General features: G+C 75.4%; 110 protein-coding genes and 1 riboswitch (2 of these 111 cut by a window edge). Of the genes, 42 read left to right on the forward strand and 68 right to left on the reverse strand.

Features of this window, described 5'->3' with window-relative positions; translation table 11 throughout:
* Window positions 1–241: the 3' end of an SCO1664 family protein gene (locus tag FIC82_RS11640; protein WP_154800164.1), read on the forward strand. Its footprint begins 590 nt before the window's first position; 241 of the gene's 831 nt are visible here — the last part of the coding sequence; its start codon lies off the left edge, out of view; the stop codon is at window positions 239–241.
* A 62-nt stretch (window positions 242–303) separates the two neighbouring features.
* Here the strand turns inward: FIC82_RS11640 and FIC82_RS11645 are convergent, their stop codons facing one another.
* Window positions 304–1,068, reverse strand: a complete 765-nt coding sequence (locus FIC82_RS11645; RefSeq protein ID WP_154798654.1) for an SDR family oxidoreductase — start codon at window positions 1,066–1,068, stop codon at window positions 304–306.
* 100 nt (window positions 1,069–1,168) lie between these two features.
* Between FIC82_RS11645 and FIC82_RS11650 the strand changes: the two genes are divergently transcribed.
* The 3 genes from FIC82_RS11650 (at window position 1,169) to FIC82_RS11660 (ending at window position 4,084) form a co-directional block, all read left to right on the forward strand.
* Window positions 1,169–2,029, forward strand: coding sequence for a helix-turn-helix transcriptional regulator (locus tag FIC82_RS11650; protein ID WP_154798655.1), 861 nt, complete (start codon window positions 1,169–1,171; stop codon window positions 2,027–2,029).
* A gap of 40 nt (window positions 2,030–2,069) precedes the next feature.
* A complete protein-coding gene (locus FIC82_RS11655) occupies window positions 2,070–2,735 on the forward strand; it encodes a hypothetical protein (protein ID WP_154798656.1) in 666 nt (221 codons plus the stop codon).
* 65 nt (window positions 2,736–2,800) lie between these two features.
* Complete coding sequence (locus tag FIC82_RS11660) at window positions 2,801–4,084, forward strand: AI-2E family transporter (protein ID WP_253691076.1); 1,284 nt, start codon at window positions 2,801–2,803, stop codon at window positions 4,082–4,084.
* A 33-nt stretch (window positions 4,085–4,117) separates the two neighbouring features.
* Here FIC82_RS11660 and FIC82_RS11665 read toward each other — a convergent pair whose 3' ends face one another.
* Window positions 4,118–4,813, reverse strand: coding sequence for a haloacid dehalogenase type II (locus tag FIC82_RS11665; protein ID WP_154798657.1), 696 nt, complete (start codon window positions 4,811–4,813; stop codon window positions 4,118–4,120).
* A gap of 253 nt (window positions 4,814–5,066) precedes the next feature.
* Here FIC82_RS11665 and FIC82_RS11670 point away from each other — a divergent pair, with 253 nt between their 5' ends.
* Complete coding sequence (locus FIC82_RS11670) at window positions 5,067–6,644, forward strand: hypothetical protein (RefSeq protein WP_154798658.1); 1,578 nt, start codon at window positions 5,067–5,069, stop codon at window positions 6,642–6,644.
* 39 nt (window positions 6,645–6,683) lie between these two features.
* Here FIC82_RS11670 and FIC82_RS11675 read toward each other — a convergent pair whose 3' ends face one another.
* Window positions 6,684–7,703: a helix-turn-helix transcriptional regulator gene (locus FIC82_RS11675; RefSeq protein ID WP_154798659.1), complete on the reverse strand. Its 1,020-nt coding sequence runs from the start codon at window positions 7,701–7,703 to the stop codon at window positions 6,684–6,686.
* A 130-nt stretch (window positions 7,704–7,833) separates the two neighbouring features.
* On the opposite strand from FIC82_RS11675, the gene FIC82_RS11680 reads away from it, so the two are divergent.
* Complete coding sequence (locus tag FIC82_RS11680; protein ID WP_154798660.1) at window positions 7,834–8,244, forward strand: VOC family protein; 411 nt, start codon at window positions 7,834–7,836, stop codon at window positions 8,242–8,244.
* 5 nt (window positions 8,245–8,249) lie between these two features.
* On the opposite strand, the gene FIC82_RS11685 is transcribed toward FIC82_RS11680, so the two are convergent.
* The 3 genes from FIC82_RS11685 to FIC82_RS11695 all read right to left on the reverse strand — a co-directional run bounded on the left by FIC82_RS11685 (window position 8,250) and on the right by FIC82_RS11695 (window position 10,192).
* The gene (locus FIC82_RS11685) at window positions 8,250–8,729 is read right to left on the reverse strand and encodes a GbsR/MarR family transcriptional regulator (protein ID WP_168731782.1); all 480 of its coding nucleotides are present in this window, start codon (window positions 8,727–8,729) and stop codon (window positions 8,250–8,252) included.
* Complete coding sequence (locus tag FIC82_RS11690; protein WP_154798661.1) at window positions 8,722–9,531, reverse strand: alpha/beta fold hydrolase; 810 nt, start codon at window positions 9,529–9,531, stop codon at window positions 8,722–8,724. Before FIC82_RS11690 ends, FIC82_RS11685 begins: the two co-directional genes overlap by 8 nt.
* Before the next feature lie 70 nt (window positions 9,532–9,601).
* Window positions 9,602–10,192, reverse strand: a complete 591-nt coding sequence (locus tag FIC82_RS11695) for a TetR/AcrR family transcriptional regulator (RefSeq protein ID WP_154798662.1) — start codon at window positions 10,190–10,192, stop codon at window positions 9,602–9,604.
* A 64-nt stretch (window positions 10,193–10,256) separates the two neighbouring features.
* Between FIC82_RS11695 and FIC82_RS11700 the strand changes: the two genes are divergently transcribed.
* Window positions 10,257–11,111: an SDR family oxidoreductase gene (locus FIC82_RS11700; protein WP_168731783.1), complete on the forward strand. Its 855-nt coding sequence runs from the start codon at window positions 10,257–10,259 to the stop codon at window positions 11,109–11,111.
* A 13-nt stretch (window positions 11,112–11,124) separates the two neighbouring features.
* Here FIC82_RS11700 and FIC82_RS11705 read toward each other — a convergent pair whose 3' ends face one another.
* From FIC82_RS11705 to FIC82_RS11715, 3 genes are read right to left on the reverse strand one after another with little or no spacing between them, the layout of a single operon-like run.
* Window positions 11,125–11,940 (reverse strand): MerR family transcriptional regulator, encoded by an 816-nt coding sequence (locus FIC82_RS11705; protein WP_253691077.1) that lies wholly within the window; start codon window positions 11,938–11,940, stop codon window positions 11,125–11,127.
* A 32-nt stretch (window positions 11,941–11,972) separates the two neighbouring features.
* On the reverse strand, window positions 11,973–12,479 hold the full coding sequence (locus tag FIC82_RS11710; protein ID WP_154798665.1) for a VOC family protein: 507 nt from the start codon (window positions 12,477–12,479) through the stop codon (window positions 11,973–11,975).
* Between the two features lie 33 nt (window positions 12,480–12,512).
* Entirely contained in the window at window positions 12,513–13,109 is a 597-nt protein-coding gene (locus tag FIC82_RS11715) for a GNAT family N-acetyltransferase (RefSeq protein ID WP_154798666.1), read from the reverse strand.
* 139 nt (window positions 13,110–13,248) lie between these two features.
* Between FIC82_RS11715 and FIC82_RS11720 the strand changes: the two genes are divergently transcribed.
* Together FIC82_RS11720 and FIC82_RS11725 are read left to right on the forward strand one after the other, a co-directional pair.
* Window positions 13,249–14,007 (forward strand): SDR family oxidoreductase, encoded by a 759-nt coding sequence (locus tag FIC82_RS11720; RefSeq protein ID WP_154798667.1) that lies wholly within the window; start codon window positions 13,249–13,251, stop codon window positions 14,005–14,007.
* A 147-nt stretch (window positions 14,008–14,154) separates the two neighbouring features.
* Window positions 14,155–16,470, forward strand: coding sequence for an ATP-binding protein (locus FIC82_RS11725; protein ID WP_154798668.1), 2,316 nt, complete (start codon window positions 14,155–14,157; stop codon window positions 16,468–16,470).
* Here FIC82_RS11725 and FIC82_RS11730 read toward each other — a convergent pair.
* Together FIC82_RS11730 and FIC82_RS11735 are read right to left on the reverse strand one after the other, a co-directional pair.
* Window positions 16,442–17,161: an alpha/beta fold hydrolase gene (locus tag FIC82_RS11730; protein WP_154798669.1), complete on the reverse strand. Its 720-nt coding sequence runs from the start codon at window positions 17,159–17,161 to the stop codon at window positions 16,442–16,444. The two genes, FIC82_RS11725 and FIC82_RS11730, sit on opposite strands and share 29 nt — an antisense overlap.
* Before the next feature lie 81 nt (window positions 17,162–17,242).
* A complete protein-coding gene (locus FIC82_RS11735) occupies window positions 17,243–18,193 on the reverse strand; it encodes an alpha/beta hydrolase (protein ID WP_154798670.1) in 951 nt (316 codons plus the stop codon).
* A gap of 392 nt (window positions 18,194–18,585) precedes the next feature.
* On the opposite strand from FIC82_RS11735, the gene FIC82_RS11740 reads away from it, so the two are divergent.
* On the forward strand, window positions 18,586–19,464 hold the full coding sequence (locus tag FIC82_RS11740; RefSeq protein ID WP_253691079.1) for an RNA polymerase sigma-70 factor: 879 nt from the start codon (window positions 18,586–18,588) through the stop codon (window positions 19,462–19,464).
* Window positions 19,465–19,471: 7 nt separating this feature from the next.
* Window positions 19,472–19,879: a sigma-70 family RNA polymerase sigma factor family protein gene (locus tag FIC82_RS11745; protein ID WP_154798672.1), complete on the forward strand. Its 408-nt coding sequence runs from the start codon at window positions 19,472–19,474 to the stop codon at window positions 19,877–19,879.
* Between the two features lie 107 nt (window positions 19,880–19,986).
* Here FIC82_RS11745 and FIC82_RS11750 read toward each other — a convergent pair whose 3' ends face one another.
* The 3 genes from FIC82_RS11750 to FIC82_RS11760 all read right to left on the reverse strand — a co-directional run bounded on the left by FIC82_RS11750 (window position 19,987) and on the right by FIC82_RS11760 (window position 23,644).
* Window positions 19,987–20,769 (reverse strand): hypothetical protein, encoded by a 783-nt coding sequence (locus tag FIC82_RS11750; protein ID WP_168731784.1) that lies wholly within the window; start codon window positions 20,767–20,769, stop codon window positions 19,987–19,989.
* Between the two features lie 126 nt (window positions 20,770–20,895).
* Entirely contained in the window at window positions 20,896–22,509 is a 1,614-nt protein-coding gene (locus FIC82_RS11755; RefSeq protein ID WP_154798673.1) for an ABC-F family ATP-binding cassette domain-containing protein, read from the reverse strand.
* 241 nt (window positions 22,510–22,750) lie between these two features.
* The gene (locus FIC82_RS11760; RefSeq protein WP_154798674.1) at window positions 22,751–23,644 is read right to left on the reverse strand and encodes a LysR family transcriptional regulator; all 894 of its coding nucleotides are present in this window, start codon (window positions 23,642–23,644) and stop codon (window positions 22,751–22,753) included.
* A gap of 94 nt (window positions 23,645–23,738) precedes the next feature.
* On the opposite strand from FIC82_RS11760, the gene FIC82_RS11765 reads away from it, so the two are divergent.
* The 3 genes from FIC82_RS11765 to FIC82_RS11775 all read left to right on the forward strand — a co-directional run bounded on the left by FIC82_RS11765 (window position 23,739) and on the right by FIC82_RS11775 (window position 27,480).
* On the forward strand, window positions 23,739–24,983 hold the full coding sequence (locus tag FIC82_RS11765; protein ID WP_154798675.1) for an MFS transporter: 1,245 nt from the start codon (window positions 23,739–23,741) through the stop codon (window positions 24,981–24,983).
* 173 nt (window positions 24,984–25,156) lie between these two features.
* Window positions 25,157–26,812 (forward strand): pectate lyase family protein, encoded by a 1,656-nt coding sequence (locus tag FIC82_RS11770; protein ID WP_154798676.1) that lies wholly within the window; start codon window positions 25,157–25,159, stop codon window positions 26,810–26,812.
* A 182-nt stretch (window positions 26,813–26,994) separates the two neighbouring features.
* On the forward strand, window positions 26,995–27,480 hold the full coding sequence (locus tag FIC82_RS11775) for a hypothetical protein (RefSeq protein ID WP_154798677.1): 486 nt from the start codon (window positions 26,995–26,997) through the stop codon (window positions 27,478–27,480).
* Window positions 27,481–27,493: 13 nt separating this feature from the next.
* Here FIC82_RS11775 and FIC82_RS11780 read toward each other — a convergent pair whose 3' ends face one another.
* The 3 genes from FIC82_RS11780 to FIC82_RS11790 form a co-directional block, all read right to left on the reverse strand.
* On the reverse strand, window positions 27,494–27,859 hold the full coding sequence (locus FIC82_RS11780; RefSeq protein WP_154798678.1) for a nuclear transport factor 2 family protein: 366 nt from the start codon (window positions 27,857–27,859) through the stop codon (window positions 27,494–27,496).
* An 88-nt stretch (window positions 27,860–27,947) separates the two neighbouring features.
* The gene (locus tag FIC82_RS11785; protein WP_154798679.1) at window positions 27,948–29,720 is read right to left on the reverse strand and encodes a siderophore-interacting protein; all 1,773 of its coding nucleotides are present in this window, start codon (window positions 29,718–29,720) and stop codon (window positions 27,948–27,950) included.
* Window positions 29,720–30,760, reverse strand: coding sequence for an ABC transporter substrate-binding protein (locus FIC82_RS11790; RefSeq protein WP_154798680.1), 1,041 nt, complete (start codon window positions 30,758–30,760; stop codon window positions 29,720–29,722). The genes FIC82_RS11785 and FIC82_RS11790 overlap by 1 nt, the downstream gene beginning before the upstream one ends.
* Before the next feature lie 156 nt (window positions 30,761–30,916).
* On the opposite strand from FIC82_RS11790, the gene FIC82_RS11795 reads away from it, so the two are divergent.
* Window positions 30,917–31,702, forward strand: coding sequence for a helix-turn-helix domain-containing protein (locus FIC82_RS11795; protein ID WP_168731785.1), 786 nt, complete (start codon window positions 30,917–30,919; stop codon window positions 31,700–31,702).
* Between the two features lie 22 nt (window positions 31,703–31,724).
* On the opposite strand, the gene FIC82_RS11800 is transcribed toward FIC82_RS11795, so the two are convergent.
* Window positions 31,725–32,306, reverse strand: a complete 582-nt coding sequence (locus tag FIC82_RS11800) for a dihydrofolate reductase family protein (RefSeq protein ID WP_154798681.1) — start codon at window positions 32,304–32,306, stop codon at window positions 31,725–31,727.
* A gap of 147 nt (window positions 32,307–32,453) precedes the next feature.
* Between FIC82_RS11800 and FIC82_RS11805 the strand changes: the two genes are divergently transcribed.
* Window positions 32,454–33,179 (forward strand): nucleoside/nucleotide kinase family protein, encoded by a 726-nt coding sequence (locus FIC82_RS11805; RefSeq protein WP_154798682.1) that lies wholly within the window; start codon window positions 32,454–32,456, stop codon window positions 33,177–33,179.
* On the opposite strand, the gene FIC82_RS11810 is transcribed toward FIC82_RS11805, so the two are convergent.
* The 9 genes from FIC82_RS11810 to FIC82_RS11850 form a co-directional block, all read right to left on the reverse strand.
* Window positions 33,155–34,294 (reverse strand): endonuclease/exonuclease/phosphatase family protein, encoded by a 1,140-nt coding sequence (locus FIC82_RS11810; protein WP_154798683.1) that lies wholly within the window; start codon window positions 34,292–34,294, stop codon window positions 33,155–33,157. The two genes, FIC82_RS11805 and FIC82_RS11810, sit on opposite strands and share 25 nt — an antisense overlap.
* A gap of 188 nt (window positions 34,295–34,482) precedes the next feature.
* On the reverse strand, window positions 34,483–34,956 hold the full coding sequence (locus FIC82_RS11815; protein WP_154798684.1) for an HNH endonuclease: 474 nt from the start codon (window positions 34,954–34,956) through the stop codon (window positions 34,483–34,485).
* Window positions 34,957–35,245: 289 nt separating this feature from the next.
* On the reverse strand, window positions 35,246–36,583 hold the full coding sequence (locus FIC82_RS11820; protein ID WP_154798685.1) for a low temperature requirement protein A: 1,338 nt from the start codon (window positions 36,581–36,583) through the stop codon (window positions 35,246–35,248).
* The gene (locus tag FIC82_RS11825) at window positions 36,580–38,106 is read right to left on the reverse strand and encodes an ATP-binding protein (RefSeq protein WP_253691082.1); all 1,527 of its coding nucleotides are present in this window, start codon (window positions 38,104–38,106) and stop codon (window positions 36,580–36,582) included. Before FIC82_RS11825 ends, FIC82_RS11820 begins: the two co-directional genes overlap by 4 nt.
* 53 nt (window positions 38,107–38,159) lie before the next feature.
* Window positions 38,160–39,836, reverse strand: coding sequence for an NAD(P)/FAD-dependent oxidoreductase (locus FIC82_RS11830; protein ID WP_168731786.1), 1,677 nt, complete (start codon window positions 39,834–39,836; stop codon window positions 38,160–38,162).
* Between the two features lie 168 nt (window positions 39,837–40,004).
* Entirely contained in the window at window positions 40,005–40,367 is a 363-nt protein-coding gene (locus FIC82_RS11835) for an ACT domain-containing protein (RefSeq protein ID WP_154798686.1), read from the reverse strand.
* 76 nt (window positions 40,368–40,443) lie between these two features.
* A complete protein-coding gene (locus tag FIC82_RS11840; protein ID WP_336240032.1) occupies window positions 40,444–41,682 on the reverse strand; it encodes an NAD(P)/FAD-dependent oxidoreductase in 1,239 nt (412 codons plus the stop codon).
* A complete protein-coding gene (locus tag FIC82_RS11845) occupies window positions 41,577–42,101 on the reverse strand; it encodes an isoprenylcysteine carboxyl methyltransferase family protein (RefSeq protein WP_154798687.1) in 525 nt (174 codons plus the stop codon). The genes FIC82_RS11840 and FIC82_RS11845 overlap by 106 nt, the downstream gene beginning before the upstream one ends.
* Complete coding sequence (locus tag FIC82_RS11850) at window positions 42,098–43,252, reverse strand: type III polyketide synthase (protein WP_154798688.1); 1,155 nt, start codon at window positions 43,250–43,252, stop codon at window positions 42,098–42,100. The genes FIC82_RS11845 and FIC82_RS11850 overlap by 4 nt, the downstream gene beginning before the upstream one ends.
* Window positions 43,253–43,359: 107 nt before the next feature.
* Between FIC82_RS11850 and FIC82_RS11855 the strand changes: the two genes are divergently transcribed.
* Window positions 43,360–44,214, forward strand: coding sequence for a UbiA family prenyltransferase (locus FIC82_RS11855; RefSeq protein WP_154798689.1), 855 nt, complete (start codon window positions 43,360–43,362; stop codon window positions 44,212–44,214).
* A 43-nt stretch (window positions 44,215–44,257) separates the two neighbouring features.
* On the opposite strand, the gene FIC82_RS11860 is transcribed toward FIC82_RS11855, so the two are convergent.
* The 3 genes from FIC82_RS11860 to FIC82_RS11870 all read right to left on the reverse strand — a co-directional run bounded on the left by FIC82_RS11860 (window position 44,258) and on the right by FIC82_RS11870 (window position 47,271).
* A complete protein-coding gene (locus FIC82_RS11860; RefSeq protein WP_253691084.1) occupies window positions 44,258–45,118 on the reverse strand; it encodes a family 1 encapsulin nanocompartment shell protein in 861 nt (286 codons plus the stop codon).
* Window positions 45,115–46,257: a Dyp-type peroxidase gene (locus tag FIC82_RS11865; protein ID WP_253691086.1), complete on the reverse strand. Its 1,143-nt coding sequence runs from the start codon at window positions 46,255–46,257 to the stop codon at window positions 45,115–45,117. The genes FIC82_RS11860 and FIC82_RS11865 overlap by 4 nt, the downstream gene beginning before the upstream one ends.
* Window positions 46,258–46,326: 69 nt before the next feature.
* Window positions 46,327–47,271 (reverse strand): LysR family transcriptional regulator, encoded by a 945-nt coding sequence (locus FIC82_RS11870; protein WP_154798690.1) that lies wholly within the window; start codon window positions 47,269–47,271, stop codon window positions 46,327–46,329.
* A gap of 94 nt (window positions 47,272–47,365) precedes the next feature.
* Between FIC82_RS11870 and FIC82_RS11875 the strand changes: the two genes are divergently transcribed.
* From FIC82_RS11875 to FIC82_RS11885, 3 genes are all read left to right on the forward strand, one after another.
* Window positions 47,366–48,346, forward strand: a complete 981-nt coding sequence (locus FIC82_RS11875) for a threonine ammonia-lyase (protein ID WP_154798691.1) — start codon at window positions 47,366–47,368, stop codon at window positions 48,344–48,346.
* Window positions 48,347–48,415: 69 nt separating this feature from the next.
* The gene (locus FIC82_RS11880; protein WP_154798692.1) at window positions 48,416–49,036 is read left to right on the forward strand and encodes an L-threonylcarbamoyladenylate synthase; all 621 of its coding nucleotides are present in this window, start codon (window positions 48,416–48,418) and stop codon (window positions 49,034–49,036) included.
* 90 nt (window positions 49,037–49,126) lie between these two features.
* Window positions 49,127–50,548: a UTP--glucose-1-phosphate uridylyltransferase gene (locus FIC82_RS11885; RefSeq protein ID WP_154798693.1), complete on the forward strand. Its 1,422-nt coding sequence runs from the start codon at window positions 49,127–49,129 to the stop codon at window positions 50,546–50,548.
* 141 nt (window positions 50,549–50,689) lie between these two features.
* Here FIC82_RS11885 and FIC82_RS11890 read toward each other — a convergent pair whose 3' ends face one another.
* The 10 genes from FIC82_RS11890 to FIC82_RS11940 all read right to left on the reverse strand — a co-directional run bounded on the left by FIC82_RS11890 (window position 50,690) and on the right by FIC82_RS11940 (window position 60,461).
* Complete coding sequence (locus FIC82_RS11890; protein WP_253691088.1) at window positions 50,690–51,346, reverse strand: YigZ family protein; 657 nt, start codon at window positions 51,344–51,346, stop codon at window positions 50,690–50,692.
* A gap of 143 nt (window positions 51,347–51,489) precedes the next feature.
* Window positions 51,490–52,938: an argininosuccinate synthase gene (argG, locus tag FIC82_RS11895; protein ID WP_154798694.1), complete on the reverse strand. Its 1,449-nt coding sequence runs from the start codon at window positions 52,936–52,938 to the stop codon at window positions 51,490–51,492.
* Between the two features lie 768 nt (window positions 52,939–53,706).
* Complete coding sequence (locus FIC82_RS11905) at window positions 53,707–54,195, reverse strand: VOC family protein (protein WP_154798695.1); 489 nt, start codon at window positions 54,193–54,195, stop codon at window positions 53,707–53,709.
* Between the two features lie 168 nt (window positions 54,196–54,363).
* Complete coding sequence (locus FIC82_RS11910; protein ID WP_154798696.1) at window positions 54,364–54,942, reverse strand: Dps family protein; 579 nt, start codon at window positions 54,940–54,942, stop codon at window positions 54,364–54,366.
* Window positions 54,943–55,045: 103 nt separating this feature from the next.
* Window positions 55,046–55,573: a hypothetical protein gene (locus FIC82_RS11915; RefSeq protein ID WP_154798697.1), complete on the reverse strand. Its 528-nt coding sequence runs from the start codon at window positions 55,571–55,573 to the stop codon at window positions 55,046–55,048.
* A gap of 23 nt (window positions 55,574–55,596) precedes the next feature.
* Complete coding sequence (locus tag FIC82_RS11920) at window positions 55,597–56,955, reverse strand: DUF58 domain-containing protein (RefSeq protein WP_154798698.1); 1,359 nt, start codon at window positions 56,953–56,955, stop codon at window positions 55,597–55,599.
* Window positions 56,952–57,959, reverse strand: a complete 1,008-nt coding sequence (locus FIC82_RS11925; RefSeq protein ID WP_154798699.1) for an AAA family ATPase — start codon at window positions 57,957–57,959, stop codon at window positions 56,952–56,954. The genes FIC82_RS11920 and FIC82_RS11925 overlap by 4 nt, the downstream gene beginning before the upstream one ends.
* Window positions 57,956–58,501 carry a hypothetical protein gene (locus tag FIC82_RS11930; RefSeq protein WP_154798700.1) on the reverse strand — a complete coding sequence of 182 codons (546 nt, stop codon included), beginning with the start codon at window positions 58,499–58,501 and terminating at the stop codon, window positions 57,956–57,958. Before FIC82_RS11930 ends, FIC82_RS11925 begins: the two co-directional genes overlap by 4 nt.
* On the reverse strand, window positions 58,498–59,295 hold the full coding sequence (locus tag FIC82_RS11935) for a DUF4129 domain-containing protein (RefSeq protein ID WP_154798701.1): 798 nt from the start codon (window positions 59,293–59,295) through the stop codon (window positions 58,498–58,500). Before FIC82_RS11935 ends, FIC82_RS11930 begins: the two co-directional genes overlap by 4 nt.
* Window positions 59,292–60,461, reverse strand: coding sequence for a DUF3866 family protein (locus FIC82_RS11940; protein WP_168731788.1), 1,170 nt, complete (start codon window positions 60,459–60,461; stop codon window positions 59,292–59,294). The genes FIC82_RS11935 and FIC82_RS11940 overlap by 4 nt, the downstream gene beginning before the upstream one ends.
* A gap of 35 nt (window positions 60,462–60,496) precedes the next feature.
* Between FIC82_RS11940 and FIC82_RS11945 the strand changes: the two genes are divergently transcribed.
* From FIC82_RS11945 to FIC82_RS11990, 10 genes are all read left to right on the forward strand, one after another.
* Window positions 60,497–61,576, forward strand: coding sequence for a helix-turn-helix transcriptional regulator (locus tag FIC82_RS11945; protein WP_154798702.1), 1,080 nt, complete (start codon window positions 60,497–60,499; stop codon window positions 61,574–61,576).
* On the forward strand, window positions 61,569–62,582 hold the full coding sequence (locus FIC82_RS11950; protein WP_168731789.1) for a helix-turn-helix transcriptional regulator: 1,014 nt from the start codon (window positions 61,569–61,571) through the stop codon (window positions 62,580–62,582). The genes FIC82_RS11945 and FIC82_RS11950 overlap by 8 nt, the downstream gene beginning before the upstream one ends.
* A 10-nt stretch (window positions 62,583–62,592) precedes the next feature.
* Window positions 62,593–62,919: a hypothetical protein gene (locus FIC82_RS11955; protein ID WP_154798703.1), complete on the forward strand. Its 327-nt coding sequence runs from the start codon at window positions 62,593–62,595 to the stop codon at window positions 62,917–62,919.
* Window positions 62,920–62,976: 57 nt separating this feature from the next.
* Window positions 62,977–63,243, forward strand: a complete 267-nt coding sequence (gene tatA, locus FIC82_RS11960) for a Sec-independent protein translocase subunit TatA (RefSeq protein WP_154798704.1) — start codon at window positions 62,977–62,979, stop codon at window positions 63,241–63,243.
* Between the two features lie 36 nt (window positions 63,244–63,279).
* The gene (gene tatC, locus FIC82_RS11965) at window positions 63,280–64,023 is read left to right on the forward strand and encodes a twin-arginine translocase subunit TatC (protein ID WP_154800177.1); all 744 of its coding nucleotides are present in this window, start codon (window positions 63,280–63,282) and stop codon (window positions 64,021–64,023) included.
* A 43-nt stretch (window positions 64,024–64,066) separates the two neighbouring features.
* Window positions 64,067–65,149, forward strand: a complete 1,083-nt coding sequence (locus FIC82_RS11970) for a diacylglycerol/lipid kinase family protein (protein WP_168731790.1) — start codon at window positions 64,067–64,069, stop codon at window positions 65,147–65,149.
* 9 nt (window positions 65,150–65,158) lie between these two features.
* Window positions 65,159–68,143: a DEAD/DEAH box helicase gene (locus tag FIC82_RS11975; RefSeq protein ID WP_154798705.1), complete on the forward strand. Its 2,985-nt coding sequence runs from the start codon at window positions 65,159–65,161 to the stop codon at window positions 68,141–68,143.
* Window positions 68,144–68,316: 173 nt separating this feature from the next.
* Window positions 68,317–69,957, forward strand: a complete 1,641-nt coding sequence (locus FIC82_RS11980; RefSeq protein ID WP_168731791.1) for an amidohydrolase — start codon at window positions 68,317–68,319, stop codon at window positions 69,955–69,957.
* Window positions 69,958–70,232: 275 nt separating this feature from the next.
* Window positions 70,233–71,981, forward strand: coding sequence for an apolipoprotein N-acyltransferase (gene lnt / locus FIC82_RS11985; RefSeq protein ID WP_336240033.1), 1,749 nt, complete (start codon window positions 70,233–70,235; stop codon window positions 71,979–71,981).
* Window positions 71,978–72,790: a polyprenol monophosphomannose synthase gene (locus FIC82_RS11990; RefSeq protein ID WP_168731792.1), complete on the forward strand. Its 813-nt coding sequence runs from the start codon at window positions 71,978–71,980 to the stop codon at window positions 72,788–72,790. The genes lnt and FIC82_RS11990 overlap by 4 nt, the downstream gene beginning before the upstream one ends.
* A gap of 122 nt (window positions 72,791–72,912) precedes the next feature.
* Here FIC82_RS11990 and FIC82_RS11995 read toward each other — a convergent pair whose 3' ends face one another.
* Window positions 72,913–73,257 (reverse strand): RNA polymerase-binding protein RbpA, encoded by a 345-nt coding sequence (locus FIC82_RS11995; protein WP_021483180.1) that lies wholly within the window; start codon window positions 73,255–73,257, stop codon window positions 72,913–72,915.
* A 367-nt stretch (window positions 73,258–73,624) separates the two neighbouring features.
* Between FIC82_RS11995 and FIC82_RS12000 the strand changes: the two genes are divergently transcribed.
* The 3 genes from FIC82_RS12000 to FIC82_RS12010 all read left to right on the forward strand — a co-directional run bounded on the left by FIC82_RS12000 (window position 73,625) and on the right by FIC82_RS12010 (window position 76,544).
* Window positions 73,625–74,812, forward strand: coding sequence for an LLM class flavin-dependent oxidoreductase (locus tag FIC82_RS12000; protein ID WP_154798706.1), 1,188 nt, complete (start codon window positions 73,625–73,627; stop codon window positions 74,810–74,812).
* Between the two features lie 171 nt (window positions 74,813–74,983).
* Window positions 74,984–75,622 carry a CE1759 family FMN reductase gene (locus FIC82_RS12005; RefSeq protein ID WP_154798707.1) on the forward strand — a complete coding sequence of 213 codons (639 nt, stop codon included), beginning with the start codon at window positions 74,984–74,986 and terminating at the stop codon, window positions 75,620–75,622.
* 148 nt (window positions 75,623–75,770) lie between these two features.
* Entirely contained in the window at window positions 75,771–76,544 is a 774-nt protein-coding gene (locus tag FIC82_RS12010; RefSeq protein WP_154798708.1) for an SHOCT domain-containing protein, read from the forward strand.
* Window positions 76,545–76,570: 26 nt separating this feature from the next.
* On the opposite strand, the gene FIC82_RS12015 is transcribed toward FIC82_RS12010, so the two are convergent.
* Together FIC82_RS12015 and FIC82_RS12020 are read right to left on the reverse strand one after the other, a co-directional pair.
* Window positions 76,571–77,011 carry a pyridoxamine 5'-phosphate oxidase family protein gene (locus FIC82_RS12015; protein ID WP_168731793.1) on the reverse strand — a complete coding sequence of 147 codons (441 nt, stop codon included), beginning with the start codon at window positions 77,009–77,011 and terminating at the stop codon, window positions 76,571–76,573.
* Between the two features lie 257 nt (window positions 77,012–77,268).
* A complete protein-coding gene (locus FIC82_RS12020; RefSeq protein WP_154798710.1) occupies window positions 77,269–78,027 on the reverse strand; it encodes a DinB family protein in 759 nt (252 codons plus the stop codon).
* A 291-nt stretch (window positions 78,028–78,318) separates the two neighbouring features.
* Here FIC82_RS12020 and FIC82_RS12025 point away from each other — a divergent pair, with 291 nt between their 5' ends.
* The gene (locus FIC82_RS12025; RefSeq protein WP_154798711.1) at window positions 78,319–78,843 is read left to right on the forward strand and encodes a putative immunity protein; all 525 of its coding nucleotides are present in this window, start codon (window positions 78,319–78,321) and stop codon (window positions 78,841–78,843) included.
* A gap of 37 nt (window positions 78,844–78,880) precedes the next feature.
* Here FIC82_RS12025 and FIC82_RS12030 read toward each other — a convergent pair whose 3' ends face one another.
* Complete coding sequence (locus FIC82_RS12030; RefSeq protein WP_154798712.1) at window positions 78,881–79,303, reverse strand: hypothetical protein; 423 nt, start codon at window positions 79,301–79,303, stop codon at window positions 78,881–78,883.
* Window positions 79,304–79,478: 175 nt separating this feature from the next.
* Between FIC82_RS12030 and FIC82_RS12035 the strand changes: the two genes are divergently transcribed.
* The 6 genes from FIC82_RS12035 to FIC82_RS12060 all read left to right on the forward strand — a co-directional run bounded on the left by FIC82_RS12035 (window position 79,479) and on the right by FIC82_RS12060 (window position 85,262).
* A complete protein-coding gene (locus tag FIC82_RS12035; RefSeq protein WP_154798713.1) occupies window positions 79,479–79,943 on the forward strand; it encodes a hypothetical protein in 465 nt (154 codons plus the stop codon).
* A gap of 224 nt (window positions 79,944–80,167) precedes the next feature.
* A complete protein-coding gene (locus tag FIC82_RS12040) occupies window positions 80,168–80,872 on the forward strand; it encodes a histidine phosphatase family protein (protein ID WP_253691090.1) in 705 nt (234 codons plus the stop codon).
* A 108-nt stretch (window positions 80,873–80,980) separates the two neighbouring features.
* Window positions 80,981–82,042 (forward strand): tyrosine-type recombinase/integrase, encoded by a 1,062-nt coding sequence (locus tag FIC82_RS12045; protein WP_154798714.1) that lies wholly within the window; start codon window positions 80,981–80,983, stop codon window positions 82,040–82,042.
* 33 nt (window positions 82,043–82,075) lie between these two features.
* Window positions 82,076–83,545, forward strand: coding sequence for an outer membrane protein assembly factor BamB family protein (locus tag FIC82_RS12050; protein WP_154798715.1), 1,470 nt, complete (start codon window positions 82,076–82,078; stop codon window positions 83,543–83,545).
* Window positions 83,546–83,636: 91 nt separating this feature from the next.
* A complete protein-coding gene (locus tag FIC82_RS12055; protein ID WP_168731794.1) occupies window positions 83,637–83,906 on the forward strand; it encodes a DUF7218 family protein in 270 nt (89 codons plus the stop codon).
* A gap of 108 nt (window positions 83,907–84,014) precedes the next feature.
* Window positions 84,015–85,262: a phospholipase D-like domain-containing protein gene (locus FIC82_RS12060; RefSeq protein WP_418884358.1), complete on the forward strand. Its 1,248-nt coding sequence runs from the start codon at window positions 84,015–84,017 to the stop codon at window positions 85,260–85,262.
* Window positions 85,263–85,374: 112 nt separating this feature from the next.
* On the opposite strand, the gene FIC82_RS12065 is transcribed toward FIC82_RS12060, so the two are convergent.
* The 10 genes from FIC82_RS12065 to FIC82_RS12110 all read right to left on the reverse strand — a co-directional run bounded on the left by FIC82_RS12065 (window position 85,375) and on the right by FIC82_RS12110 (window position 95,890).
* Entirely contained in the window at window positions 85,375–86,217 is an 843-nt protein-coding gene (locus FIC82_RS12065; protein WP_154798718.1) for an MBL fold metallo-hydrolase, read from the reverse strand.
* Between the two features lie 64 nt (window positions 86,218–86,281).
* Window positions 86,282–89,680, reverse strand: a complete 3,399-nt coding sequence (locus tag FIC82_RS12070) for a pyruvate carboxylase (protein WP_168731795.1) — start codon at window positions 89,678–89,680, stop codon at window positions 86,282–86,284.
* A gap of 192 nt (window positions 89,681–89,872) precedes the next feature.
* Window positions 89,873–90,463, reverse strand: a complete 591-nt coding sequence (locus FIC82_RS12075) for a MerR family transcriptional regulator (RefSeq protein WP_168731796.1) — start codon at window positions 90,461–90,463, stop codon at window positions 89,873–89,875.
* Between the two features lie 202 nt (window positions 90,464–90,665).
* Window positions 90,666–91,139 carry a bifunctional nuclease family protein gene (locus FIC82_RS12080; RefSeq protein WP_024839673.1) on the reverse strand — a complete coding sequence of 158 codons (474 nt, stop codon included), beginning with the start codon at window positions 91,137–91,139 and terminating at the stop codon, window positions 90,666–90,668.
* A gap of 96 nt (window positions 91,140–91,235) precedes the next feature.
* Entirely contained in the window at window positions 91,236–91,997 is a 762-nt protein-coding gene (gene ftsR, locus FIC82_RS12085; protein WP_253691092.1) for a transcriptional regulator FtsR, read from the reverse strand.
* On the reverse strand, window positions 91,994–92,476 hold the full coding sequence (locus FIC82_RS12090) for an FHA domain-containing protein (protein ID WP_154798719.1): 483 nt from the start codon (window positions 92,474–92,476) through the stop codon (window positions 91,994–91,996). The genes ftsR and FIC82_RS12090 overlap by 4 nt, the downstream gene beginning before the upstream one ends.
* 177 nt (window positions 92,477–92,653) lie before the next feature.
* Entirely contained in the window at window positions 92,654–93,964 is a 1,311-nt protein-coding gene (locus tag FIC82_RS12095; protein WP_154798720.1) for a DUF881 domain-containing protein, read from the reverse strand.
* 2 nt (window positions 93,965–93,966) lie between these two features.
* Window positions 93,967–94,299: a small basic family protein gene (locus tag FIC82_RS12100; RefSeq protein WP_021483549.1), complete on the reverse strand. Its 333-nt coding sequence runs from the start codon at window positions 94,297–94,299 to the stop codon at window positions 93,967–93,969.
* Window positions 94,296–95,267, reverse strand: a complete 972-nt coding sequence (locus FIC82_RS12105; protein ID WP_253691094.1) for a DUF881 domain-containing protein — start codon at window positions 95,265–95,267, stop codon at window positions 94,296–94,298. Before FIC82_RS12105 ends, FIC82_RS12100 begins: the two co-directional genes overlap by 4 nt.
* Complete coding sequence (locus tag FIC82_RS12110; RefSeq protein ID WP_168732273.1) at window positions 95,264–95,890, reverse strand: CDP-alcohol phosphatidyltransferase family protein; 627 nt, start codon at window positions 95,888–95,890, stop codon at window positions 95,264–95,266. Before FIC82_RS12110 ends, FIC82_RS12105 begins: the two co-directional genes overlap by 4 nt.
* 397 nt (window positions 95,891–96,287) lie before the next feature.
* Here FIC82_RS12110 and FIC82_RS12115 point away from each other — a divergent pair, with 397 nt between their 5' ends.
* A complete protein-coding gene (locus tag FIC82_RS12115) occupies window positions 96,288–98,174 on the forward strand; it encodes a DEAD/DEAH box helicase (RefSeq protein ID WP_154798721.1) in 1,887 nt (628 codons plus the stop codon).
* 118 nt (window positions 98,175–98,292) lie between these two features.
* Here the strand turns inward: FIC82_RS12115 and FIC82_RS12120 are convergent, their stop codons facing one another.
* From FIC82_RS12120 to rpe, 8 genes are all read right to left on the reverse strand, one after another.
* Window positions 98,293–98,787: a PH domain-containing protein gene (locus FIC82_RS12120; protein WP_154798722.1), complete on the reverse strand. Its 495-nt coding sequence runs from the start codon at window positions 98,785–98,787 to the stop codon at window positions 98,293–98,295.
* Between the two features lie 58 nt (window positions 98,788–98,845).
* Entirely contained in the window at window positions 98,846–99,700 is an 855-nt protein-coding gene (hisG, locus tag FIC82_RS12125; protein ID WP_154798723.1) for an ATP phosphoribosyltransferase, read from the reverse strand.
* A gap of 102 nt (window positions 99,701–99,802) precedes the next feature.
* Entirely contained in the window at window positions 99,803–100,066 is a 264-nt protein-coding gene (locus FIC82_RS12130) for a phosphoribosyl-ATP diphosphatase (RefSeq protein ID WP_024839663.1), read from the reverse strand.
* A gap of 73 nt (window positions 100,067–100,139) precedes the next feature.
* Window positions 100,140–100,607, reverse strand: coding sequence for a 6,7-dimethyl-8-ribityllumazine synthase (ribH, locus tag FIC82_RS12135; protein ID WP_154798725.1), 468 nt, complete (start codon window positions 100,605–100,607; stop codon window positions 100,140–100,142).
* Entirely contained in the window at window positions 100,604–102,031 is a 1,428-nt protein-coding gene (gene ribB, locus FIC82_RS12140) for a 3,4-dihydroxy-2-butanone-4-phosphate synthase (protein WP_216609903.1), read from the reverse strand. Before ribB ends, ribH begins: the two co-directional genes overlap by 4 nt.
* Entirely contained in the window at window positions 102,028–102,663 is a 636-nt protein-coding gene (locus FIC82_RS12145) for a riboflavin synthase (protein ID WP_154798726.1), read from the reverse strand. The genes ribB and FIC82_RS12145 overlap by 4 nt, the downstream gene beginning before the upstream one ends.
* Window positions 102,663–103,787 carry a bifunctional diaminohydroxyphosphoribosylaminopyrimidine deaminase/5-amino-6-(5-phosphoribosylamino)uracil reductase RibD gene (ribD, locus tag FIC82_RS12150; RefSeq protein WP_253691096.1) on the reverse strand — a complete coding sequence of 375 codons (1,125 nt, stop codon included), beginning with the start codon at window positions 103,785–103,787 and terminating at the stop codon, window positions 102,663–102,665. The genes FIC82_RS12145 and ribD overlap by 1 nt, the downstream gene beginning before the upstream one ends.
* Before the next feature lie 160 nt (window positions 103,788–103,947).
* A riboswitch (FMN riboswitch) is annotated at window positions 103,948–104,071 on the reverse strand.
* Between the two features lie 217 nt (window positions 104,072–104,288).
* Window positions 104,289–104,957, reverse strand: a complete 669-nt coding sequence (rpe, locus tag FIC82_RS12155) for a ribulose-phosphate 3-epimerase (protein ID WP_154798727.1) — start codon at window positions 104,955–104,957, stop codon at window positions 104,289–104,291.
* Between the two features lie 54 nt (window positions 104,958–105,011).
* Here rpe and FIC82_RS12160 point away from each other — a divergent pair, with 54 nt between their 5' ends.
* Entirely contained in the window at window positions 105,012–105,602 is a 591-nt protein-coding gene (locus tag FIC82_RS12160) for a GNAT family N-acetyltransferase (protein ID WP_253691099.1), read from the forward strand.
* A 691-nt stretch (window positions 105,603–106,293) separates the two neighbouring features.
* Here the strand turns inward: FIC82_RS12160 and FIC82_RS12165 are convergent.
* The 6 genes from FIC82_RS12165 to FIC82_RS12190 form a co-directional block, all read right to left on the reverse strand.
* Window positions 106,294–107,580, reverse strand: a complete 1,287-nt coding sequence (locus tag FIC82_RS12165) for a type II toxin-antitoxin system HipA family toxin (protein WP_154798728.1) — start codon at window positions 107,578–107,580, stop codon at window positions 106,294–106,296.
* Window positions 107,577–107,804, reverse strand: coding sequence for a helix-turn-helix domain-containing protein (locus FIC82_RS12170; protein WP_154798729.1), 228 nt, complete (start codon window positions 107,802–107,804; stop codon window positions 107,577–107,579). The genes FIC82_RS12165 and FIC82_RS12170 overlap by 4 nt, the downstream gene beginning before the upstream one ends.
* A 122-nt stretch (window positions 107,805–107,926) precedes the next feature.
* Window positions 107,927–109,516, reverse strand: coding sequence for an RsmB/NOP family class I SAM-dependent RNA methyltransferase (locus FIC82_RS12175; protein WP_154798730.1), 1,590 nt, complete (start codon window positions 109,514–109,516; stop codon window positions 107,927–107,929).
* A 134-nt stretch (window positions 109,517–109,650) separates the two neighbouring features.
* Window positions 109,651–110,604, reverse strand: a complete 954-nt coding sequence (fmt, locus tag FIC82_RS12180; RefSeq protein ID WP_154798731.1) for a methionyl-tRNA formyltransferase — start codon at window positions 110,602–110,604, stop codon at window positions 109,651–109,653.
* A 61-nt stretch (window positions 110,605–110,665) separates the two neighbouring features.
* Window positions 110,666–111,037, reverse strand: a complete 372-nt coding sequence (locus FIC82_RS12185) for a hypothetical protein (RefSeq protein WP_154798732.1) — start codon at window positions 111,035–111,037, stop codon at window positions 110,666–110,668.
* Between the two features lie 111 nt (window positions 111,038–111,148).
* A protein-coding gene (locus tag FIC82_RS12190) for an HAD family hydrolase (protein WP_168731797.1) crosses the window boundary here: on the reverse strand, window positions 111,149–111,450 show its end. Its footprint extends 364 nt past the window's final position; 302 of the gene's 666 nt are visible here — the last part of the coding sequence; its start codon lies beyond the right edge, outside the window — the gene reads right to left on this strand; the stop codon is at window positions 111,149–111,151.

The following is a 111,450-nucleotide window of genomic DNA, read 5'->3' on the forward strand; positions in this document are numbered from 1 at the left end:
GAGCCTCGACGACGACGAGCTTGCGGGCGTCGAGCGCGTGCGCGCGGGCCTCGGGGTCGGCGTCACCACGGGTACAGGCACGACGTCCGGCACCGACGGCGAGCTCGGCCACCGGCTCCGAGGCTTCCTCGCGCCCGACGAGGTGGGCGCCCTCGCCGAGCGCTGCGACCGGCTGCTGAGCACGGCACGGTTCCCCGCGCCCGAGGGCGACATGCCCGCCGTCCCCTGGCCGTTGTTCTAGCCCGCCGCGTCCGAAGCCGCCGCGGCAAGACACCCAGCCCCGCGCGGCCGCCGTCCCGCGTCTCAGCGGCCGTGCGGGTCCGCCGCGTTGAGCACGCGCACGACCTCGTCGTAGTCGCCGCGCGCCTCGCCGAACCGGAGGAACTTCACGCGCTCGACGAGGATCTCGTGCGCGTCCGGCTGCGTGCGGAGCAGGTCGACGACCTCGGTGACGAACTCGTCGAGCGGCATCGCGAAGGCGCTCTCGCGCTGGCCCGGCATGAGGTCGGTCGCCACCGAAGGCGGGACGAGCTCGACGACGTCGACGTCCGTGTCCGCGAGCTGGAGCCGCAGCGCCTCGCTGAGCATGTGGATCGCGGCCTTGGACGCGTCGTACGTCGGCGTGACCGCGAGCGGCGCGAACGCGAGCCCGGACGACACCGTGACGATGGTCGCGTGCGGCCGGGTCTGCAGGTGCTCCACGAACGCGCCGATGAGGCGGATCGGGCCGAGCACGTTGGTCGTGACGATCTCCTCGGCGGTGTCGAGGAAGCCCTCGGGGTGGTGCCAGTCCTCGACGCGCATGATGCCGGCCATCGTGACGAGGGTGTCGAGGTCGGGGTGGCGGTCGAGCACCTCCTTGGCGGCCGACGCGATGCTCTCCGGGTCGGTCGTGTCGATGCGCACGGTGTCGAGGCCGGGGTGCTCGGTCGCGATCTGCTCCAGCAGTTCGGTGCGGCGCCCGCCGACGACGACGGTGCTGCCCTGCTCGTGGAGCGCGACCGCGAGCGCCAGCCCGATACCGCTCGTCGCGCCGGGGATGAAGACGGTGCTGTTCGTGATGTCCATGCCTCGATCCTCGGCGCGGTGCGAGCGGCGCGGCAGAGTCCGTCGAACGGGGGACCGGCGATCCCTGGCACGCGGCGCGCGCACCCCGGACGATGGACCCATGGACCGCCCCGCCCTCGCCGACTTCCTCCGCCGTCGCCGTGAGTCGCTGCAGCCGGGCGACGTCGGGCTCCCGCCCGGGCTGCGCCGTCGGGCACCGGGCCTGCGCCGCGAGGAGGTGGCGCAGCTCGCGCTCATGTCCACGGACTACTACACGCGCCTCGAGCAGCAGCGCGGCCCCCAGCCGAGCACGCAGATGCTCGCGTCGATCGCGCGGGCGCTGCGCCTGTCCGACGACGAGCGCGACTACCTCTACCGGGTCGCCGGGCACGGGGTGCCCGACCGGGCGAACGACCCCGGCCACGTGGCCCCCGCGCTGCAGCGCGTGCTCGACCGCCTCGGTGACACACCCGCGCTGATCCTCAACCCGCTCGCGGAGACGCTCGCGCAGAACGACCTCGCCCGCGCGCTGTACGGTGACGCGACGGCGCGCACGGGGTGGGACCGCAGCGAGATCTACCGGTGGTTCGCCCACCCGGGCACCGCGCGCGGCATCTACCCGCCGGACGACCGGGACCGGCAGGGGCGCGCGCTCGTCGCGAGCCTGCGCTCCGCCGTCGCCGTGCTCGGGCCGTCCTCGCGTGCGGGTGAGCTGGTGCGGGTCCTGTCCCGGACGAGCCCGGAGTTCGCGGCCCTGTGGGACCGGCAGGAGGTCGCGCGACGGTTCGTGGACCACAAGACGCTCGTGCACCCGGTGGTGGGGGAGATCGAGGTGGACTGCCAGGCCCTCGCCACCGAGGACCAGCTCCAGGTGCTCCTCGTGCTCACGGCGGCGCCGGGCACCGAGGCGGCGGACCGGATCCGGCTGCTCGGCGTCGTGGGCACGCAGGACCTCGCCGCGCACCGTTCCGCCCCCCGGTAGCCCTCGGCGGGTGCGCCCGAGGGTTGTTACCGTGCCGGGGATGGCTTCCCGATGGAGACGACGACGCGCGGCCCGGCGGCTCAGGCCCGGTGACGGGCACCCGCTGCAACGCTTCCGGTGGTGGCAGCCGTTCTCCCGCGCCCTGCTCGCCGTCACCCTGGCGGGCGAGGACGGGCGTCCGCAGGAGTGGTCCGTGGACGTCCGCCTCTGGGGCGACTCGGACGGCGAGGTGTTCGCCCGCCTCTACCAGGACGGCCGGCACCAGGCGAGCTCGAAGCTGCCCGCCGCGTTCCCCGTCCCGGGCGGCACGATCGAGGTGGAGGCCAGCGGCTACGGGCTCAAGCGTTGCCACTACGTGCCGGACGACGGCGGGCCCGAGCGTCAGCTCGCGCCGGACCCGGCGTCGGCGGAGGGGCGTCGCGCACGCCTCGAGCGCGACCACCCCGGGGCGAGCCGCGGGCTCGGCGCCGTCTCGTGGACCGTCCTGGTCGTCGCGCTCGTCCTCGGTGTCCCGCAGATCGTCGAGCAGGTGTCGCAGATCCCGCCCGTCGCGGAGCACGTGGGGACGTTCACGTCCCCGTTCCACCTGCCCGCGACGCTCAACGTGGCCCTCGTCGTCGCGACGCTGCTGGCCAGCACCGAGCGTGCGCTGCGCCTGCGCTACCACTGGCTGCTCGACGGCGGACTCTTCGACGGCGACGAGTAGCGCGGCGGGTGCGGCGCGACCGTGGCAGGGTGGCGGTCACACGCGTGCGGAGAGAGGGAGCAGGGATGGGTCTGGGCAGGCGGCGGTCGGAGAAGCGGACGGGCGATCACGCCGACGGGAGCGCCGACGCCCGGCCGGCGGACGCGGTGCGCGAGGAGCCGACCCCGCCGGGCGACGCGCCGAGCGGCGACTCGCCCGCCGCCCCCGAAGCACGCACGGCCACCGACGCACCCCGGCCACGCCCGGCCACGGTGTCCGCGCTGTGGGCGGACGGCGTCGGCCGCGCGGGGACGCGCTCGGTGCAGGTCCTGGCGATCCTCGCGCTCGTCGCCGTCGCGGTGTTCGCGGTCACGCGGCTCACCCTCGTCGTCATCCCGGTGCTCATCGCGCTCGTGCTCGCGGCGGCGATCTCCCCGCTCGTGAGCCTGCTGCGGCGCAAGGGCGTGCCGTCGTTCCTCGCGACGGTGGTCGCGCTGCTCGCGCTCGTGGTCGTGCTCGGGGTCGTGGTGTGGCTCGTCGTGGCGGCGGTCGTCAACCAGTGGCCCGAGCTGCGCGACCAGGCCATCGAGGGGTTCGACGAGCTCCAGGCGTACGTGGAGGGCCTGCCGTTCCAGATCACCGAGGAGCAGATCGCGTCGGTGCGGGACTCGCTCGTCGGGCTGCTCCAGTCCGACGCCGTGGGCGCGGGTGCGCTCGCGGGCGCCTCGCAGACGGTCGACTTCGTCGCCGGGTTCTTCATCATGGTCGTCGTGCTGTTCTTCTTCCTCAAGGACGGCCCGGCGATCTGGGAGTTCCTGCTGCGCCCGTTCGAGGGGGCGCGGTACGCGCGGGGGCAGCGGATCGGCGAGTCGACGGTCCGCACGCTCGGCGGCTACGTGCGCGGCACAGCGATCGTCGCGGCGGTCGACGCCGTCGCGATCGGTATCGGGCTCGCGATCGTCGGGGTGCCGCTCGTCGTCCCGCTGTCCGTGCTCGTGTTCCTGCTGGCGTTCATCCCGCTCGTCGGCGCGACGCTCGCCGGGGTCCTGTGCGCGCTCGTCGCGCTCGTCGCCGTCGGGCCGGTCGAGGCGCTCATCGTGGTCGCCATCGTCATCGCCGTGAACCAGCTCGAGGGCGACCTGCTGCAGCCGGTCGTCATGGGGCGCACGCTCCGCCTGCACCCGCTCGTGATCCTGGTCGCGCTCACCGCCGGCACCGTCCTCGCCGGCCTCACCGGGGCCGTGCTCGCCGTGCCCGTCGCCGCGTCGATCTGGCGCGCGATCCAGGTCTGGGACGGGCCCGACCTCCCGGCACGGTTCGCGCGCCAGAAGCGGCACGAGTCGGTCGAGGCCGAGCACGCCTCGCCGTAACGCCCGCCTCGGCGTAGCGCGCGACGGGTGCGCTCAGCGAGGGGCGCCCAGCGCGACCGCCAGCTCGACGAGACCGCCGACCGCCAGGTCGAAGTCGTCGTCGGTGGTCGGCGGGTCGCCCACCGGTCGGTCGACGTACGCCGTGCTCATCCCGACGTCGCGGGCGCCGCGCAGGTCCCACGCGTGGGCGGCGACCATTAGCGCACGGTCGGGCTCGCAGCGCGCGACGGCGAGGGCGTGGCGGTAGATCGCGGGATCGGGCTTGTACGCGCCCACCGATTCGCTCGACGCGGTGTGGTGCCAGCGCAGCCCGGCGTGCGCGTCGAGCCGCAGGAGCGACGCCGACGACGCGTTGGACAGCGCGACGACCGGGAACCGGCCTGCGAGGAGGTCGAGGCCGTGGACCGTGTCCTCCCAGGCAGGGAGGCGCTGCGCGTACGTGGCCAGGTGCGCCACGGCGTCGGCGTCCGTGATGCCGGCGCTCGTCGCGACCTGTCGGGCGGCCTCGGCGTCGAGGACGTCGGAGTCGACGTAGTCTCGCCGCCGCGCTGCGACGAGGAGCTGCTGCGTCTCGACGTGCTCCTCCCACCCGCGGGCGAGAGCGCGGACCGACTCCTCGCTCGCGTCCGGGAGGACGTCGTGGAGCGCGGTCCGCAGGCCGCGCGGCTGGTCCACGAGCGTCCCGAGGACGTCGATCACGACGACCTCCACGTCGAGGGTCGGGCGCATCCAGGGCTCCTGTGCGGACGGTGGGTGGAGGATCGAGCGTCTCACGGTGATCGGCGGGGGCGCACCGACCGGCGCCCGTGCGCCGTATCACGACGCTCGACGGTCTCCTCCCTCTCGGAGAAGGACCGTGACGACGGGGTCGCGGCCCGCTGCGCGGACCGAGGTGAGGGCAGTGGGGGAGAACAGCAGGACCAACGGGGAAGCGGTCAAGGGCCGGACGTACCTGCGGCAGGCTGTCGTCATCGTCCACGGCATGGGTGAGCAGAGGCCCGGCGGGACGCTGGAACAGTTCAGCGACTTCCTCGGACCGGAACGGTCGTCGCGGCCCGATGTGGCGAGCGGGACGTACGACGGCCGGTACACGATCTTCCCGGCACCTGACCGTGACCCCGGCGCGAACGGGTCCGCGGATGCTCGGGTCCAGACCGACGTCTACGAGTACCACTGGTCGCACCTGATGCAGGGCAACCGCCTGGACGACCTCTGGCCCACGGTGCGTCGCGTCCTGTTCCCCGTCTCGGGGACGTGGTGGCGCGCGCTCGCGCTGCTGTTGCTGGCCGCGGTGGCCGGCGCGGTCGTCTGGCAGGAGTACCCGGTGGGTGGGCCAGAGCCGCGGTGGGTCGGCTATGCGGCTCTCGGGGCCGCGCTTGTCCTGCTCCTCGCGGTGCTGTGGCGCTGGGTCCCGCCGAACCTGCGCGGGCTCTGGGTCCTGCTCTGGGGCGTGATCGTGGGCGGGGCGTGGCTCGTCGCGTGGCTCGTCGTGGATCGTGCCGACGAGCTCGGTGCCGGACTGGAGACCGGGGGCGCTCTCGCCGCAGTCGTCGCCGTCGTCGGAGGCGGTGCCGCGGTCACCTTCATCGTCGCGTTCGTGGTGACGCGGGTGCTTCCGTCGTGGCTGACGGCGAGCTTCGTCGACGTCGTCCGGTACGTCGACACGTCGCCCCGCTCGTACGCGGTCCGGACCGAGATCCGCAAGGGGATGGTCGATCTCCTGGAGAGGCTGCACACGGAGACGTCGGGCGATGAGCCCCGCTACCACCGCATCGTCGTCCTCGGGCACAGCCTGGGCAGCTTCATCGCGTACGACGGGATCAGGGCGCTGTGGGTGCTCCGCCGCGCCCATCTCACCGTCCCGGTCGCGCACCAGGACGTCCTCGCGCGCGTCACCCACGCCGCGCGCCGCCTCGACGACGGTGGCGAGGACGCCGCCGAGTTCCGCTCGGGCCAGCGCGACCTCTGGGAGGTCCTCGACTCGCGGTGGCGCATCACCGACTTCGTCTCCTTCGGCAGCCCGCTGACGTTCGCGCACATGCTGGTCACGCGTGACGAACGAACGTTCGAGCGGTGGTGCCGGGACCGCGTGCTCGTCACGAGCCCGCCGGTGCCGGACGACGCGACCCCGGGGGTGCCGTTCCGCCTCACCCGCAAGCAGCGTGACACGTCGACGGTCGGTGTCCTGCACGAGTCCGCGCCCTTCGCCGTCGTGCGTTGGACGAACCTGTACTACCGCGCGCGGATGAGCTTCTTCGGAGACTGGTTCGGAGGTCCGCTCGCGCGCCGCTTCGGCCGCGGGGTCCTCGACCTCGACGTCCCGGGCGACGGCTGGCGGGCGTGGATGCCGGCGTGGGCGCACGCCCTCTACCTCACGTCACGGGCACGCGCCAGGACCGCGACGAAACCGACGTTCCGGGACCTCGTCCTCCAGCACGTCGACCTCGACCTGCTCGGTCGCACCACGATCCCGGGTGCATCCGCTCGACACCCGCAGAGCGTGCCGGGCATGGCCGTGCCCCACATGCCAGCGTCGAACGCGCCTGTGCCCAGCAGGTGACCCGGCGGCGGGTACCGGGCTCGGTCGAGGACGAGCCCGTCATCGAGCCGCGTGACCCAGGGCAAGCCTTCCCGCGACGGCGTCGCACGCCGCGACCAGGTCCGCGGGTCCCGCGGCGAGCACGTCCGTGTCGAACGCGGCGACGCGCGCGGCGAGCGCGACCCAGGACCACGAGCCCAGCCCGACCCGGCACCGGTCGGGGCCGAGCGCCTCGACGGCGCCGTCCTCGACGAACGGTGAGACGGCAGAGGCCGGCGCCGCGAGCTCGACCCACCCCGTGCAGGGCCACCCCGGTGCGGCCGGTGCCGAACCCGCGAAGCGCGCCGCGACGAACGCGCCGACGTCACCGCCCGGAATCTCGCGGGGCGTGAAGCGCGGTCCGGTCGGCACGCGCGGCGTCGCGCGGTCGAGCCGGAACGTGCGCCAGTCGTCGCGGTCGAGGTCCCACGCCACGAGGTACCAGCGCCCGTCCCGGACGACGACGTGGTGGGGCTCCACGCGGCGTGGTGCGCGGGGCTCGCCGGGTACGCCACCCGCACCCCCTGCCGGCGCGGAGGCCGAGCCGGCGGCCGCGTAGTCGAGGCGCAGCACCTCTCGCCGTCGGACCGCCGTGCTCACGGCGAGCAGGATGTCGAGGTCCACCGACGGCGTCGGGTGACCCGGACCGGCCGGGACCGGGGCGACGTCGACGGCGTCGGCCCGCTGCCTCAGCCGCGCGGGCAGCACCTGGCGCACGGTCGCGAGCGCGCGGACGGCCGCCTCCTCGATCGCGTCGCCCGGTGCGGCCGCCGCGACGGTGCGCAGGGCGACCGTGAGCGCGACCACCTGCTCGTCGTCGAACAGCAGGGGCGGGAGCTCCGCACCCGCGTCGAGGCGGTAGCCGCCGTCGCGCCCGCGCGTCGCGACGACCTGGTAGCCGAGGTCGCGCAGCCGTTCGACGTCGCGGCGCACGGTCCGGGGGTCGACGCCGAGGCGTCGTGCGAGCTCGGGGCCCGTCCGGTCCGGGCGGGCCTGGAGGAGCGAGAGCAGGAGCAGGGTGCGGCGTGCCGTCTCGGTCATGCCTCCATGCTCGCGCGGAAAGAGGACACCACCCGTCCGCATGGACCGGAAGAGTCGTGACGTACCCCGGGTCGAGGACCCGGGCGCCGGCTCCGCGACCGCGGGCCGACGACCGAACGAAGGAGACGACATGTCCGTCCAGACCACCCCTCACCTCAACTTCCGCGGTGACGCCCGCACCGCGCTCGAGCACTACCGCACGGTGTTCGGGGGTGAGCTCGTCGTGACCACCTACGGAGACCTGGGTCAGGCGCCCGACCCCGCCGAGGCGGACCTCGTCGTGTGGGGCCAGGTCAGCGCGCCCAGCGGCTTCCGCGTCATGGCCTACGACGTCCCCGCGTCCCGCCCCTGGAGCCCGGGCGAGGCACCGTTCTTCGTCTCGGTGCGCGGCGACGACGTCGAGGAGGTCCGCCGCTACTGGGACGCGTTGGTCGACGGCGCGACCGTCGTGGCGCCGCTCGCGTCCTCGGAGTGGGCACCCGCGTACGGGATGCTCACGGACCGGTTCGGCGTGACGTGGGTCCTCGACGTCGCGCACTGACCGGATCAGCCGCTGGCTGCCGCCTCCCCGGAGCGTGAGCGGGCGTCGACGTCCCGGCGGCGGGCGAGGATCTGCTCGCCCGCCGAGACGTAGCCGTCGAAGAGCGCCACGACGTCCTCGAGCCGGCCGCGCGCCGGGGAGTCGGCCGGCACGAGCTCCTCGCCGTCCCGCAGGGCGGCGATGAAGAGTCGTGCCCGGCGGTGCGACGCGTCCAGCAGGGTGTCGAGGCCGGCCTCAGCCTCGATGTACAGCCGGCGCCCGCCGTGGCGCGTCGTGGCCCGGGCCAGGCCCCAGCTCGTGAGCTCGCGGACGGACGTGCTCGTCTGACCCTTGCTGAGCCCCGTGTCGTCCTGCAGCGCGTCGAGCGTCACGGGGACGTCGCTGAGCAGGAGGGCCGCGTAGACGCGGCCGGTCGCGCGCGGCAGGTTCCACGAGGCGAGGAGGTCCGCGAGCCCGTCGGCGAAGCGTTCGCGGCGGTCATCCACGGTGACCCACCGCCGTCGCGAGGAAGGTGAGCAGTGCGGCGTCGACCGCGTCGGGGGCGTCGAGCATGACGACGTGGCCGGCACCCGGCACCACGACCTCCTGGACACCCTCCGTTGCGGCCCAGCAGGGCATCGCCGTCGCGATGTTCCCGGTGCGGTCCGCCGCGCCGCGCAGCAGCAGGAGCGGGACGGGCGTGCGGTAGTCCGGCTCGGGCGCGACGAGCTGCGTCGTCGCCCGCCACGCCCCGAGGAACTCGGGCTTGGACTGGACCGTGAAGATCGCACGCAGCACCGCACGGGCGGCGGGGGTGACGGCCGAGGCGTCCGCCATGAGGCGGGGGAGCGAGCGGGACGGGACCAGCCGCAGGAGCGGCGCCGCCGCGCGCAGCGCGAGGTGCTCGCCCCGCGTGAGCGGCCCGGTGCTCCACGTGGCGTCCAGGACGGCGAGCGCCGCGTAGCGGTCGGGCGAGCGGCGCACGAGGTGCTGGGCGAGGTTGCCGCCGAGCGAGTGACCCACGAGCACGGGCCGGTCGAGGTCGAGGTGGTCGACGAGCGCCTCGACGTCCGCGAGGAGACGGTCCGCGGAGAGCGGCGCACCGCCCGGCCGCGAGGCGCCATGGCCACGGAGGTCGGGGAGCACGGGGCGGTAGCCGGCCGATGCGAGCGCGGCGCCCTGGGCGGCGAACGTGCTGCGGTCGGTCCCGGCTCCGTGCAGCAGGACGACGGGGGTGCCGTCGCCCCCGCTGTCCTCGAAGTGCAGCGTGCACCCGTCGACCCGTAGTTGCGAAGGTAGATTCAGCATCTACTGAATATAGCCGCCTCGGCCGCCGACGTTCCGCACGAGGACGCGGGCCTGCGGCGCCTCGCGGCGATCAGGCCCGGAAGCCGACCAGTGCGGCGTCCAGCGCCGCGAGCATGCCCCGGCGCAGCACGACGGGGTCGTCGGTCTCGCGCGCGAGGGCCAGCCCGGCGGCCTCGACCGCGCCCACCCCGGCGCCGACCATGGGCGCGACGTCGCGCAGCGGGATCCGCGTCCCGCGGGCGACGCGGTCGGCGAGCCCGGCGACGAGCGTCGCGAGCCGGACCGCGAGCGAGGCGGGTGCCCGGCCGCTCTCGCCCAGCGCCGAGCGGGCCCGTGCTTGGGCGACCAGGGCGGCGTCCGCGGTGGCGGCGTCGACGAGGGCGCGCAGCGCGGCGTCGACCCGGGCCGCGGCGGAGGGGGTGCGTGACTCCTCCGCGACGCGCCAGGCGAGCTCGGTGAACCCGTGCACGTGGTCGAAGAGGAGGTCCTCCTTGGTGGGGAAGTGCAGGTAGAACGTGCGCTCGGAGACGTCCGCGGCGCGCGCGACCTCGGCCACCGTCGTGCCGGCGAACCCCTGCGCCTCGAAGAGGCGGGCCGCGCTCGCCAGGATCGCCTCGTGGGTGCGCCGCCGCCGCGCGTCGTGGCCGTTCTCGCTCGTCACGCGACGAGCCTAGCGGTGCCCGGGGCTATTTATGCAGATCTGTAGTTTGTGGCAGGGTGGGTCCATGGAGCCCACGCACCACCCCCGCCGGTACGTCGTCACCGGGGCGGACTCTGGCCTCGGGGACGAGGTCGCCCGCCTGCTCGCCCGCACGGGCGACGTCGTCACGTGCGGGGTGGGCCCCGGCGTCGACGTCCGCGCCGACCTCGCGCGCCCGGCCGGTCGTGCCGCGCTCGTCGAGCAGGTGCGGGACCTGACGGGGGGCCGCCTCGACGCCGTCGTCGCGGTCGCCGGGACCGGGGCCCCGCGACCGGAGACCGTCGCCCTGAACTACTTCGGCACGGTCGAGGTCCTCGACGGGCTCCGACCCGCGCTCGCGGCCGCTCCCGCGCCGGCGGCCGTCGTCGTGTCCTCCTCCTCGACGCTCCACCGCGGCAGCGCCGCGCTCGTCCGCGCGTGCGAGGGCGGCGACGAGGCACGGGCGCTCGCGACCGCCCGTCACCTGACGCGGACCCGGCGCGGGAGCCAGCTCTACCGGTCGAGCAAGATCGCCCTGAACCACTGGGTCCGCACGGCCGCCCCGCGCGGTCCGTGGGCCGGGCAGGGCATCGTGCTGAACGCCGTCGCCCCGGGCATCCTCGCGACCGAGGCGGTCACCCGGACCTGGGACCGCGACCGGGCCCTGCTGGAGACGGCGCTCCCGCAGCCGCTCGGAGCACCCGGGCCGGTCGCGCCCGTCGCGCACCTGCTCGCCCACCTGGTGTCTGCGGAGAACCGCTCGACCACCGGGCAGGTCGTGTACTGCGACGGCGGCACGGACGCGCTCGTGCGCGGCACCCGGCCGCAGCGGACCTACCTGCGCTACGGGGCCCGCGACGTCGTCGCGATGTGGCGCGCCGCACGGTCGAGCACGGCGTAGCCGGCACCCGGCCTCAGTCCCACGTGGCCGTCGCCGGGTCCACCCCGTGCGAGCGCGCGTTCGCCTCGACGGAGGCGCGCAGCCACTCCGCCAGGCCGGGCGCAGCGCCGTCGTAGTGGGCGCGGAACCCGTCGTCCTCCATGAACCGCCGGGCCAGGCACACGTGCCGGGCCGGGGTGCAGTCGAAGTGCGCGCCGATCGAGGCGCGGTGGCGCTCGGCCAGCGCGAGCCCGCGTGCGGACGCCGGGTCGACACCCGCACGGCACGCGGCGGCGAGGTCGGACTCGAGCGCGGCGACGTCGTCGGCGAGTTCCTGCCAGTCGTCGAGCGTCCGCTCGGCGGACCGCTCCGCGTACTGGGCCCACTGCGGGGTGTCGCCCCAGCGCTCGCGCGCCTCGGCGGGCCACGCGGGGTCCCACGTCTCGCCGAACAGCACGGCCTGCTCCGCGGGGGTGAGCAGCAGGCCGCGCTCCCGGGCGTCGAGGAGCCGGTCGAGCGCGTGCGCGGTCCGTTCCATGCGTGCGATCCGCTCGCGGAGCAGCGCCCGGTGGTGGCGCAGCGCCTCGACCGCGTCGTCCCCGGGCGCGTCGAGCAGCCCGGGGACGTCCTCGAGCGAGACGTCGAGCTCGCGGTACGCGACGACCCGGCGCAGGCGCGCGACGTCGGACGGCGCGTACAGCCGGTAGCCCGCCGCGGTGCGCGCCGACGGCCGGACGAGCCCGACGGCGTCCCAGTGGTGCAGGGTCCGGACCGTGACCCCGACCGCGGCGGCCGCGTCCCCGACGGTGAGCGCGTCGGCGACGCGGTGGGGTGCGCGATCCGTGGTCACGCGCCCCAGTGTCACCCGGGCGACGCCCCCCGTCATGCGGTGGGAGCCTCGATCCCGATGCCGTCGAGGAAGCGTGCTGCGTCGCTCTCGGGGTCGTACGGCCGCGCCGCCGTCATGACGACGCGCGTGCTCTCGGGCGTGCGGACCTCGACCTCGACCGAGCCCCACGGCATCTCCCGGGGGCCGGTCGTGCACCCGGGCGAGACGTCCTCGCACGCGGCGACGATCCCGTCGAGCTGCGACAGCACGCACGAGAAGCTCACGGTCAGCGCGCCCGGCTCCCGCGCCGGCGTGCCCGGGACGAGCAGGACGTCCTGGAACGCCCAGCGCCGCAGGTGCACGAGGCCGCCCGGGACGGAGAAGAGGTCGAAGAACCCGAGGCCCCGGGTCCAGAGGTCGACGGACGCGGCGAGGTCCGCCGTCGGGACCGTGACGAACTGCGGCATGCCGTAGAGGCCGCGGAACGGCTCGGGGGCGACGGCGTCAGGCCCGGGGACGGGGACGGGGGAGAGGTCGAAGGCGGGGTACGTGTCGGTCATGCGGCCAGCGTGAGCCCTGACGTCGCGTGAGGGTCAAGCCCCGCCCCGCGGCTCGTCGGCGAGCAGCGCGTACGTCACGCCGTCGACCCAGCCGAGGTCGCGGTGCAGCGAGTCGCGCACGCCCACGCCCTCGCGGCGCATGCCGACGCGCTCCATGAGCCGCCACGACGGCTCGTTGTCCGCGAACGCGTTCGCGACGACGCGCCGCAGGCCGAGGTCCTCGAAGCAGACGCGCAGCAGGGCGCGGACGGCCTCGGTCGCGTACCCGTGCCCCTGGTGCGACGGTGCGAACGCCCAGCCGATCTCCGCCTCGTCCGGGCGGGGGCGGTCGACGACGTCCTGCTGCGCCCAGCCGTCGCGCACGGCGAGGTAGAGGTCGCCGACGACGTCGCCGTCGCGCTCCACGACGAGCGTCGTCGCGAGCCGGTCGGGCTCGCCGTGGTGGGCGCGCCACTCCTCGACGCGCGTGAAGCGTTGCGTGAGCCAGCGGTCCACCACGGGCAGGCTGCGGTAGGCGAAGAGCGCGTCGGCGTCCTCGGGCAGCGCGCGGCGCAGCACGAGGCGCGGGGTCGCGACGGGCCAGTCGACCCGGTCGAGGGTGTCCTGACGGACGTCGGTGGTGTCGGCCATGGCACCACCCTGGCACGCGGTCGACCCGGGGACCGAGGAGATTTCCGTGGGGGTGCCGGGACGTGTCACACAGCGAGGGTGTCTCCGGTCGAGAGGGTGACAGGGCGGCGCGCGCCGCACGCAGCGACAGGAGGACACCATGAAGATCGTCGTGATCGGCGGTACGGGGCTCATCGGCTCGAAGCTCGTCACCGTGCTGCGGGACCGCGGCCACGAGGCCGTCCCTGCCTCGCCCAACTCGGGCGTCAACACCCTCACCGGGGAGGGCGTCGCGGAGGTGGTCGAGGGCGCGGACGTCGTGGTCGACGTCTCGAACTCGCCCTCGTTCGAGGACCAGGCGGTCCTCGACTTCTTCCGCACCTCGACGGGCAACCTCCTGGCGGCCGAGGAGAAGGCCGGTGTCGGCCACCACGTGGCGCTGTCCGTCGTGGGGACGCGGGGCCTGACCGAGAGCGGGTACTTCCGCGCGAAGATCGCGCAGGAGGAGCTCATCGCGAGCTCGCCGGTGCCGTACTCGATCGTCCACGCGACGCAGTTCTTCGAGTTCCTCAAGTCCATCACGGACGGTGCGACGCAGGACGGCGTCGTGCACCTCGCGCCGGTCCGGTTCCAGCCGATCGCGGCGGCCGACGTGGCCGTCGCGGTGGCGGACGTCGCCACGGGAGCGCCCGTGCGCGGCGTCGTCGAGGTCGCCGGGCCGCAGGAGTTCCGGCTCGACGAGCTCGTGCGGACCACGCTCGCGTCGCTCGACGACCCGCGCGAGGTCGTCGCCGACCCGGACGCGCGGTACTTCGGCGCACCGCTCTCCGAGTCCTCGCTGGTCCCGGGCGACGGCGCGGTGGTCGGGGCGACCCGGCTCGCGGACTGGCGGCAGCAGCAGGCCGCCGCGGCGCGGTAGCCACCGCGCCGTCCCGCCGCGGCCCGACCAGTTGATCACCCCGCGCTGAGCAGGCGGTCCTGGTGCGTCCCCCGATGAGGTCGCGCCAGGACCGCCTGCTCGGCATCGAGACGGTTCCCAGCCCTGCCAGGGCATGAAGAGGTGAGCATGGACACGGAAGCGCTCGGCCCGACGGTGCGTCGGCTCCGGCTCGCCGCGGACCTGACGCTGGAGCGGCTCTCCGAGCTCTCGGGCGTCAGCGACCGGGCCCTCAGCGACATCGAGCGGGGCGCGGCCCGGGGACCCCAGCACCGCACGATGCTGGCCGTCGTCGACGCGCTCGGCCTCGACGAGCGCGACCGGGCGGCGGTCCTGCGCGCCGCGCGCGAGGGACGCCGCCGGGCACGGCCGGAGCCCGGGTGGCGCCTCCCGCTGCCGCGCGGGACGGCCGACTTCACCGGCCGCGCGGCGGAGCTCGACCGCGTGACGCGCGCGCTGCGGGCCGTCCCGGACGCACCGCCGCCCGTCGTGGTCGTCACCGGTCCACCCGGGTACGGCAAGACGAGCCTCGCCGTGCGCGCCGCGCAGCGGCTCCAGGCCGAGTTCGACGACCAGCTCTTCCTCGAGCTCGCGGGCACGAGCCCCGACACCGTCAGCCCGGGGACCGTGGTCGCGCGGCTGGTCCAGGCGCTCGTCGGGACGGGGCCCCGGGGCAGCGACGACCCGTCCCGGCTGCGGGCGCTCCTCGCGGGCCGGCGCGTCCTCGTCGTGCTCGACGACGCGCACGACGAGGCGCAGGTGCGGGCCGCGCTCCCGACGGCGGGCCCCGCGGCGGTCCTCGTCACCAGCCGACGGCACCTCGAAGGTCTCGAGGACGTCGTGCGCGTCGACCTCGAGCGCCTGCCCTCCGGTGACTCGCGTGCCCTGCTCGCGCGGATCGTCCCCGAGCAGCAGGCGTCCGAGGCAGACCTCGCACGCCTCGCCGCGCTGTGCGACGACGTCCCGCTCGCGCTCCGTATCGCCGCCAACCGGCTCGCGAGCCGGGCGACCTGGACCGTGGACGCGCTCGCCTCGCGCCTCGCGGTCGCGGACCGCCGCCTCGACGCCCTGGCCGCCGGCGACCTCTCGGTGCGCGCCGCGATCGACCTCTCGTTCGACCAGCTCGGGCCGGCCGCGCAGCGGCTGTTCCGCCGCCTCGCGCTCGCCGACGGCCGGGACGTCGGCGCCGGGTTGGCCGCGACCCTCGCGCAGGGGCCGGTCTGGACGACCGAGGAGCTGCTCGACGAGCTGGTGTCCCTCAGCCTCGTCCGCCCGGCCGAGCACGACCGTTACGCGATGCACGACCTCCTGCGCCTCTACGCGCAGCGCGCGCTCGCGGAGGCCGAGCCGGCCGAGGTCCGCGCGGACGTCCGCGGCCGGGCCGACGCCTGGCTGCTGCGCACCACCGTGCGTGCCGGGCGCTGGTTCGAGCCCGACGTGCTGGGGGAGGGGTCCGCGGACCTCGCGGACGTCGTCGGGCTGCGCTCGGTCGAGGAGGCTCGGACGTGGCTCACCGACGAGGCGGCGAGCTGGCTCGCCGCGTTCACCCGGGCCGCGCGGGACGGGGACCACGGGTCCGTCGTCGAGGTCGCGGAGGCGCTGCACTGGTTCTCTGACCTGTGGCCCTACTGGGGCCACTGGCACGAGGTCTACGGGGCCTCGGCCGCCGCCGCCGCTGCGCTGGGGGACGACGGCCTCCTGTCGACCCACCTCGGCTACCTCGCGTGGGCCCTGGTCCACTGCCAGGGGGACGTGGTGGCCGGTGCCGCGGCGGCCGACAGAGGGCTCGCCGCGGCCGAGCGGGTGGGCGACCCGGGGTTGCGCGCGTGGGCCGCCTACTACGTCGGCTGGTGCGAGAGCGCAGCCGGTGACCACGCACGGAGCGTCGAGACGTCGGAGCAGGCGATCGCGCTCTTCCGCCGGGCCGACGACCGCGAGGGGCTCCCGCAGGCGCTGTTCCAGCGCTCCCAGGGCCTGGCCGCGCTGGGACGGGGGGAGGAGGCGATCGCGCACCTGCGTGACGTCGTCGCGCTCGTGCGCGACCCCCGCACGGCGCCGCGCGGGCAGGTCGCCGAGTTCACGGCGCTGCACGCGCTCGGCACGATCGCGCGCATCAGCCTGGACCGGCAGGACTGGGCGACCACGCGGAGCGTCGCGGACGAGGCGATCACCGGGTTCCTCGCGCAGGACGCCCGGCCGTCGGCAGCGCACATGCACGTGTTCCGCGCGCACGCCCGGCGCGCGGAGGACGACCACGCGGGCGCGCGCGCCGACCTGGCGCGCGCCGTCGAGCTCTTCGAGGGGTCGGGCGACGTCGAGGGCCTCGCGGCCGCCCAGGCCGCGGGCGCCCTGGTGACCGTCGGGGACGACGCCGGCCCCCGTCGCCGGGACGACGGGGGCCGGACGGGTCGACGCGTCAGGAGACGGCGGCGACCGCGTCGATGATCGTGGCCGCGACCTCCGCGGGGTGCGAGACCGACAGCGCGTGGGACGCGCCCGCGACCGCGGTGGTCCCGCGCGCACCCGCGCGCTCGGCCATGAAGCGCTCGAGCTCGGCGGGGATGTTCTTGTCCTCCTCGCCGAACACGAACCACGACGGGACCTGCCGCCAGGCGGCCTCCGCCCCGGGCAGGCCCTCGGTGAGCGCCAGCTCGGTGACGGGACGCTGCTCGGCCGCCATGACGACGGCGCGCTCGACGGGCACGTCGTGCGCGAACTGCGTCGGGAACGCGTCGCCGCGGATGCGCAGCTCGTTCCCGCCGCTCGTCAGCGGGTACCCGATCAGTGTCTCGCCGAGCGTGCTGCCGGGGAACTTGCCCGACAGCTGCAGCGCGGACTCGCCGGCGTCGGGCGCGAACGCCGCGACGTAGACGAGGGCCTTGACGGCGTCGTTGCCCGCGGCGGCACCGGTGACGACGATGCCGCCGTACGAGTGTCCGACGAGGACGACGGGTCGACCGATCGCCGCGATCACGTCGCGGACGTACTCGGCGTCGCCCGTGACGGAGCGCAGCGGGTTGGCGAGGGCGACGACGTCGACCGACTGCGCGAGGAGGCGCTCGACGACGCCGTCCCAGCTGTCGGAGCCGGCGAACGCGCCGTGGACCAGGAGGACGATGGGCTTCGTGGTGGACATGGTTCTTCCTTCTCTCGGTACTGCTCGGATGTTCGGGTGCTCGGCGCGGGCGTGCCCGCCGCGGGCTCGGCTCGGGGCCGGTCAGGAGGTGCCGAGCGCGGTGCGCAGCACGTGGACCGCCTGCTCGACCGCGGCCGTGGTGGCACGGGACGGACGCAGCGGGTTGAGCATCATGAAGTCGTGGATCGTGCCGTTGTAGCGCAGGCTCGTCGTGGGCACACCGGCCTGGAGCAGCCGCCGCGCGTACGCCTCGCCCTCGTCGCGCAGGACGTCGTTCTCGTCGACGACGACGAACGCGGGCGGGAGCCCGGCGAGGTCGTCGAGAGACGCGCGCAGCGGCGACGCGGTGATCTCGGACCGGCGGTCGACGTCGGGCAGGTAGCTGTCCCAGAACCACGCCATGGCCCGCGCCGTGAGGTGCGGTCCGTCCTTGAACTCGCGATAGCTCGCCGTGTCCTGCGCGGCGTCCGTCACGGGGTAGTACAGCGACTGGTGGACGAACGTCACGTCGCCCCGCTGCTTGGCGAGCAGCGTGAGGGCGGCCGTGAGGTTGCCGCCCACCGAGTCGCCCGCGACGGCGAGGCGTGAGGCGTCGAGCCCGAGGGTGGCGCCGTCGGTCGTGATCCAGCGCGCCGCCGCGTACCCCTGCTCGAGCGCGACGGGGTAGCGCGCCTCGGGGGAGCGGTCGTACTCGACGAACGCGACCGCCGCGCGGGCGCCGACCGCGAGCTCGCGCACGAGGCGGTCGTGCGTGCCGGCGTCGCCCAGCACCCAGCCGCCGCCGTGCATGTAGAGCACGACGGGCAGCGACCCGGTCGTGCCGCGTGGCGTCACCACGCGGACGCGGACCGAGCCGTCGCCCGCGGGGACGGTCACCCAGGTCTCCTCGACCTGGGCCATCTCGATGAGCTGCGCCTGCAGGTCGTCGAGGACCTTGCGGGCGCGCTCCGGGCCGAGCTCGTCGACGAACGGCGGTGCCGCGACGGCGTCGGCGAACGCCTGCGCCTCCGGTTCCAGGACGGGTTCGCTCATGGTCTTCTCTCCTTCGGTGCGATGGATCCCCTGCCCCTCCAGCCTGCGAACCCGCGGACCCGGGCACCACGAAGAACGCACGCAGGACTCGCGTTCCGCGCACGTGTGTCACAGGCCGGGCGTGCGCCCGGTCGGACGGGTGCAGCAGGACGACGCGCGTCGGACGGGTCCGGTCGAGTCGTGAGGTAAGAGCGGGAGCACCGGGTTTCAGGCGGCCCTTCGCGGGTACGCGCCAAGCAGATCGCGGCTGGTCCCACCCGCCGCCGGACCCGTGCGCGACGGTGCGCCCTGCCCTGTCACAGATCACGGCCCTGTCCGGTCGGGTGGGGGAAGGGCGTCCGGCCGAGCGGCCGGGGGCGACGGCGACACGAGAGCGGGCGAGGATGGCGGACGTGGACGGGCAGGCGGCGGACCTGACGGTGGCGGAGCAGCAGTTCAGCGCGGCGCGTCGCAGGCTGTTCGGGATCGCGTACCGGATCCTCGGCAGCGCGGCCGAGGCCGACGACGTGCTCCAGGACGCGTGGGTGCGCTGGCAGACGTACGACCGCTCGACCGTGCGCAACCCGGACGCGTTCCTCACGACGACGGTGACGCGGCTCGCGATCAACGTCGCCCAGTCCGCGCGCGTGCGCCGCGAGACGTACATCGGGCCGTGGCTGCCCGAGCCCGTGGACACGAGCGCCGACCCGACGCTCGGCGCCGAGCGGGGCGAGGCGCTCGAGGTCGCGCTGCTCATGCTCCTCGAGAAGCTCACGCCGACCGAGCGCGCGGCGTACGTGCTGCGCGAGGCGTTCGACTACCCGTACGAGCAGATCGCGGAGATCATCGGCCACTCGCAGGCCAGCGTGCGCCAGCTCGTGAGCCGGGCGCGCCGTCATCTCGGCGAGGAGCGCCGCGCGCCGGTCGCCCCGGAGGCGCAGCGCCGCCTGCTCACCGCGTTCGTGGCCGCCGCGAAGGCGGGCGACGTCGCGCTCCTGGAACAGCTGTTCGCCGAGGACGTGATCTCCTACTCCGACGGTGGCGGGGCGGTCCGCGCGTCGAAGTTCCCGGTCGTCGGGCGTCCGCGCGTCGCGAAGTACCACCACGCGTTCGCGTCGCGCTTCTGGGTGGGGGTCGACGTCGAGCCCGCGGACATCAACGGCCACCCGGCCGTGCGGCTCTCGCACGACGGGCAGCTCTTCGCCGTGCTCACGGTCCGGGCCACGGTCGACGGCATCGATCGCGTGCTGTGGATGATGAATCCGCAGAAGCTCGCGGCGCTCCCCGCGTAGGCGCGGCATGCGTCAGAGGAACGGCCGGGCACGGGCCCGGCGCGACCGGGACCGGGCGGCGCACGCGCGCGTCGTCGCGGCGCTCCGCCGCGCGGCGGGGGCGGGCGACCGGGACGCCGTGCGCGCCCTGGTCGAGCCTGCCGCGACCCTGTGGGTCGACGCCGCGGGGAGCGCCGCCGCGACCCCCGGGGTCGTCGAGGGCGCCGACGAGACGGCACGGGCGCTGAGCCGGATCCTGCACCCCGGCCCGGGCGTCGAGGTGGTGGTGTGCTCGGTGAACGGCCTGGACGGCCTCGTGGTGCGCCACGACGGCGTCGTGACGGGTGTCGTGAGCGTGGCGGTGCGCTCGGAGCGGGTCTCGGAGGCCTGGGTCGTGCTCAGCCCGCCCAAGCTCGAACGGTGGAACCGCGACTGACGTGCCCGGGATGGGCGGCGGACGGGCCGACCGGCGCGGCGACGCGGTCGGCACGGCCGTGATGGCCGCGGTCGTGCGGGACGCGCCCGACCTGGCCTGAGCGGGCGCTACGCCGTCGGGGGCCGGTCGTCGGCCCGACCGCCCACGAGGGTGCGCACCCGTTCCCACCGGGCCTGGTACCGCGCCCCGAACCGTTCCTGCGCCCGGGCCAGCCGGTGCGGTCGGCGCGCGTACCGACGTCGGGCCCAGGGCGACGAGGGCTTGGCGAGGCGCACCGCGCCGACGAACGCGACGACCGGGACGACGATCCCGACGAGGCCGGTCGCGAGCTTGCCCTTGAGCACGCAGAGGAACGCCAGCGCGAGATGGACGACGACCGTCACGGTGTACGCGAGCCAGCCGCCCTGCGCGTCCTCGGACGTGATTCCGATCGGCGACGCGGACAGGAGCAGCGCGCCCCCGAGCGCGCCGCCCACGAGGATCGCGTCGATCGAGCGCTGCCCCTCCTCGGACCAGTAGACGTCGTCGACGTACAGCCACAGCGCGAACTCGTCGAGCGCGAGCGCGGCCCCCGCGCCGAACAGGAGCGCGAGCACCTCCGACCACGGGTGCCCGGGGGAGTACCGGAACTGGAGCATGCCGGTGAGCAGCACGAGCAGGATGCCCCAGACCTGGTGGTGCACGTGCACGCCGCCGAGGGACACGTCGCCGAGGAGGGCGCGGCGGGGCCGACGGTCGGGGTCGGGGGTGGACGTCCGTGCGGCCTCACGGCGCGCGCGGATGCGGCGCGTGATCGACCGCACGACGACGAAGGTGACGACGAACCCGACGAGCGCGAACAGGGCCGGCGCGCGCCCGGTGTCGACGACGTGCGTGGTGTACCAGTCCACGGGTGCACCTCCCGGCGCGTCACGGCCACGGTGCGGTCCGTGCCCACCCCGGGCGCGGGAACCATGCCCTCGGCCCATCGTCGCCGGTCCGGGGGCGCCCCCGCGAGCGGACGCCCCCGGACCGGGTCAACGACCGGGGACCGCCACGCGGTGGAGGGCGCCGTCCGCGTCGAGCCGGAGCGCGACGTCGACCCCGAGCCGGGCGAGGAAGCCGTCGTCGTGACTGACGACGAGCAGGGCGCCCGCGTACCCCGACAGGGCCTCCACGAGCCGGTCGACGCTGCGCACGTCGAGGTTGTTCGTCGGCTCGTCGAGCACGAGGAGCTGGGCGGGCGGCTCGGCGAGCAGGAGCCGCGCGAGCGAGACGCGGAACCGCTCGCCGCCCGACAGGGTGGACACCGGGCGATCCACGCTCGACCCGCGCAGCAGGAGGCGCGCGAGCTGGTTGCGGATCGTGCCCGGGGCGGCGTCCGGCGCCCCGTCGCGCACGTTCTCGAGCGCGCTCCGGGCGTCGTCGAGCCCGTCGAGGCGCTGGGGCAGGTACCCGACGCGGTCGGTGAGCAGCACGCCGCCAGCCCGCCCGGGCTCCGGAGCGCGTCCGGCGAGCAGGTTCTCCAGGAGCGTCGTCTTGCCGGACCCGTTCGCGCCGACGAGCGCGACGCGCTCCGGCCCCTGCACGACGACGGTTCCGTTCGTCCCGTGCAGCTCGGCGAGGCGACGACCGCGCGGCACGTCCGGGTCGGGGAGCACGAGGTGCACGTGCTCGTCGTCCCGCACGCGGGCCGCCGCGGCGTCGAGCGCGTCCTGCGCGGCCTGGACCTTCGCGTCCAGGCCCTGGCGCATCGAGCCGGCGGACACCTGCGCGGCGGACGCGCGCAGCCCCATGGAGATGCGCGACCCGGTGCGGTTCGCCTGGGCGGTGCGCGCCGTCCGCTCGCGGCGCGCGAGCTTGGTCTCGGCCTCGACGCGCTGGCGCTTCTCGGCGCGGAGCGTCTGCTCGGCGGTCCGCGCGGCCTGCGCCGCGGCGGCCTGGTCCGCGTCGAGCTGGTCGCGCCACGCGCTGTACGGGCCGCCGAACGTCGTGAGGCGCCCGGCGTGCAGCTCCGCGGTCTCGTCCATGTGCTCGAGCAGGTCGAGGTCGTGGCTCACGACGACGAGCGTCCCGGGCCAGCCGTCGACGAGCGCCGCGAGCCGCGCCCGGGTACCGCGGTCGAGGTTGTTGGTCGGCTCGTCGAGCAGCGTGATGGCGCTGCGCCGCACGCGCAGCCCGCTGATCGCGACGAGCATCGCCTCCCCGCCGGACAGCTCGCCCACGCGCCGGTCGAGGCCGACGCCGTCGAGCCCGATCTCGGCGAGCGCCTGCGCGGCGCGCGCCTCGACGTCCCAGTCGTCGCCGACGGCGTCGAAGTGGCGCTCGTCCACGTCCCCGGACTCGATGGCGCGCAGCGCTTCGAGCGTGCCGTCGATGCCGAGGAGGCGCGCGACGCTCGCGTCCCGGCCGAGGGTCAGGGTCTGGGGCAGGTAGGCGACGTCGCCGGTGGTCGTGACGCGCCCGGACGTCGGGGTGAGCAGGCCGGCGACGAGGCGCAGCAGGGTGGACTTGCCGGCGCCGTTGTCGCCGACGAGGCCCGTGCGTCCGGCGCCGAACGTGCCGGTGAGGTGCGAGAGCGCGACGGTGCCGTCGGGCCACTCGAAGGTGAGGTCGGTCAGGGTCACCGCGGAGCGGTGCGGGGTGGACATGAGGTGCTCCTCGAGCCCGCGGTGGGGCGGGCGGGTCGTGCCGGGGACGGACAGGGCGGCGCGGGAGCGGTGCGGCGGATCCAGGCACGACGAGGCCACGGCAGGTGCCGGGAGGGCTCGCCCACGGGGACTCCGTCAAGGAGCCGGGGCGGGAGGGTGCGCTGGGACGGGCCGCCGACGGCTCGGCGGCTAGAGTCTGTCGACCTCGATGAGCACCTACCGATGCTATCAGCGCCTCCCGTCAGCGAGGCGCCGACGAGCTCCCGAGCGCGTGCACGAGCCCGGCCACCAGGGCCGCGGCCGCCGCGCTCGGGTGCGGCCGGGTCACGAGCCCGAGGGACCACGCCTCGGGCGCGTCGAGCGGGACCGCGACCGCGCCGTCGGCGGGCTCGTACATGTCGGCCGGCACGACGGCGACCCCGAACCCTGCGGCCACGAACGCGGGCAGGTCCCCGACGTCCGCGACCTCCGTGTCGGCGCGCGGCGCGACGCCCGCGTGCGCGAACGCGCGCTCGGCGACCACGCGGTTGCCGAACCCGCGCGGCGTCGTCACGACGCGCTCGTCGGCCAGGTCGCCGGGCGCGACCGACGCCGCCCCCGCGCGCGCGTGCCCGGCGGGCAGGACCGCGACGAACGTCGCGGACGTCAGGCGCGTGTACCGCAGGCCCGGATGGTCCTGCGGGTCCAGCCCCGTGAAGGCGACGTCGACGACCCCCCGACGCACGTCTTCCCCGAGACCGGTCGAGCCGGCAGGGCTGGGCGTCAAGCGCAGCTCGACGCCCGGGTGGCGCTCGCGGAACGCCGCGAGCACGCGTGGCAGGCCGAGGTAGCCGAGGTTGGTGAAGACCCCGAGGCGGACGGTGCCGCGCACGAGGTGCGGGCCGGGCGCGACGGCGGCGCGCGCCTCGTCGACGGCGTCGAGGACCGCGCGGGCCCGGGGGAGCAGCGCCTCGCCCTGCGAGGTGAGCGCGACGGCGCGCTTGGTGCGTTCGAACAGCCGGGCGCCCAGCTCGGTCTCGAGCGCCCGCACCCCCGCGGACACGCTCGACTGCACGGCGAACACGCGGGCCGCCGCGCGCGTGAAGCTCAGCTCCTCGGCCACGGCGACGAAGTACTCGAGCTGGCGCGTCTCCATGGGGCGAGGCTACCCAAGAAATCGGTGAAGGCGATCAGAGGTATCGACACAAGTCGTTGGACACGATCAGCCGACCGGGCGCACGGTGGTGCGCATGACCACCACCTCGACGCGCACCCCGGGCCTCGCCGGAACCGCCCCGCGGGCAGCCCGACGGCGTCCGCTCGTCTCCCACGGCTCCGGGTTCCTCGTCGTGGCGCTCGCGTTCGCCACGGCGATGGCGTTCTCGACCGTCCCGACCCCGCTCTACCCCCTCTACCAGGTGCGCGACGGGCTCCCCACGGTCGCCGTGACCGTCGTCTTCGCCGCCTACGCGGTCGGCGTGGCGGCGAGCCTCTACCTCGTCGGCCACCTCAGCGACCGGTTCGGGCGTCGGCGCGTGCTGCTCCTCGGCCTCGCGGCCGAGCTCGTCGCAGCGCTGCTCTTCCTCGCGCTCGACGGGCTGGGCGGGCTCGTGGTCGCGCGGCTCGTCTCCGGAGCGGGGATCGGCGCCGTCACCGCGACGGCGACGGCGCACCTCGCCGAGCTGCGCGCGGTCGCGCGCCCGGACGGGCCGCGCGACGCGAGCGCGGTCGCCGGCCTGGCGAACATCGGCGGCCTCGCGCTCGGCCCGCTCGTCGGCGGACTCCTGGCCCAGGCCGCACCCGCTCCGCTCACGACGCCGTACGTCGCGTTCGCCGTCCTGCTCGCCGCCGCGGTCCTCGCCGCCGCGCTCGTACCCGAGACGGTCGCGCCGTCGGTCGGCCCGTACGCGTACCGCCCGCAGCGCGTCGCGGTGCCGCGGTCGGGGCGCGGCACGTTCGTCGCCGCGGCGGCGGCCGCGTTCGCCGGCTTCGCCGTGTTCGGGCTCTTCACGTCGCTCACGCCGAGCGTGCTCGCGACGGTCATGCACGAGGACTCGCGACTCGTCGCGGGTCTCGTGTCCGCCGCGGTGTTCGCGTCCGCCGCCCCCGCCCAGCTCGCCTCCGGGCGGCTCGCCCCGGCGCGGCAGGTGGCGCTCGCGGTCGGGCTCACCCTGACCGGGCTCGTCGTCCTCGCCGCGTCGGTCGGGTTCGCGTCGCTGCCCGGCTTCGTCGCCAGCGCGGTCGTCGCGGGGGCGGGCGTCGGCATCCTCTTCCGCGGCGCGCTCGCGACGGCGGGGTCGCTCGCCGGACCGCACCGGCGCGGCGAGGTGCTCGCGGGGATCTTCCTCGTCGCCTACCTCGGGCTCGCCGTCCCGGTGCTCCTCCTGGGCCTCTCGTTGACCGTCGAACCCTTGCGTCTCATGGTCGTCGTCTTCGCGGCGGCGACCGCCGTCCTCGTCGCCCTCGCGGCCCCGGGCCTGGCTCGCCGGTCGTGACACGGTGAGCCGACGAACCCGGGTCTGCCCTTCAGGCGAGGCGCCCGCTGACGAGGAACCCGGGCCCGGCTGCTGGCTAGCGCTTTCCGTCCTCGGTGTGCCAGACTCGGCGACGCCGGTGGGGAACCGGTTTCTCGCACCGACGAAGGAGTTGGGTGATGGCAGGACGGTGGGTGAGGGTCCCGCTGGCCGCGGTGACCGCGGTCGTGATGGCGGTGACGGGGACCGCGCTGACGAGCAGCGCAGCGCCGAACACCGCGGGAGGGGACGGCACGGTCCCGGGCGGCCCCGGCGCGGCGGACCTCGGGCGGCAGGTGCTCGGCGCGAGCGACGGCTGGGGCGCCGCCAACGGCGGCACCACGGGCGGCAGTGCGGCGAGCGCCGAGCACGTGTACGTCGTCGACACCTGGGACGAGCTGCGTGCCGCGCTGGGCGGGGCCGGGGCGCGGACCGACACGACGCCGCGCATCGTGTACGTCGACGGACGCATCGACGCGTTCGCCGGGACGACCTGCGAGGCCATCGCGGCGACCGTCCCGGTCGCGGGGAGCGACGACCCGTTCTCGATGGACGACTACGTCGCGGCCTACGACCCGGCGACGTACGGGTGGGTGGACCCGGCCGGTCCGCTCGAGGACGCGCGGGTGGCCGCCGCCGCGGAGCAGGCGACGCTCACGCTCCAGCACGTCGGGTCGAACGTGACGATCGTCGGCCTGGGCGCGGACGCGCAGCTCGTGGGCGCGAGCCTGCGGATCCGCGACGCGCGCAACGTCATCGTCCGCAACGTCACGTTCTCCGACGCGCGCGACTGCTTCCCCGCGTGGGACCCGGGCGACGGCGACGCCGGCAACTGGAACTCGGCGTACGACAACGTGTCGGTGTGGACCTCGGAGAACGTCTGGGTGGACCACAGCACGTTCGACGACGGCGAGCACCCGCCCTCGTCGCTCCCGACGGTGTTCGGCCGCCCGTACGAGATCCACGACGGGCTGCTCGACATCACGCACGGCTCGGACCACGTGACCGTCTCCTACAACCACTTCTCCGACCACGACAAGACGGCGATCCTCGGCTCGTCGGACAGCCGGACCCAGGACGCGGGCAAGCACAAGGTGACGTACCACCACAACCGGTGGACCGACGTCGGGCAGCGCGCCCCGCGCGTGCGCTTCGGCGACGTGCACGTCTACAACGAGCTCTACGAGCAGACGCGCGAGGGCATCTTCCAGTACTACTGGGGCGCGGGCGTCGACTCGAGCATCTACGCCGAGAACAACGCGTTCGAGCTCGCCCCGGGCGTCGACCCGGCGCGGATCATCGGCCGGTACAAGGGCGAGCGGCTGTTCGAGACGGGCTCGACGGTGAACGGCGTGCCCGTCGACCTCCTCGCGGCCTACAACGCCTCGGTGGCGGAGGCCGACCGGCTCGCCGACGAGGCGCGCTGGACGCCGACCCTGCACGGGAGCGTCGACCCGACGTGGGCCGTGCCCGCGATCGTGCGGTCGTCGGCGGGCGCGGGTCGTCTCGGCCCGGTCGACGCCCCGGCCTACGACCCGCACGCGACGTACGGCGCGGGCGACGTCGTCGTGCACGACGGCGCGGTGTTCCGCGCCCAGTGGTACGCGCGGGGAACGACCCCGGGCGCGGCGTGGGGGCCGTGGGAGGAGCTCGCCACCGACGGTCGCGGTGTGCCGGTCTGGACCCCGACGCGCGTGTTCCGCGCCGGTGACGCGGTCGTGCACGACGGCGCGGTGTGGGTCGCGCAGTGGTGGTCGCGCGGGCAGGAGCCGGGCACCGGCTCGTGGGGGCCGTTCCGCGCGGTCGGCTGAGGCGCGCGGTCGTGACCCGACCACGCGCGGATGACGAGGGGACCGGTCGGCACGGCGCGCTGGGGGCGTCGTGCCGACCGGGTGCCGGGTGCGCTCGGCGTGTCCCTCGACGCCCGGGCGTTGTCCCGGCAGACTCTCGCCGTCAGTCGTCCCTCAAGAATCGACGTCGGGAGTATGCGCGGGTGCGAGCGAAGCGGTGGGCAGTGGTGACGACGGCGGTGCTGGGCGCCGTGGTCCTGGGCGGCTGTGACGGCGACGGCGACGGTGAGGCCGGCGCCGCGCCGCAGGCTCCGGCCGCCGCGGAGGTGGGCGACGCCGCGGGAGACAGCGCTGCGGAGGACGCCGCGGCCTGCGCCGCCTACGGCGACGTGCTGACGATCCTGGAGAACGCCGACATCGGTCTCGCCGACGGCCGCATGGAGGCGCAGGAGCACGACGGCTGGTACCGGCTGGCGACCCGCGTGCTCGATCGTCTGCCGTCCGGCGGGGACAGCGCCGTGCAGACGGCGATCGGCGAGCTCCAGGAAGCCGCGCCGGTCGCGTCCGGGGCGTCGGCGGAGCCGACCGGCGTGCACTCCCCGGAGTGGGACGACGCCGAAGCCGACCTCGGTGACGCGTGCGACGCCGTCGGCGCACCGCTGACCATCGCCGTGTTCACCGGCGGATGACGCTGGGACCGGGTCAGGCGGGCTCGGCAGCGGGTGCGAGCGTGGCGGCCAGGACGCGCCAGCCCTCGTCCGCGCGCACCCAGAGGCGCGTGTAGACCAACCGCGCCGACACCGCGGTGCCGTCCTGGATCGCCTCCACGGCGGCGACCAGCCGGGTCACCCCGCTCGCGGCGTCCTCCTGGACGTCGAGCGACTCCTCCTCGAGGCGGGTGACCCGCAGCCGACCGGAGCGGTAGCCCTCCAGGTCGTCCTCCTTGGAGAAGACCGACCCGTCCGGGCCGGCGCCGACGCACCGTGGGTGCAGCAACGCGTCCAGCGCGTCGACGTCACCGGCACGCTGGGCGGCGTGGAGCGCATGCTCAGCAGCGAGAAGACTCATCGCCCGAGTCTACGGACCGGGGCCCCGGGGCCGGTCTCGGGACCGGCCCCGGGGGAGTGCGGAAGCGCGGCGCGTGCCACGGACGACGTCAGGCGTCCCGGGCTGCGAGCTCGACGCGTTCGACGCCCCAGCCGAGCGCCTCGTGGTGCACGACGCCCCAGCCGGCGCGCTCGGCGAGGCGTGCGACGTCGTCGGGCGTGCGCGGCGCGGCGCCGGTGGTGGCGAGCGAGAGCAGGGCGTGCTCGTGCGCGTGCGGGCTGAGCCCGTCGGGCGTGAAGTCCTCGACGAGGACGGCGCGCGGGGCGGCGGCGCGCATCGCGACGAGGAGGTCGACGACCTCGTCGTCGGTGCGGTGACCCGCCCCGAGCGCGCACACCGCGACGTCGGCCGCGGGCCACGCCTCGGACGCGGCGTGCGCGGTGCCGGGGCCCGCCTGCTCGCGGAGGAGTCCGAGCGGCACCGCGTCCTCGACGAGCGTGGTCGTGCGCTCGCCCGGGACCTCGGCGAGCAGGTCGGCCAGGACGAGCGCGCCGGGACCGCCGAGCGCGACGGACCGCGCTTCCGCCCAGACCGGCCAGGTGCCGAGGCCCGTGAGCACGTACGGGAGCACCCCGGCACCCTCGACGACGTCTGCGGCGCGAGCGGCGTCCGCCTCGACCTCGGCGCGCAGCGTCCGTCCGCGCGCGTGCGACCAGGCGGGGACGCCCTCGCGCAGCGCGGGGGCGAGCGCGGCGAGCGCCAGGACGGCGTCCGCCTCCAGGCCCTCGTACTCCTCGCGCTCGTGCTCGTCGTCGAGGAGTTCCTCGCCCGCGTCGTCCAGGGCGACCTTGTCGCCGTCGAACGTGACGACGCCCGACGCCGCGAGCACGCCCACCAGGGCGCGCACCGCGCCCGGCGCGACGCGCGCGACCTCGGCGAGGGTCGCGACGTCGCGCGGCCCCGCGCCGAGCTCGTCGAGCAGGCCGAGCCGGAGCGCGGCGCGGGTCGCGAACCACGGCACGGGCGACGGCACGCCCGCGGGCTGCGGCTCCGCCTCGGCGGGTCCTTCGGCGGGCGCCGACGTGGCGGCGGGCTCGGCGTGCCAGTAGCCCGTGACGTCGACGTGCGTGCGCGGCACGGCGCGCTCGCGCGTGAGGTAGCGCCGCACGGGCAGGAGCGCACGGCTCTCGCTTGCCGCCCACGCGTAGACCTGGCCGGGCCACCACTCCAGGGCGCGCACGGCTTCGTCGAGCGCGGCGCGGTCGCCCTCCGGCGCGACGACCCACCGCAAGGTGTCGCCCTCGCGCAGGGCGATGTCCTGCCGGGCGGACTCCGCGCCGACCGTGACGACGACCTGCACGGGCACGTCGACCGGCCGCTCGTCGAGGAAGCGGCCGATCGCGGGCAGCGCCGTCTCGTCGCCGGCGAGCAGCGCCCAGTCGACGTCGTCCGGCCAGACCGTCGACGCCTTGGGGCCGACGAACCACAGCTCGCTGCCCGGGCGCGCCGCCTGGGCCCACGCCGCGGCCGGACCGTCGCCGTGCAGCACGAGGTCGAGGTCGAGCTCGCCCGCCGCCGCGTCCCAGCGGCGCGGCGTGTAGTCGCGACCCTGCCGGTTCGGCGCGGGCGGCCAGTCGATGCCGTGCGCGCGCTGCACGGGCAGCGCGGACGCGACGTCGCCGTCGGACGCGAGCACGATCTTCACGTGGTCGTCGAACCACGGTGCGTCGAACGCGGGCATCGGGAGCCCGTCGCGCTCGAACGCCTCGAGCTCGGGTCCGACGAGCGTCACGCGGCGCATGCGGGGGGTGACGTCGACGACGCGCGCGACCTCGGCGCGCCGCAGGACCAGAGGGTGCGTGCGCAGGCGGTGCTGGGCCATCAGGAGAACTGCTCCTCGACGACGTCGAGCAGGGCCATGGCCTCGTGGAAGTCGCCGCGGATCGTCCACGTGGGCAGCTCGTGCGCCGCGCCGGCCGCGAACGACGGCAGCCCCGCGTACACCGGGTCGGCGGCGAGCGCGTCGAAGTCGACCTCCGCGCCGTTGAACCCGATGACGAAGACGTTCGGCGCCGTGACCACCGACGTCACCTGCTCGGCCGACACCTCGAACATGTCGCCGCCCGGCGTGTACGGCTCGGCGCCGGTCTGCTCCTGGACCGGCTGGATCGCGAAGCCGAGCTCCGTGAACGTGTTCGGCAGTGCCGTCCCCTCGATGAGCGCGAACGTCTTGCCCTCCGACGTCAGCGCGAGGAACGCCGTCTCGCCCTCCGGGACGGTGATGGCGTCGGCGACCTCGGCGACCCGGTCGTCGTACCCGGCCACGAGCTCGTCGTACGTCGCGGTGTCGTCGAGCACGTCCTGCGCGAGGAACGCGAACTGCTCCTGCCACGTCGTGTACGTGCCGCTCACGAGGACGGTCGGGGCGATCTGGCTCAGGCCGTCGTAGACGTCGGTGGCCTGCTTGAGCGGGAAGCCCCACCCGCCGCCCACGATGAGGTCCGGCTCCAGGGCGAGGATCGCCTCGAGGTTGTAGCCGTCCGCGCTCCACTCGATGAGCTCGGTGCCGTCGGCCTCGGCCTCCTCCGCCCAGAACTCGGAGAACTTCGGGTCGGGGTCGTCCGTCACCTCGGGCACGACCGCGAGCACGGGGACGTCGAGCGCGTACAGGTACCCGGCGAGGGCGTGGTTGAGCACGACGACGCGCTGCGGGTCGGTCGGGACGGTGACGTCACCCTGGTCGGTCGCCACGACCCGCTCGGCGGCGGTCTCGGTGGCGGTCGCACCGGGGTCGGCGGAGGGCTCGGAGCCCGCGCCGGACGTCGTGCCGGCGGAGCAGCCCGCCAGCACGAGCGACGCGGTGGCGGCGAGCGCGGCCAGCGCGGCGAGCGGACGGCGGGCGGGGCGACGTGACGACAGCATGGAACCTCACACTCGGCAGCAGGAAGCGGGGGCCGCACGGCGTACCGGGGCGCACCTCGCGAGGTTAGGCTAACCACACCCGTCGCACCGGACGTGCCCGAACAGGACACGACGTCTCCCGGACGCGACACACCGGGACTGAGGGAGAGGAGCACCGTGACCCCCACCGCGCTGGGCGCCGTCGTCCCCGGGAACTCCATCCGGTTCCTCGGCCACGACACGCACGAGCACGACGAGCCGCACCTCGTCCACGTCGTGGCCGGGACCGCGAAGCTCGTCGTCGACGGCGCGGCCCTCACCCTGCGGGCGCACGAGAACCTGTGGCTCGCCCCGCACGTGCCGCACTCGATGCGCCTGCCCGGAGAGTCGATGGCGCTCGGGCCCGTCCTCTCGCCCGGCGTCGAGCCGCCCTCGCGCGTCCACCGGCTCGGCGTCGTGCCGGCGATCACGTCGGTGCTCACGGCCGTGATGTGCGCCTCCCCGGCGACGCCCGAGCAGGTCGTGCCGTTCCGCGCCGCGCTCGAGGACGTCCTGCGGGGCCTCGCGGGCGACTACTTCGCCCTGACCCTGCCCGTGCACCCCGTCGCCCGGGCCGTGGCCGAGGACGCGCGCCGCGGTGCCGCGACCCTCGACGAGCTCGCCGACCGGCGGCGCGCCAGCGCGCGGCACGTCCAGCGCCTCTTCGTCGAGGAGACCGGGCTCGCCTTCGGCCGGTGGCGCACTCGTGCCCACCTCAACCTGGCCGTCGCCCGCCTGCGGGGCGGGTCGCACCTCGACGCCGCGGCCCGTGCCGCGGGCTACGCCTCGCGCGCCGGGCTGCTGCGAGCCCTGAGCCGAGAGACCGGGATCTCCGTCGCGGACCTGGCGCGCGACCCGGTCACGGCGCTCGCCGCCCCGCGCGTCGAGGACGCGGGCGGGCGGCTGGTGGCAGCGAGCGCCTGAACCGACCTGGGCCGCGCCCTTCCTACTCCTGCGTGCCCTGCGGGTTCGTGGACGGTCGGACGACCCGGTAGCGCAGGGCGGTGCGCACGCCGACCTCCTCGACGCTCACCTTCTCCAGCGCCGCCGGCGCGTCGCCGTCGAACAGGCGCACGCCGTCGCCGAGCAGGACCGGCATGACCTCCACCGCGAGCTCGTCGACGAGCCCCGCGGCCCAGAGCTGGTGGAACAGGTCGGCACCCCCGATGAACGTCACGTCGAGGTCGCCCGCGGCCGCGCACGCCTGCCGGACGGCCGAGGCGACGCCATCGGTGACGAACGTGACCCAGAGTCGATCGTTGCGCTTCGGGGCGACCGGTGGCGGCGTGTGCGTGACGACGAAGATCGGCACCTGGAACTCGTAGCCGTCCGCGTAGCCGTCGGGGTCCGGGGCCATGTCGTACGTGCGCCGGCCCATGAGGACGGCGCCGGTCCGCTCCTGGAGCGCCCGCAGGTACGCGCTGCGCCCCAGCTCCTCGAAGTCCGCGTAGAGCGCCTCGATGCTCCCGTGGGCGTCCTGGACGAAGCCGTCGAGCGACACCGCCGCGCCTGCGACCACCGTGGCCATGGGTCCTCCTGCGTTCGTGGGTCCTGGGTCGAGGGGTGAGACCCGCGCCGGGCCGACGACTCATCGGTCCTGGCGGCACCGGCACCGGTCGGGCACGTCCACGGGCACCTCCGAGGGCGATCACCGCGCACACGCCAGACTGGGTCCATGACCGTCGAGAAGGGCGCCCCGCCCCGTCCACCCGTCGCCGCCGACCCGTCGACCGCGGTGACGGACGCGGGTGCGCTCGTGGCGCGCGTGCGCGCGCTCGTGGAGCGGTCACGGGGCGGGCGGGTGGTCGTCGGGATCACGGGCAGCCCCGGCGCGGGCAAGACGACGCTCGCGACGCGGCTCGTCGCAGCGCTTGGCACCGACGCGATGCACCTGCCGATGGACGGCTTCCACCTCGCGAACGCGACGCTCGACCGGCTCGGCCGCCACGACCGCAAGGGCGCGCTCGACACGTTCGACGGCGCGGGCTTCGTCGCGCTGCTGCGCCGCGTGCGCGAGGAGCGCGACCGCACCGTGTACGCGCCGTCGTTCCACCGCGAGGTCGACGAGCCCGTGGCGGGGGAGATCGCCGTCGACCCGGCGCACCGCGTCGTCGTGGTCGAGGGGAACTACCTCCTCGTCGCGGAGGACCCCTGGGGGCGGGTGCGCGGCCTGCTCGACGAGGCGTGGTTCTGCAGCACCGGCGGCGCCGAGCGCGAGCGCCGCCTCGTCGACCGGCACACGCGCCACGGCCGCACGGTCGAGGCCGCGACCGCCTGGGCGAGCGAGGTCGACGGGCGCAACGCGCTCCTCGTCGAGTCGACGCGGCCGCGCGCCGACCTCGTCGTGTCCGGCGCGATCCCGTTCGACGCCCAACCTCAGGCGAGGTCGACGTCGGCGTAGAGCGCGGCGTGGTCGGACGCGGCGTGCGTCGCCGACGTCATCGTGTCGTAGTGGGGGAACAGGGTCCCGTTCTTGCCGCCCCACACGCCCATGCGGAACACGGACCCGCCGACGGTGCGGTCGAACAGTGCGGGGGACAGCAGCACGTAGTCGATCTTCTGGCTGGCGGTCCCGTTGCCGTACGTGCCCGGCCGGCCGTCGCCCCGGAACGCCGGGTGCTCGCTCACGTCGCGCAGGTCGGTCCGCTCCAGCAGGGGCCGCAGCGGGGTGGACGCCGGGGTGTCGTTGAGGTCGCCCACGACCACGACGTTCTCCTCCCCGCGGGCCCGCAGCGCGGCGTAGATCGCGGCGGTGCGGGTCGCCTGGCGGCGCCGGGTCGCGTCGGACTCGGCCTGCGTGCCGTAGCCCTTGGACTTGAAGTGGTTGACCAGCACGGTGAGCGTGCCACCGCCGGGCAGCTCGACGACGTACTCCGGGCAGTCGCGCCCGAACACGAGGCGCCCGCGCGAGTCGCGGTCGTCGACGTGCGAGCGCACGGTCCCGATCCGGTACGGGCGCGTCGTGAGCAGCCCGACGTCGATCCCGCGGTCGTCGTTGCCGTCGATGACCATGACGTGCGGGTAGACGGGGCGCCCGGCGCGCGTGACGACGCCCGCGTCCGTGAAGTGCTTGAGCGCGACCCGGCTCTCCGCCTCGACGACGGCCAGGACGTCCGCGTCGACGTCGGCCACGACGCGAGCGGTGTGCGTCATGGCGAGCTCGTCGACCCGGTCCTTGACCAGGTCCACCCACCCGACCCAGTCGCCCCGCCCGGTCGCGACGACCTCGGTGCGCGCCGTGCCCGCCGCCTGCGAGCCCGTGCGGCGCACGAGCCGCCCGCGCACCTGACGCAGCACCGCGAACGCGGCGGCGTCCGAGCGCAGCAGGCCGAGCGTCTCCAGGTGCTCCAGGATCTCCGCCCGCACGTCCGGGCCGTACTGCTCCTCGGCGATGAGCGCGTTGACCCGGGCGTGCGCGGCCAGGACCGCGTTGCCGCCCGTGAGCGGGCCCGCCATCGCGCGCGGGCGCTCGAACAGGTTCTCGACGTTGAACGTCCCGATCCGGAACCTCGCCATCGTGGTCTCCCTCGCGCGGTCCGGGACCCGAGGTGGGTGCGAGACGCGGACCGGCTCTACAGGGAGGGAGGGGCACGGCGCCCGGTCCCGGACGTCGAGGCGTGGGACGCCGGGAGGGGAAGCCCGGCCGGTGTCACCGCCACCGGCCGGGCGGCCCGGGACCGACCGGGGGACCGGTCGGGGACCCGTCAGCGTCTGCGCGGGGCGGGCGCCGACGGGTAGATGTCGCGGAACGCGGGCTCGAACGGGCGTCTGAGCATCCGCAGCCCCGCCTGCTCGGGCGTCCGGCCGCCCTTGGCGGCGTTGCACGGCTCGCAGGCCGCGACCGCGTTGAGCCACGTCGTCGTCCCGCCCTGGCAGCGCGGGACCACGTGGTCCATGGTCGTCGCCGTCCCGCCGCAGTATGCGCAGCGGTACCGGTCGCGGCGCAGCAGCGCCGCGCGCGAGTACGGCACGCGACCCTGGCGCTCGTACACCCACCGCGCGTGCACGTACCGCACGAGCGCGACCGAGCGCGGCCGCTGGTACGGGCCGAAGGTCTCGCCCTCGACGGCCTCGAGCACCTCGGCGACCCGCCGGTGCAGCATCCGGATGGCGTGGCGCAACGACACGCGGCCGAGCTCCTGGCTGCCGCCGAGGTTGTAGATGACCACCTCGCTCATCGTCGCGCCTCCTGTCGTGTCGGCGGCCGTCATGGCCGCGCAGCGGGGTGGGACGACGAGAGCCGCCCCAGGACGGTGCCCCAGGACGGCTCTGCAGGTGGACGACGAACGTCGTCTACCTGAGGAGCGCCCTTCGGGACGGGTCGGTGGACCACAGGTGCAGCACGCGGGTCCACCTCCCCTTCACCGGTCGTCATGGTCGAGCGTCCGGGCGGGTTCGACCGGACGCCACGAGGCTATGCCCGCGATCGCCTGACGTCCACGATTTTGCGCGGGCAGGTCGCCGGTGTCAGACGTCGGCCGCGCCCGCCGGGGCGCGTGGCGCGCGGGGTCGACCCGCGAGGGCGAGCTGCACGAGCAGTGCGCCCGACAGCACCCAGACCAGGCCTGCGGCCGAGATCGTCCCGCCCGCGAGCCACGCGACCACCCCGGCGACGACGACCGGGACGGCGAGCACGACGGCGGTGCGCGCGTCGGGCAGCGCCCCGTGCACTCCCGCGGACACGAGGCCGTGCACGGCGAACGCCCCGACGAGCAGCACGAGCTCGCCGCGTTCGAGGGCACGCGCGGGCTCGTCGAGGACGCCCCCCAGCGTGCCCGCGAGCGTGGCCAGGGCACCGGTCGTCACCAGGTGCAGGAACCACGCCGACCGGGGCGGCACCCCCGCAGGGCGCAGCAGCGACACGCCCGCGTAGCCCGACCGCACCGTGAGCGCCCACAGGCCGACGAGCAGCGTGAAGGCGCCGGCACCCGCCACGAGGAGCGTCCGGTCCCACTCCGCGCCGCTCGCGGCGTCGATCGCCTGGATGAGTCCCTCGCCGAGCACGATGATGACGAAAAGCCCCAGCCGCTCCCCGAGGTGGGGGACGTCGCTCACGGCCGCGTCGACCGTCGTCGGCACCGCGACGTCCTCGGCCCCCGCCACGTCTGCCGCGCCCCGGCGTCCGCCACGCCCGCGCCTCTCGTCCGTACGACGCGCGGGTACGCGGCCGTCGCGCCCCCGGGTGCCGCCGCCCGGGTGGTCGCGGCGTCCGCCGCGCCCGCGGCCCCGGCGCTCGCGGACCTCGTCGAGGCGCTCCTGGGCCCGCTGCACGAGGCGCTCGCCCGAGAGGGTGAGGAGCAGCAGCAGGTCGATCGCGAGGCCGACGGCCCACAGCGTGTACCGGGTCTGCCCGTCGAACCACCACGACACGACCCACGGCACGACGCCGGTCAGGGCCTGCACCACGGGCAGGTCGACGACGACGGTCGTGCGGCGCCACGGGCGCGCGGCGACGAGCCGGCCCACGACGTACGCGACCGCGAACGCCTGCGCGTGCTCGTCGTGGATGCCGGGCACCGCGGCGATCATCACCGCGAGCGCCGCCATCCCGGCGAGGATCGGCAGCGCCCGGGCGCCCTCGCCCGCGACGTTGCCGTACGTGGTGAAGCACGCCCACACGAGCCAGAACGCCGTGTACGCGACGACGTAGAGGGCGAGCCCGCCGCGGTCGTGGTCCTCCTGGAGCAGGTGGGCGAGCATGCCGATGCCCGCGACGACGACGAGGTCGAAGAAGAGCTCGAGCCACGACGCGTGGCGCTCCTCGCCGACGGGGGACGTCCCCGCGGCGGGGGCGGGGTTCGTCACGGCTCCGGGGTCGGTGCGGGCTGCGGCGGGGTCGGCGCGGCCTCGAGCGGCAGGTGCACGAAGAACCGCGTGTCGCCGGGCACGGACGTCACCGTGAGGTCGCCGTGGTGCTTGTTGACCACGATCCGCCACGAGATGTCGAGGCCGAGACCGGTGCCCTGCCCGACCGGCTTGGTCGTGAAGAACGGCTCGAAGATGCGGGGGCGGACGTCGTCGGGGATGCCGGGGCCCGTGTCGGCGATCTCGACCTCGGCACGGTCGTCGACGCGGCGGGTCGTGACCGTGAGCGTGCCGGTCCCGCCCATGGCCTGCGCGGCGTTCTCGACGAGGTTGGTCCACACCTGGTTGAGCTCGGCCGCGTAGACGGGCACGGGCGGCAGGTCGGGGGCGTAGCGGCGCACGACGTCGACTCCCGCGAGCGAGTGGTCGAGCATCGTCAGCGTGGAGTCGAGCAGCTCGTGCAGGTCGACGGGGCGGAACGGCGCGCGGTCGAGCTGGGAGTACTGCCGCGCCGCGCCGACGAGGGAGGAGATGCGCACGGTGGCGTCCTCGATCTCGGCCATGAGCTGCTCGGTCTCGATCGTGTACGCGAGCCAGCTCACCGCGCCCGTGAGCGCGCCGGCGTCGACGCGCTCGGCGACGCGGTCGAGCCAGGGCTCGTCGATCCCGGCCTGGACGAGCGCGGGGGAGACGCGCCAGCCCTCACGGAGGCCGTGGTCGTCGAGCCAGTCGGTGAGGCGGTCCTCCAGGTCGGAGGTCTCCAGCGCGCCGACGGCGTCGGCCGTCCGGGTGTCCGCGTAGCGCTCGAGCGCCTCCTCCTGGAGCCGGACGAGCTCGGCCAGGGTGGCCCGGTCGTAGGGCCCGTCGGCGATGAGCGCGAGCTTGTGCCGCATCGCGGCGACGCGCTCGCGCAGGGTCCCGGTCGCGCGCACCGCGGCGGCGGCCGGGTTGTTGAGCTCGTGCGTCAGGCCCGCCGACAGCGAGCCGAGGGCGAGCAGCCGCTCGCGCTGACCGACGAGCTGCTGCGCGTCACGCGTGCCCCAGAACACGCCCTCGAGCAGGTGCACCGCCATGGGGAACCACTCGGTCATGAGCTTGGCGAAGTCGTGCGCCTCGAGCACGAAGAAGCGGGAGGGCTCCAGGGCGCGCGCCGAGTGCAGGTACGTCTGCGGGAGCCGGTCGCCGAGGTAGGCGTTCCATGCGCCGAGGTACACGCCGACCTGGCGGGTGCGCGAGACCTCGACCTCGTCCTCGCCGACGCGCCGGTAGAGGGCGACGCCGCCGTCGAGCATGACGTAGAACGCCTCGGCGGGCGTGCCCTCGTGGAACAGCCAGCCCGCGTCGTGCCGCTCGACGTGCCCCGTCGCGCACAGCCACGCGAGCTGGTCGTCGGTGAGGTGCTCGAACAGGAACGTGGCGCGCAGCTCGTCGACGTCGCAGGGCAGCCACCCGCGGGCGGCAGCGGTGGTCGTGGAGGCGCCCTCGGCGGGCGGGGTCGTGGTCGGTTCCTCGGTGCTGGTCACGGTGTCGCCTCCGGGTTCTGCGGGGTCCGGGTCCTCGCGCGGGGTCGTGGGTGTCAGAGCTGTTCGAGGTAGCGGTGCACGAGCATGACGGCCATGGCGCCCTCGCCCACGGCGGACGCGACGCGCTTGGCGGACTCCGAGCGCACGTCCCCGGCGGCGAACACGCCGGGGACGGACGTCTCGAGGTGGTAGGGCGGGCGGTCGAGCGACCACCCGGCGGGCAGGGCGCCGTCGCGCAGCAGGTCGGGGCCGGCGAGCACGTACCCGCGCGGGTCGCGCGCGACGACGCCGTCGAGCCAGTCGGTGCGGGGCGCGGCGCCGATGAAGACGAACGCCCAGCCGCACTCGACGCGCGTGGTCGTGCCGGTGTCGACGTCGTGCAGCTCGAGGTGCTCCAGGTGGTCGTCGCCCGAGGCCGAGACGACCTCGGTGCGGGTCAGGACGCGCACGCGCGGGTGCGCCTCGACCTGCTCGACGAGGTAGGACGACATGGACCGGGCGAGGGCGTCGCCCCGGACCACGAGCGTGACCCGCTTGGCCTCGCGCGCGAGGTACAGGGCCGCCTGGCCGGCCGAGTTGGCGCCGCCGACGACGTACACCTCCTGGTCATGGCACGCGGTGGCCTCCGTGAGCGCCGACCCGTAGAACACACCGCGCCCGACGAGGTCGCCGAGCCCCGGGCCGTCGAGCAGCCGGTACGACACGCCCGACGCGAGGATGACGGTGTGCGCGTCGATCGACGTGCCGTCCGGGAAGCGCACGCTGCGCGCGGGACCTTCCACGTCGAGCTCGACCGCGTCGCGGGTCGTGACGATCTCCGCGCCGAACCGCACGGCCTGGCGTCGCGCGCGCTCGGCGAGCTGCGCGCCCGAGATCCCGTCGGGGAAGCCGAGGTAGTTGTCGATGCGCGAGCTCTGCCCGGCCTGCCCGCCCGTGGCCGTGCGCTCGACGAGCACCGTCCGCAGCCCTTCGGACGCGCCGTAGAGCGCGGCGCTGAGCCCGGCGGGGCCGCCTCCCACGACGACGAGGTCGTAGAAGTCGGCCGTGGGCCGGGTGGCGAGCCCGACGCGCTCGGCGAGCGTGGCGTCGTCGGGCGCGACGAGCGCCTCGCCCTCGGGGGTGACCACGAGGGGGAGGGTCTCGCCGTCGGTCTGGGCGGCGGTGAGCAGCCGCGCGCCCTCGGCGGACTCCGACGGGTACCAGCGGTAGGGCACGCGGTTGCGCGCGAGGAACTCGCGCACCTGCGACGAGCGCGCCGACCACCGGTGCCCGACGACGACCGTCTCGGCCGGGCGGCGCCGGTCCGTGGCGGACCACGCCTCGAGCTGGGCGTCCACGACCGGGTACAGCTTCTCCTCGGGCGGGTCCCACGGCTTGAGCAGGTAGTAGTCGAGGTCGACGACGTTGATAGCCTCGATGGCGGCCTCGGTGTCCGCGTAGGCGGTCAGCAGGACGCGCCGCGCGGCGGGGAAGAGGTCCATCGCCTGCTCGAGGAGCTCGACCCCGGTCATGCCGGGCATGCGGTGGTCGGCGAGCACGACGGCGACGTCCTCGCCCCGCAGGGCGAGCTCGCGCAGCGCGTCGAGCGTCTCGGCCCCCGACTCGGCGCGCACGATGCGGTACCGGTCGCCGTAGCGGCGGCGCAGGTCGCGCGCGACCGCGCGCGATACCCCGGGGTCGTCGTCCACCGTGACGATGGCGGGGCGGGTCGTCGCGACGGTCGGTTCCACGCGGCCTCCTCGGGCGTGCCCGCGCGGTGCGGGCCACGTGTCATCCTCCCCCCGCGCCCCATCCACGTCCACGGATCGCGTGCACGGGAGCCTGCGCGCCGTTCTCGCGGGCCGCGCTCTCGGAGGACCGCCGGGGTGCGAGCGCTCGTGGGCCGGTCCGGTGGAGCGTCAGCGGGGCGTGGCCACCGCGTGACCGGCGCGCCGCAGCGCGTCGGTCGCGTCCGTGAGGCGGGCCTCGGGCACGAGGACGAGGTCCGCGTGGAACGTGGACGCGACGAAGACGGGCACCCCGGCGCTCGCGAGCGGGCCGACGACGGACGCGAGGACCCCCGTCGCGGCCAGGTCGTGCGCCGAGCCGTAGAACCCCGCCCACCGCTCGGCGTCGTCGAAGGGTGACGCGTGCCGCACGACCGTCAGGCCCTCGGGGGCGCGCACGAGCGCGACCCACTCGTCGTCCTCCGGGAACGTCGCGCCGGGGACGTGGGCGAGGAGGAAGCGGTCGGGGACGACGTGCAGGTCGAGCGAGGTCATGGGCGGCACCGTAGCCGCCGTCGCCCACACCGGCGTCGCCGCCCGTCCGAGCCGTGGTCGGGTCCCGGCCGGGACGTCAGCGCGCGAGGCGCTCGACGACCGCCCCGAACAGCCACGGCGCGGCGCTCGCCGCGGGCACGATCGCCCCGCGGGCCGGGCTGCCCGCCCAGGCGAGCAGGCCCGTGGTCAGGACGCGGTAGTCGCGCGTGGCGCGCGACCACGCCCGCTCGTACGTGGCGGCGTCGTCGAGGTGGCGCACGACGGCGTCGGCCTGGGCGAGCCCGACGCGCACGCCCTCGCCCGTGAGCGCGTCGACGTACCCGGACGCGTCGCCGACGAGCCGCACCCGCCCGGCCGCGCGCCGTCTGGCGCGCTGGCGCAGCGGCCCGGCGCCGCGCACGCGCCCCAGCACGGGGGCGTCCCGCAGCCGGTCGGCGAGCTCGGCGAACGCGGCGAGCCCCGCGGGGGCGCCGTCGTCGTCCGTCCGTGCCGCGGGAGGGTCGCCACCCGGGCGGCGGCCGGTGTCGCCGCGCCGGGCGAGCACGGCGACGCCGACGACGTCGGGCGCGACGGGCGTCACGTACGCCTCGGCGTGCGAGGTCCAGTGCACCTCGACGAGGTCGCTCCACGGCGCCGTGCGGTAGTGGGTGCGCAGCCCGAACCGCGCCCGGCCGCGTGCGGGGACGTCGAGCCCGGTCAGGCGCCGGACCGTGGAGTGCAGCCCGTCGCACCCGAGCACCCAGGACGCGCGCACGAGCGTGCGCGGGCCGCCCGCGTCCTGGTCGTCGTGGTGCGCGGCGCCGTGCGAGGTGTCGAGCGCGACGTCGACGCCGCGCGCGTCCTGGCTCAGCCCCCGCAGGGTCGCCTGCTCGATCTGGACGCCCTCGGCGAGCGCGCGGTCGCGCAGCGCGGCGTGCAGGGCGGTGCGCCGCACGCCCCGCCCGGGCCCGGCGGCGAAGGGGTGGTCGGCGTGACGCGTCGCGTCGCGGTAGCTGATGCCCGCGAGCGGGTGCCCGGGGGGGTCGACGCCGAGGTCGAGCACCGCGGCGAGCGCGCCGGGCAGCAGCCCCTCCCCGCACGCCTTGTCGATGACGCCGTCGCGCCGGTCGACCACGACGACCTCCCGCCCGGCCCGCCGGGCCTGCAGCGCCGCCGCCAGGCCGACCGGCCCGCCGCCCACGACGAGGACCTCGGTGCGCGCCGGGACGCTCACGGCGCGGTGGCGAGGGCGAGCGCGCGCTCCTCGGCCGGGATGCGGAAACGGGCCAGGAGCACGGCGTTGAGCACCGTGAACGCGAGCGCCGTGACCCAGCACGAGTGCACCAGCGGGAGGGCGAACCCCTCGACGACCACCGCGACGTAGTTGGGGTGCCGCAGCCACCGGTACGGGCCGCGCGCCACGAGGGGGAGGCCGGGCACGACGATGACGCGCGTGTTCCACCGCGGCCCGAGCGTCGCGATGCACCACCAGCGCAGGCCCTGGCTCGCGAGCACGAGCGCGAGCATGGGCCAGCCGAGCCACGGCAGGAACGGCCGGTCCGCGAGCCACGCCTCGGCGACGCACGCGAGCAGGAGCCCGGTGTGCAGGGCGACCATCGCGGGGAAGTGCCCCCGGCCCGACTCGACGCCGCCGCGCGCGAAGGACCAGCGGGCGTTGCGCGCGGACACGACGAGCTCCGCGAGCCGTTCGAGGGCCGTGGCACCGACGAGCGCGACGTACCAGGCGAGGCTCATCGGCCCGCTCCCGGGGGTGTCGCGCCGTGCGCGGGGCCTGCGCCGCGCCCGTCGAGGCGCAGGAGCACGAGCTCGGTGCTCACTCCCGGCCCGAACGCCATGAGCACGGCGGGGGTGCCGGGCGGCGTACGGTCGCGCCCGAGCGTCGCAGCGAGCACGTGCAGCACGGACGCGGACGACAGGTTCCCGACGTCGCGCAGGGACGCGCGGCTCGCCGCGAAGCTCTCCTCCTCGAGCCCGAGCGTGTCGCGCACCGCGTCCAGGACGCGCGGGCCGCCCGCGTGCACGACCCACGCGCCGACGTCGGCGGGCTCGAGGTCGTGCTCGACCAGCAGGGCCTTGACGTCGCCGAGCAGGTGCGCGCCGATGAGCTCGGGCAGGCGCGCGGACAGCACGATCTCGAACCCCGTGTCCGTGACCCGCCACCCCAGGTCGCCGGTGGTACCCGGGTGCAGGTGGGAGCGCGAGTCCACGACGCGCGCCCCGGCCGGGCGCGGGGCGCTCCCCGGCGCCGGGAGGTGCGGCCCGGTACGGCGCGCGGACGGGTGCTCGTCGCCCACGAGGACGGCGGCCGCGGCGCCGTCGCCGAACAGCCCGGAGGCGACGAGGTTCGCCGTCGACGGGTCGCCGCGCTGCAGCGTCAGGGAGCACAGCTCGACCGCCACGAGGAGCGCGACGTCGCGGGGGCGCCCGCGCAGCAGGTCGTCCGCGCGCGCCAGGCCCGCCGCGCCCCCGGCGCACCCCCACCCGAACGAGGGCGTGCGCCGCACGTCGGGCCGCAGCCCCAGCCGGGCGGCGACCAGCACGTCGAGCGTGGGCGCGCCCACGCCCGTGACGGTGGTCAGGACGACGTGGTCGACCTCGTCCGCGCGCAGCCCGGCGTCGTCGAGCGCCGCACGGCACGCGCGCTCGGCCAGGTCCGTCCCGAGCGCGAGGAACGCGTCGTTGGCGGCCCCGAACGTCAGCCCCGCGTACGCGTCGAGGGGAAGCACGAGATGGCGCGTCTCGACGCCCGCGTGCGCGTGCAATCGGCGCGTGAGCGCGCGGCGCACCGGGTCGTCCGTGAGCAGCTCGCTCGTGACCCGGGAGATCTCGTCCTGGCGGTACGCATGGTCGGGCAGAGCGGTCCCGAGGGCGACGACGCGCGACATGCCCGCATCGTCCCACCGGCCGGGTCGGCCCGCGCGGGGGAGAGGCCCGGTCGCGGCCCGGGGCTCCGGCGCGGGCGCACGGGCCGTCGGCGGGCTAGGTTGCCGCCATGGTGACCGCTCGCCCGTGGGGGCTCGTGCGGGGACTCGTCGTCGCGAGCCACTTCCCGCCGACCGTGATGGTCACCGCGTTCGCTCTCGCGCTCTCGCTCGGGATCGGTGCGGGCGCCCGCACGACGACGCTCGTCGCGCTCGCGGTCCTCGTCGGCCAGCTCTCCGTCGGGTGGAGCAACGACTGGCTCGACGCGCGGCGCGACCTCGCGGTCGGGCGCGCCGACAAGCCCGTCGTGACCGGGCTCGTCACGCCCGCGACCCTCCGGGCCGCGGCGCTCGCGGCCCTCGGCGCGTGCGTGGTGCTGTCGCTCGCCACGGGCGTCGTGCCGGGGACGGTGCACGTCGTGGCCGTCGCGAGCGCGTGGTCGTACAACGCGGTGCTCAAGGCGACGTGGTGGTCGTGGGCCCCGTACGCGCTCTCGTTCGGCCTGCTCGCGGTGTTCGTCGTGCTCGCCGCGCCGGGTGACGGCCGGCCCGCGCCGTGGGCGGTGGGGGCCGCGGCGCTGCTGGGCGTGGGCGCGCACGTCGCGAACACGCTGCCCGACCTGGAGGACGACGCCGCGACCGGGGTGCGCGGCCTGCCGCACCGGCTCGGGCGGCGCGCGAGCTCGGTGCTCGCGCCCGTGGTGCTCGGCGTCGCCTCGGCGGTCGTCGTGCTCGCTCCGCCCGGTGCGCCGGACGCGGTGCGCTGGGTGCTGGGCGGGGCCGCCGTCGGGCTCGCGGTCGCCGCCGGGGTCGTGGGCGTGGTGCGGCCGCGCAGCCGTGCCCCGTTCGCGCTGTCGATGGCGGTGGCGGGCGTGTGCGTCGTGCTGCTCGTGCTCGCGGCGCCTGCCGTCGTCGTCCCGGGCTGACCGGGCGGCGGAGGAGTCGTCTGGGGCGAGCCCGGGACACGGGTCAGCGCGTGAGGTGGACCGACGCCTCGGCGGTGTAGGTCTGGAACGTGAGCGACGCGAAGAGGTAGAGGCGCACCTCGTCGACCGTGTGGTCGAGGTACCCGATGGACACGTCCTGCCCGATCGTCAGCTCGTGGTCCCCGCCGCGCGTGGTGAGCAGGTACCCACCGCGCAGCGCGGGCGCCCACACGATGTCGCGCTGCACCATGCGCTCGAGCTGCTCGCGGATCGGGTACCCGTGGTCGCGCGTCTCGGAAACGGCCGTGTAAAGGTCGGCGTCGAGCACGAGCGCGTACGGGCCCTCCACGCCCGCGAGGCGCAGTTCGGTCTGGGCCTGCGCGACGGCGTCGGGCAGGTCGCGCGGGTCGGCCGGCACGGCGATCGCCGGGTTGTCCGACCCGGGGCCGATCCCCGTGATCCCGGCGGCCGCGTAGCCCTCGAAGACGGCGCGGTCCTCCGCGCGCGCGAGCGCCGTGGCCGCGTCCTTGACGGGCTGCCAGTCCGAGTCCTTCGACCCGCGCGCGACGTCGTCGACCGCCTGCCGGGACACCGTGAACGGGACCTGGAGCTCGACGAGCGGCACGACGTCGCGCAGGCGTGCCCGGATGCCGTCGTGCGGCGCCTCGACGTCGGTCACGTGGCCCGTGCGTGCGCACGCCGTGCCGAAGCCGAGCGGGCCCGTCACGTCGACCACGCGCCGCCCCGCGACGTTGCGGACGAACGTGCGTCGCGCCTCGTCGGCGATCTCCTCCCACGCCGCGTCCGTGACGGGCGCGAGCCAGCGGTGCAGGTTCGAGTCGCCGGGCGCGCCGGCGCCGCTCGTGGGGGCGACCGGGCCCAGGTCCGGTTCCGAGGTGCTCACGACGGTTCTCCCTTCAGCGACCCGATCGCGAGGGACCCGACGGGCGCGGTGGTGGCGGGTGCGGCAGGCTGTCCGGTCGCGGTCGCGGTCGCGGTCGCGGTCGCGACCGCGGGGCCGGGCTCGGTGGGCGCGGGCTCGCCGGGCGTTTCCGGGGCGTCGTCGGCGAGCGACTCGAGCAGGTCGAGCGAGGGGACGAAGAACGACGTCCCGGTGAGCGCGGTCGACACGTCGAGGATGTGGTCGTACCGGCCTGGCGGGTTCCCCACGAACATGTTGTCCAGCATGCGCTCGACGACGCCGACGTCCGCGGCGTACGCGATGTAGTAGGTGCCGAACTCTCCCGTCGAGGGGTCGCCGAACGCCATGTTGTCGCGCAGGACGTCCCGCTCGGTGCCGTCGTCCTCGACGATCGTGTTGAGCGACACGTGCGAGTCCGGGGGCTGCACGTCGTCCGCGAGCTCGACGTCGTCGAGCTTGGTGCGCCCGATGATGCGTTCCTGCGCCTCGACGGGCAGCGCGCCCCACGCGGCGAGGTCGTGCACGTACTTCTGCACGACGACGTGGCTGCCGCCCGCGAACGGCCCGTCCGGGATGATCGCGGCGCCCGCCGCAGCCCGGCCCGTGGGGTTCTCCGTCCCGTCGACGAAGCCGAGCAGGTCGCGCGAGTCGAAGTACCGGAAGCCGGTCACGTGGTCGTCGACCCGCACCGCGTCACCGAGCGCGGCCATGACCTGCCGGGTGAGCTCGAACGTCAGGTCGGCGCGGTCGGCCCGGACGTGGAACAGCACGTCGCCCGGGGTCGAGGGGGCGTCGTGCACGGCGCCCTGCACGGCGCGGAACGTGTGCAGGCCCTCGGGCCGTGGCGCCCCGGGTGGGCGCACCGCGTCCCAGAACGTCGCGCCGAGCCCGACGACGCACGTCAGCCCCGCGGCCGACTGGCGGAACCCGACCGCGCGCACGAGGTCGTTCACGGACGACGCGACGTCCAGCAGGCGCTCGCGCGACCCGGGCGACCCCGTGGCGCTGACGACGAGGAAGACCGCGGACTCGGTGAGACCGCCCAGGACGGGCTGCGGCTCGGGCACGTCGGCCGGTACGGCGATGCTCGCGCCGGTTCCCTGGGTCGTGTTCTGCGGCACGAGGCGAGCGTGCCACGCGCCGCGCGGGAGCGCACTCGCGCCGGGTGACGGGAGCCGGCCGTCCCACCCTCAGCGCGAGGCCCGGACGAGCCCGTCGACGACGGCCGTCGCACCGGGGGAGGGACGTTCGCCGTAGGTGACCGCGAGCACCCGCCGTGCCGCCCCCGGCAGGGCCTGCGCGCGCACGCGTGCGTCCCGGTGAGCACGCAGCGCCAGGGCCGGCAGCAGCGACACCCCGACCCCCGACCCGACGAGTGCCTGCACCGCGACGTAGTCGTCCGTCTCGAACGCGATCCGGGGTGTGAAGCCCGCCCGTTCGCACCGGCCCACCAGGTCGGCCCGGCACCGTTCGCAGCCCGCGATCCAGTCCGCGTCGGAGAGCGTCGCGAGGTCGCCCGGCACGGCCGAGGGGACCTCGTCCACCTCGCCGGCGCCGGTCCCGACCTCCCCGGCGTCGGCCGAGCCACGGTCGCGATCGGTTCGACCAGCAGCCGGGCGCACGAGGAACAGCTCCTCGTCGAGCACGCGTACCGCGCGCAGGCCCTCGACGTCGACCGGAGAGCGGTCGTGCTCGAACACGAGCGCGACGTCCACGGCTCCGCGCCGCAGCGCGTCCAGCGCCTCCGGCGGTTCCGCCTCCACCAGGCCCACGCCCAGGCCCGGATGGTCGCGCGCGAGCCGTGCCACGACGTCGGGCACCAGCGTCGCGAGCGCCGACGGGAACGCCGCCAGGCGCACCCGGCCCGCGGACAGCGACACCAGCGCGTCCAGCTCGTCCCGCGCCGCGCCCACGCGCCCCAGGATCTCCTCCGCCCGTGCGGCGAGGAGCCGCCCCGCCGCCGTCAGCCGCACCCCGCGCCCGTGCCGCTCCAGCAGCGGCACGCCCACCTCCGCCTCCAGGCGCGCCAGGTGGTGGCTCACCGAGGGCTGTGCGTAGTGCAGCGACCGCGCGGCCGCCGTCACCGACCCCTCGCGCGCCACCGCCGCCAGCACGCGCAGCCGCGTCAGGTCCATCTCGACTCCCGCACCTGCCAAGCATAGATCTGGTCGATCGATCCACTCAGAACAGGCATTGGACCTATGGGACGACGCGCGGCACCGTAGACGGATGGCCCCCGCAGACCTCGCCCCGCCCACGATGCGCGACATCCTCGACGCCCGCCGCCTCCTCGCCGGCCACCTCGACCCCACGCCCGCGCGCACCTACGCCGCGCTCGACCACGCCACCGGGGCGAACCTCGTCGTCAAGCACGAGAACCTCCAGCCCACCGGCGCGTTCAAGGTCCGCGGCGCCCTCAACCTCCTCCTGCGCCTCGCCCCCGACGAGCGCACCCGCGGCGTCACGGCGTTCTCCACCGGCAACCACGCCCAGGCCGTCGCCCACGCCGCCCGCGCCACCGCGACCCCCTGCACGATCGTCATGCCCACCGACCCCAACCCCACCAAGGCCGACGCCGTCCGCGACCTCGGCGCCCACCTCGTCCTCGCGGGCGCCACGTTCGACGACGCGCGCGAGCACGCCACGGCGCTCGCGGCCGGCGACGGCTCCCGGCTCGTCAGCGCCGCCAACGAGCCGCTGCTCGTCGCCGGCGTCGCGACCGCCTACCTCGAGCTGCTGGAACGCGCGCCCGACCTCGACGTGCTCGTGGTCCCGGTGGGCGGGGGCAGCGGCGCCGCGGCCGCGTGCCTCGTCGCCCACGCCCTCGCGCCCGACCTCGAGGTCGTCGCCGTGCAGTCCGCCGCCTCGCCCGCCGCGCACGACTCGTGGCACGCCGGGACGCTCCTCGCGCGGCCCAACGCCTCGCGCGCCGAAGGCCTCGCCACGGGCACCGGGTTCGCGCTCACCCAGGCGGTGCTGCGCGAGCACCTCGCCGACTTCGTCCTCGTCGGCGACGACGCCATCGACCGCGCGGCGGCGCTGTACCTGACCGCCGCGCACACCGTCGCCGAGGGCGCGGGCGCCGCGGCGCTCGCAGCAGTCCTGGCCGACCCGGACCGGTTCGCGGGTCGCCGGGTCGGGGTCGTGTGCTCGGGGGGCAACGCGAGCCCGGCGGAGCTGCGCCGGGTGGCCGCGCACCTGCCGGGATAGGCGGGTTGCGGTCGCGGCACGCCGGGTGCGAGCACCAGGCCCTCGCGGGGACGGGCCTAGGCTCGGAGCATGGCCCGCTACCTCGACGTCCACCCCGACAACCCGCAGCCGCGCGCGATCGCGCAGGTCGTCGCCCTCCTCGAGGACGGCGGGCTCGTCGCCTACCCGACCGACTCCGGCTACGCGCTGGGCTGCCGCATGGACGACCGGGAGGGCGCCGACCGCATCCGCCGGATCCGCCACCTCGACGACCGGCACCACTTCACGCTCGTGTGCGCCGACTTCGCACAGCTCGGCCACTTCGTCATGGTCGACAACTCCGCGTTCCGCTCCATCAAGGCCGCCACACCCGGCCCGTACACGTTCATCCTGCGCGCGACGTCCGAGGTCCCGCGGCGACTCGCCCACCCCAAGAAGAAGACGGTGGGCGTGCGCATCCCCGACGACACCGTCGCGCAGGCCATCGTCGCCGCGCTCGGCGAGCCCATCCTGTCGAGCTCGCTCATCCTCCCCGGCTCGGCCGAAGCCCTCACCGACGGGTGGGCGATCAAGGAAGAGCTCGACCACGTCGTCGACGCCGTCGTGGACGGCGGCGAGCGGGGCAGCGCGCCCACGACGGTCGTCGACTTCTCCGACGGCGCCCCCGAGGTCGTGCGCGTCGGCGCGGGCGACCCCTCCCGCTTCGAGTAGCCCCGGTCGGCGTGTGACCCGTGTCTCACCCGCCTGCGGCGTGCTCCCGCCACCCTGCCCCGGGACACTCCCCGCCCCTACGATCGGGGCATGAGCAGCCAGGGCCTCACCCAGTCCACCGACCGCATGCGCGACGCCGGAGTCGCCCCCGCCGCCATCGACGTCTTCACCCGCTTCTACCGGCTCCTCGAGTCCGGCGCGACCGGCATGATTCCCGAGTCCGACGTCGAACCCCTCACCGACGTCACCCACCGCGACGCGCTCGACGTCCCCGACGACGCCGCCCGCGACGCCCTCCAGCGCACCGCGATCATCAAGCTCAACGGCGGACTCGGCACCTCCATGGGCATGGACCGCGCCAAGTCCCTCCTCACCGTGCGCGACGCCGACCCGCAGCGGCCCGACAGCGGCCCCCTCACCTTCCTCGACGTCATCGTCGCCCAGGTCCGCGCCGCCCGGCACGCCACCGGAGCACCCCTGCCGCTGCTCCTCATGAACTCGTTCCGCACCCAGGGCGACACCCTCGCCGCGCTCGCCCCGCACGACGACCTCGCGGTAGGCGACCTCCCCCTCGACTTCCTGCAGAACCGCGAGCCCAAGCTCCTCGCGAGCGACCTCACGCCCGTCGACTGGCCCGCCGACCCCGAGCTCGAGTGGTGCCCGCCCGGACACGGTGACCTGTACACCGCCCTGTTCGCCTCCGGCGCGCTGCGCGCGCTGCTCGACGCCGGGTACCGGTACGCCAGCGTCTCCAACTCCGACAACCTCGGCGCCGCCCCCGACGCCGCCATGGCCGGCTGGTTCGCCGCCAGCGGCGCCCCCTTCGCCGCCGAGGTCGCCCGCCGCACCCCCGCCGACCGCAAGGGCGGTCACCTCGTCGTGCGCCGCAGCGACGGCCGCCTCGTCCTGCGCGAGACCGCGCAGACCCCGCAGGACGACCAGGACGCCGCCGCCGACATCAGCCGCCACCGGTACTTCAACACCAACAACCTCTGGTTCTCCCTCGAGGCGCTCGCGGCCGAGCTCGACCGCACCGGCGGTGTGCTCGAGCTCCCGCTCATCAAGAACACCAAGACCGTCGACCCGACCGACCCGTCGTCGCCCGAGGTCGTGCAGATCGAGTCCGCCATGGGCGCCGCCGTCGAGGTGTTCGACGGCGCCGTCGCCATCGAGGTGGGCCGCGACCGCTTCCTGCCCGTCAAGACGACGAACGACCTCCTCGTCCTGCGCTCCGACGTCTACGACCTCGACGACCGCTACCGGTTCGTCGCCCGGACCGACGCGCCGCTCGTCGACCTCGACCCGGCGTACTACAAGACCATCGCCGCGTTCGACGCCCGGTTCGACGACGGCACCCCGTCCCTGCGCGCGGCGCGGTCGCTCACGGTCCGGGGGGACTGGACCTTCGGCTCCGGCGTCACCGTGACCGGCGACGCCGAGCTCGCCGACCCGGGCGGCTCCTCGCGCGTCCCCGACGGCGCCGTCGTCGGCCCGGACGGGGTCAGCGACTGACGACAGGCAGAGCCCCTGTTCCCCTGACGACGGTCCTCCGACCAGGCGATCCCGGCGGGTCGAACAGGTGGTCCGGGCTCGTCCGGCGACTCGGACGAGCCCGGACCACCTGCTCGGCGCTGGACGGTGGCCGCCGCAGGGTCAGGCGGGGAGGTCGACGACGCGGTCGGTGTGGCGGCGGGCGGTGAGGGTGCCGGACGAGGTGGCGGCGAGGTCGGCGTCGAACCGGTCGAGCTCGGCCGGCGGGACGAGGACGGTGAACTGCGCCTCGGCACGGTAGGCGACGTCGTCGAGGGTGCCGTCGTGCTGAGCGGCCCAGTCCCGCAGGATGCCGTGGAGGCGACCCGCGTCGGCGTGGGGGACGTCGACGTGCACCTCGGTGAGCACCGCGCGGCGTACCGGGCGCGCGACGTCGAGCGCCTCGCTCACCGCGGACGAGTACGCGCGCACGAGACCGCCCGCGCCGAGCAGCACGCCGCCGAAGTAGCGCGTGACGACGGCGACGACGTCGGTGACCCGGCGGTGCCGCAGCACCTCGAGCATGGGGACGCCCGCGGTGCCGGACGGCTCGCCGTCGTCGGTGGAGCGCTGCTGGTCCGCGTGGGTGCCGACGACGAGCGCGACGCAGTGGTGCCGCGCGTCCCAGTGCTCCTTGCGGATCCGGGCGATCACGGCGTCCGCGTCCGCGACGGACGCGACGGGGGAGAGGTGCGCGAGGAACCGGGACTTCTTGACGACGAGCTCGTGGTCGACCGGTCCGGCGATCGTCCCCCACAGCCCACCGGTTCCCGCGCTCACCCCTGGAGCCTATCGGCGGCCCCGGTCGCCCCGGCCCACCCGCGAGAGAGCGACCTGCCGCCGAGATAGCGACGCGCGACGGTGGGAGCCGTCGTTCCGTGCGGTACGTCGCTCTCTCGGCGGGTGGGCCGGGGCGAGTCGGGTCAGTCCGTGCCGGACTCCATGGCGGCGCGGTCGAGGAGCGCGTCGTCGCCCTCGGCCATGCCGCGCGAGGCGATGACCTCGGCGCCGCCCTCGGGCATCGCGCCGATGAGCTCGGTCGACGCGCCCGGCGTCGCCCCGATGAGCGCGGCGTGCGTGGTGCCGACGATCCCGATGCCGGCGTACTGCTCGAGCTTGGCCCGCGAGTCGGCGATGTCGAGGTTGCGCATCGTGAGCTGGCCGATCCGGTCCATGGGGCCGAACGCGGAGTCCTCGGTGCGCTCCATCGAGAGCTTGTCCGGGTGGTAGCTGAACGCGGGCCCGGTGGTGTCGAGGATCGAGTAGTCCTCGCCGCGGCGCAGGCGCAGCGTGACCTCGCCCGTGACGGCGGTGCTGACCCAGCGCTGGAGCGACTCGCGGATCATGAGCGCCTGCGGGTCGAGCCAGCGGCCCTCGTACATGAGGCGGCCGAGGCGGCGGCCCTCGGTGTGGTACTGCGCGAGCGTGTCCTCGTTGTGGATCGCGTTGACGAGGCGCTCGTACGCGGCGTGCAGCAGGGCCATGCCGGGAGCCTCGTAGATCCCGCGGCTCTTGGCCTCGATGATGCGGTTCTCGATCTGGTCGGACATGCCGAGACCGTGGCGGCCGCCGATCGCGTTGGCCTCGTTCACCAGGTCGACGGCGGACTCGAACTCGCGCCCGTCGATCGTCACCGGGCGGCCCTGGACGAAGCCGATGGTCACGTCCTCGGTCGCGATCTCGACGGAGGGGTCCCAGAACCGCACGCCCATGATGGGGTCGACGGTCTCGATGCCCGTGTCGAGGTGCTCCAGCGTCTTCGCCTCGTGCGTCGCGCCCCAGATGTTCGCGTCCGTCGAGTACGCCTTCTCGGTGCTGTCGCGGTAGGGGAGGTCGTGGGCGAGCAGCCACTCCGACATCTCCTTGCGGCCGCCGAGCTCGGCGACGAAGTCGGCGTCGAGCCACGGCTTGTAGATGCGCAGCGCGGGGTTGGCGAGCAGGCCGTAGCGGTAGAACCGCTCGATGTCGTTGCCCTTGAACGTCGAGCCGTCGCCCCAGATCTGCACGTCGTCCTCGTGCATCGCGCGCACCAGCAGGGTGCCGGTGACGGCGCGGCCCAGGGGAGTGGTGTTGAAGTACGCGCGCCCGCCCGAGCGGATGTGGAACGCACCGCACGCCAGGGCTGCGAGGCCCTCCTCGACGAGCGCCGCGCGGCAGTCGACCAGGCGCGCGACCTCGGCGCCGTACGCCGTCGCGCGGCCGGGGACCGACGCGATGTCGGGCTCGTCGTACTGGCCGATGTCGGCGGTGTAGGTGCAGGGAACGGCGCCCTTGTCGCGCATCCAGGCGACGGCGACAGACGTGTCGAGGCCGCCGGAGAACGCGATCCCGACGCGCTCGCCGACGGGGAGGGAGGTGAGAACCTTGGACATGGTCAAAGTATGCGCGAAACTGCATAGGTATTCAATCTCGCGGCGCAGCGGGATGTCTCGGGCACGCGCGTCCGCGCGTCGGATCATGAAAAGTGTGCCAAGCGCTACGGTCGTCCCGTGACCACCCACGACCTCACCGCACCCCAGGGCAGCCCCGACGACGAACCTGACGGCGGTGCGCGAGCCGGCGCCACCGCGGACGGCGTCGCACGCGGGACGGAAGCCTCGCGCTACCCGCGCCCGACGGTCTCGCTCGACGAGGCCGAGTGGGTGTGGCGCACGCTCGCGACGGAGGCGATGGTGGAGTCGGCGAAACCGGAGACCGTGCGGCTCGCCGTGATCGCCGGGCTCACGCGCGCGACCGGCGCTCGGTACGGCGACCTGCTGCGGTGCACGGCGGACGCGATCGACCTCGGTCCCGTGACGGCGCGCGCGGGGGAGGGGAGGGTCGTCCTCACGCACGGCAAGCACCGCACGGTGCGCGAGCACGTGCTCAGCGCGAGCGTCGTCGTGGTGCTGCGGCGCTGGATGGCCGTGCGCGAGGTGCTCGCGGCGGACCTCGAAGGGTCGGTCCCGCGCGCGCTGCTGCTCACGGTGCACCACACGCACGACAACGGCGTGACGGTCTCCAGCGGGCTGCCGATCACGAAGCAGGGGCTCGTGCTCTCGTGGCGGCGGTTCGTGCACCGGACCAACGCCCGCTACGGCGCGGTGCGGGCGCCGCTCCCGACGCGCTTCGAGCAGGTTCGGCGCGCGTGGGTCGAGGCGTCAGCGCCCGCCGGCAGCGGGATCGTGGCCGGCCCCGGGCTCGGTGACGACGCCGGGCGGGACGCCCTCCTCGCCGCCGAGCTCCTGGAAAAGGGTGACGTGGAGGCCGGCGGGGGCGTCGAGCCGTGAGTTGAGCGAGCCCCACGGGGTGCGCGTCGGGGGAGCGACGAGCGCGGCTCCGGCCTCGACCGCGCGGTCGGTGGCGACCCGGGCGTCGTCCACCTCGAACGCGACCCGCAGGCGGCCGGCCACCTGGCGCCCGACCTCCACGTCGTCGATCGCCCGCTTGTGCGCGGGGTTGGCGATCTCGAGCGTCGCGTGCCCGACGTCGAGGATCGCGACCCGGTCGTCCTCGCCGTCGGCGTAGGCGATGCGCTCCGGGAGGCCGAGGACGTCGCGGTAGAAGGCGAGGGCGGCGTCGTAGTCGTCGGCCTCCACGACGAGGCGGAGCTGGCGGACGGCGGGGCGCGGCAGGCTCTCGTCGGTCATCGAACCACCCTATGCGCTGTTCCTTCGTGCAAAATAGTGTGCCAAGCACTCCCAGAACCGCCACCGACACGGTCGGCTCACCAGACAGCCTCGAAGAACGGCGGACCCCGCCACGCGCGCCGTGGCGGGGTCCGGCGCGCGTGGCGGCAGGAGCGAGGGGGTTCCCGGTCAGGGCTGGCCGGCCGCCGCCTGCTCGGCCTTGCGGGCCGCGCCGGTCTCGGTGCGTGCCCCGTCGGTGGAGAGCTCACCGCCGGTCGACTCGAGGTGGGCGCGGACGAACCAGTGGAACAGCTCCAGGTCGTGCAGGTGCCCGATGAGCAGGTCGTTCGTCACGTCGTCGAGCTCCTCGGTCGCGGCCGCGGCCTCGCGGTGGGCCGTGATGACCCCGACGTACACCTCGTCGAGCGCCCCGAGGTGGGCGATGGTCGAGGCGCGGCCGAGGGAGTAGTCCTCCCAGGTCCGCCCGGCGACGAGCGCGCCGGGCGTGCCCTGCGGGGAGACACCGAGCGTCGCGATGCGTTCGGCGATCGCGTCGACCATCGCGCGGACGGCGTCGACCTGCGGGTCGATCATCTCGTGCACCGCGATGAAGTGCGGCCCGACGACGTTCCAGTGGATGTGCTTGAGCGTGAGCTGCAGGTCGTTGAGCGCGTGCAGGCGCTCCTGGAGGATCCCGGCGACCTTCGCCCCTTCCTCGGGGGTGAGCGACGGGACGGTGTACTTCGGCAGGTCGGAGCGAGCGGCCATGGGTGCCTCCTCGGGTCGGGTGCGGACGCCGCCGCGGCGGCGGACGACATCGAGCGCCGTCCTCGCCATGGTCGTGCGGACGGGGGCCGCTCGCAGGGCGAGGTCAGTCCCGGGGCGACACGAGCAGGACGACGCCCAGCACGGCGAGCCCGCCGATCGCGGTCGCGACGGCGGACGAGACGTCCCCTTCCGTGATCCCCCGGACCGCGAGCGCGACCCCCAGGAGTGCGGCCTGGAGCACCACGACCCGGCGGAGGTCCGGCAGGAGCGCGCGCAGCTCGGCGCGGGCCTCGGGCGGTACGTGGTCCGACCACCATGCCGCGCGCAGCACCAGGTGGCCGAGCGGGAGGAGCACGAGGACGACGGGGTCGAAGGGCCCGGAGCCCTCGAGGAGCAGCACGAGCCCGCCGAGGAGGACGAGCAGGTGCGGCACGGGTGGGGCGGGCAGGTACGCGGTGACGACCCCGAGGCCGATCGCCGCGCCCCAGACGAACGACGGCGCAAGCCCGGTCGTCTGGAGAGACGCGCCGGCGTACCCGGTCGCGAGCGCGAGCAGGGCGACGCGTGGCCACGATCCCGCGAAGGTGCGCCCGGTCTCGACCTCGAGGCGGGGACGGGGCCCGGCGGTCACGACCTCGCGTCGGACGAGACGCCTCATCGGGCGCCTCCCGTCGTCACGCCCGACCGTCCGGCGTCCTGCCGGTCGAGACGCCGTGCAGCGAGCTCGAGCGTTCCGCGGGCGCCGTCGGCTCCGGGGACGTCGTCGTGCCAGCGCACGACGACGACGCCGCGTGCGCGCAGGTCGTGGACGCGGTCGTCGCGCTCGTGGCGTGTGATGTCCCAGGCGGTCGCGACGTGGTCGTCGACCTCGGCGAGGGAGACGGGGGGCAGGACGTCGACGACGACGACCACGTGCCCGGTGTCGTGCCACTGGTGGGCGAGGCGGGGTGCCTCGTCGTCGAGGAGGGTCGAGAAGAGGTAGACGGCGGCGCCGGCGGGGACCTGGGGCGGGCGGTGGCGGGCGGAGGGGTCGCCGACGGGTCGCGCGAGGGCGAGGCCGTGGAGGATGCGGCGCAGGTGGCGTCGTCCGCCTCCCGGCCGGACTGGTCGAGCGAGGCGGCCGAGGTCGTCGAGGGCGACGCGGTCGCCGTCGGCGAGGACGGCTTGGGCGACGGAGGCGGCGGCGTGGCGGGCGAGGTCGAGGGACGTGGCCTCGTCGGGCCGTTGGGCGCCGACGCCGTTCCACGTGGCGAGGTCGGGGGCGACCTCGTCGCGGGAGTCGACGACGAGCACGACGGTGGCCTCCGCGGTCCCGAAGGTCCGGCGGACGTAGAGGGTGTCGAGGGTGGGGGAGCGGCGGGCGGTGGCGCGCCAGTCGATGCGGCGGAGCCGGTCGCCGGGGCGGAAGGCGTCGACGTCGCGCAGCTCGGTGCCGTCGCCGGGGCGCCGGGAGGTGTGGGGGCCTGAGAGTCCGCGCAGGCGCGAGGAGAGGGGCAGGCGTCCGAGCGGGGTCGGGTGGGGCAGGACGAGGCGGCGTGGGCCGGTGGCGACGCGGGGGACCTGCTCCTCCACGCCGTCGGGACCGTAGGCGGCGTAGTCGACGCGGAGGGTGTCGGTGATGCCGGTACGGGCGGAGGGCGCGTGCCAGGTGAGCTCGCGGTCTCCGCGGGTCGCGTCGACGAGGCGTTCGGTGACCAGGCCTCCGGGCGCGACCCCGCGCAGGCGCAGGAGCTCGACCCCCGGCGGGACGGCGGCGACGCTGCGCGCGCTGAGCGTGCCCGGCGCGGAGTCGGTGTCGAGGACGACGCGCAGGGTGACGGGTCCGTGGGGGCGGCGGGTCCAGCCCCAGGTGGCGCTGAGGAGCGGCGCGAGCCCGAGGAGGGCGGCGTCGGGGCGGCGGAAGAGGACGCCGAGGGCGAGGAGCGTGGTGCCGAGGAGGACGCCGGCGCCGAGGTGGACGGTGGTGCGCCAGCGGGGCGCGTCCGTGTCGCGTCCCGCCGTGGGGGTGCTCATCCGCGAGCGCCGACGGTGGCGGGGCCGGGGACGGTCTGGAGGATCCCGGCGACGACGGTCTCGGGGCGCAGGTCGGCGGCCCAGGCGCCGGGGGTGAGGGTGAGGCGGTGGGCGAGCACGGGGACGGCGACGCGCTTGACGTCCTCGGGCAGGACGACGTCGCGTCCGTCGAGGACGGCGACGCCGCGCGCGAGGAGGGCGAGGTTCTGGGACCCGCGGGGGGAGGCTCCGACCTCGAGGTCGCGGTGGGTGCGGGTGGCGGCGGCGAGGTCGACGCAGTAGGCGATGACGTCGGGGTGGACGTCGACCTGCTCGACGGCGTCCTGCATGGCGAGGACGGTGTCGCGGTCGACGACCTGGCGGACGACGGGGTCGTCGTGGCGGCGGGCGATGCGGCGGGTGAGGACCTCGCGTTCCTCGTCGCGTCCGGGGTACCCGACGGAGAGCCGCACCATGAAGCGGTCGAGCTGTGCCTCGGGGAGCGGGTAGGTGCCTTCGTGCTCGACGGGGTTGGACGTGGCGACGACGTGGAAGGGGCGGGGCAGGACGTGGGTGGTGCCTTCGACGGTGACCTGGCGCTCGGCCATGGACTCGAGGAGCGCGGACTGCGTCTTGGGGGCGGTGCGGTTGATCTCGTCGGCGAGCAGCAGCCCGGTGAAGACGGGTCCGGGCCGGAACTCGAAGGTCCGGGTGGCGGGGTCGTACACGGAGGATCCGGTGACGTCGGAGGGCAGGAGGTCGGGGGTGCACTGGAGGCGGGTGAAGTCGAGCCCGAGGGCGCGGGCGAGGCTGCGCGCGGCGAGGGTCTTGCCGAGCCCGGGGACGTCCTCGAAGAGGACGTGGCCGCCGGCGAGGACGGTGGCGAGCGCGAGGGTGAGGGGTTCGCGGGCGCCGACGACGGCGGTCGCGACCTCGTCGAGGACGGCGCGGCCGTGCGCGGCGACGGTGGGGACGTCGAGGGCGGTGGGGGTCCCGGCGGCGCGGGGGGTGGGGTCGGCGGTCATCGGGGTGTCCCTCCGTCGGGGCGGTCCGGGGTGGTGGGGGTCTGGTCGAGCCGGTCGAACGCCGTGAGCCAGGTGTCGAGCTCGGTGGGCGTGGGGAGGCGCCCGTCGGTGACGAGGTCGTGGACGGTGCGGGCGGCCCGGGGGCCGAGGAGCCCTGCGACGTCGGTCGCGGCGTCCGGGTCGGCGAGGTCGTCGATCCCGTGGTGGGCGAGGCGTCGCTCCGTGAGGTGGCGCACCCGGCGGGCGGCGGTGGCCGTGACCCGTCCGTCGCGTCCCAGGACGGACCAGCCGAGGTCGGAGACGTCGCGTCGGTTGCCGTCGCGGCGCACGGCCGGGAGGCGGGGCCACACGGTGTCTCCGGCGTACCCGGTGCGGTGCCACAGCAGCACGCCCGCGATGCCGAGCGCGGTGAGCATGAGGGTGTGCGCGGGCGAGGACCCGATCAGCGTGAGGGCGGTGCCGAGCCCGACGGCGACGAGGGCCGCGAGCAGGGCGCGCCGGTCGGCGGGGCGCAGGCGGTCCCAGCGTTCGCGCGCCCTCATGCCCGTGCCTCGTCGTGCGGGGGGACGTCGCTCGGCGCCGGCGCGGCGGTGGTCGGGGTGCCGGGGGGTGGCGCGAGGTCGGCGCCGATCCGGGCGAGCGCGCCGCGGGCAGCCTCCAGGTCGCGCTCGCCGAGCGGCGTCTCGCCGAACCGGGCGCGGTGGTAGAGGCCGCGCAGCGTCGCGACCGCGTCGGCGTCGACCCGGGTGCTCGCGAGGACCGCGGTCGTGAACTCGGTCGGGGTCTGTGCCGGGTCGCGCCGGGTCCCCGCCCGTTCCGCGGCGCGTTCGAGTGCGACCCACGCGGCGACGACGGCGTCGTGCGGGTCGGCGTCCGGTGCGCGGAGGTCGTCGTGGGCCTTCTCGACCGCGTCGCGCAGCTCTGGCACGACGGGGTCCTCGGCCGCGTGGACGGAGACGTCGCCCGGCGGTGCCGTGAGGAGCTCGCGTCGTCGTCGGCGCACGAGCAGGTGCGGGAGGTACCGGCGCGCCAGCACGACGAGGACGACGACCACGACCGCGACGAGGACCCACAGGAGGTAGGTGTCGAACGACATCCCGGTCGCGTCCCATGGGAGCTCGAGCTCGTCCGGCGCGGTGTTGACGTCCTCGGGGGGTGGCGTCGACGTCGGGGGGTCGGCCGGGTCCTGCGTGAGGTCGTCGAGCCACGCGGGCGCTTCCCAGCCCCACGGCGCCCCGACGGCTGCGGCGAGCACGGCCGCGAGCGCCAGCGCGGTGACGGCGGCGAAGCGTGCCGGTCCGGGCCGGTGGTGGTCCTCCCCCTGCGGTGCGGTCATGCGGGTCGCAGCGACTCTGCGTGGATGCCGGCGACGGCGGCGGCGACGAACGCGGCGGGGTCGGTGTCGAGGCCGCGGCCCATGGTGGACAGCCGGACGGGGACGTCGTGGAGCGCGGCGAGGAGGGCGGGGTCGGCGGGGACGTCGACGAGGTGGTGGCGCCCGGTGGGGGCGGCGAGGGTCGCGGCCTGCTCGGCGACGCGGCGCGCGAGGTCGGGTCCCCACCCGGGCAGGTTCTCGACGTCGGGCGCGGGGACGGGCACCGGGACGTCGCTCGCGGCGAGGGCGACACGGCCGTACGCGGTGAGGGAGTGGTGGGAGACGCCGAGGTGGCGGTCGCGGGCGTCGGCGCCGGAGACGCGCAGGGACGCGACGGGGCGTCCGCCCAGGGCGGCGACGGCGTTGAGGGCCTCTCCCGCGGCGACGCCGGAGAAGCCCCAGCGGGTGCCGGTGCCGAGGTTGCCGGGGCCCTGGGCGACGACGACGAGGTCGGCGCCGGTGACGTGGCGGGCCGCGAGGAGCCCGGTGTGCACGGTGACGGCCTCGAGGTCGCCGCCGAACGCCTGCCCGACGGTGAGGCACGTGTCGATCCAGCCGGTGTCGCGCAGGGTGGCGACGGTGCGGGAGAACGCGGCGGGCAGGGCGCCGCCGTCCGTCATGACGTAGGCGACACGGGGTGCGGGGCGGCCCGCGAGCGCCGCGGCGTGCCGGGCGCCGGTGACGACGGCGGGCAGGGCGGAGTGGAGGTCGGCGACGACGACGGGGGTGCCGGCGAGGTCGTCGGCGTCGCGGAGGGTGTCGTGGTGGGGGGACTCCTGCTCGTCGACGCCGAGGACGAGTGCCTGGAGGGGGGTGTAGCGGGCCTTGACGAGGTGCCCGGGGCCGGGTGCGGGGTCGGGCGGGAGCGGGGTGCCGGGCTGGGCGGGGCCGACGACGAGGGCGTACCCGCCGGTGCCGAGCCCGCGCGCGAGGGCGGAGACGTTGAGGAGCACGTGCTCGCCGGGGGCGGGGGTGCCGACGAGCTGGGTGTACGCGAGGGCGCGCACGGTCGCGTCGGGGTCGTCGTCGCGCCCGGGGAGGGGGTCGTGGAGCCGCACGTGCAGCTCCTGGGCGCCGGTCCAGGCCTTCGCGTGCGACACCACGGTCGCGGTCCGCCACGTGATCACGCGGCACACCCTATCGACCGACTAGCGTGGTGCCGATGTCCGAGCCCACGCCCCCTTTCTCCGCGCCCCCCGCCGCGTCGTCGTCGGGGTCGTCGTCGACGAACCCGGCCGCGCGCCTGCTGAACCTCGTGATCGCGCTGGTGAACACGAACGCGTCGATGACGAAGCAGCAGATCCGCATCAGCGTGGCGGGGTACGGTGACGCCCCCTCCCCGGACGCGTTCGAACGGATGTTCGAGCGCGACAAGGACACGTTGCGCGACCTGGGGATCCCGATCGTCACGGTGGACGCGGGTGGGCACGCGGACGAGGTGGGGTACCGGATCGACCAGGACGCGTACGCGCTGCCCGCGGTGGACCTGACGCCGGCCGAGCTGGGGGTGCTGGCGCTGGCGGCGCAGTTCTGGCAGGACAAGACGCTGCGCACGGACATCTCGCGTGCGCTGACGAAGCTGCGGGCGGCGGGCGCGGGGGAGACCGCGATGGACGTGGTGGCGGGCCTGGCGCCGCAGGTGCGGCCGGTGGGCGACGCGTACGCGACGCTCATGGACGCGATCTCGGCGCGGCGCGCGGTGTCGTTCACGTACCGGGCGGCGAGCACGGGCGAGGTGCGGGCTCGGCGTGCGCAGCCGTGGCGGATCGCGGCGCGGCGTGGCGGCTGGTACCTGGTGGGGCTCGACCTGGACCGGGGGGCGCCGCGGTCGTACCGGCTGAGCCGGGTCGAGGGCCGGGTGCGGGCGACGGGCCCGCGCGACGCGTTCGAGGTCCCCGTGGACGTGGACGTCGACGCGGCCCTGGGCACGCGCGACGCGGGCGGCGTGGCGCGCCTGGCGGTCGTACCGGAGCGTGCGGGTGCGCTGCGGGCGCGCGGCACGCTCGTGGGGTCGGTGCCGGACGCGCGGGCGGGCGACGGCGCGGGTCGTGACGTGCTGGAGGTCGCGTACGACGTGCGGTACGCGCTGGCGGACGAGGTCGTGGGGTACGGGGACGCGGTGCTGGTGCTCGGCCCGCCGGACCTGCGCGAGGCGGTCGTGCGCCGGCTGCGGGACGCGGCGGCGCTGGGCTCGGGCTCGGAGCAGGGTGAGGGGTCGACGGAGGAGGCGGGGCGTGGCTGAGCGCGCGGACGACCGGCTGGTGCGCCTGCTGGGCATCGTCGCGTACCTGGACGGCGCAGGGCCGGTGCCGGTGGGCGAGCTCGCCCGGCACTTCGGCGTGAGCGAGCGCCAGGTCCTGGACGACGTGGACGCCCTGTGGGTGTCAGGCACGCCCGGGTACTGGCCGGACGACCTCATCGACTTCGACGCCGACTCGATCGAGCGCGGCGTCGTGCGCCTCACGGAGGCGCGCGGCATGACGCGGCCCCTGCGGCTCGGCACGCGCGAGGCCGTCGCGCTCATCGCGGCGCTGCGCGCCATGCGGGAGACCGCGGCGGTGCAGGCCGACCCGGAGCGCGCCGGCGTCGTCGAGTCGGTGCTGCGCAAGCTCACCGACGCGACCGGCGAGGCCGCGGCGGCGCTCGACGTGCAGCTCGCGCCCGAGGGCGACCCGCGCGTCGTCGCGGCGATCACGAGCGCGCTCGTCGCAGGCCACCGCCTGCGGATCCGGTACGTGACGGCCGCCGACGAGGAGTCCGAGCGCGAGGTCGACCCCGTGTCCCTGCACACGCAGGACGAGCACGCCTACCTGCTCGCGTGGTGCCACCGCGCCCGCGGGCGCCGCACGTTCCGCGTCGACCGCATCCTCGCCGCCACCGAGCTCGACCAGCCCGTCGAGGGGCACGACGTCGACCCCGACGTCGACTTCACGCCCACCGGCGACGCGCCGCTCGCGACGATCACGTTCGCCAGCCCCGCACGCGCCGTCGCCGAGCAGGTCCCCGTCGAGTCCGTGCGCAACCTGCCCGACGGCGCGTTCGAGGTGCGCCTGCGCGTCACCAACCCGGTCTGGCTGCGCCAGCTCCTCACCGAGCGGGCGCGGCACGTGCTCGCCGTCGAGCCGGCGTCGGTCGCGCGCGACGTGCGCGAGGCCGCGAGCGCCGCGCTCGCCGCGTACGCGCACCTGCCGGAAGAGCCCGCAGGCCCGGGGGCGGCGCCGTCGGGCGACGACCGGGCCGCTGGCTAGGGTAGGCGGCATGTGGTTCTGGGTCTGGACGCTGCTCGTCGTGGGCACGCTCGTCGGCGCGTTCTTCCTCGCGCGGCGCCTGTGGCGGTCCGTGAAGGGGCTGGGTCGCGAGCTGTCGCGCGCCTCGCAGGTCGCAGCGGACATGAGCGCACGGGCCGACGAGCTGTCGCGCGCCCTGGAGGAGGCGCAGCCGTCGACCGCGCCGACGCTGTTCGACGACCCCGTCGTGCTGCAGGAGCGCGTGGACGCGTTGCGCGCCGAGCGGGCGGAGCGGCGCGACGAGCGGCGGCGGCGCGACGAGCAGGTCTGGGCCCGCTGGCGCCGGTTCAACGCGTAGGGTTCACCGCGTAGACTCGCTCGCGTAGCGCCGTTCGCCTCGAGGAGGAGTTAGCCCATGGGCATGCTCAAGCCCTGGCACATCATCGTGCTGGTCGTCGTCATCCTGCTCCTGTTCGGCGCGCGCCGGCTCCCCGACCTGGCCAAGAGCGTCGGCCAGTCGCTGAAGATCTTCAAGAGCGAGGTCAAGGACCTGCGCGAGGACGACACGACGCCCCCCGCGGCGGGTGGCACCGGCACGACGCACACGTCGACCGGTACGTCTGCGCCGACCGTGACCGGAGGGACGACGTCGCCCGAACCGGGCGACACATCGAAGGGATAGTCGGTGTCACGTACCTCCCGTGACCCCGAGGGGCGGATGCCGCTCCGCGAGCACCTCCTGGAGCTGCGCAAGCGCCTCTTCCTCGCCGCGTGCGGCCTCGTGGCCGGCGCGATCGTCGGGTGGTTCCTCTACGAGCCGCTGCTCGAGGCGCTGCAGGCGCCGCTGCTCAAGGCGGCGGAGGAGCAGGGCAAGGTCATCAGCCTGAACTTCTCGGGCCTGGCGTCCGCGCTCGACATGAAGGTCAAGGTCTCCCTCTTCCTCGGCGTCATCGTCACGTGCCCGTGGTGGCTGTACCAGCTGTGGGCGTTCATCACCCCGGGTCTGACGACCCGGGAGAAGCGGTACGCGTTCGCGTTCCTCGGCGCGTCCGTCCCGCTGTTCCTCGGCGGCGCTCTCCTCGCGTGGTGGGTCCTGCCGCACGCGGTCGACATCCTCGCCGGGTTCGTGCCCGACGGCGCGACCAACCTGGCCGACGCGCAGGGCTACCTGAGCTTCGTCATGCGCCTCGTGCTCGCGTTCGGGCTCGCGTTCGTGCTGCCCGTCGTGCTCGTCGCGCTCAACGCGACCGGCATCCTGCGCGCGTCCGCGATGGCCAAGGGCTGGCGGTGGGCGGTGCTCATCGCGTTCGTGTTCGCGGCCGTGATGACCCCGACGCCCGACGCGCTGACGATGATCTTCGTCGCGCTGCCGATCTGCGGCCTGTACTTCGCGGCGCTCGGCATCAGCTACCTCCACGACCGGCGCGCCGACAAGCGCGACGCGGCACGGCTCGCCCTGTGAGCGTCCTGCCCCGGCCGCGCCCCGCCGGGCGCGGGGGCCGCGCGTGAGCACGGTCGCGCTCGTCGTCAACCCGACGGCTGGGCGCGGCCGGGGCCGCACCGCGGGCGCGCGCACCGCCGAGGCGCTGCACGCGGCGGGGCACGCCGTCGTCGACCTCAGCGCCCCCAGCCTCCCCCTCGCCCAGGAGTCCGCCGACGCCGCCGTGCGCGGCACGGACGGGACCGACCGGCCCGGGGTGGACGCCCTCGTCGTCGTCGGCGGGGACGGGATGGTGCACCTCGGCGTGAACGCGACGGCCGGGACCGGCGTCCCCCTGGGGATCGTCGCCGTCGGGACGGGCAACGACTTCGCCCACGCCCTCGGCCTGCCCACGACCCGCGTCGACCGGTGCGTGGACGCCCTCCTCGCGGCCCTCGGCACCACCGCGAGCGCCACCCCGGCGGTGCGCGCCGTGGACGCCGCGCGCGTCACGGGCGCGCACCTGGCCGGCCCACGCTGGTACGCGGGCGTGCTGTCCGCGGGGATCGACGCGGCCGTGAACGCGCACGCGAACGCGGCCACGTGGCCGCGGGGGCGGTCCCGGTACGCGCGCTCGGCGCTCACCGAGATCACGCGGTACCGCCCGTACGGGTACCGGGTCACGCTGCGCGGCGTCCCCGCGGGCGACGAGCTGCCCGACCTGCTCGCCGGGGCTCCCCTCCTGCGCGACGGCGCCGCCGTCGGGACGAGCCCGGACCCCGACGGCCGGGACGCCCACGGCGGGCGGACCGTGGTGTGGGAGTCGCCGGGCGCGCTCGTCGCGGTCGCGAACGGGCCGCGGATCGGCGGCGGGATCCGCATCGCGCCGGGCGCGACGCTCGACGACGGCCTGCTCGACGTCGTCGTCGCGGGCCCGTTCGGGCGCTGGGGCGCCGCCCGCATCTTCCCCGGCATGTACGCGGGGCGGCACCTGGCGAACCCGGGGGTGGGGACGCTGCGCGCGACGTCGGTGACGGTCGCGGCGACCGAGGCCGGAGCGACCCCGCCGCACGCGTTCGCCGACGGGGAGCACCTGGGCCCCCTCCCGTTGCGGGTGGACGTCGTCCCGGGCGCGCTGCACGTCCTGCAGGTCGGTGCCGGACCGTAGGCTGGCGTCATGACGGCCGCTGAATCGCCCGCCGCCCGTTACGCCGCGTCCCGGGCCCGCCAGGCGGCGTCCCGCACCCGGCTCGCGGAGTTCCGGCAGGTCCTCGACTTCCCCCTCGACGACTTCCAGGAGCGCGCGTGCGAGGCGCTCGAGGAGGGGCGCGGCGTCCTCGTGGCGGCCCCCACGGGCGCGGGCAAGACGGTCGTGGGCGAGTTCGCCGTCCACCTCGCCCTCGCGGGCGGGCGCAAGGCGTTCTACACGACCCCCATCAAGGCGCTGTCCAACCAGAAGTACGGCGACCTCGTGCGCCGCCACGGCGCGGACTCGGTGGGGCTGCTCACGGGCGACACGACGATCAACGGGGAGGCACCCGTCGTCGTCATGACGACCGAGGTGCTGCGCAACATGCTCTACGCGGGGTCGCGCACGCTCGACGGCCTCGCGTTCGTCGTCATGGACGAGGTGCACTACCTCGCCGACCGGTTCCGCGGACCGGTGTGGGAGGAGGTCATCATCCACCTGCCGGACGACGTCCAGCTCGTCTCCCTGTCCGCGACCGTGTCGAACGCGGAGGAGTTCGGCGACTGGCTGGAGATGGTGCGCGGCGACACGACCGTCGTCGTCAGCGAGCGCCGGCCCGTGCCGCTGTGGCAGCACGTGCTGGTCGCGTCGGCGAACCCGGCGACCGGGGTCGCGCACGCGGGCGGCGGGCGGGCGCTCGGCGCGGACCTGCTCGACCTGTACGCGGGGCACGTGGACCCGACCGACCCGGGCGTGAACCCGCCCATCAGCCCGGACCTGCTCGCGGCGTTCCGCGCGGCCCCGCGCACGGGCGCGTCGGGGCCGGGCGGTCGGCGCGGCCCGGGCGACCGGGGGTACCGGGGGCGGGGCGGACGTCGCCCGGGCCCGGACCGGTCGGGGCCGGGCGGGCTGGGGGCACGCCGCACCCCGGCGCGGTTCGCCGTCGTGGACGCGCTGGACGCCGACGGGCTGCTGCCCGCGATCTACTTCATCTTCTCCCGCGCCGGGTGCGAGGGCGCCGTGCAGCAGTGCCTGACCGCGGGGCTGCGCCTCACCTCGCCCGCGGAGGAGGCCGAGATCCGGCGGGTCGCCGAGGAGCGGACCGCGACGATCCCCGCCGAGGACCTGGACGTGCTCGGGTACTGGACGTGGACCGAGTCGCTCGCGCGCGGGATCGCGGCCCACCACGCGGGGATGCTGCCCGTGTTCAAGGAGACCGTCGAGGAGCTGTTCTCCCGCGGCCTGGTCAAGGTCGTGTTCGCGACCGAGACGCTCGCGCTCGGCATCAACATGCCCGCCCGGTCCGTCGCGCTGGAGAAGCTCGTCAAGTGGGACGGGACCGCGCACGTGGACGTCACGCCCGGCGAGTACACGCAGCTCACCGGGCGCGCCGGGCGGCGCGGCATCGACGTCGAGGGGCACGCCGTCGTCGTCGACCACGCCGGCCTGGACCCCGTGCACCTGGCGGGCCTGGCGTCCAAGCGCCTCTACCCGCTGCGCTCGAGCTTCCGGCCCACGTACAACATGGCGGTCAACCTCGTCGCGCAGGTGGGCCGGGACCGGGCGCGCGAGGTGCTGGAGACGTCGTTCGCCCAGTTCCAGGCCGACCGCGGCGTCGTCGGGCTCGCGAAGCAGGCGCAGGCGCACGCCGAGGCGCTCGACGGGTACGCGCAGGCCATGACGTGCGACCGCGGCGACTTCGCGCAGTACGCGGCGCTGCGCCGGCGCATCACCGCGCGCGAGGGCGACCTGTCGCGCGCCGCGAGCCGGTCCCGACGCGCCGAGGTCGTGGCCGCGTTCGAGCGGCTGCGTCCCGGGGACGTCGTCGAGGTGCCGTCGGGGCGGCGCGCGGGCTACGTCGTCGTGCTCGACCCGGGGGAGGGGGCCGGGTTCGACGGCCCCCGCCCGACCGTGCTCACGCAGGACCGGCAGGTGAAGAAGCTCACCGTGGCCGACGCGCCCGGCGGCATCCGCACGGTGGGTCGCGTGCGCATCCCCAAGACGTTCAACGCGCGCGTGCCCGCCCAGCGACGCGACCTCGCCTCGACGCTGCGCAACGCCCTCGGGGCGCTCGACGAGCCCGGGGCGCGTCCCGGGCGCACCACCCGCGCCCGGTCCGCCGCCGCGGACGACGCCGAGCTCTCGCGCCTGCGCGCGCAGCTGCGCGCCCACCCGTGCCACGACTGCCCCGACCGCGAGGACCACGCGCGCTGGGCCGAGCGGTGGGCGCGGCTCAAGAAGGAGCACGACCAGCTCGTGCGCCGCGTCGAGGGCCGCACCGGGTCCATCGCGCGCGTGTTCGACCGCATCTGCGACGTCCTGCTCACCCTGGGCTACCTCGCCCCGGGCGAGGCCGCCGACGACCCGGTGGCCCCGCTCGAGGACGCCCTGGACGCGGAGGAGCCCGCGAGCGGCGCGCGGGACGGCGACGACGGCGACCGCGCGGCGCGCGCCGGGCTGCGCGTCACGCGCGACGGGCAGTGGCTGCGGCGCCTGTACGCGGAGAACGACCTCCTGCTCGCCGAGTGCCTGCGCCGCGGCGTGTGGGAGGACCTCGACGCGCCCGCCCTGGCGGCCGTGGTGTCCACGTGCGTGTACGCGGGGCGGCGCGAGGACCACGGCGAGCCCGACGTCCCCGGCGGCCCGCAGGGCAAGCTCGCCCGCGCGCTCGAGGCGACCACGCGCGTGTGGTCCGAGGTGGACGACCTCGAGGAGGAGCACGACATCGACGCCACCGGACAGCTCGACGAGGGCCTCGTGACCGCCGTGCACCGGTGGGCCGTCGGCCGCAGCCTCGACGCCGTGCTGCGCGGCTCGGAGATCGCGGCCGGCGACTTCGTGCGCTGGTGCAAGCAGGTGATCGACGTCCTCGACCAGGTCGCGACCGCAGCACCCACCCCCGCCGTCCGACGCACCGCGAACCAGGCCATCGACACGCTGCGGCGCGGCGTCGTCGCGTACTCGAGCGTCTGAGCCGACGGGCGTCCCTCGTCTCCGCGAGCGGGCGTGCGTCCGCACCACCAGCAGGGGTGCCGAGACGAGCCCGCTCGATGCGGGCGTGACGTGCACGACACCCGGCCCGACCTGCGCCGACGCCCGACCGGTCGGGCGAGGTTCGGGCGGTTGTGGCGGTATCGTGAAGGATTGTGGCCTCAACCCTGTACCGCGGCGGCGTGATCCACTCCCAGGCCGACCCGTTCGCCGAAGCACTCCTCGTCGACGACGGCGTGATCGCCTGGATCGGCGCCGACGACACGGCCGACGGGCTCGCCGCTCGCGCCGACCGCGTGATCGACCTCGACGGCGCGCTCGTCGCGCCCGGGTTCGTCGACGCGCACGTGCACCTGTTCGAGGTCGGGCTCGCCCTCGCGGGCGTCGACCTGTCCGCGAGCGCCGGCGTGACGACCCTCGCGGCCGCGCTGGAGGCGGTCGCGAAGGCCGCGGCGGGCGTCGGGGACGACGACGTCGTGCTCGCGTTCGGGTGGGACGAGCGGTCCTGGCCCGAGGGGCGCCCGCCGACGCGCGCCGAGCTCGACGCCGCGGCGGGCGGGCGCGCGGTGTACGCGGCGCGGGTCGACGTGCACTCGGCCGTGGTGTCCACGACGCTCGCGCGGCGCTGCGCCCTGGCGGAGCGGCCCGGGTGGGACGAGTCGGGCTGGGTGACGGGGGAGGCGCACCACGTCGCCCGGGACGTCGCGCGCGACGTGTCGCCGGCGCGGCGCACCGACCTGTACCGGGCGGCGCTGCGCGCCGCGGCGGAGCAGGGGATCGTGTCGGTGCACGAGATGAGCGCCCCGCACATCGACACGCGCGCAGGGCTGCGCGAGCTGCTCGCGCTCACGGGCGAGGCGTCCTCGGGGCTGGCGCACGTCGTCGGGTACCGGGGCGAGCTGTGCACCACGGTCGACGACGCGCGCGAGCTCCTCGCGGACGTGCCCGGCCTGACGGGCATCGCGGGCGACCTCAACGTGGACGGCTCGATCGGGTCGCGCACCGCGGCGATGCGCCTGCCCTACCAGGACGGCCCGGACCGCACCGACCGCGGCACCCTCTACCTGAGCGCGGAGCAGATCGCGAACCACCTGTCCGCGGTCGGCACCGCGGGCACGCAGGGCGGCTTCCACGTCATCGGGGACCGCGCGATGGACGAGCTCGTGCTCGGGCTCAAGGTCGCCGCCGACGTCCACGGCCAGGGCGCGGTGCGCGCGGCCCGCCACCGCGTCGAGCACGCGCTGTTCGTGGACGCGACGGCGCTGGCATCGCTCCTGCTGTTCGGCGTGAGCCTGAGCATCCAGCCCGGGTTCGACGCCGCGTGGGGCGGCCCGCAGGGCATGTACGCGGCGCGCGTGGGCGCGACCCGGGCCGAGGGCCTGAGCCCGTTCGCGGACCTCGCGGGGGCGGGCGTCCCCCTCGCGTTCGGGTCGGACGCGCCGGTGACGCGACTGGACCCGTGGGCGGGCGTGCTCGCCGCGATGTCGCACGTGGACCCGGACCAGCAGATCTCGGCGCGGGCCGCGTTCCGCGCGCACACCCGCGGCGGCTGGCGCATCGCGGGCCTGGACCACACGGGCGCCGGGCAGCTGCGCGTCGGGGCGCCCGCGCACCTGGCGGTGTGGCGGGGCGAGCACCTCGTGGTGCAGGGCGCGCTCGGGCGCACGACGTCGTCGTGGAGCACGGACGCGCGCGCCGGGCAGCCGCTCCTGCCGGAGCTCGGCCCGGACGTGCCGCGGCCGCGGTGCCTGCAGACCGTGCGGGACGGCGTCCCGCTGTTCGACACGTTCGTCTGACCGCTACCGCTTGACAGGGCCGTGAGCCGGAGTAGGTTCGACAGGGTGTTCCGGCCCCCGCGGCCGCAGGGGGATCAGCCACCGACGACGACCCCTCGGCGTCCCGCGCCGGGTACCTGGCCGGGCTCGCGCGCTCAGTAGAAAACGTGCTCCGCCGGTGGCGGCGGCGTACGGGCCGAAGGGCGCGCGAGCCCGCACACACCCGCCGCGCAGATCACCCGCCCGACCGTCGTCGCGCACCGGGTCCGTGCAGGTGCGTGGCGTAGGGTGCACCCGTGCACGCCCCCGAGCCCGCGGCCACCCCGGCCGGGCGACCCCGCCCCGCAGGACCGTCCACCTCAGGACCGGACTCCCCGTCGTCGGACCCCGCGTCGTCGGCACCCCCCGAACCGGGCACCGTCGAGACCGGTCGCCGTGCCCCTGGCGCCGCGCAGGGCCGCACCCTGGTCGGGCCGCCGTCGCGGCCGCTCACGCTCCTCCTGGCCCTCGCGGGCGGCCTCGCCACCGACGCGGCGTTCCCCGACCGCGGGTGGTGGCCCGTCGCGTTCGTCGGCGTCGCCGCGCTGTTCTGGGCGCTGCGTCGCGACGGTGCGCGCTGGGGCTTCCTCGTGGGGCTCGTGTGGGGGCTCGCGTTCTTCCTGCCGCACCTGTGGTGGGCCAACTACGCGACCGAGACCGTGCCGTGGGTCGCATTGTCCGCCATGGAGGCGTGCTTCGTCGCCGTGCTCGGCGCCGCCTGGGTGTGGGCGCGGCGGTGGTCGTGGCTCGCCGGGCGTCCGTGGGCACAGGCGGTCGCGTTCGCGCTGCTGTTCGTGGGCGTCGAGCAGGCGCGCACCGAGGTGCCGTTCGGCGGCTTCCCCTGGGGCCGGCTCGCGTTCTCCCAGGCGGACTCCCCGCTCGGGCGCGCGGCGTGGCTCGGCGGCGAGGTCCTCGTGTCCCTCCTCGTCGCGCTCGCCGGGTCGTTGCTCGCGGTCGCGGTGCTCGCGGTGGTGCGTCGCCGCGACCTCGTGACGGGTGCCGTCGTCCCGGTGGCGGTCGCCGGGGCTCTCGTGGCCGCGCCCCTGCTCGTGCCGCTCGACACCCGTGCCGAGGCGGGCACCCTCGCCGTCGGGGCCGTGCAGGGCAACGTGGGCGAGCCCGGGCTGGGGTCGTTCGCGAACCGGGCCGAGGTGCTCAACAACCATCTCCAGGGGACCGTCGCGCTGCTGGACGAGGTGGAGCCCGGCGACCTCGACGTCGTGCTGTGGCCCGAGAACGGGTCCGACCTCGACCCGCAGACCGCGCCCGACGTCGCCCGCGCGATCGACGACGCCGCGCGCGAGGTCGACGCCCCGATCCTCGTCGGTGCGCAGGAGTACCCCGACACCGGCGGCCGGTACAACGTGTCGCTCCTGTGGGAGCCGGGCGCGGGTGTCGTCGACCGGTACGCCAAGCAGCACCCCGCCCCGTTCGGCGAGTACATCCCCCTGCGGTCCCTGCTGCGGATCTTCTCCGACCAGGTCGACCGCGTGAGCATCGACATGATCCCCGGCACCGAGACGGGTGTCGTCGACCTCGCGTCCGAGCGCCTCGGGCGCACCGTGCCGCTCGGCGTCGTCATCTGCTTCGAGGTCGCCTACGACGGCCTCGTGAACGACGCCGTGGACGCGGGCGCCGAGGTGCTCGTCGTGCAGACGAACAACGCCTCCTTCGGGTACACCGCCGAGTCCACCCAGCAGCTCGCCATGTCGCGCCTGCGGGCCGTGTCGACCGGGCGCGCGACCGTGCAGGTCTCGACCGTCGGCGTCAGCGGCGTCATCGCCCCCGACGGCACCCTCCTGCAGAGCACCGAGCTGTTCACGGCCGACCAGATGGTCGCGGACCTGCCGCTGCGCACGAGCCTCACCCCGGCCGTCCGGGCGGGGGACTGGCCGGGACGGGCCGTCGAGCTCCTCGCGCTCGGCCTGCTGGCGGCGGGCGTCGTGAGCGTCGTCCGCGAGCGCCGGGCCGCTCGGCCGGCCGCGACCGGGGACGACGCGCGGTGAGCCGCCCGGAGGATCAGCCCGCGCCGGGCCGCGTGCTCGTCGTCGTGCCCACGTACGACGAGGCGCTGACCCTGCCGGGCACGCTCGCGCGTCTGCGCGCCGCGGTGCCGGACGCGGACGTGCTCGTGGTCGACGACGCGAGCCCCGACGGGACGGGCGAGCTCGCCGACGCCGCGGCCGCGACGGACCCGGGCGTGCACGTGCTGCACCGGGCGGGCAAGGAGGGGCTGGGCGCGGCGTACGTCGCCGGGTTCGGCTGGGGCCTGGACGCCGGGTACGACGTCCTCGTCGAGATGGACGCCGACGGGTCGCACCAGCCCGAGCAGCTGCCGTCCCTGCTCGCGGCGCTCGGCCCGACCCGGTCGGACGCCGCGGGGGAGCGGGGCGCGGACCTCGTCATCGGGTCGCGCTGGGTGCCGGGCGGGCGGGTGGAGAACTGGCCGTGGCACCGCGAGGTGCTCTCCCGCGCGGGCAACGCGTACGTGCGCGTCGCGCTCGGGCTCCGCCTGGGGGACGCGACCGCGGGGTTCCGCGCGTACCGGGCCGGGGCGCTGCGCGCCGTCGACCTCGCGAGCGTGGAGTCGCACGGGTACTGCTTCCAGGTCGACATGGCGTGGCGGGTCGCGCGCACGGGCGGGCGCGTGGTCGAGGTGCCGATCACGTTCGTCGAACGCACCGCGGGCCGGTCGAAGATGAGCCGCGCGATCGTCACCGAGGCGCTGTGGAAGGTCACCGTGTGGGGTGCGCGACGGCGCGCGGCCCAGCTCGCGGGTGCCGTGCGGGGGCGGGGGAGCCGGGCGTCTCGTTGAGGGCGGGCGCAGCGAGGACGGTGCGCGAGCGGTGCAGCCTCGGCGCCCTGCCCGTGGCGCACGAGAGGCCCGAACCCCTGACGGGGTCCGGGCCTCTCCGGTCGTCGGGCGACCGCGCGGTGTCAGGCGCTGCGGCGCAGCTTCCCGGCGCGCAGCAGGCCGAGGCGCTCGTCGAGCAGCTCCTCGAGCTCGGAGATGGTGCGGCGCTCGAGCAGCATGTCCCAGTGGGTGCGGGCGGGCTTGCCGGCCTTGGGCTCGGGGCGCTCCGCGTCGCGCAGCAGCGCCTCGGCGCCGCAGCGGCACTCCCACACCGGGGGGACCTCGGCGTCGGTCGAGAACGGCAGGATGATGGTGTGCCCGTTGGGGCAGTCGTAGTGCGCCTGGAAGCGGGGGGCGAAGTCGACGCCCTCGTCCGACTCCATGCTCTTCGCACCGATGCTCATCCCGCGCAGCGAACGGTCGGCCATGGTGTCCTCCTGAGGGGTCTTCGGGGGTGGGTGGGCGCGCCCGGTGGGGTGCGGGCAGCGGCCCGGTCTACGAGAGGCAACGCCTCGCCGTCGGTCGGTGTTCCGGCGTGCAGTGAAGGTCCGGTGAACGTCGCGGGCGTTCGCGGCCGGTCCGCTCCCACGGCGTCGAGCCGGTCCGCCACGGCGCGTCGCGGTCCCAGGCTCCCGGGTTTCGATGCCCGACGCAACTCGTCCGGCGTCGCGCGGCCCCGGAGGTGCGCACGCTCACGCACCCGTGCGCGGACGACGCGGGAACAAACGGGGGAGATGCCCGGTTGTGCGCCGTGTACATGCAAACGCATCGACCTAGGACTCACGGGAGCACACCATGCAGTTCGGCATCTTCACCGTCGGCGACGTGACGACGGACCCCACGACGGGCCGGACCCCCGACGACACCGAGCGTGTCCGCTCGATGCTGACCATCGCGAAGCACGCCGACGAGGCGGGACTGGACGTCTTCGCGACGGGCGAGCACCACAACCCGCCGTTCGTCCCGTCCTCGCCGACGACCATGCTCGGCTACCTCGCCGGTGTGACGAAGAACATCGTCCTGTCGACGTCCACGACCCTCATCACGACGAACGACCCCGTGCGCCTCGCGGAGGAGTACGCGATGCTCCAGGTCATCTCCGGCGGGCGCATGGACCTCATGATGGGGCGCGGCAACACGGGACCGGTGTACCCGTGGTTCGGGCAGGACATCCGCAACGGCATCCCGCTCGCGATCGAGAACTACGCGCTGCTGCGCCGTCTGTGGACCGAGGACGTCGTGGACTGGGAGGGCAAGTTCCGCACCCCGCTGCAGGGCTTCACCTCCACGCCGCGCCCGCTGGACGGCGTGCCGCCGTTCGTGTGGCACGGGTCGATCCGCAGCCCCGAGATCGCCGAGCAGGCCGCCTACTACGGCGACGGGTTCTTCCACAACAACATCTTCTGGCCCATCAGCCACACCAAGCAGATGGTGCAGTTCTACCGCCAGCGCTGGGAGCACCACGGCCACGGCCCCGCGGACACCGCGATCGTCGGCCTCGGCGGCCAGGTGTTCCTGCGCAAGGACTCCCAGAAGGCGTGGGACGAGTTCCGGCCCTACTTCGACAACGCTCCCGTGTACGGGCACGGCCCGTCGATGGAGGACTTCACGCGCGAGACGCCGCTCACCGTCGGCTCCCCGCAGCAGGTGATCGACCGGTACGCCGCGATGCGCGAGCACGTGGGGGACTACCAGCGTCAGCTGTTCCTCATGGACCACGCCGGCCTGCCGCTCAAGACCGTGCTCGAGCAGATCGACCTCCTCGCGGGCGAGGTCGTGCCCGTGCTCCGCAAGGAGATGGAGGCCGCGCGCCCCGCGCACGTGCCGGCGAACCCGCCGAGCCACGCCGAGCGCGTCGCCGCCGCCCGGGCCGCCGGGACCGAGGGTGCCGCGCACGTCGGCGGCACCGAGGACCGCTGGACCGGGCGCACCGCCGAGGACGACCAGCAGCCGGCGAACGCCGGCGCCGCGTTCGGGCTGTGACCCGCGCCGTCCCGCGGCCGACGTGACCGGCCGCGGGACCGGTCGCCCGACGGCGTACGGTCGAGGGGTGCCCCCGCGCACCCGGCGACCGGCCGCCGTCGGGCACCCCGCACCACCCGGCCCGGTGACGGACCGACCCCCGCACGACACGCCACACCCCAGGAGCACCGCATGACCGCCAGCACCCCCGCCCCGGACCGCCGCCTCGTCGTGGTGTCCGCCGGGTTGTCCAAGCCGTCCTCCACGCGCCTCCTCGCCGACCGACTCGGCGAGGCCACCGTGCGCGAGCTCCAGGGGCTCGGCGTGAGCGCCGAGGTCGAGACCGTCGAGCTGCGCGACCACGCGCACGCCGTCGTCGACACCATGCTCACCGGGTTCCCCACGGGCGAGCTCGCCGAGGTCCTCGAGCGCCTCGCCGCCGCCGACGGGATCGTCGTGGCCACCCCGCTGTTCACCACCACGTACTCCGGGCTGCTCAAGTCGTTCGTCGACATCCTCGACAAGGACTCGCTCACCGGCACGCCCGTCCTGCTCGGCGCGACCGGCGGCACCGCCCGCCACTCGCTCGCGCTCGAGTACTCCCTTCGCCCGCTGTTCACCTACCTGCGGGCCGACGTCACCACGACGTCCGTGTTCGCCGCGACCGACGACTGGGCGGCCGCCGAGGCCGACGCCGGCGGCGGGCTGCCCGCCCGGATCGCCCGAGCCGGGCGCGAGCTCGCGGAGAAGGTCGCCCTGCGCAAGAACTCCGGCCCTGCGGACCCGTTCGCAGCCACGCCCGACTTCACGGCGCTGCTCGGCGGGCTCTGACCCCACCAGACCGCGCGCCCCCGGCCACCGGTGCTCCCGGCCGGGGGCGCGCTCACGTCTCCTGACCTGCAACGACACCGCCCGAAGGGTTGCCCCCGGAGGGTGTCGCGCGGCAGGATCGGGGGACCGACGACGACGGGGGAGCACAGTGAGCACGCACGCGACCGAAGGACGGGGTGCAGCGCCCACCACAGCGCCCACCGCAGCGACGACCGTCGAGACCGCCGACGAGACCACCGCGGCGCCCAGCGCCCCCGTCACCGTCACGGTGCCCGTCGTCGAGGCGCTCGCGGAGCACGTCCGCGCCCCCCGGCCGACGACACCCCCGGAACGCCGGCCGGTCGGCGTCGTCACCGTCCCCGGCCGCGCCCCCGACACGTCGCGCTTCTCCGCCGCGCCCCGCTACCCGGCCATGTTCCACGTCGCCGGCGGGCGGCTCGTGTGGGACGGCGCACGGCTGCGCCTCGTCCGCGGCGACGACACCGTGCTCGAGCCCGCCGGGCGACCCGTCGTGACCGTCAGCGGGGACGGGCCGACCGTCGTCGTGACCTGGCGCGACGAGCACCCCGGATCCCGGACGACACGCGCCGTCCTGCTCGACGGATCCTCCGCCCGCTTCGCCCGGTTCGCGCGCTCGCTCGCAGACACGCGCCCCGGGAGCGTCGTCGTCGACGACCGGACCGTCCCCTCGCCGCGCGTACCGCGCCTCCAGCCCCACCAGGCAGGCACCGCCCGACGCCCCGGCGTGTTCGCCCGCGCCCTGTGGCGCGTCGTCGGCCGCGGCGCACCCGCCGCGAGCGCCACCTCGGATGACGGGGGAGCAGCGCTGGTCGCCCGGCTCGAACGGCTCGCCGCCCTGCACCGCGCCGGCGACCTCACCGACACCGAGTTCGCGCGCGCGAAGCAGGCGCTGCTCGGCTGACAGGTCCGACCGGGGAGGGGCTGCCGTCAGTCCCCGCTCGGACCCCACCCGGTCACGTCGACCTCCGTCATGACGGACCGGCCGTCGCGGAAGTCCCCGTACCGCGCCCACGCGAGCGTGACCCGCAGCAGCACGATGCCGTCGTCGGCCAGCGACCCCGCGAACTGGGGGAACGCCGCCACGTACGCCGCGGCGCACCGCTCCCGGTCCGCGCCGGCCGGGACGTCCGCGACACCCTCGCACTGGACCGTCGTCCCGTCCGTCCCGCCCACCGTCACCGCGACCCGCGGGTCCCGCGCCAGGTTCGCCACCTTGCGCGACGTCGAGCGCGCGTCGAACACCAGCTCGCCCGTGTGCGTCGCCGCCACCGCGAGGAACGCGGCCTGAGGCCCGCCGTCGTCCCCCAGCGAAGCGACGACGCCCCACCCCTGGGAACGGACATAGCCGACGAACGCGTCACGATCCATGCCGACACCGTAGCGGGCGGCTCCCGACCAAGAACACCGAGATCGCCCCATGGGCACGAAGACGCTGGACCCACGGGACGCGACCTGACGCCGTCGCACGATGACCGAGTCCCGTACCGACCTCGCCGGCACCGACCAGGAAGCTCTGGGGGACACCGCCGCCGCCCGGTACGACACCCCCGGTGAGGGCTCTCGCCCCCCGGACGTCCCGCCATCGACCGGGGCTCCGCGACATCGATGGCGGACCGTAGGACGCCTCACGCCCCGAGCGACACCTCGATCGAACCGAGGTCCCGCACCGCGAAGCGATGGTGCTCCCACTCCTCCTCCAGGATCACGTGCAGGCACGACAACGTCGTCTCCGGGTACTGCGGCGACCACGGGTTGCGCCGCACCACCACCAGCTCCTCCGGCGTCACCCCGGCCAGGAAGTCCCGCACCATCGTGACCCGACCCGCCCGCGCCTCCAGCACGTCCCCGTACGACGGCGTCCCCGTCACGAACAACGACACGTCCAGCCCGTCCTCCGCCGCCTGCGGACCCGCCTGACCCAACGGGTGGAACGGCTGCTCCACCTCCAGCACCGCCCGCCCCAACCACGCGTCCGTCGCCAGCACCAGGTGCCGCAGCGTCTGCGCGAACGACCACTCGCCGTCCACCGACACGTCCACGGCGCTCGCGGGCAGCTCCGCGACCCGCTCGAGCGTCGCGGCCCACGTCGACTCCAGCACCGCCCACGCCGCACGCAGCCCCTCGGGGTCGCCCGCACGCCGCAGAGCACGGCCCGGGAACCGGCGGTCCAGCTCCGCCTCCACGAACCCGGCCACGTCGACGCCGTTGACGCGGAACGTGGAGCCGCCGTCCGCGAGCCACGGCGCGTCGATGTCGGCACCCTCCACCTGCACGCCCCGCATGACCACACCGGACAGGTCTGACTCCACGAACCGCGCACCCCGCAGGTCCGCACCGTCGAACGTCGCGCCGCGCAGGTCGTCGGAGCGGGTGAACCGGGCCATGAGCGCCTCCTCGGGGAACGACCCACCCGAGGAACCCGACCAGCCCGGGGGAGAGGCCTCGACGCGGCGACAACGCCGCAGCAGGGCGACCGGGCGGGGGAGAGGCGTGCGCCTCTTCGACGGTCTCGACGAGCGGGGACGACGAACGCACCGTACGCCGCCCGACCCACACCCACCAGAGGGCGGCACGCGACCACCGCCGCCCCGGCACCACCGCGCAGGCACCCCCGAGCCGGTCGACGCGCCGACCAGATGGTCCGCGCGGACGCCGGCCCGGGGGAGCATCGGACCATGCCGATCCTGCCCGCCGAACGCGACCCCCGACTCGTCACCGTCCGACGCGGCGGCACCCTCACCGACGACCACCACCGCCAGCTCGCCCGGTGGGCCGTCGACTGCGCCGAGCACGTCCTGCCGATCTTCGAGGACGCCCGACCCGACGACACCCGGCCCCGCGACGCCCTCGACGTCGCCCGCGCCTGGATCCGCGGCGAGGTCCCCATGAAGACCGCGCACAGCACCGCCTTCGTCGCCAACGCCGCCGGCCGCGACCAGCCCGCCCCCGTCAAGTACGCGGCGCTCGCGGCCGGGCAGGCGGTGGCGGTCGCGCACGTCGCGGCGCACGACCTCGGCGCGGCGGCCTACGCCATCCGGGCCGCCGCCGCGGACGCCGCCGCCCGAGGCGAGGCCCCGGAGGCCGCGCGGCTCGCGGAGCGGGACTGGCAGCGCGAGCGCATCCCGGCGGAGCTGCGCGAGCTCGTCCTGGACGACCAGCGACGACGGAGCGCGATCTGCTGGGACGTGTTCGACGACTGATCGCGAACCTCGGCGCCGAGGCGCGCGTCAGCGACGCTCAGCGCAGGAGGTCCTCGTACGGCGCCAGGGGGATCCTGCCGTCCGCCGTGGCCGCGACGCGCTCGTCGCCGGCCACGAGGACGTCGGCCTGGAGCACGGCCACCGCCACGTACTCGGCGGCTGCGGTGTCGTCCGCGTCGAGCTCGCGGGCGATCCGCCACGCCGTGGCCCGCGAGACGCGGTCGCCGAGCAGCCGGATCTTCAGCGTCGCGACGCCCTCCAGGCGGGCGCGCGCGGTCTTCTCGTCGAGCACGCCGCGGCGTACGTCGCGGTAGAGCATCGACAGCGTGTGGCTGCGCAGGACCGCAGGGCCGACGAGCGGGCGACGCGCACCGAGGGCGACGTCGTCCTGCACGAGGCGCAGCGCGGTGACGGCGTCGATCGCGCACCGGGTGGACTGTTCGAGGGCGACGGATCCCATGGCAGCCAGTAGACACCCGAGGACCCACGACGGCCCGGGAGCCGCACGCGAGAGGCGGCGAGAGCGGCCCGTCCGACCTCTTCCGCAGAACGCCGATAATGTACATTATGTCATTTCGCGGTCGAGAGTGCCGCGTCCGCGCATCACGGAGGGCCGTCGAGCGCTCCCCTTCGTCATGAGCACGACGACGTACGCACCCCGGCTCGACGCGCGCCGATCCGCCGGCCGCACCGTGGACCCGAGCGACGGCAGACGACGGCTCGCGGGCCCGGTCGCACCGACACCGTCCCGGACGCGATCAGGAATCGGCTCCAGGACGCTCGTCGCGACCGCGCCGTTCACCGGCATCTCTCCGGACGGCCGTCGTCCTCGACGTGCGCTCACGACGACGCTCGTGACGCTCGCGTGGCTCCCGGCCCTCGCGCTGACCCTCGTGGCGTTCGCGGTCGTCGGCGTCGCCGCCGGCGTGGCGACCGTCGCCGTGTGGGCCTGGCGCTCGGTGTCCCCCGTGCGGACGCCGCGGACCGGGGCCGACGATGCCGACGCGTCGCGGGACGAGCTCGATCCGTCGGCGACCCCGACCGGCCGACCCCGCGGCCGACGGCTGGTACGGGACCGCACGCTGGGCTACGATGCCTAGAATCGGACATACACCGCAAACCATTGTGTTTAGGTCAACAGCGTGCTGACGCACCGTCATCGCCCCCTGTGACGGTGGCACGGCCCGCACGAGTGCGGCGCGCCGTCCTCCCCACCGTCCGGCGACGACACCTGTGGCTCCCCCGAGCACGTCGCCCACCGGCTCCCCTTCACGTCTCCCCGCCCCGGCGTCCACCACGCCTGCGTGTGTGCGAGCCTGGGCACGTGCCCGAGGTCGACACGCCCCAGATGCCCTTCCCTCCCCCGCCGCTGCCCGACGTCGTCGGCGCCCGCGAACGCACCGTGCACGTCGTGACCCACCCCGAGGCGACGCACCACGTCGAGGGGCTCGTCGGGGGCGTCCACGACTCCGACCTCACAGCCGCGGGCGTGCGACAGGCACTCCGCCTCGCGGCCGCCCTGCGCGCCCGGCTCCCGCGCGACGCCGCGGTCGACCTCGTCACGTCCGACCTCCTGCGCACGCGCCGCACCGCCACCGCGATCGGCGAGGCGCTCGGCGTCGCGCCACGCCTGGACGCCCGGCTGCGCGAGTCGTCCTACGGCGAGGCGGGCGGGCGTCCGCAGGAATGGCTCGACGCGCGGTTCGTCCCGCCGCCGGCCGTGGGCGACCGCCTGCGCCACGACCTGGGTGTCGCGGGCGCGGAGACGAGGCTCGACGTCGCCCTGCGGGTGTACGCGGCCACGACGGACCTGCTCCACCACGACATCGACCACCAGGTGGTCGTCACGCACGGGTTCGCGGCGACGTTCGTGGTCGCCGCGTGGATCGGGATGCCCGTCGAGGCGGCGGGGCACGTCACGTTCCCCGTCCCCTCCGGGAGCATCACGACCCTGCGCGAGGACGGGTTCTTCCACAACCGCGGGGTGCTGAGCGTCGGGGACGTCGCGCACCTGGACGAGGGACGCTGAGCCTCGACCTCCGGCCAGCGTCGGCGCAGGTCAGGGCACCGCGCCGACGCCTCCTTGTCGGTGGCACGACCTAGGCTGACGCCGACCGCACCCTGAAGGAGGCCGCACATGGTCGCCCCGCCCCGCCTCGAGCGGATCACCGTCGCCGAGGCGGCCGACCGCTACCTCGCGTCCGTCGTCGCCCAGACGCTGCGCGGCATCCTGTCGCCGACGACGCGCCGCAGCTACGAACGAGACGTGACCGAGTTCGCGCGGCTCGCCGGGCCGGCCCGGGTGCTGGACGACGTCACCGGGGAGGACGTCGACGACGTCCTGCTGCGCTACCAGACCACCCCCGACGGCCGGTACGCGGACGCGTCGCGCAAGCCGGGGAGCTCGGGCCGCTCCGCCGCGACGGTGAACCGCTTCCGCCAGTCCGTCACCCGCTTCTTCACCCACGCCGCGCGCGAGGGCTGGGTCCAGGCCGACCCGATGCAGTGGGCCTCTCCCCCGGCACGCCTGCGCGACGGGCTGCGCGTCGCGCGCACGGCACTGTCCGCGGGCTCCGCGGCGTCGCTGCTCGAGGTCTCCGCGGCACGGGCGCAGGGAGACCCGGCAGCGACCCGTCGCGACCAGGACCTGCAGGTCCGCGACCGTCTCGTCGTCGCGCTCCTGCTCGTCCTCGGCCCGCGCGTGTCCGAGCTCGAGCGCGCGAACCTCGACGACTTCTCCCGCGAGCCCGACCAGACGCGCTGGCGCATCCAGGGCAAGGGCGGCCACGTGCGCACGGTCACCCTCTCTCCCCCGCTGGCCACCGCGCTCGAGGAGTATCTGGAGCGTCTGCGCCCCGCGCTCCTCGCCCGCCGCCCCGACGACCCGGACGCGCAGCGCGCGCTCCTGCTCTCCTGGCGCGGGCGGCGCATCGACGCGCAGGCGGTGCGCGGGCTCCTGCGGCGCTGCATCGAACGCATGCCCGCACAGCTCCGGCGCGAGGCCACGCCGCACGCGCTGCGCCACACGACCGCGACGCTGCTCGCCGCCGAGGGCTGGGACGTCAAGGTCGTCGCCGAGCTGCTCGGGCACGCGTCGATCGCGACCACGGGCGTGTACCTCGACCGGATCGAGGGCGAGCTTGCCGCCGCGATCCGGTCGCACCCCCTGTCCGCGGCGCTCGAGCCCGCCGAGGCCTGACGCCCACCGCCGCGGCGGCGTAGCGTCGCTGGCATGGACTCGCTCCACCGGGTGGAGCTCGTCCCGGACGACGAGCCCGCACCGACCGGGCGCGCCGCACCCGCTGGGACGCCGCCCGGGCTCGCGGCACCCGCCCGACGGCGCACGCGCGCCGTCGTCGTCGCCGTGCTGCTCGCCGCGCTCCTTCTCACGCTCGTCGCCGTCGGCTCGTGGCGCACCTCCACCGCGGAGCGCGCACGGCTCGCCCGGCCCGGCGCCGTCGTCTCCCTCGCGGTGCCACCGGAACCGGCGTGGGAGACGGACGCCGCAGCACCCCGGCTCGCCGTCGTCGCCGACGGCGACGGCGCGGTCCTCGCCGTGGTGACCGGTGAGCGCGTGGAAGGCTACGACGTCGAGACCGGTGCCCGCCGCTGGGCCGCTCTCGACGCGACGGCCTGGTGCGGGCCTGCCGCAGGCGAGACCTCGGCGCCCGCCTCCCGGCCCGGCGTCGTCACGTGCCTGACCGGGCCCGCCCTCGCACCCGTCGCCCACGTCCTCGGGCCAAGAGGGCCCACCACGGACGCGGTGCCCCTCGGGGACGACCTCGGCCGCGCGGTCCCCGCCCCGGACGGCACGGTCCTGCGCTGGTCGCGGACGGGCGGCGTCGTCCACCTCGCGCTCCAGGACGCCCGGACCGCGCAGGTCCGCTGGTACCGGGAGATCCAGCCCGACGACGCCCAGCGCACCGCGATGTGCCGGCCCCAGGTGGCGGGGCAGGCCGCCGTCACCGTCGAGGATGACCTGCTCGTCGTGCGCGGCTGCCGCCTCAGCGCGGTCCTCACGCTCGCCGGGACCCGCCTGGACGCCCGCGGCGACGCGATCACGACGGGCGTCATCTCGCGTGCGGACGGCACGTTCTGGCGCACGACCGTGCGGCTTCCCGACCGCACCGGGTCCACCCAGCTCGTCGCCCCGGACGGGACGGTCCGCACCGCCCTCTCCGGGCACCTGCTCGTCCCGCTCGTCGGTCCCGGCCGGGACGCGACCACCTGGTTCGTCACGACCCCGGCCGGCGTGCGCGCGCTCGAAGCCCCGGCGGGCCAGGGCACGGACGCCCCCCGCGAGCTGTGGCGCGTCGACCTGCCCGCCGTGCAGGTCGTGGCGCTCGCGGCCGAACGCGTCGTCCTCGCGGTCGACGGCACGCTCGTCGCCCTCGACGCGCGCACGGGCGAGCGCGCCTGGTCCTGGCCACGGGCCGTACCCGAGGAGTCCGCCGACCGTGCGAGCGGCGGGCCGGACCTGCGGCGCGGCGTGACGGCCGCGTTCACCGACGGCGCGACCCTCGCCGTGGTCGTGCCCGACCTCGACTCTCCGCGCCGAGCGCTCATGACCGGTCTGTCGCTCGACGACGGCGGCGTGCGCTGGCAGGCCGGGTATGACGCGGACCCGCACGGCTTCGCCCCGGTGGCGGGGCGGGTCGTGCACGTCGACCCGGGCACGTCGCGCGTCGTCGTGCACGGGTGAGGGTCCGCGTGCGAGCGGACGAGGGCGGGGCGAGCCTGGCGGGAGACCGGCCGCGCGCCGAGGCGACCGGGACGAGACGAGGGAGGACACCGTGCCGAAGCGCGACCCGGGCCCGAGCGTGAAGGACCCCGAGCTGTACGAGGCGCTGCGCGACGAGGGCGACTCGAAGGAGAAGGCGGCCCGCATCGCGAACGCCGCCGCGGCGTCGTCGCGCTCGAGCGTCGGCCGCAAGGGCGGGAAGGCCGGCGACTACGACGACTGGACCGTCGAGAGACTGCGCGAGCGCGCCGCCGAGATCGGCATCGAGGGACGCTCCTCGATGCGCAAGGCCGAGCTGATCGAGGCCCTGCGGTCGCACTGACCGCGCGCGTGGCGACTCCGCGGGCAGCGGAGGTGCGGGAACTCACCCCCGGCGCGCGCGCCCACCGGTCGCGCGGTGGGGCGCGCCCGCTACGGTGAGTCCGTGCACCTGTCCGCCGACTCCGCCCTGCGCACCGCCCGACGTCTCCTCTCCCGCGCGCTCGTGGTCGCCGTCGCGGCACCCGTCACGGTCGCGGGCGTCCTCGTCGCCGCCGACGCGATCCGTAAGCGCCGCAACACGACCGAGGCGTCGTTCCCCCGCTCCTCCCCCGCCGACGTCGAGGTCGCAGGGACCACGACCACGGTCTTCACCTACGGCGAGGATCTGTACCGCGAGATGCTCGCGGCGATCCGCGGGGCACGACGCCGGATCCTGCTCGAGACGTACATCTGGAAGGCGGACGCGCTCGGCGAGAAGTTCAAGGCGGCGCTCGTCGAGGCCAGCGACCGCGGTGTCGAGGTGTTCGTCGTCTACGACGGCTTCGCGAACCTCGTCGTCCCGCAGTCGTTCTTCGACCTGCCGGAGCCGATCCACGTCATCCGCTACCCGGTGTTCCGCCCGGGCGTCCTCATGCTCAACGTGCGCAAGTCGGGCCGGGACCACCGCAAGATCCTCGTCGTCGACGACGAGATCGCGTTCGTCGGCGGGTACAACATCGGCGCCCTCTACGCGACGCAGTGGCGCGACACGCACGTGCGCCTCGTCGGACCGAGCGCGTGGGAGCTGCGCAACGCGTTCGTGGACTTCTGGAACGCCAACCGGAAGCCCGGCCAGCCGCTCCTCGCCGACCCTGGCTCGATGCACTGGGAGCCGCGCCTGCGCGCGGCACGCAACGCGCCCGCGCACCTCGTCTTCCCGATCCGCGGCATCTACCTCGACGCGATCGACCGGGCGAGCTCGCACGTGTACATCACGCAGGCGTACTTCATCCCGGACCGCGAGATCCTCGCAGCGCTCCTCGCGGCCGCGGCGCGCGGGGTCGACGTGCGGGTCCTGGTGCCCGAGCGGTCCAACCACGTGCTCGCCGACTGGCTGTCGCGCGGGCTGTACACGGCGCTGCTCAGGGGCGGGGTGCGCATCCACCTGTACCGGGACGCGATGGTGCACGCGAAGACCGCGACGATCGACGGCGCGTGGACCACGATCGGGACGGCGAACATCGACCGGCTCTCCCTCACCGGCAACTACGAGGTGAACCTCGAGATCACCGACGCCGGGGTGGCCGCGCAGATGGAGAAGGTCTTCGACGTCGACCTGTCGAACTCGCGCGAGCTGACCCTCGCCGAGTGGGACGCGCGGTCGGTGGCGGCCAAGCTCAGCGAGGTCGTCCTCACGCCGCTGCGCCCCCTGCTCTGACCCGCGGGCGTCGGAAGATCGCGCACGCGCGGCGTCCAGCCTCGTCCGCCGCACCACCGCTCGGCCCGCGTTCGCCACGGGTCCGGGTACCAGCCGGGCACCGACGTCCCGGTCACCGGCCGTCCACGGCCCGCGCGACGTCGGCCGCATCCTCCTCCGGGCGCGGTGGCACGGTCTCGTCCTCCTCGAGCAGCGCCACCTCGCCGTACTCCGGGTGCTCGTCGCGCAGCGCGCGCGCCGCGGCGTCGCCGGCACCGTCCAGGCTGCCCGCGGCCACGTCGAGCGAGTCGCCCGGGGTGAGGGGTCGGTACGCGTACGTCCCGCCCGTGCGCTGCTCCCCGAGGAGCCGGTCGACGAGGCCGTGACCGGCCGCGGACAGCAGGGCGTCGTGGACGGGGACGACGACGCGCGGGTCGAGCGCGCGCACGAAGTCGATCGTCTCCGCGAGCTTCAGCCAGGGAGCGGCCACGGGTGCGAGCAGCACGTCGAGCCGGTTCCCGCCGAGCGCGTCACGGCCCGGCGCGTCGAACGAGTCCCCCGGGTGCAGGAGCGTCGCGCCGTCCCCGCGCACGAGGTACGTCACGTTCGCGATCCGGGGCACGTCCGCGTGGATCACCGCGTGCTGCCCGCCGCCGACCACGACCTCCAGCCCTCCGAGGTCGAGCCCGTCACCCGGCACGACGGCGTGCACGCGCGCCGACGCGTCGCCCGGCAGGGACGGGCGCAGCGCGGCGACCACGGCCTCCGGCGCCCAGACCGTGAGCCCGGGCCGGGCGGCGAGGGCGGCTCCGAGCGCCGCCCCGTCGACGTGGTCGGGGTGCTGGTGGGTGACCAGCACGGTGCTCGCGTCGCGCAGCGCGGCCGCGGCGTCGCTGAACGTGCCCGGGTCGATCGCGACGACCTGCCCGCCGTGGCGCACCGTGACGCACGCGTGGCCGTGGAACGTGACTCGCATGGATCCTCCTCCGTTCACCCTGCCCGCGAACTGCCCGTGCCCGCGCGACCGCCGTCGCGCGGGCTCAGCCCACCACGAGGACCAGGTCACCGCCCTCGAGCTGCTGCACCGCGCCGATCGCGACGCGCCGGACCGTGCCCGCGACCGGCGTCGTGATCGCGGCCTCCATCTTCATCGCCTCGACCGTCGCCACGGTCTGCCCCGCCTCGACGACGTCGCCGGTCACGACGACCGGCGTCACCGCGCCCGCGAACGGCGCCGCGACCTGCCCCGGCTGCGCCGGGTCCGCCTTCTCCGCCGAGCGCACGTCGACGTCGACCGCCCGGTCGCGCACCTGGATCGGGCGCAGCTGACCGTTGAGGGTGAACATCACGGTGCGCATGCCCCGCTCGTCCGGCGTACCGATCGCCTCGAGGCCCACGAGCAGGCGCACGCCCTTGCCGAGCGCGACCGCGACCTCCTGACCCGGCTCGAGCCCGTACAGGTACGTGGGGGTGTCGAGCACGGACACGTCCCCGTACGCCTGGCGTACCTGCTCGAACTCCTTGGTCGGCCCCGCGAACAGCAGGTGGTTCAGCCGCCGACGACGCACCTCGCCGGGCTGCGCGAGCTCGGCCTCGTCCTCCGAGGAGAGCGGCGTCACGCCGCCGCGCGGGGCGCGGCCGGCGAGCGCGCGCGAGCGGAACGGCTCCGGCCAGCCCCCGGGCGGGTCGCCGAGCTCGCCGCCCAGGAACCCGATCACCGAGTCCGGGATGTCGAAGGACTGCGGGTCGGCCGCGAACTCCGCCGGGTCCGCGCCCGCCGCCACGAGGTGCAGGGCGAGGTCCCCCACGACCTTCGACGACGGCGTCACCTTCACCAGGCGCCCGAGGATGCGGTCCGCCGCGGCGTAGGTCGCCTCGATCTGCTCGAACTTGTCCCCGAGGCCCAGCGCGATCGCCTGCTGACGCAGGTTCGACAGCTGCCCGCCCGGGATCTCGTGCTCGTACACGCGACCCGTCGGCCCGGGCAGACCGGACTCGAACGGCGCGTAGACGCGGCGCACCGCCTCCCAGTAGGGCTCCAGGTCAGCGACCGCAGCCAGCGACAGGCCCGTGTCGCGCTCGGTGTGCTCGAGGCCCGCGACGAGCGCCGACAGCGACGGCTGGCTCGTCGTCCCCGCCATGGCGGCGCTCGCGGCGTCCACGGCGTCGACGCCTGCGGCCGCCGCGGCCAGCAGGGTGGCCATCTGCCCGCCCGAGGTGTCGTGCGTGTGCAGGTGCACGGGCAGGTCGAAGCGCTCGCGCAGGGCCGTCACGAGCCGCGACGCCGCCGCGGGCCGCAGGAGCCCGGCCATGTCCTTGATCGCGAGCACGTGCGCGCCGGCGTCGACGATGCGGTCCGCAAGGCGCAGGTAGTAGTCGAGCGTGTACAGGTCCTCGGCGGGGTCGAGCAGGTTGCCCGTGTAGCACAGGGCGACCTCGGCGACCGTGGTGCCCGTGGCGCGCACGGCCTCGATCGCGGGGCGCATCTGGTCGACGTCGTTGAGCGCGTCGAAGATGCGGAACACGTCGATGCCCGTCGCGGCGGCCTCCTCGACGAACGCCTCGGTGACGCGCGTCGGGTACGGCGTGTACCCGACGGTGTTGCGACCGCGCAGCAGCATCTGGATCGCGAGGTTCGGCATCGCCTCGCGCAGGGTCGCGAGCCGCTCCCACGGGTCCTCGCCGAGGAAGCGCAGCGCGACGTCGTACGTGGCCCCGCCCCAGGCCTCGACGGACCACAGCTGCGGCGTGGCGCGCGCGACGTAGGGCGCGACGGCGGCCAGGTCGTGCGTGCGCACGCGCGTCGCGAGCAGCGACTGGTGGGCGTCGCGGAACGTGGTGTCGGTGACGCGCAGGCGCTGCTCGGCGCGCAGCGCGTGCGCGAAGCCCTCGGGGCCGAGCTCGAGGAGCTGCTGGCGCGTGCCGGGCGGCGGCGCGACCGACAGGTCGAGCGCGGGCAGCTTCGTCGCAGGGTCGGTGGTGCGCTGCGGCTCGCCGTGCGGGCGGTTGACCGTGGCGTCCCCCACGAACGCCAGCAGGCGCGTGCCGCGGTCGGCGCTCTCGCGCGCGGCGAGGAGTTCGGGCCGCTCGTCGATGAACGACGTCGCGACGTTGCCCGCGACGAACTCCGGGTCGGCGAGCACGGCCTGGAGGAACGGGATGTTGGTGCGGATGCCGCGGATGCGGAACTCGGCGAGCGCACGTCGGGCGCGGCGGACCGCCGTCGGGAAGTCACGGCCGCGGCACGTGAGCTTGACGAGCATCGAGTCGAAATGGCCCGACACGACGGACCCGGCGGTCGCGGTCGCGCCGTCGAGCCGCACGCCCGCCCCGCCCGGGGAGCGGTAGGCGATGATGCGCCCCGTGTCGGGGCGGAACCCGTTCGCCGGGTCCTCGGTCGTGATGCGGGTCTGCAGGGCGGCGCCGTTGACGCGCACGTCCTCCTGCCGGATCCCGAGGTCCTCCAGCGTCTCGCCCGACGCGATGCGCATCTGCGCGGACACGAGGTCGACGTCGGTGACCTCCTCGGTCACGGTGTGCTCGACCTGGATGCGCGGGTTCATCTCGATGAACACGTGCTTCCCGGCACGCTCCCCCACCGTGTCCACGAGGAACTCGACGGTGCCCGCGTTCTGGTACCCGATGTGCCGGGCGAACCGCACCGCGTCCGCGCACAACGCGTCGCGGATCGCGGGGTCGAGGTTCGGCGCGGGTGCGATCTCGACGACCTTCTGGTGGCGGCGCTGCAACGAGCAGTCCCGCTCGTACAGGTGCACGACGTTCCCGGCGCCGTCGGCGAGGATCTGCACCTCGATGTGCCGCGGGCGCAGCACCGCCTGCTCGAGGAAAACCGTCGGGTCGCCGAACGCCCCGTCGGCCTCGCGCATCGCGGCGGCGAGCGACTCGGGCAGGTCCTCGCGCGCGTCCACGCGGCGCATGCCTCGACCCCCGCCGCCGGCGACCGCCTTGACGAACACCGGGAAGCCGATCTCGTCCGCGGCGGCGACGAGCTCGTCGACGTCCGACGACGGCTCGCTCGACGCGAGCACCGGCAGGCCGGCCTCGCGCGCGGCCTTGAGCGCGCGCACCTTGTTGCCCGCGAGCTCGAGCACCTCGGGCGGCGGCCCGACGAACGTCAGCCCGGCGTCCGCGCACGCGCGCGCCAGGTCCGGGTTCTCCGAGAGGAACCCGTAGCCCGGGTAGACCGCGTCGGCGCCCGCCTCGCGCGCGACGCGCACGATCTCCTCGATGTCGAGGTACGCCCGGACCGGGTGACCGGGCTCCCCGACCAGGTAGGCCTCGTCGGCCTTGAGCCGGTGCTCGGAGTTGCGGTCCTCCTGCGGGAACACCGCGACGGTGCGGGCTCCCAGCTCGTAGGCGGCGCGGAACGCCCTGACGGCGATCTCCGCGCGGTTGGCGACCAGGACCTTCGAGAACACCGGCACTCCATCCGTCGACCGTGCGGCGCCGCCGGGGAGGGCGTGACGCGCCGCGTACCGGGCGATCCTCCCACGGTGTCGCGGGACAGGCCGTCGCACCGGCTGTGACGTGGTCCACAGGCTCACCGGCGCATGGTTCGCGCCCCGCCGGTGCGGTGATCGTCGCCCGGGAGGTTCCGGGCGCTCGCGGGGTCAGCCGGCGGAGCGGGCGCGACGGCGCTGCGCGAGCTCGTCCTGCGGGCTCGCCGCCGCGTCGTCCTCGTCCTCGAGCGACTCGGTCGGGAGCTCGGCGAGCGTCCCCTCGACCTCGCGCCACACGCGGCCGACGGCGATGCCGAAGACGCCCTGCCCGCCCTGGACGAGGTCCACGACCTCGTCGGGCGACGTGCACTCGTACACGCTCGCGCCGTCGCTCATGAGGGTGATCTGCGCCAGGTCGTCGACGCCGCGCTCGCGCAGGTGCTCGACGGCCTGACGGATCTGCTGCAGGGAGACCCCGGTGTCGAGGAGCCGCTTGACCACCTTGAGGACGAGGATGTCGCGGAAGCTGTAGAGGCGGTGCGAGCCGGACCCGGACGCGGGGCGCACGGTCGGCTCGACGAGCCCGGTGCGGGCCCAGTAGTCGAGCTGGCGGTACGTGATCCCGGCGGCACGGCACGCGGTGGGGCCGCGGTAGCCGGTCGTGGTGTCCTGCTCGGTGATGTCCTCCCCGAAGAGGAGACCTTGCGCACCTTGCGGGACCGCCGCGCCGGCGCCGACGCTCGCCTCACCGCTGCTGTTCACTGTCGCCTCCTGGAGTGATGTCCACGTCCACGCTATGGGCGGTACCGGGGGGCGTCAACGACCGACGACCCGAGCGTGCGGGCGTGTCGCGCCGGGGCGCCCGCCGATCCCGCCACACGACCCTCGACCTGAGGTCGAAGGTCTGTCTTGTCCGTTGTGCCCGGAAGTCTCGACCACGGCTCGACGGTCGCTCCCCGGCGTCCTACTCGTCCACCGAGAAGTCCTCGGGCTGGACGTGGTCGAGGAAGTCCCGGAACTTCTCGACCTCCTCCTGCTGCGCCACGTCGACGACCTCGACGCCCGCCGTCGCGACGACCTCGGCCGAGCAGAGCACGGGGCTGCCGGTGCGCACGGCGACCGCGATGGCGTCCGACGCGCGAGAGTCGAGCCTCACCCCGTTGCTCAGGACGAGCTCGGCGAAGAAGATCCCGCCGTCGAGGGCGACGATCTCGGCGCGTTCCAGGCGCACTCCGACCGCGTCGAGCAGGTCCCGCAGCAGGTCGTGCGTCATGGGCCGCGGCGTCGGCAGCCCGGCCTGCGCCATCGCGATGGCGCTGGCCTCCCGCGGGCCGATGACGATCGGCACGACGAGCTCGGACGCGTCGTCCAGGAGCAGCACGACGATCTCCTGGTCGCGCTGCTGCTGACGGACCCCCAGCACCTCGACCGGGACCATCGGGACGTCGTCGCTCACTCCCCCACGGTACGTCCGTCGTCGGCATCCGGCAGGGGGTGGGCCGGCCCCGGCTCGTCGGCTCCTGGGCAGGTCGTGTCAGCGTGTGAGGTCGTCGATGCCTTGCCGCACGAACACGGTGTGCAGCTGGGCGCACAGCTCCCCGACCTCGGACGCCACCGTGCCCGCGTGGGCGCGGGCTGACGCGCTCTGCTGGCCTCGCCACGGCGAGACGACCTGGTGGACGAGGCTCACGTGCCGGTCCGCGGCGGTGCGCAGGGAGCGCAGGTGGCGGGGCTCGATGCCGTACTCCGACAGGCCGGCGGCGAGCACGACGACGTCGAGGGCGCGGGCGTCGAGCTGGCCTCCGGGCGCCTGCCTCAGCACCCCGGCCTCGATGAGGCCCTCGACGAGCTCTCGCTCGACGCCCGCCGCGGACACGAGCGCGTCGACCGTGTACCGCTGGCGGACGGCCGCCGACCCGGGGTCGCCGTCGGTCGTCGCGAGCCGAGGCGCGAGCGACTCGACGTCGGTGCCGGCGTCGAGCGCGGCGAGGCGCTCCTTGATGACCTTGAGCGGCAGGTACCGGTCCCGCTGCTCGACGAGCACGAACCGCAGCCGCTCCACGTCGGCGGGGCTGTACTGCCGGTACCCCGAGGCGGTGCGCACGGGGTCGATGAGGCCCTGCTCCTCGAGGAAGCGCAGCTTGGAGTGGCTGACGTTGGGGAACTCGGCGCGCAGCGCGCGCAGGACGTCGGAGATCCGCATCGTCGCGCGCCGCGAGATGCCCTGCGGCCAGGGCTCCGTCCCGGCCGCGGGCTCGGGGACCGTGGCGTGCGCGGCGCCCGTCGAGGAGTTCACGACCGGGGTGCCGCGCCGCCCGCCGGTGCCCCCGCGTGCGGGCTGGCGTGGAACGTGAGCCGGTACTTGCCGATCTGCACCTCGTCGCCGGTGGAGAGCGCGACGGCGTCGATGCGGCTGCGGTTCACGTACGTCCCGTTGAGCGACCCGACGTCGCGCACGAGGAACCGCTCGCCCTCACGGACGAACTCGGCGTGCTTGCGCGAGACGGTGACGTCGTCGAGGAAGATGTCCGCGTGCTCCGACCGGCCGGCGACGGTGCGCTCGGCGTCGAGCAGGAAGCGCGAGCCCTGCCCGGGGCCGCGCTGCATGATGAGCAGCGCGGAGTGCCGCGGCAGGGCGACGACGGCGGCGTGCTCCTCGGGGCTCAGACCACCGGGCTGCACGCCCTCCTCGATCGGGGCCTCGATCCGGCCGAAGCTGATCGTGGTGTCGCTTCCCGCCCGGTTCGGCACCTCAGGACCGCCTGGGACACTCATCTCGCCTCCTCGGGGCTCACGCACGCCGTGCTCGACCTCGGATTCCGCACCGCTGGGCCGAGGCCCCGACGGTGCGGGAATCGTGCTCGAAAACTACTACACCCGCAGGTCACACGGTGCGTGCGACCCTCGGTCGTCCCAACCTACCCCGGCCGCGCCTGCGGCGGGAAGCCACGCTCACCCGTCGGCCGGGACCGGGGTCGCGTACTCCGGCGCACGCGGCTCCACGGTCGCGGTGACCTCGACCCGGTCCTGCTGCGTGATCGTCGTGCGGGCGCCCGCCGAGCGCAGGGAGGCCATGGCGCCGCCGGGGATCTCCAGCGCGGTCTCGAGCGTGGACGGGTCACCGATGACCGTCCACCGGTACGGGGAGGAGATCTGCTGCCCGTCGACCACGATGCCGTCGGCCGAGTCCTCGAAGTAGCTGCTCGCGACGAGGCGGACCCCGTTGACCTCCATCGCCTCGGCGCCCGCGTTCCGCAGCTCCTCGAGGACGTTGAAGAGCGCGAACGCGTCCAGGGGCTCGGCACCCTCGACGACCTCGATCTCGACGCCCGGACCTTCCGCGGGCAGTCGCCCGGACAGGATGCCGAGGGTCTGCGCCTGCTGCTCGGCGAGCTCGAGCGCGGCGCGCTCGCGCCCCGACCCCGACTGCAGCTCGTCGCGCGTCGCCTCGAGCGAGGAGATCTGGTCCTCGAGCTCGCCGGAGCGCTGGGTGACGTCGTCGAGGAGGCGCACGAGGTCGCTCTGACGCAGCGAGGACAGCTGGTCCTCCTGGGTCTGGCTGACCTGGACCACGAGAGCGAACCCGAGCAGGGCGCACAGGATGCCGACGACGATCTGGGAGCGTGACGCCCGGGGCCGCAGCGCCCTCCCGAGGCCACGCAAACCGCGAGGTTCCGACTGCGTGGGGGTGCCGTGGCGCCCCACGGTCCCGATCGTGCCGGTGGTCGCGGCGGGTTCGGTGGTCGCGGGGGACTCGGTCGCCGGGCTCGCGGAGTCCCCGTCCTCCGGGGCGTCGTCGCGCTCGACGTGCGCGTCGTCGTCCGGGTCGTCCGTGCCGTCGTCGGCGGGCTCGGGTCGTGCCGTCGGGCCCGCTTCGCCCGTGCCGTCGTCGCCCGTGCCGTCGTCGTCCGAGTCGGAGACCGGGAGCGGGTCCTCGTCGTGTGCGGGCCGCAGGTCGTCACCGAGGTCGGTCGCTGCGGGGTCCGGAGCTGCCACGTCGTCGGTGCGGCCCGTCGGCGGCATCGCCTCACCGTCGGCACCGCCCGGTCCGGGCTCGTCGGCGGCAGGTGCGGTGGGCTCGGGCTCGGCGATCCCGGGAACCTGGGTGTCGTCGTCGGCGGGCTGGACGGCCGTCTCGGCGTCGGTGGCGCCCTGCTCGGCACCGTCCGGTGCGTCGACGGACTCTGGCTCGACGGCCTCGGGCGCGTCGGCGTCGCCCGCGGGGGTGCCTGCGGGGCGCGGAGCGCTGGGGTCGCGGCTCATGCTCAGGCCTTGAAGATGTGGCGCCGGATCGCGGCGGCGTTGGAGAAGATGCGGATGCCGAGGACGACGACGACGGCGGTGGAGAGCTGGCTCCCGACACCGAGCTGGTCGCCGAGGAAGACGATGAGCGCGGCGACCACGACGTTCGACAGGAAGGAGACGAGGAAGACCTTGTCGTCGAACAGGCCGTCGAGGCGCGCTCGCAGGCCGCCGAACAGGGCGTCGAGCGCGGCCACGACCGCGATGGGCAGGTAGGGCTGCAGCGACACCGGCACCGTAGGTTGCAGGACGAGGCCCGCGACGATGCCCACCACCAGTCCGACGACTGCGATCATTCGACGTTCTCCTGCCCTGTCTCGTGCGGTGCCGGGTCCGTCACGGACCCGTCGTTCTGGCCGTCCGTCGTGCCGTCGGTGCTCCCGGCGGGCGCGTCGGAGTCTACGGTCGCTGCCGGTGCTTGCGCGAAGAACAGCGTGGGCGCGGACCTGCCCGGCAGATCGATCCGGCTCTGGGTGGTGACGCTCGACCGGATGCCGTACTGGGTGCCCAGGATCTGCAGGTAGTCGGACGTGCCGGACCGCAGGAGCGAGGTGCGCATCGCGTCGGGGTCTCCGACCGCCTCGACACGGTAGGGACCGACGAGGGGCTGCAGGTCGACCAGCACGGCGTCCCCTGCGCTGCGGATCGCGGAGAGGCCCGTGAGGCGCTGGTCGTTGATCGCGACCGCTTCCGCTCCCCCGGCCCAGAGGGCGTTGACGACGCGCTGCAGGTCGGAGTCGTGCACGAGCGAGTTCGCGTCCGCGTCGTCGGACGACAGCCCGCCGCTGGTGTCGTCGAGCGTCACGACCACGCCCTGCCCCTCGACCGCCTGCGTCCCGGTGAGCGCACCCTCCGCCTGCAGACCCTGGAGCACGTCGGTGCTCGCCCCGCTCAACGCCTCCCCCTGCAGCTGCTCGATCTCGCCGGACAGCTCCGCACCGCGCGCAGCCAGGTCCTCGGCGGCGGCCTGCCGGGACAGGATCTCCTGCTCGAGCGTCTCGCGCGCCGCGATCACCCCGGGCTGCGGCGCGCGCAGCTCGACCGCAGCGGCCGTGGTGACGACGCCGAGCACGACGGCGAGGGCGACGAGGACCACGGTGCCGGTGCGGCCCCGGTGCGGCGACTGCCCGGTCGCGCGCCGCGCGGCGGCGTCCGCGTACCCGGGATCGAGCGGGCGGAACATGACCTCGTTGAGGAGCGTCATCGAGGCGTCGACGGGTGCCCGTCGGGCGGGTCGGGGGTCGGGTGGCGTCGTCTCGGTCACGGGGCCTCCTGGGTCGTGGCGCCGGGGTCGTCGGCCTCGCGGGCCGCCGCCCGGTCCCGCAGCACCAGGGCACGGGTCTGCAGGACGTACTGGGCACCCGCCAGCCAGTACAGTCCCACACCCCACCAGGTGAAAGCCCACCCCGTCACGGCCGCGAGGTCGCCCCACCAGCCGGGCGCCTCGGCGAGCAGCAGCAGCGGGAACGCGTACAGCAGCGCGAACGTCCCGGCCTTGCCGGCGAAGCTCACCGGCAGCGGCCCGTACCCGTGCCGGGCCAGCAGCGGCATGAGCCCGGCGAGGAGGAGGTCGCGCGCGACGATGACGACGACGAGCCACACGGGGACGACGTCGCGCCACGCGAGCCCGAGGAGGGTGACGAGGATGAAGAGCCGGTCGGCGGCCGGGTCGAGCATCTGCCCGAGGCGGCTCACCTGGTCGAGGCGGCGCGCGAGGACGCCGTCGAGCCAGTCCGACGCCCCCGACACCGCGAGGACGACCAGCGCCCACACGTCGTCGCCCCGCACGATGAGGACCGCGAACACCGGCACGAGGAGCAGCCGCAGGAGGCTGATGACGTTCGGGACGGTCAGGACGCGGGAGCTGACCTGCTGCCCTGCTGACACACCCACCGCCCCGTGCTCACGTCGCGCCGTCGCGGCGACCTGCCGCGCGCGACCATCCTACGTACCGGGCCGCCGCGACCGGACCCCATTTCGCGGCGCAGCGACCGGACGGGGCGAAATCACCCGCTTCGTCCGCGTGCGCGACGAACGGGCGGCGTGACGGGTGAGGGAGGTCACCGGGCGCCGCCCCGCGGCCCGCGCCCACCCTCCGGTAGGATGGGCACACCTCTGGAGTTCGTCGCTCGTCCCGCGTGTGTCCGTGAGAGCGGCCGTCCCCCCTGATCTTCCCTGATCGTCGTGGTGGCCGGCCTGGTGTGTTCGGGAGTGCGACCTGCGAGAACCGTCCCGGTGACCGCACGCCACTCCACACCCCGAAACGAACGGTCCTCACCTCTTCATGACTGCTGACGTCGTCGCGCCCTCGCACGCCCTCGACCACTCCACCGACACCCCCACCCGCCCCGAGCCGACCGGCCCCGTGTTCGCCGACCTCGGCCTGCCCGCGCCGCTCGAGCGCGCCGTCGCCGACCTCGGGTTCGTCACACCGTCCGCGATCCAGGCCGAGGCCATCCCCGCGCTCCTCGCCGGCCGCGACATCACCGGCGTCGCCCAGACGGGCACCGGCAAGACCGCCGCGTTCGGCCTGCCGCTCCTCGCGGCGATCGACCCCGCCGAGCGCCGCGTGCAGGCCGTCGTCCTGACCCCGACGCGCGAGCTCGCGATGCAGGTCGCCGACGCCGTCGAGTCGTTCGCGGCCCACCTGCCCAAGGTCGACGTCGTCGCCGTGTACGGCGGCTCCCCGTACCAGCCGCAGCAGCGGGCGCTCGCGGCCGGCGCGCAGGTCGTCGTCGGCACGCCCGGGCGCGTCATCGACCACATCGAGCGCGGCACCCTCGTGCTCGACGACGTGCGCTTCCTCGTGCTCGACGAGGCCGACGAGATGCTGCGCATGGGCTTCGCGGAGGACGTCGACACGATCTTCTCCCGCGCGCCGCGCGAGCGTCAGGTCGCCCTGTTCTCCGCGACGATGCCCGCCCCGATCCGCCGGGTCGCGAACGAGCACCTCACCGACCCGGTCGAGATCGCCGTCGCCCGGCAGTCGTCCACGGTGACGAGCGTGCGCCAGACGTACGCCGTCGTCCCGTTCCGGCACAAGACCGGCTCGCTCGTGCGCGTCCTCGCGACGTCCGACGCGGAGGCCGCGATCGTGTTCACCCGCACGCGCGGCGCGGCCGAGGAGGTCGGGTCCGCGCTCGTCGAGCGCGGCATCTCCGCCGCCACCATCTCGGGCGACGTCGCGCAGAAGGAGCGCGAGCGGATCGTCGAGCGCCTGCGCGCCGGCGCGCTCGACGTCCTCGTCGCGACCGACGTCGCCGCGCGCGGCCTCGACGTGGACCGCATCGGCCTCGTCGTGAACTTCGACCTGCCCGGGGAGCCCGAGGCGTACGTGCACCGCATCGGTCGCACCGGCCGCGCCGGGCGCACCGGCGAGGCCCTGAGCTTCGTCACCCCGCACGAGCGCGGCCGCCTGCGCGCGATCGAGCGCACCACCCGCACCCCGCTGCAGGAGGTGGAGATCCCCTCCCCCGCCGACGTGTCCGCGCACAAGGTCCGCGCCCTCCTCGGCCAGGTTCCCGCGCGCCTCGAGGCCGGCCGCCTGTCCATGTACGCCGACGTGGTGCGCACCTTCCTCGCCGAGCACGACGTCGACCCCGTCGACCTCGCCGCGGCCATGGCGGCGCTCGCGGTCGGCGACGACGGCCCGCGTGCTCGCGAGGAGCAGGAGCGGTTCGAGGCCGAGCGCGCCGCGGCGCGCGAGCAGGCGAAGGCGCGCCGCACCGAGCGCACGGGCGAGCGTCCGCGCGGCGAGCGCGCGTCGGGCCGTCGCGAGGGCGACGGCACGCGCGGCATCCGCCGTGACGCCGTCGGCACCCGCTACCGCCTGTCCGTGGGCCACAAGGACGGCGTGATGCCCGGCGGGATCGTCGGCGCGCTGACGAACGAGGCCGGCCTGGCCGGGTCGGACGTCGGGAAGATCGACATCTTCCCGTCCTTCTCCCTCGTGGACATCACCGCCCCGCTGGACGCGGAGACGATGGACCGCATCTCCCGCGCCCGCGTCGCCGGCAAGGCGCTGCGCATCCGCCTGGATGAGGGCGCGCCCGCGTCGCGCGGGCCCCGCGGCGGGCACGGCCCGTCGGGCCGTCGCGACGAGCGCCGCGACCGCTTCGACCGGGCCGACGACCGGGGCGAGCGCAAGCCCCGTCACCGCGCCGCGTACTGACGCACCGGTGTCGCCGCACCGTGCGGCGACGCGAGCACGAGAACGGCCCCCGGATCGCGGATCCGGGGGCCGTTCTGTCGTGTGCGGGGTGGACGGGCAGCCGGTGCCGGCGCACGGGTCAGGGCTGCGGCCCCTCGTGCGCCTCGCCGTGCGCCTGGACCAGAGCCGCGAGGCGACGCGCCTCGGCGTCCCCGCGGGCGCCGTCGGCCCGCTGGATCCCCATGACGGCGAGCGTCGACCCGTCCGCGAGGTCGAGGCGCACCCACGCGTCGCCGGAGCCGAACCGGACCGACACGACCTGCGCCCACGCGAGCTCGCGCGTGTAGATGACGTTGCGCACCCGCAGCCCCTCGCGCGACGGCACCGCGTGCACCCCGCCGAGGCGCCACAGCAGCCAGGCCGCGAACAGCGCGAACGCCGCCAGGGACAGCCGGTTCACCCACGACGTGCCGAGCGGGCCCGTCGCCGACAGCCCCACGATGACGCACCCGCCGACCACCACGACGCCGGTCGCCCACGCCGACACCAGCCCGAACCGGGGCCGGAACGGCCGGTACGGGTCGTCGTGGCGCTCCCCCGGCAGGCCAGGATCAGGGAACGGGTCGGTGCTCATGCCGTCACCGTCTCACACCCGCACGCCGCTCACCGGCGCCGCCCGCAGGGGCGAGCGGTCAGAGGCGGGAGGCGTGGATCCGGGTGACGAGGATCGCGCGCGCCCCCACGTCGTACAGGGCGTCCATGACCTGGTTCGTCTGGTCGCGGCGCACCATCGCCCGCACCGCCGCCCAGTCGCGGTCGTGCAGCGGGGACACCGTGGGCGACTCCAGGCCCGGGGTGATCGCGACCGCGCGCTCCACGAGCGACACCGGCACGTCGTAGTCCATGAGGACGTACTGGCGGGCCGTCAGCACGCCCTGCAGGCGCCGGCTCAGCACCTCCACCCCCGCCGGCACGTCCGCCTCCGCGACCGCGCGCGGACGGATCAGCACCGCCTCGGACACGAGGATCGGGTTCCCGAACACCTCCAGGCCCGCGCCCCGCAGCGTCGTACCCGTCGAGACCACGTCCGCGACGACGTCCGCCACCCCGAGCTGCACCGCCGACTCCACCGCACCGTCGAGGTGCACGACCGTCGCCTCCACGCCGTGCGAACGCAGGTGACCCTCGACCAGCACCTCGTACGACGTCGCCACCCGCAGGCCCTGCACCTGCTCCAGCGACGTCACCGCGCCCGCCGGCGCCGCGTACCGGAACGTCGACCCCCCGAACCCGAGCTGCATGTGCTCCACCGCGTCCGCGCCCGAGTCCAGCAGCAGGTCCCGGCCCGTGATCCCCACGTCCACCGTGCCCGACCCCACGTACACCGCGATGTCACGCGGACGCAGGAAGAAGAACTCGACGTCGTTGTCCGGGTCGGCCAGCACCAGCTCGCGTGAGTCACGACGCTGGCGGTACCCCGCCTCGCGCAGCATCTCGACGGCGGGCTCGGACAGGGACCCCTTGTTGGGGACGGCGATACGCAGCATGACAGGACCTTCGTTTCGGGGGAGGCGGTGCGGAGGGACGGGACGAGGAACGGGCGAGCGGCGCTCGCGGCCGGAGGGCGGGACGCTCACCGGCGCGGCCGCTCACAGATGCTCGTACACGTCCTGCAGGCTCAGACCCTTCGCCAGCATGAGGACCTGCAGGTGGTAGAGGAGCTGGGAGATCTCCTCCGCCGTCTTCACGTCGCCCTCGTACTCGGCGGCCATCCACACCTCGGCGGCCTCCTCGACCACCTTCTTCCCGATCGCGTGCACGCCGGCGTCCAGCTCCGCGACCGTGCCGGAACCGGCAGGTCGCGTCGTGGCCTTCTCGGACAGCTCCGCGAACAGGGACTCGAACGTCTTCACGCGCCCCAGGGTATCCGCCGCCCGGGCGCGGCCGGGGCGCGGTCCGCCCAGCGGGCACGCCCCGGCCGCCCCGTCACAGGTCGCGCAGCGCCACCACCGTCGCGACCGCCGCCTCCGCGGCCTCCGCGCCCTTGTCCTCGCGCGACCCCTCCAGGCCCGCCCGGTCCAGCGCCTGCTGCTCGTCGTCGCACGTCAGCACACCGAAGCCCACCGGCACGCCCGTCCGCACGCTCACGTCCGTCAGACCCGAGGTCGCCGCCTGGCACACGTACTCGAAGTGCGGCGTCCCCCCACGGATCACCACCCCCAGCGCCACCACCGCGTCCGCGCCGTGCTCCACCGCCCGCGCGGCCGCGACCGGCAGCTCGAACGACCCCGGCACCCGCACCACGCTCACGTGCGACACGTTCGCCGCCGCCAACGCTCGGCGCGCCCCCGCCAGCAACCCGTCCATCACCTGCGTGTGCCAGCTCGCCGCGACCACCGTCACCCGCAGCCCCGACCCGTCCACGCTCAACCTCGGCGCACCTGCCCCGCTCATCCCTCGTCCTCCTTCGTCTCGACACCCGGCTCGTCGCCAGGCTCCACCAGCACAGCCCCGTCCGGGACCGCCACCGTGTCCAGCAGATGACCCATCGCCACCTTCTTCGTCACCAGGTACGCCCGGTTGTGCTCCCCGTGACCCACCTCGATCCGCTCCGCCCCCACCACGTCGATGCCCGAGGCCACCAGGCCCGTCACCTTCGCCGGGTTGTTCGTCAGCAACCGCACCCGCGACAACCCCAGGTCCGCCAGGATCGCCGCCGCCGCCCCGTACTCCCGACGGTCCACCGGCCACCCCAGCTCCAGGTTCGCCTGCACCGTGTCCAGGCCCGCGTCCTGCAGCTCGTACGCCCCGATCTTCGCCAGCAGCCCGATGCCGCGCCCCTCGTGCCCCCGCAGGTACACCACCGCGCCACCCTCCGCCGCGACCCGCTCCATCGCCGCCTGCAGCTGCGGACCGCAGTCGCAGCGCAACGACCCGAACGCGTCGCCCGTCAGGCACTCCGAGTGCACCCGCACCACCGGCACCACCCCCGGCCCGACGGCGCTCGCGGCCTCCGAGCCGGACTCGCCGTGGTCGGCGGTCCCCGACGGGGAGACCGCCGGGACCAGCGCCACGTGCTCCGCCCCCGTGCGCAGGTCCCGGTACCCGACCACCCGGAACCGGCCGTGCGCCGTCGGGAGATCCGCCTCAGCGGTCCGGTGCACCCGACGCGCCAGCGCCTCGCGGTCCGGCACCTCCACAGCCGCCGCCGGCGCCGGGTCGTGCACCCGCCGCCACGCCACCAGGTCCGCGATCGTGATCAGCACCAGCCCGTCACGCTCCGCCAGGGCTGCGGCGTCCCCCAGCCGCATCATCGTCCCGTCGTCGTGCACCAGCTCCGCGATCCCCCCGACCTCGCCCATCCCCGCCAGGCGCACCAGGTCCACCGCCGCCTCCGTGTGCCCCGCCCGGTGCAGCACACCCCCCGGCACCGCACGCAACGGCAGCACGTGCCCCGGCCGGATCAGGTCCACCGGACCCGACGCCGGGTCCGCCAGCACCCGCAACGTGCGCGCCCGGTCCTCCGCCGAGATCCCCGTCGTCACCCCCGTCGCCGCGTCCACCGTCACCGTGTACGCCGTGCGCCGCGGATCCTGGCTGTGCGGCACCATCAACGGCAGCTCCAGCGCGTCCGCCCGCGCCGCGGGCATCGGCGCGCACAGGTACCCCGACGAGTGCCGGATCGTCCACGCCACCCACTCCGCCGACACCCCCTGCGCCGCGAACACCACGTCCGCCTCGTTCTCCCGGTCCGGCGAGTCCGCCACCAGCACCGGCCGCCCCGCCCGGATCTCCGCCAGCGCCTCCTCGACCGACCCCAGACGCACGCCCCCCGACCCCTCCGGCACCGCGGCGCTCGCGGACGGCGCGCCCGTCACGACGCGCTCCCGGGGACGACCCCTGCAGCAGAACCCGACAGCAGCAGGCGCTCGACGTACTTCGCGAGCACGTCCACCTCGAGGTTCACGCGGTCGCCCGGCACGAGCCCGCCGAGGATCGTCGCCTCGAGCGTCGTCGGGATGAGGGAGACACCGAACGTCTCGTCGTCCACGTGCGTCACCGTGAGCGAGACCCCGCTCACCGCGATCGAGCCCTTCTCCGCGACGTAGCGCGTCAACCCTGCCGGGGCGGAGAACACCAGGTCGTCCCAGCGCTCCCCCGGGGCCCGGCTCACGAGCGTCCCGACACCGTCCACGTGACCCTGCACCACGTGACCGCCCAACCGCGCGTCCGCCCGCACCGCGCGCTCCAGGTTCACCGGCGACCCCGCGACGAGGTCACCCAGCGCCGTCCGGCGCAGCGACTCCGGCATGACGTCCGCCGTGAACGACCCGTCGCCGCCGAGGCTCGTGACCGTCAGGCACACACCGTTGACGGCGATCGAGTCGCCGAGCCCCGCGTCCGACGTCGCGAGCGGCCCCTCGACCGTGAGCACCGCATCCTGCCCCGCGCCGCCCGGGAGCTCGATCCCCCGGACCCTCCCGATCTCCTCCACGATCCCCGTGAACATCAACCGACCCGTCCTTCCGTGCTCTTCCTGGACACCACCAGCGCGTCGTCCCCGACGCGCCTCACCTCGACCGTGCGGAACCGGTGCGCGTCGGCGATCGTCGCCACGCCCAGCCCGTCCACGGCCCGCCGACCGCTCCCCAGCAGCACCGGGGCCACGTACGCGTGCAGCTCGTCCACCGCGCCCGCCGCGAGGAACGCCGTCGCGAGCGTCGGACCACCCTCCACGAGCACGTGCCGCACCTCCCGCTCCGCGAGCCGCTCCAGCACCTGCCCGACGTCGCGCGTCAGCAGGTGCACCAGCTCGCCGCCCTCGCCGCGCACCCGCGCCGTCGGCGGGATCCCGCGCAGCCCGACGACGACCCGCAGCGGCTGGTGCTCCGCGAGCCGCTCGGCGCTCGCGGCGTCGTGCGCGCGCACCCGTGCGGTGAGCGCCGGGTCGTCGGTGAGGAGCGTGCCCGTGCCGACGACGATCGCGTCGACCTCGGCGCGCACCCGGTGGGCGTGCTCGCGCGCCGCCGGCCCGGTGATCCAGCGGCTCGTCCCGTCCTCGGCGGCGACGTAGCCGTCGAGCGTCGTCGCGGTCTTGAGCGTCACGTACGGCGTGCCGCGGCGCACGGACGTGAGCCACACCCGGAGGAGCTCCTCGCCCTCGGCAGCGCGCAGACCGCGCACGACCCGCACCCCGGCCGCGCGCAGGCGGTGGGCGCCGCCCGTCGCCACGGGGTTGGGGTCGGCCACGGCGTGCACGACCTCGGCGACCCCGGCGGCGACGAGCGCGTCCGCGCACGGCCCGGTGCGGCCCGTGTGGGCGCACGGTTCGAGCGTGACGACGGCGGTCGCGCCGGTGACGTCGACGCCTCGCGCCCGGGCGTCCGCGAGGGCCGCGGCCTCGGCGTGCGGGGTCCCCGCGCCCTGGTGGTACCCCTCGGCGAGGACGGGCCGCGGGTACGGGTCGAGGGAGTCGGGCGCGGCGCCGTCGGGCAGGGCTCGGCCCTGCGAGGCCGGTCCCAGGAGGACGCAGCCGACCCGAGGGTTGGGGCCGTACGCCGGGCCACGTTCCGCCAGCTCGAGCGCGCGCGCCATCGCGGCGTCGATCGTCAGGGTGCGGGGGTGCTCGCCCATCGTCCTCCTCCCGGGCACGAGCGCTCCGGGGTGAGGGCGGGCGGCGGGGTCAGGCCTGGACCGGCCCGACGGCGTCGCTCACCACGACGAGGCCGACGCCGTCACGGACGGGTGCGCCGGCGGGTCGCCGGAGCACCACGCCCTGGGCGTGGCCGCGCCGCACGTGCTTCCTCCCATCCGGACTGTCACCGTCGGTCCTGGAGTTCCACCAGGTCAACCGCGCGTGGGCGCGGGTCGCGGACTGTCACCGCCGGCTCGGAATTGCACCGACCCCGGAGCACGTTCGTGCGTACTGCTGCTTCCAACCGAGCATGCTACTCGCGCATTCCCTGGGTACGGCACGTCCACCTGCCGAGCCGACGTGACCCTGGTCGCCCCCTCTTGTCCGTGCTCTGTGGTGAGTTGTCTCGGGTGGTCGGGGTGGTTTCGCGCGCTTGGCACACTATTTTTTCCGGAACGAGAGAGGGAGCCCTCTGCTCGGGCTCCCTCCCGGGTCGGGCGTCAGTGGGCGTGCGCCGACGCCTCCGCCAGCTCGCGCAACGCCTGGATCTCGCCCGGCACGCTCTCCGCCCCGTACACCGCCGACCCCGCGACGAAGACGTTCGCCCCCGCGTCGGCCGCCCGCTCGATCGTCGAGCGCGACACTCCCCCGTCGACCTGGATCCACACGTCCAGACCCGACTCGCTCACGGCCTCACGAGCCCGCCGGATCTTCGGGAGCGTCCCGTCGATGAACGACTGCCCGCCGAAGCCGGGCTCGACCGTCATGACGAGGATCATGTCGACCTCCGCCAGGAGGTCCAGGAAAGGCTCCACAGGCGTCGCAGGACGCAGCGCGACGCCCGCGCGGGACCCGAGGCGCCGGAGCTCGCGCGCGAGCCGCACAGGGGCAGCAGCGGCCTCGGCGTGGAACGTCACGGACGCCGCGCCCGCCTCCGCGTACGCCGGCGCCCAGCGGTCCGGGTCCTCGATCATGAGGTGCGCGTCGATCGGGACCGGTGACACCTGCGCCAGACGCTCGAAGACCGGCAGCCCGAGCGTGAGGTTCGGCACGAAGTGGTTGTCCATCACGTCGACGTGCGCGTAGTCCGCGGTCGAGATGGCGTGCAGGTCCCGCTCGAGGTTCGCGAAGTCGGCGGACAGGATGCTCGGTGCGATGAGGGCTGCCATGGCCCCAGCCTAGGGGTGCCGTCCTGCCGGGGTCGGCCCTCGTAGGATCCTCCCGTGAGCGCCCTCCCCTCCCCCGACGCGACGGCCCCGACGGCCGCGCGCGCGACGGACCGCCCGGACGTGCGGGTGCGGCCCGCGACTCCCGACGACCTCGCGCGCGTCGCCGAGATCTCCGCCCCGTTCGTGCGCGACACGTGCGTGACGTTCGAGGAGGAGGTCTGGGACGTCCCGGCGTGGCAGCGCAAGCTCGACGACGTCACAGTGCGCGGTCTGCCGTTCCTCGTCGCGGAGCTCGACGGCCCGGCCCGGCCGGACGGCACGAGCGGCCCGGCGGTCGCGGGCTACGCCTACGCGTCCGCGTGGCGCCCGAAGCCCGCCTACCGGCACACCGCCGAGGACACGATCTACCTCGACCCCGACCACGCGGGCCGCGGGATCGGCACCGCCTTGCTGGGCGCGCTGCTCGACGCGTGCGCCACGGCGGGTGTGCGACAGGTCGTCTCGGTCGTCGCCGACGTGCCCGAGGCCGCCGGCTCGCTCCCCCTCCACCGCCGCTTCGGCTTCGTCGAGACGGGTCGCCTCACCGCGGTCGGCTTCAAGCACGGCCGCTGGGTCGACACGATCCTCCTCCAACGCTCCCTCTGACCCGCGCCCAGCTCCCGCGACGCTCGTCCGGTCTCGAGGCCCGTGGGATCGGAGGTCTCGGGCCCGCGGGGTCGAGGCTTCAGGCCCGCGGGTCGGGTCCGCGATGGGGGTGGCCTCGGTGCTCGGGGCTGCGGCGCCGTCACCGTGGTCGTTCGGCCGTGGGTTCATGGAGCGCCGCTCTGACGCCCCTTCGCATCCGAGCCCACCCCCACCGCTCACCTGTCGGCCCGCCATGGCCAGACGACGGGTCGACCAGGCGATCCTGGCGGGTCGAGCAGGCGAACAGGGTTCGTCGGAGACCCTGGACGAGCCCAGACCACCTGCTCGGCGTGACGCCGCGACGGTGGTGTGATCCGCGACCTGCGGCCGCGGTGGCGCGCGGAGGCGGGTGCGGAGGGCCGGACGGCTCGCGGATGCGGCGGCGCAAACCCGCCCGCGGACCGACGCCGCGGGCAGTCGCCCGAGCTGGGCGAAGACCCGGGTGAGACGACGCCGGTCGGGGTGGGTGGTGGTGCCGCGTCGTGGCGGGCCTGGCGGGAGCGACGCGAGGAACGAGCGGCGCGGATGGTAGACGCGGCACCACCACCCACCCCGACCACCCAAGGTGACCAGACCGCCGTCGGGCAGGAAGCAACCACGGTTCTACCTCGGCCTCTCTCGGCGGGCCGGGGTTCGCTCTCGGCGACGAGGCTCAGGCGACGAGGCCGCGGCGGAGGTTGGTGGTGCGCTGCTCGACCGTGCGCCAGGCGTGGCGGCTCACGCCCGGGTGGGCGTCGCGGTCGACGTCCGCGAGCGCCGCGAGGAGGTCGTCGAGGGTCTGCGCGACGGCGCGTTGGGCGCGGCGTCGGGGCAGTCCCCAGGTGGTTCCTTCGGTGACGAGGTCCTCGGCGGTGAGGCGGTCCATGTCGCGGCCACCGGCGACGTCCATGGCGAAGACGCGGGAGGCGTGGTCGTGGTGGAGGTGCATGGAGACGTCGTAGGCGGGGGCGAGGCGGACGGTGCCGTCGGCGTGGCGCAGGACGGAGATGTTCTTGGCGTGGGCGTCGGTGTTGCCGATGGCGAGGTTGAAGGTGGTGAGGGCGAGGAGGGGGTCGGGGCGGGTGCCGTCGTCTCGGAGGGTGCGGGCGATGGCGGCGAGGGAGGGGAAGCGGCGTCCGTGCTGGAACTTGCGTTCGGGGTCGCGGGTGTTGATGCCGAGGGCTTGTGCGGTGTCCTCCTGGTGGAGGCGTGCGGTGCCGCCGGGGTGGGTGGGGTCGGGGATGCGGTCGTAGCGGGTGACGACGATGGCGCGTTCGCCGTCGAGCTCGGTGACGTGGGCGTCGACGGTGGTGAGGCCGGTGCGGCGGGCGAGGTCGAGGGCGGCGGCCTCGGTGTTGACGAGGTCGGCGGTGGGTGAGTCGGAGGGGCGGGCGACCTTGAGGATGTGGGTGGTGGGTGCGGTCCCGTGGGGGCGGGCCCAACCGTGCTGGTCGTGGAGGAGGGTGATCTTGGGTTCCATGCCGGGCAGGGAGCTGGTGAGGTGGTCGGTGCGTCCTTCTCCCCCGCTGCGGGCGACGGCGGCGCGCAGGAGCCGTGCGACGGCGGCGTCGTCGAGGCGTTCGGGAGTGCCGGGGGCGGGGAGGGGGTGTCCGTCGGGGGCGAGGAGGACGGCGCCTGCGGTGTCGTGGCCGTAGTGGACGAGGAAGGCGAGGGTGTCGTCGGGGTCGATGCCGGCGTCGATGGCCATGGCGTCGCGGGTGCGGCCTTCGGGGAGGAGTCCGTCGAGCCAGGCGGCGACGCGGGCGGGGTGGGGTCCGGGTTCGTCGGGTGGGGTGATGGGGAGCAGGTGGGACAGGACGCGGGCGTCGTGTCCCCAGCGGTCGAGGGCTTCGGTGGTCCAGGTGAGGGTGACGCGGGGGGTGCCGTCGGTGGTGCGGGTGCCGGTGGGGGCGAGGGTGGCGACGGGGGTGCCGTAGAGCCAGGCGGTGAGGGTGGTCATGGGCGCTCCTGGAGCCGCAGGTCGACGTCGAGGGTGTCGAGGAGCTCGAAGAGTCGTTGGACCCAGAGGTTCTCGACGCCGTTCTCGAGCTCGGAGAGGTATTGGCGGGTGATGCCGAGCTCGTCGGCGACCTGGGCCTGGGTGAGGCCGCGGGCGCGGCGTACTCGGCCGAGGTAGGCGCCGAGGTCGCGGGGGCTGCGGGGGGTGGTCCAGGTGTCGGCCATGCGTCCTCCAGCCGTCGGTTTTTCCTGTCACGGGTTCGTGCCAGGATTACCTGACACACGCCGATGTCAGGTTAGCCCGACACGCCTCCGCTGTCGAGGCCCACCGACGCCGAGGATCGCGGTCAGCGCACCTGACGACGAAGGAGCATCAGGTGCATCGCGTCGGTGCCGTGGACGTGGGGCCAGAGCTGGACGTCCTGGCGGCCCCCGAGCGCGATCACGTCGCGCGCCTCGGGGCGCACGACGTCGCGCACGACCGCCGGGGCATCGAGGAGCTCGACGTCGTCGCGGCGCCGCAGCACGTCGGCGACGACGACCTGGGTCTCGGCGAGGTGGGGCGAGCACGTGACGTACCCGACCACTCCCCCGGGCCGGACGGCGTCGAGCGCGGAGTCGAGGAGCTCGCGCTGCAGCCCGGTGAGGGTCGCGAGGTCGGCCGGGGTGCGGCGCCAGCGGGACTCGGGGCGGCGGCGCAGCGCGCCCAGGCCGGTGCAGGGCGCGTCGAGGAGCACGCGGTCGTAGGCGCCGGGCTCGTCCTGCCCGACGGCGCGGCCGTCGCCCGTGCGGACGGCCTCCACGGCGTCGGCCGGGACGGCGGCGAGGGCCTTCTCCACGAGTCGCGCGCGGTGCGGCTGGACCTCGTTGGCGACGAGGCGGGCGCCCCGCTCGGCCGCGAGCGCCGCGAGGAGCGCGGCCTTGCCACCGGGGCCGGCGCACAGGTCGAGCCAGCGGGCGTCGTCGGCCCCGGCGAGGGGTGCCGCGGCGAGGGCGAGGGCGACGAGCTGGCTGCCCTCGTCCTGGACGCCGGCACGTCCGTCGCGGACGGCGCCGAACGCGGCGGGGTCGCCGCCCTCGAGGCGCAGCGCGGTGGGGGCCCACCGGGAGGGGGTCACGCGGTCGTCGCCGTCGGAGAGCTCGTCCGGGTCGGCGAGGCCGGGGCGGGCGACGAGCGTGACGCGCGGGGCGTCGTTGTCGGCGGCGAGGAGCGCGTCGAGCTCGGCGACGGGGCGGCCGTTGCCCGCGAGGGCGTCGCGCAGGGCGCGGGCGATCCACACGGGGTGGCTCTGGGTGGCCGCGAGCGCCGCGAGGTCGTCGGGGGCGTCGTCGGCGATCGTGGTGAGCCAGTCGTCGAGGGGGGTGCGGGCGACGCGGCGCAGGACGGCGTTGACGAGCTGGGCGCTGCCGGCGCCGGTGCGCTCGCGCGCGAGCCCGACCGTCTCGGACACGGCGGCGTGCTGGGGCACGCGCATGCCGAGGAGCTGGTGGGCGCCGAGGCGCAGGACGTCGAGCACGGGCGGGTCGAGGCGGTCGAGGGGCCGGTCGAGGCACAGCGCGAGGACGGCGTCGTAGCGGCCGCGCAGGCGCAGGGTGCCGTAGGCGAGCTCGGTGGCGAACCCGGCGTCGCGGCCACGGATGCCGCGCTCGCGCAGGAGGGGCGGCAGGACGAGGTTGGCGTAGGCGTCGGAGCCGTCGACCTGGCGCAGGACGTCGAACGCGACGGCGCGCGCGGGGTCGGTGCCCTTGCGGCGCTGGGAGGGTGCGGACGTGCTGCGGGACGAATCGCCGCGCGAGCGGGCGGCACCGCGTTGCCGGCCGCGCGCGTCGCGACGCTCGTCGTCGCGCCGGGTCCGACCTCCCTCGGCATCGTTCGAACGGACGTTCGACCCGGCGCTCTCCGCCCCGCGCGCCCTCGACGATCCGCTCGAACGCATGCTCGAGTCGCGCTCGGTCCGTGCCGGCCCGTCGGCCCGATCGCTCGAACGCGCGTTCGAACCGCCGCGCGCCTGGCCGGCGGAACGCCGGCGGGCGTCGTCGTCGCGGTCCCGGTGCGTCGGCGTGCCGCCGCTCATCGGGCGACCTCCGCCCCGAGCACGAGGTCCTCGGACAGCCGCGCCCCGCGCGCCCAGTCGGCCGCGGCCATGTGCTTCTTGCCCACGGGCGCGACGTCCCCGAGCCGGACGGCGTGCGTCGCGGTGCCGACCAGCACCTCCTTCTTCCCGGCACGCACCTGCCCGGGCGCGAGGTCCACGACGTCGGGGCGCGGGGTGACGGGGCCGAGCCCCAGGCGGGCGGGAGCACCGTCGGTGCCCGGGAGGGTCGTCCACGCCCCCGGGGCCGGGGTGCAACCCCGCACGAGGCGGTCGACCGCGAGCGCCGGGTGGTCCCACCGGACCTCCGCGTCGGCGGGCGTGAGCTTGGCGGCGTGGGAGACGCCGTCGGCGGGCTGGGGCTGCGGGCGCAGGGTCCCGTCCTCGAGCGCGTCGAGCGTCGCGACGAGCAGGCCGGCCCCGGAGACCGCGAGGCGACCCAGGAGGTCGCCCGCCGTGTCGTGGGGGCGGATGGTCTCGGTCGTCGTGCCGAGCGTGGGCCCGGAGTCCAGGCCCTCCTCGATGAGGAACGTCGTGGCGCCGGTCACCTCGTCCCCGGCGATGATCGCGCGCTGCACGGGCGCGGCACCGCGCCAGGCGGGCAGGACGGAGAAGTGCAGGTTGACCCACCCGTGGCGCGGCACGGCGAGCACGTCGGGGCGCAGGATCTCCCCGTACGCCACGACCGGGGCGGCGTCGACGTCGAGCTCGGCCAGGCGCGCGAGGAAGTCCTCGCCGCGGGGGTGGTCGGTGATCACGGGGATCCCTGCCTCCTCCGCGCGCACGCGCACGGGGCTGGGGGTCAGGCGCCGCCCCCGGCCCGACGGGGCGTCGGCGCGCGTGAGGACGGCGACGACGTCGTGTCGGGAGTCGAGGAGGGCGTCGAGGGACGGGACCGCGGTATCCGGGGTCCCCGCGAACAGCAGGCGCATGGGCCCGATTCTAGGTGCCGTGCAGGTCCCGCCCCGGGCCGTCGCGGGCGGGGTCGCCGGGCTACCCGAGGTCGGGGGTCTGCTCGAGCCCCGGTCCGCGCACTCTCCGCTCACCGAGCGGCGCGTCCAGCGGGACGTCGACGCGGCGCGCGATCGCGGCCTCAGGGCACACGGCCCCCTCCCGCGGGTCCTGTGCGACCACCCGTACCGTGATCTCGACCGTGTCGTCGCTCTCGACCACGTCGACACCCCCGTACTCCTCGCACGACGCGCCGTGCTCGACCACGATCGGCAGCACGTCCCCCGCGAGGTCCGCGTCCGGAGCGACGTGCCACCGGGCGGTCGCGGTCGATCCGCCGTCGGAGCAGGCCGCGAGCGCCGCGACCAGGACCAGGACCGCCCCCGTAAGGGTCGGCCGCCTTCCCGGGACCATGGCTCCCCTCTCAGCAGGTCTCAGGACCCGCGGAGGGATCCGCTCCCGTCAGCCCACGCACCGGGTCGAGGCCCGCACGAGTCCGGCGCGAGACATGCCCCCGGACCGCGGTCACCGTCGCCCCGCGACCGGGACGCCGAGGTCCCGCAGCGCGGCGCGCAGGCCGGGCGTGCCGTCGAAGAGGTGCGTGCGCAGGCCGAGCCGGGCCGCCGCGTCGATGTTCGCGGCGCTGTCGTCGGTGAAGAGCGTGCGTGCTGGGTCGAGGCCGAACCGCTCGACCGCGAGCGCGAAGATCGCGGGGTCCGGCTTGGCCAGGCCCTCGCGCCCGGAGACGAGCACGTCGTGCATGAGCGTCGTCGCGGGCGCGGCGGGCGCGGCGTGCGGGTAGAGCTCCGCGGACCAGTTGGTCAGGC

The sequence above is a fragment of the Cellulosimicrobium protaetiae genome (assembly GCF_009708005.2).
Taxonomy (GTDB): Bacteria; Actinomycetota; Actinomycetes; order Actinomycetales; family Cellulomonadaceae; genus Cellulosimicrobium; species Cellulosimicrobium protaetiae.

Bases quoted from the DNA above. Each gene is read 5' to 3' on its own strand.
- FIC82_RS11645 (WP_154798654.1), bottom strand. From the start codon at position 1,068: ATGGACATCACGAACAGCACCGTCTTCATCCCCGGCGCGACGAGCGGT.
- FIC82_RS11650 (WP_154798655.1), top strand. From the start codon at position 1,169: ATGGACCGCCCCGCCCTCGCCGACTTCCTCCGCCGTCGCCGTGAGTCG.
- FIC82_RS11655 (WP_154798656.1), top strand. From the start codon at position 2,070: ATGGCTTCCCGATGGAGACGACGACGCGCGGCCCGGCGGCTCAGGCCC.
- FIC82_RS11660 (WP_253691076.1), top strand. From the start codon at position 2,801: ATGGGTCTGGGCAGGCGGCGGTCGGAGAAGCGGACGGGCGATCACGCC.
- FIC82_RS11665 (WP_154798657.1), bottom strand. From the start codon at position 4,813: ATGCGCCCGACCCTCGACGTGGAGGTCGTCGTGATCGACGTCCTCGGG.
- FIC82_RS11670 (WP_154798658.1), top strand. From the start codon at position 5,067: ATGGGTGAGCAGAGGCCCGGCGGGACGCTGGAACAGTTCAGCGACTTC.
- FIC82_RS11675 (WP_154798659.1), bottom strand. From the start codon at position 7,703: ATGACCGAGACGGCACGCCGCACCCTGCTCCTGCTCTCGCTCCTCCAG.
- FIC82_RS11680 (WP_154798660.1), top strand. From the start codon at position 7,834: ATGTCCGTCCAGACCACCCCTCACCTCAACTTCCGCGGTGACGCCCGC.
- FIC82_RS11690 (WP_154798661.1), bottom strand. From the start codon at position 9,531: ATGCTGAATCTACCTTCGCAACTACGGGTCGACGGGTGCACGCTGCAC.
- FIC82_RS11700 (WP_168731783.1), top strand. From the start codon at position 10,257: ATGGAGCCCACGCACCACCCCCGCCGGTACGTCGTCACCGGGGCGGAC.
- FIC82_RS11710 (WP_154798665.1), bottom strand. From the start codon at position 12,479: ATGACCGACACGTACCCCGCCTTCGACCTCTCCCCCGTCCCCGTCCCC.
- FIC82_RS11715 (WP_154798666.1), bottom strand. From the start codon at position 13,109: ATGGCCGACACCACCGACGTCCGTCAGGACACCCTCGACCGGGTCGAC.
- FIC82_RS11720 (WP_154798667.1), top strand. From the start codon at position 13,249: ATGAAGATCGTCGTGATCGGCGGTACGGGGCTCATCGGCTCGAAGCTC.
- FIC82_RS11725 (WP_154798668.1), top strand. From the start codon at position 14,155: ATGGACACGGAAGCGCTCGGCCCGACGGTGCGTCGGCTCCGGCTCGCC.
- FIC82_RS11730 (WP_154798669.1), bottom strand. From the start codon at position 17,161: ATGTCCACCACGAAGCCCATCGTCCTCCTGGTCCACGGCGCGTTCGCC.
- FIC82_RS11735 (WP_154798670.1), bottom strand. From the start codon at position 18,193: ATGAGCGAACCCGTCCTGGAACCGGAGGCGCAGGCGTTCGCCGACGCC.
- FIC82_RS11745 (WP_154798672.1), top strand. From the start codon at position 19,472: ATGCGTCAGAGGAACGGCCGGGCACGGGCCCGGCGCGACCGGGACCGG.
- FIC82_RS11755 (WP_154798673.1), bottom strand. From the start codon at position 22,509: ATGTCCACCCCGCACCGCTCCGCGGTGACCCTGACCGACCTCACCTTC.
- FIC82_RS11760 (WP_154798674.1), bottom strand. From the start codon at position 23,644: ATGGAGACGCGCCAGCTCGAGTACTTCGTCGCCGTGGCCGAGGAGCTG.
- FIC82_RS11765 (WP_154798675.1), top strand. From the start codon at position 23,739: ATGACCACCACCTCGACGCGCACCCCGGGCCTCGCCGGAACCGCCCCG.
- FIC82_RS11780 (WP_154798678.1), bottom strand. From the start codon at position 27,859: ATGAGTCTTCTCGCTGCTGAGCATGCGCTCCACGCCGCCCAGCGTGCC.
- FIC82_RS11785 (WP_154798679.1), bottom strand. From the start codon at position 29,720: ATGGCCCAGCACCGCCTGCGCACGCACCCTCTGGTCCTGCGGCGCGCC.
- FIC82_RS11790 (WP_154798680.1), bottom strand. From the start codon at position 30,760: ATGCTGTCGTCACGTCGCCCCGCCCGCCGTCCGCTCGCCGCGCTGGCC.
- FIC82_RS11800 (WP_154798681.1), bottom strand. From the start codon at position 32,306: ATGGCCACGGTGGTCGCAGGCGCGGCGGTGTCGCTCGACGGCTTCGTC.
- FIC82_RS11805 (WP_154798682.1), top strand. From the start codon at position 32,454: ATGACCGTCGAGAAGGGCGCCCCGCCCCGTCCACCCGTCGCCGCCGAC.
- FIC82_RS11810 (WP_154798683.1), bottom strand. From the start codon at position 34,294: ATGGCGAGGTTCCGGATCGGGACGTTCAACGTCGAGAACCTGTTCGAG.
- FIC82_RS11815 (WP_154798684.1), bottom strand. From the start codon at position 34,956: ATGAGCGAGGTGGTCATCTACAACCTCGGCGGCAGCCAGGAGCTCGGC.
- FIC82_RS11835 (WP_154798686.1), bottom strand. From the start codon at position 40,367: ATGACCTCGCTCGACCTGCACGTCGTCCCCGACCGCTTCCTCCTCGCC.
- FIC82_RS11845 (WP_154798687.1), bottom strand. From the start codon at position 42,101: ATGAGCCTCGCCTGGTACGTCGCGCTCGTCGGTGCCACGGCCCTCGAA.
- FIC82_RS11850 (WP_154798688.1), bottom strand. From the start codon at position 43,252: ATGTCGCGCGTCGTCGCCCTCGGGACCGCTCTGCCCGACCATGCGTAC.
- FIC82_RS11855 (WP_154798689.1), top strand. From the start codon at position 43,360: ATGGTGACCGCTCGCCCGTGGGGGCTCGTGCGGGGACTCGTCGTCGCG.
- FIC82_RS11870 (WP_154798690.1), bottom strand. From the start codon at position 47,271: ATGGACCTGACGCGGCTGCGCGTGCTGGCGGCGGTGGCGCGCGAGGGG.
- FIC82_RS11875 (WP_154798691.1), top strand. From the start codon at position 47,366: ATGGCCCCCGCAGACCTCGCCCCGCCCACGATGCGCGACATCCTCGAC.
- FIC82_RS11880 (WP_154798692.1), top strand. From the start codon at position 48,416: ATGGCCCGCTACCTCGACGTCCACCCCGACAACCCGCAGCCGCGCGCG.
- FIC82_RS11885 (WP_154798693.1), top strand. From the start codon at position 49,127: ATGAGCAGCCAGGGCCTCACCCAGTCCACCGACCGCATGCGCGACGCC.
- argG (WP_154798694.1), bottom strand. From the start codon at position 52,938: ATGTCCAAGGTTCTCACCTCCCTCCCCGTCGGCGAGCGCGTCGGGATC.
- FIC82_RS11905 (WP_154798695.1), bottom strand. From the start codon at position 54,195: ATGACCGACGAGAGCCTGCCGCGCCCCGCCGTCCGCCAGCTCCGCCTC.
- FIC82_RS11910 (WP_154798696.1), bottom strand. From the start codon at position 54,942: ATGGCCGCTCGCTCCGACCTGCCGAAGTACACCGTCCCGTCGCTCACC.
- FIC82_RS11920 (WP_154798698.1), bottom strand. From the start codon at position 56,955: ATGAGCACCCCCACGGCGGGACGCGACACGGACGCGCCCCGCTGGCGC.
- FIC82_RS11925 (WP_154798699.1), bottom strand. From the start codon at position 57,959: ATGACCGCCGACCCCACCCCCCGCGCCGCCGGGACCCCCACCGCCCTC.
- FIC82_RS11930 (WP_154798700.1), bottom strand. From the start codon at position 58,501: ATGAGGGCGCGCGAACGCTGGGACCGCCTGCGCCCCGCCGACCGGCGC.
- FIC82_RS11935 (WP_154798701.1), bottom strand. From the start codon at position 59,295: ATGACCGCACCGCAGGGGGAGGACCACCACCGGCCCGGACCGGCACGC.
- FIC82_RS11945 (WP_154798702.1), top strand. From the start codon at position 60,497: ATGTCCGAGCCCACGCCCCCTTTCTCCGCGCCCCCCGCCGCGTCGTCG.
- FIC82_RS11955 (WP_154798703.1), top strand. From the start codon at position 62,593: ATGTGGTTCTGGGTCTGGACGCTGCTCGTCGTGGGCACGCTCGTCGGC.
- tatA (WP_154798704.1), top strand. From the start codon at position 62,977: ATGGGCATGCTCAAGCCCTGGCACATCATCGTGCTGGTCGTCGTCATC.
- tatC (WP_154800177.1), top strand. From the start codon at position 63,280: ATGCCGCTCCGCGAGCACCTCCTGGAGCTGCGCAAGCGCCTCTTCCTC.
- FIC82_RS11975 (WP_154798705.1), top strand. From the start codon at position 65,159: ATGACGGCCGCTGAATCGCCCGCCGCCCGTTACGCCGCGTCCCGGGCC.
- FIC82_RS11995 (WP_021483180.1), bottom strand. From the start codon at position 73,257: ATGGCCGACCGTTCGCTGCGCGGGATGAGCATCGGTGCGAAGAGCATG.
- FIC82_RS12000 (WP_154798706.1), top strand. From the start codon at position 73,625: ATGCAGTTCGGCATCTTCACCGTCGGCGACGTGACGACGGACCCCACG.
- FIC82_RS12005 (WP_154798707.1), top strand. From the start codon at position 74,984: ATGACCGCCAGCACCCCCGCCCCGGACCGCCGCCTCGTCGTGGTGTCC.
- FIC82_RS12015 (WP_168731793.1), bottom strand. From the start codon at position 77,011: ATGGATCGTGACGCGTTCGTCGGCTATGTCCGTTCCCAGGGGTGGGGC.
- FIC82_RS12020 (WP_154798710.1), bottom strand. From the start codon at position 78,027: ATGGCCCGGTTCACCCGCTCCGACGACCTGCGCGGCGCGACGTTCGAC.
- FIC82_RS12025 (WP_154798711.1), top strand. From the start codon at position 78,319: ATGCCGATCCTGCCCGCCGAACGCGACCCCCGACTCGTCACCGTCCGA.
- FIC82_RS12030 (WP_154798712.1), bottom strand. From the start codon at position 79,303: ATGGGATCCGTCGCCCTCGAACAGTCCACCCGGTGCGCGATCGACGCC.
- FIC82_RS12035 (WP_154798713.1), top strand. From the start codon at position 79,479: ATGAGCACGACGACGTACGCACCCCGGCTCGACGCGCGCCGATCCGCC.
- FIC82_RS12045 (WP_154798714.1), top strand. From the start codon at position 80,981: ATGGTCGCCCCGCCCCGCCTCGAGCGGATCACCGTCGCCGAGGCGGCC.
- FIC82_RS12050 (WP_154798715.1), top strand. From the start codon at position 82,076: ATGGACTCGCTCCACCGGGTGGAGCTCGTCCCGGACGACGAGCCCGCA.
- FIC82_RS12065 (WP_154798718.1), bottom strand. From the start codon at position 86,217: ATGCGAGTCACGTTCCACGGCCACGCGTGCGTCACGGTGCGCCACGGC.
- FIC82_RS12080 (WP_024839673.1), bottom strand. From the start codon at position 91,139: ATGGTCCCGGTCGAGGTGCTGGGGGTCCGTCAGCAGCAGCGCGACCAG.
- FIC82_RS12090 (WP_154798719.1), bottom strand. From the start codon at position 92,476: ATGAGTGTCCCAGGCGGTCCTGAGGTGCCGAACCGGGCGGGAAGCGAC.
- FIC82_RS12095 (WP_154798720.1), bottom strand. From the start codon at position 93,964: ATGAGCCGCGACCCCAGCGCTCCGCGCCCCGCAGGCACCCCCGCGGGC.
- FIC82_RS12100 (WP_021483549.1), bottom strand. From the start codon at position 94,299: ATGATCGCAGTCGTCGGACTGGTGGTGGGCATCGTCGCGGGCCTCGTC.
- FIC82_RS12115 (WP_154798721.1), top strand. From the start codon at position 96,288: ATGACTGCTGACGTCGTCGCGCCCTCGCACGCCCTCGACCACTCCACC.
- FIC82_RS12120 (WP_154798722.1), bottom strand. From the start codon at position 98,787: ATGAGCACCGACCCGTTCCCTGATCCTGGCCTGCCGGGGGAGCGCCAC.
- hisG (WP_154798723.1), bottom strand. From the start codon at position 99,700: ATGCTGCGTATCGCCGTCCCCAACAAGGGGTCCCTGTCCGAGCCCGCC.
- ribH (WP_154798725.1), bottom strand. From the start codon at position 100,607: ATGAGCGGGGCAGGTGCGCCGAGGTTGAGCGTGGACGGGTCGGGGCTG.
- FIC82_RS12145 (WP_154798726.1), bottom strand. From the start codon at position 102,663: ATGTTCACGGGGATCGTGGAGGAGATCGGGAGGGTCCGGGGGATCGAG.
- ribD (WP_253691096.1), bottom strand. From the start codon at position 103,787: ATGGGCGAGCACCCCCGCACCCTGACGATCGACGCCGCGATGGCGCGC.
- rpe (WP_154798727.1), bottom strand. From the start codon at position 104,957: ATGGCAGCCCTCATCGCACCGAGCATCCTGTCCGCCGACTTCGCGAAC.
- FIC82_RS12165 (WP_154798728.1), bottom strand. From the start codon at position 107,580: ATGACCACCCTCACCGCCTGGCTCTACGGCACCCCCGTCGCCACCCTC.
- FIC82_RS12170 (WP_154798729.1), bottom strand. From the start codon at position 107,804: ATGGCCGACACCTGGACCACCCCCCGCAGCCCCCGCGACCTCGGCGCC.
- FIC82_RS12175 (WP_154798730.1), bottom strand. From the start codon at position 109,516: ATGCGTTCGAGCGGATCGTCGAGGGCGCGCGGGGCGGAGAGCGCCGGG.
- fmt (WP_154798731.1), bottom strand. From the start codon at position 110,604: ATGCGCCTGCTGTTCGCGGGGACCCCGGATACCGCGGTCCCGTCCCTC.
- FIC82_RS12185 (WP_154798732.1), bottom strand. From the start codon at position 111,037: ATGGTCCCGGGAAGGCGGCCGACCCTTACGGGGGCGGTCCTGGTCCTG.